At 68.4% G+C, this 90,152-nt stretch carries 82 protein-coding genes and 1 pseudogene; 34 read left to right on the forward strand and 49 right to left on the reverse strand.

Translation table 11 applies throughout. The features are described from left to right. Window positions 1-149 precede the first annotated feature (149 nt). Together ctaD and A5780_RS33775 are read left to right on the forward strand one after the other, a co-directional pair. Window positions 150-1,871: a cytochrome c oxidase subunit I gene (ctaD, locus tag A5780_RS33770; RefSeq protein WP_063013271.1), complete on the forward strand. Its 1,722-nt coding sequence runs from the start codon at window positions 150-152 to the stop codon at window positions 1,869-1,871. Between the two features lie 1,076 nt (window positions 1,872-2,947). Next, complete coding sequence (locus tag A5780_RS33775) at window positions 2,948-4,063, forward strand: linear amide C-N hydrolase (RefSeq protein WP_064911081.1); 1,116 nt, start codon at window positions 2,948-2,950, stop codon at window positions 4,061-4,063. A 508-nt stretch (window positions 4,064-4,571) separates the two neighbouring features. Here A5780_RS33775 and A5780_RS33780 read toward each other — a convergent pair. After that, complete coding sequence (locus A5780_RS33780) at window positions 4,572-4,775, reverse strand: hypothetical protein (protein WP_146102251.1); 204 nt, start codon at window positions 4,773-4,775, stop codon at window positions 4,572-4,574. A gap of 324 nt (window positions 4,776-5,099) precedes the next feature. On the opposite strand from A5780_RS33780, the gene A5780_RS33785 reads away from it, so the two are divergent. Further along, window positions 5,100-6,056: a Ku protein gene (locus tag A5780_RS33785; RefSeq protein WP_064906495.1), complete on the forward strand. Its 957-nt coding sequence runs from the start codon at window positions 5,100-5,102 to the stop codon at window positions 6,054-6,056. Between the two features lie 194 nt (window positions 6,057-6,250). Continuing rightward, entirely contained in the window at window positions 6,251-7,003 is a 753-nt protein-coding gene (locus A5780_RS33790; protein WP_064911082.1) for an RDD family protein, read from the forward strand. A gap of 66 nt (window positions 7,004-7,069) precedes the next feature. Here the strand turns inward: A5780_RS33790 and A5780_RS33795 are convergent, their stop codons facing one another. From A5780_RS33795 to A5780_RS33835, 9 genes are all read right to left on the reverse strand, one after another. After that, window positions 7,070-8,332 carry an acyl-CoA dehydrogenase family protein gene (locus tag A5780_RS33795; protein WP_064911083.1) on the reverse strand — a complete coding sequence of 421 codons (1,263 nt, stop codon included), beginning with the start codon at window positions 8,330-8,332 and terminating at the stop codon, window positions 7,070-7,072. 124 nt (window positions 8,333-8,456) lie between these two features. Then, window positions 8,457-8,891, reverse strand: coding sequence for a DUF4189 domain-containing protein (locus A5780_RS33800; RefSeq protein WP_082856945.1), 435 nt, complete (start codon window positions 8,889-8,891; stop codon window positions 8,457-8,459). Window positions 8,892-8,990: 99 nt separating this feature from the next. After that, window positions 8,991-9,362, reverse strand: coding sequence for a metal-sulfur cluster assembly factor (locus tag A5780_RS33805; RefSeq protein WP_063013282.1), 372 nt, complete (start codon window positions 9,360-9,362; stop codon window positions 8,991-8,993). Then, window positions 9,355-9,852, reverse strand: coding sequence for a Fe-S cluster assembly sulfur transfer protein SufU (gene sufU / locus A5780_RS33810; protein WP_063013284.1), 498 nt, complete (start codon window positions 9,850-9,852; stop codon window positions 9,355-9,357). Before sufU ends, A5780_RS33805 begins: the two co-directional genes overlap by 8 nt. 46 nt (window positions 9,853-9,898) lie before the next feature. Continuing rightward, the gene (locus tag A5780_RS33815) at window positions 9,899-11,158 is read right to left on the reverse strand and encodes a cysteine desulfurase (protein ID WP_064911084.1); all 1,260 of its coding nucleotides are present in this window, start codon (window positions 11,156-11,158) and stop codon (window positions 9,899-9,901) included. 1 nt (window position 11,159) lies between these two features. Continuing rightward, window positions 11,160-11,936, reverse strand: a complete 777-nt coding sequence (sufC, locus tag A5780_RS33820) for a Fe-S cluster assembly ATPase SufC (RefSeq protein ID WP_036502483.1) — start codon at window positions 11,934-11,936, stop codon at window positions 11,160-11,162. Between the two features lie 51 nt (window positions 11,937-11,987). Then, the gene (gene sufD, locus A5780_RS33825; RefSeq protein WP_063013288.1) at window positions 11,988-13,181 is read right to left on the reverse strand and encodes a Fe-S cluster assembly protein SufD; all 1,194 of its coding nucleotides are present in this window, start codon (window positions 13,179-13,181) and stop codon (window positions 11,988-11,990) included. Further along, window positions 13,181-14,641 carry a Fe-S cluster assembly protein SufB gene (sufB, locus tag A5780_RS33830; protein WP_063013289.1) on the reverse strand — a complete coding sequence of 487 codons (1,461 nt, stop codon included), beginning with the start codon at window positions 14,639-14,641 and terminating at the stop codon, window positions 13,181-13,183. The genes sufD and sufB overlap by 1 nt, the downstream gene beginning before the upstream one ends. Further along, window positions 14,638-15,462, reverse strand: a complete 825-nt coding sequence (locus tag A5780_RS33835) for a metalloregulator ArsR/SmtB family transcription factor (RefSeq protein WP_082856946.1) — start codon at window positions 15,460-15,462, stop codon at window positions 14,638-14,640. Before A5780_RS33835 ends, sufB begins: the two co-directional genes overlap by 4 nt. Before the next feature lie 163 nt (window positions 15,463-15,625). Between A5780_RS33835 and mptB the strand changes: the two genes are divergently transcribed. The 4 genes from mptB (at window position 15,626) to A5780_RS33855 (ending at window position 20,101) form a co-directional block, all read left to right on the forward strand. Further along, on the forward strand, window positions 15,626-17,323 hold the full coding sequence (mptB, locus tag A5780_RS33840) for a polyprenol phosphomannose-dependent alpha 1,6 mannosyltransferase MptB (RefSeq protein ID WP_063013336.1): 1,698 nt from the start codon (window positions 15,626-15,628) through the stop codon (window positions 17,321-17,323). Beyond that, a complete protein-coding gene (locus tag A5780_RS33845) occupies window positions 17,320-18,252 on the forward strand; it encodes an ABC transporter ATP-binding protein (protein WP_064911085.1) in 933 nt (310 codons plus the stop codon). The genes mptB and A5780_RS33845 overlap by 4 nt, the downstream gene beginning before the upstream one ends. Then, window positions 18,249-19,037, forward strand: coding sequence for an ABC transporter permease (locus A5780_RS33850; protein ID WP_064911086.1), 789 nt, complete (start codon window positions 18,249-18,251; stop codon window positions 19,035-19,037). Before A5780_RS33845 ends, A5780_RS33850 begins: the two co-directional genes overlap by 4 nt. An 89-nt stretch (window positions 19,038-19,126) precedes the next feature. After that, entirely contained in the window at window positions 19,127-20,101 is a 975-nt protein-coding gene (locus A5780_RS33855) for a heme A synthase (RefSeq protein WP_064902643.1), read from the forward strand. Between the two features lie 66 nt (window positions 20,102-20,167). On the opposite strand, the gene A5780_RS33860 is transcribed toward A5780_RS33855, so the two are convergent. Continuing rightward, window positions 20,168-21,220, reverse strand: a complete 1,053-nt coding sequence (locus tag A5780_RS33860) for an ecdysteroid 22-kinase family protein (protein ID WP_227462761.1) — start codon at window positions 21,218-21,220, stop codon at window positions 20,168-20,170. Between the two features lie 209 nt (window positions 21,221-21,429). Here A5780_RS33860 and A5780_RS33865 point away from each other — a divergent pair, with 209 nt between their 5' ends. Continuing rightward, window positions 21,430-21,648, forward strand: coding sequence for a zinc ribbon domain-containing protein (locus tag A5780_RS33865; protein WP_030518435.1), 219 nt, complete (start codon window positions 21,430-21,432; stop codon window positions 21,646-21,648). Window positions 21,649-21,654: 6 nt separating this feature from the next. Here A5780_RS33865 and A5780_RS33870 read toward each other — a convergent pair whose 3' ends face one another. From A5780_RS33870 to A5780_RS33880, 3 genes are read right to left on the reverse strand one after another with little or no spacing between them, the layout of a single operon-like run. Next, complete coding sequence (locus tag A5780_RS33870) at window positions 21,655-22,527, reverse strand: SAM-dependent methyltransferase (protein WP_064911087.1); 873 nt, start codon at window positions 22,525-22,527, stop codon at window positions 21,655-21,657. A gap of 25 nt (window positions 22,528-22,552) precedes the next feature. Then, window positions 22,553-23,332, reverse strand: coding sequence for a transporter substrate-binding domain-containing protein (locus A5780_RS33875; RefSeq protein ID WP_064911088.1), 780 nt, complete (start codon window positions 23,330-23,332; stop codon window positions 22,553-22,555). Between the two features lies 1 nt (window position 23,333). After that, complete coding sequence (locus A5780_RS33880; RefSeq protein ID WP_064902647.1) at window positions 23,334-23,684, reverse strand: hypothetical protein; 351 nt, start codon at window positions 23,682-23,684, stop codon at window positions 23,334-23,336. Between the two features lie 82 nt (window positions 23,685-23,766). Here A5780_RS33880 and A5780_RS33885 point away from each other — a divergent pair, with 82 nt between their 5' ends. Further along, on the forward strand, window positions 23,767-24,732 hold the full coding sequence (locus A5780_RS33885) for a quinone oxidoreductase (RefSeq protein ID WP_064911089.1): 966 nt from the start codon (window positions 23,767-23,769) through the stop codon (window positions 24,730-24,732). A gap of 4 nt (window positions 24,733-24,736) precedes the next feature. Here A5780_RS33885 and A5780_RS33890 read toward each other — a convergent pair whose 3' ends face one another. Beyond that, a complete protein-coding gene (locus A5780_RS33890; protein ID WP_146098661.1) occupies window positions 24,737-25,321 on the reverse strand; it encodes a TetR/AcrR family transcriptional regulator in 585 nt (194 codons plus the stop codon). Between the two features lie 284 nt (window positions 25,322-25,605). Here A5780_RS33890 and A5780_RS33895 point away from each other — a divergent pair, with 284 nt between their 5' ends. Beyond that, window positions 25,606-26,760, forward strand: coding sequence for a hypothetical protein (locus tag A5780_RS33895; protein ID WP_064911090.1), 1,155 nt, complete (start codon window positions 25,606-25,608; stop codon window positions 26,758-26,760). A 170-nt stretch (window positions 26,761-26,930) separates the two neighbouring features. Here A5780_RS33895 and A5780_RS33900 read toward each other — a convergent pair whose 3' ends face one another. Next, window positions 26,931-27,917, reverse strand: coding sequence for a heme o synthase (locus A5780_RS33900; protein ID WP_030518428.1), 987 nt, complete (start codon window positions 27,915-27,917; stop codon window positions 26,931-26,933). Window positions 27,918-28,355: 438 nt separating this feature from the next. On the opposite strand from A5780_RS33900, the gene tkt reads away from it, so the two are divergent. Genes tkt through pgl form a run of 5 tightly spaced genes read left to right on the forward strand, consistent with a single transcriptional unit; the run spans window position 28,356 to window position 34,831 of the window. Next, the gene (tkt, locus tag A5780_RS33905; RefSeq protein WP_064911091.1) at window positions 28,356-30,500 is read left to right on the forward strand and encodes a transketolase; all 2,145 of its coding nucleotides are present in this window, start codon (window positions 28,356-28,358) and stop codon (window positions 30,498-30,500) included. A gap of 3 nt (window positions 30,501-30,503) precedes the next feature. Next, a complete protein-coding gene (gene tal / locus A5780_RS33910; protein WP_063013308.1) occupies window positions 30,504-31,634 on the forward strand; it encodes a transaldolase in 1,131 nt (376 codons plus the stop codon). Between the two features lie 5 nt (window positions 31,635-31,639). Further along, window positions 31,640-33,202 carry a glucose-6-phosphate dehydrogenase gene (gene zwf, locus A5780_RS33915; protein WP_063013310.1) on the forward strand — a complete coding sequence of 521 codons (1,563 nt, stop codon included), beginning with the start codon at window positions 31,640-31,642 and terminating at the stop codon, window positions 33,200-33,202. After that, entirely contained in the window at window positions 33,199-34,107 is a 909-nt protein-coding gene (opcA, locus tag A5780_RS33920) for a glucose-6-phosphate dehydrogenase assembly protein OpcA (RefSeq protein ID WP_174554966.1), read from the forward strand. The genes zwf and opcA overlap by 4 nt, the downstream gene beginning before the upstream one ends. After that, complete coding sequence (pgl, locus tag A5780_RS33925; protein WP_063013314.1) at window positions 34,100-34,831, forward strand: 6-phosphogluconolactonase; 732 nt, start codon at window positions 34,100-34,102, stop codon at window positions 34,829-34,831. The genes opcA and pgl overlap by 8 nt, the downstream gene beginning before the upstream one ends. A gap of 184 nt (window positions 34,832-35,015) precedes the next feature. Here pgl and A5780_RS33930 read toward each other — a convergent pair whose 3' ends face one another. Continuing rightward, on the reverse strand, window positions 35,016-36,008 hold the full coding sequence (locus A5780_RS33930; RefSeq protein WP_064911092.1) for an alpha/beta fold hydrolase: 993 nt from the start codon (window positions 36,006-36,008) through the stop codon (window positions 35,016-35,018). A 54-nt stretch (window positions 36,009-36,062) separates the two neighbouring features. Here A5780_RS33930 and A5780_RS33935 point away from each other — a divergent pair, with 54 nt between their 5' ends. Both A5780_RS33935 and A5780_RS33940 read left to right on the forward strand, forming a co-directional pair. Continuing rightward, window positions 36,063-36,899, forward strand: a complete 837-nt coding sequence (locus A5780_RS33935) for an SDR family NAD(P)-dependent oxidoreductase (protein WP_064911093.1) — start codon at window positions 36,063-36,065, stop codon at window positions 36,897-36,899. A gap of 67 nt (window positions 36,900-36,966) precedes the next feature. Beyond that, window positions 36,967-37,458, forward strand: coding sequence for a flavin reductase family protein (locus A5780_RS33940; RefSeq protein WP_063013320.1), 492 nt, complete (start codon window positions 36,967-36,969; stop codon window positions 37,456-37,458). A gap of 32 nt (window positions 37,459-37,490) precedes the next feature. Here A5780_RS33940 and A5780_RS33945 read toward each other — a convergent pair whose 3' ends face one another. Beyond that, window positions 37,491-38,333 carry a LysR family transcriptional regulator gene (locus tag A5780_RS33945; protein ID WP_064911094.1) on the reverse strand — a complete coding sequence of 281 codons (843 nt, stop codon included), beginning with the start codon at window positions 38,331-38,333 and terminating at the stop codon, window positions 37,491-37,493. 70 nt (window positions 38,334-38,403) lie between these two features. Here A5780_RS33945 and A5780_RS33950 point away from each other — a divergent pair, with 70 nt between their 5' ends. Further along, on the forward strand, window positions 38,404-39,555 hold the full coding sequence (locus A5780_RS33950) for a YbfB/YjiJ family MFS transporter (RefSeq protein WP_231983181.1): 1,152 nt from the start codon (window positions 38,404-38,406) through the stop codon (window positions 39,553-39,555). On the opposite strand, the gene secG is transcribed toward A5780_RS33950, so the two are convergent. From secG to A5780_RS33970, 4 genes are read right to left on the reverse strand one after another with little or no spacing between them, the layout of a single operon-like run. Beyond that, window positions 39,542-39,775 carry a preprotein translocase subunit SecG gene (gene secG, locus A5780_RS33955; protein ID WP_030518417.1) on the reverse strand — a complete coding sequence of 78 codons (234 nt, stop codon included), beginning with the start codon at window positions 39,773-39,775 and terminating at the stop codon, window positions 39,542-39,544. The two genes, A5780_RS33950 and secG, sit on opposite strands and share 14 nt — an antisense overlap. 20 nt (window positions 39,776-39,795) lie before the next feature. Further along, entirely contained in the window at window positions 39,796-40,542 is a 747-nt protein-coding gene (locus A5780_RS33960) for an SDR family oxidoreductase (RefSeq protein WP_030518416.1), read from the reverse strand. A 31-nt stretch (window positions 40,543-40,573) separates the two neighbouring features. Further along, the gene (locus tag A5780_RS33965) at window positions 40,574-41,758 is read right to left on the reverse strand and encodes an NADH:flavin oxidoreductase (protein ID WP_064911095.1); all 1,185 of its coding nucleotides are present in this window, start codon (window positions 41,756-41,758) and stop codon (window positions 40,574-40,576) included. 2 nt (window positions 41,759-41,760) lie between these two features. After that, complete coding sequence (locus A5780_RS33970; RefSeq protein WP_064911096.1) at window positions 41,761-42,390, reverse strand: TetR/AcrR family transcriptional regulator; 630 nt, start codon at window positions 42,388-42,390, stop codon at window positions 41,761-41,763. 166 nt (window positions 42,391-42,556) lie between these two features. Between A5780_RS33970 and A5780_RS33975 the strand changes: the two genes are divergently transcribed. The 3 genes from A5780_RS33975 to A5780_RS39595 all read left to right on the forward strand — a co-directional run bounded on the left by A5780_RS33975 (window position 42,557) and on the right by A5780_RS39595 (window position 46,995). Continuing rightward, window positions 42,557-43,696, forward strand: coding sequence for an LLM class flavin-dependent oxidoreductase (locus tag A5780_RS33975; RefSeq protein WP_063013330.1), 1,140 nt, complete (start codon window positions 42,557-42,559; stop codon window positions 43,694-43,696). Between the two features lie 51 nt (window positions 43,697-43,747). After that, on the forward strand, window positions 43,748-44,428 hold the full coding sequence (locus A5780_RS33980) for an FMN reductase (protein WP_030514038.1): 681 nt from the start codon (window positions 43,748-43,750) through the stop codon (window positions 44,426-44,428). A gap of 134 nt (window positions 44,429-44,562) precedes the next feature. Beyond that, a complete protein-coding gene (locus A5780_RS39595; RefSeq protein ID WP_369829567.1) occupies window positions 44,563-46,995 on the forward strand; it encodes a thiamine pyrophosphate-dependent enzyme in 2,433 nt (810 codons plus the stop codon). Between the two features lie 13 nt (window positions 46,996-47,008). Here the strand turns inward: A5780_RS39595 and A5780_RS33995 are convergent, their stop codons facing one another. Beyond that, window positions 47,009-48,184: a cytochrome P450 gene (locus tag A5780_RS33995; protein WP_064902658.1), complete on the reverse strand. Its 1,176-nt coding sequence runs from the start codon at window positions 48,182-48,184 to the stop codon at window positions 47,009-47,011. Between the two features lie 110 nt (window positions 48,185-48,294). Between A5780_RS33995 and A5780_RS34000 the strand changes: the two genes are divergently transcribed. After that, the gene (locus A5780_RS34000) at window positions 48,295-49,137 is read left to right on the forward strand and encodes an SAM-dependent methyltransferase (RefSeq protein ID WP_063013332.1); all 843 of its coding nucleotides are present in this window, start codon (window positions 48,295-48,297) and stop codon (window positions 49,135-49,137) included. 94 nt (window positions 49,138-49,231) lie between these two features. Here A5780_RS34000 and tpiA read toward each other — a convergent pair whose 3' ends face one another. The 8 genes from tpiA to A5780_RS34040 form a co-directional block, all read right to left on the reverse strand. After that, window positions 49,232-50,017, reverse strand: coding sequence for a triose-phosphate isomerase (gene tpiA, locus A5780_RS34005; RefSeq protein ID WP_030514034.1), 786 nt, complete (start codon window positions 50,015-50,017; stop codon window positions 49,232-49,234). Window positions 50,018-50,019: 2 nt separating this feature from the next. Beyond that, window positions 50,020-51,240 (reverse strand): phosphoglycerate kinase, encoded by a 1,221-nt coding sequence (pgk, locus tag A5780_RS34010; RefSeq protein ID WP_030514033.1) that lies wholly within the window; start codon window positions 51,238-51,240, stop codon window positions 50,020-50,022. A 4-nt stretch (window positions 51,241-51,244) separates the two neighbouring features. Further along, a complete protein-coding gene (gene gap, locus A5780_RS34015) occupies window positions 51,245-52,264 on the reverse strand; it encodes a type I glyceraldehyde-3-phosphate dehydrogenase (protein WP_064911097.1) in 1,020 nt (339 codons plus the stop codon). Window positions 52,265-52,731: 467 nt separating this feature from the next. Beyond that, the gene (whiA, locus tag A5780_RS34020; RefSeq protein ID WP_030514031.1) at window positions 52,732-53,715 is read right to left on the reverse strand and encodes a DNA-binding protein WhiA; all 984 of its coding nucleotides are present in this window, start codon (window positions 53,713-53,715) and stop codon (window positions 52,732-52,734) included. After that, complete coding sequence (gene yvcK / locus A5780_RS34025; RefSeq protein WP_064911098.1) at window positions 53,706-54,794, reverse strand: uridine diphosphate-N-acetylglucosamine-binding protein YvcK; 1,089 nt, start codon at window positions 54,792-54,794, stop codon at window positions 53,706-53,708. The genes whiA and yvcK overlap by 10 nt, the downstream gene beginning before the upstream one ends. Further along, entirely contained in the window at window positions 54,791-55,732 is a 942-nt protein-coding gene (rapZ, locus tag A5780_RS34030; protein ID WP_051042714.1) for an RNase adapter RapZ, read from the reverse strand. The genes yvcK and rapZ overlap by 4 nt, the downstream gene beginning before the upstream one ends. 104 nt (window positions 55,733-55,836) lie before the next feature. After that, the gene (gene uvrC / locus A5780_RS34035) at window positions 55,837-57,957 is read right to left on the reverse strand and encodes an excinuclease ABC subunit UvrC (RefSeq protein WP_063013345.1); all 2,121 of its coding nucleotides are present in this window, start codon (window positions 57,955-57,957) and stop codon (window positions 55,837-55,839) included. Window positions 57,958-58,043: 86 nt separating this feature from the next. Then, window positions 58,044-58,898 carry a LysR family transcriptional regulator gene (locus A5780_RS34040; protein WP_063013346.1) on the reverse strand — a complete coding sequence of 285 codons (855 nt, stop codon included), beginning with the start codon at window positions 58,896-58,898 and terminating at the stop codon, window positions 58,044-58,046. Between the two features lie 71 nt (window positions 58,899-58,969). On the opposite strand from A5780_RS34040, the gene A5780_RS34045 reads away from it, so the two are divergent. Further along, window positions 58,970-60,010 (forward strand): bile acid:sodium symporter family protein, encoded by a 1,041-nt coding sequence (locus A5780_RS34045; protein WP_082976877.1) that lies wholly within the window; start codon window positions 58,970-58,972, stop codon window positions 60,008-60,010. Here the strand turns inward: A5780_RS34045 and A5780_RS34050 are convergent. Beyond that, on the reverse strand, window positions 59,988-61,277 hold the full coding sequence (locus A5780_RS34050) for a winged helix-turn-helix domain-containing protein (RefSeq protein WP_064911099.1): 1,290 nt from the start codon (window positions 61,275-61,277) through the stop codon (window positions 59,988-59,990). The two genes, A5780_RS34045 and A5780_RS34050, sit on opposite strands and share 23 nt — an antisense overlap. Before the next feature lie 126 nt (window positions 61,278-61,403). Between A5780_RS34050 and A5780_RS34055 the strand changes: the two genes are divergently transcribed. Next, the gene (locus A5780_RS34055; RefSeq protein WP_064902660.1) at window positions 61,404-63,074 is read left to right on the forward strand and encodes an FAD-binding dehydrogenase; all 1,671 of its coding nucleotides are present in this window, start codon (window positions 61,404-61,406) and stop codon (window positions 63,072-63,074) included. Here the strand turns inward: A5780_RS34055 and A5780_RS34060 are convergent. Both A5780_RS34060 and A5780_RS34065 read right to left on the reverse strand, forming a co-directional pair. Then, window positions 63,071-63,661 (reverse strand): hypothetical protein, encoded by a 591-nt coding sequence (locus tag A5780_RS34060; RefSeq protein WP_063013352.1) that lies wholly within the window; start codon window positions 63,659-63,661, stop codon window positions 63,071-63,073. The two genes, A5780_RS34055 and A5780_RS34060, sit on opposite strands and share 4 nt — an antisense overlap. 132 nt (window positions 63,662-63,793) lie before the next feature. Then, window positions 63,794-64,512 (reverse strand): annotated as a pseudogene (locus tag A5780_RS34065) (MBL fold metallo-hydrolase). A gap of 169 nt (window positions 64,513-64,681) precedes the next feature. Here A5780_RS34065 and A5780_RS34070 point away from each other — a divergent pair. Further along, the gene (locus A5780_RS34070) at window positions 64,682-65,380 is read left to right on the forward strand and encodes a haloacid dehalogenase type II (RefSeq protein ID WP_064911100.1); all 699 of its coding nucleotides are present in this window, start codon (window positions 64,682-64,684) and stop codon (window positions 65,378-65,380) included. Window positions 65,381-65,477: 97 nt separating this feature from the next. On the opposite strand, the gene A5780_RS34075 is transcribed toward A5780_RS34070, so the two are convergent. After that, complete coding sequence (locus A5780_RS34075) at window positions 65,478-67,490, reverse strand: MFS transporter (RefSeq protein WP_082976878.1); 2,013 nt, start codon at window positions 67,488-67,490, stop codon at window positions 65,478-65,480. A gap of 246 nt (window positions 67,491-67,736) precedes the next feature. Here A5780_RS34075 and A5780_RS34080 point away from each other — a divergent pair, with 246 nt between their 5' ends. Together A5780_RS34080 and A5780_RS34085 are read left to right on the forward strand one after the other, a co-directional pair. Further along, window positions 67,737-68,540 (forward strand): ABC transporter ATP-binding protein, encoded by an 804-nt coding sequence (locus A5780_RS34080; protein WP_064902662.1) that lies wholly within the window; start codon window positions 67,737-67,739, stop codon window positions 68,538-68,540. Window positions 68,541-68,640: 100 nt separating this feature from the next. Further along, on the forward strand, window positions 68,641-69,054 hold the full coding sequence (locus tag A5780_RS34085) for a DUF3291 domain-containing protein (protein ID WP_064911101.1): 414 nt from the start codon (window positions 68,641-68,643) through the stop codon (window positions 69,052-69,054). A gap of 40 nt (window positions 69,055-69,094) precedes the next feature. Here the strand turns inward: A5780_RS34085 and A5780_RS34090 are convergent, their stop codons facing one another. Then, window positions 69,095-70,564, reverse strand: coding sequence for an amino acid permease (locus A5780_RS34090; protein WP_064902663.1), 1,470 nt, complete (start codon window positions 70,562-70,564; stop codon window positions 69,095-69,097). Between the two features lie 100 nt (window positions 70,565-70,664). Between A5780_RS34090 and ggt the strand changes: the two genes are divergently transcribed. Continuing rightward, window positions 70,665-72,608 (forward strand): gamma-glutamyltransferase, encoded by a 1,944-nt coding sequence (ggt, locus tag A5780_RS34095; protein WP_064911102.1) that lies wholly within the window; start codon window positions 70,665-70,667, stop codon window positions 72,606-72,608. A gap of 4 nt (window positions 72,609-72,612) precedes the next feature. Here the strand turns inward: ggt and A5780_RS34100 are convergent, their stop codons facing one another. The 4 genes from A5780_RS34100 to A5780_RS34115 form a co-directional block, all read right to left on the reverse strand. Further along, complete coding sequence (locus A5780_RS34100; protein ID WP_082940439.1) at window positions 72,613-73,116, reverse strand: PH domain-containing protein; 504 nt, start codon at window positions 73,114-73,116, stop codon at window positions 72,613-72,615. Between the two features lie 4 nt (window positions 73,117-73,120). Next, window positions 73,121-73,600 carry a 6,7-dimethyl-8-ribityllumazine synthase gene (gene ribH, locus A5780_RS34105; RefSeq protein WP_030514014.1) on the reverse strand — a complete coding sequence of 160 codons (480 nt, stop codon included), beginning with the start codon at window positions 73,598-73,600 and terminating at the stop codon, window positions 73,121-73,123. A 28-nt stretch (window positions 73,601-73,628) separates the two neighbouring features. Then, on the reverse strand, window positions 73,629-74,879 hold the full coding sequence (locus tag A5780_RS34110; protein ID WP_063013364.1) for a bifunctional 3,4-dihydroxy-2-butanone-4-phosphate synthase/GTP cyclohydrolase II: 1,251 nt from the start codon (window positions 74,877-74,879) through the stop codon (window positions 73,629-73,631). 81 nt (window positions 74,880-74,960) lie between these two features. Next, window positions 74,961-75,581: a riboflavin synthase gene (locus tag A5780_RS34115; RefSeq protein ID WP_063013367.1), complete on the reverse strand. Its 621-nt coding sequence runs from the start codon at window positions 75,579-75,581 to the stop codon at window positions 74,961-74,963. A 490-nt stretch (window positions 75,582-76,071) separates the two neighbouring features. Between A5780_RS34115 and A5780_RS34120 the strand changes: the two genes are divergently transcribed. Further along, window positions 76,072-76,542 (forward strand): hypothetical protein, encoded by a 471-nt coding sequence (locus A5780_RS34120; RefSeq protein WP_030514011.1) that lies wholly within the window; start codon window positions 76,072-76,074, stop codon window positions 76,540-76,542. On the opposite strand, the gene rpe is transcribed toward A5780_RS34120, so the two are convergent. Beyond that, window positions 76,511-77,176 (reverse strand): ribulose-phosphate 3-epimerase, encoded by a 666-nt coding sequence (gene rpe, locus A5780_RS34125; protein WP_064911106.1) that lies wholly within the window; start codon window positions 77,174-77,176, stop codon window positions 76,511-76,513. The genes A5780_RS34120 and rpe overlap by 32 nt on opposite strands. Before the next feature lie 132 nt (window positions 77,177-77,308). Here rpe and A5780_RS34130 point away from each other — a divergent pair, with 132 nt between their 5' ends. Both A5780_RS34130 and A5780_RS34135 read left to right on the forward strand, forming a co-directional pair. Next, complete coding sequence (locus tag A5780_RS34130; RefSeq protein WP_227462764.1) at window positions 77,309-77,722, forward strand: ATP-binding protein; 414 nt, start codon at window positions 77,309-77,311, stop codon at window positions 77,720-77,722. 194 nt (window positions 77,723-77,916) lie between these two features. Beyond that, window positions 77,917-78,648: an RNA polymerase sigma factor SigF gene (locus tag A5780_RS34135; protein ID WP_063013420.1), complete on the forward strand. Its 732-nt coding sequence runs from the start codon at window positions 77,917-77,919 to the stop codon at window positions 78,646-78,648. A gap of 9 nt (window positions 78,649-78,657) precedes the next feature. Here the strand turns inward: A5780_RS34135 and A5780_RS34140 are convergent, their stop codons facing one another. Beyond that, window positions 78,658-79,587 carry a LysR family transcriptional regulator gene (locus tag A5780_RS34140; protein ID WP_063013369.1) on the reverse strand — a complete coding sequence of 310 codons (930 nt, stop codon included), beginning with the start codon at window positions 79,585-79,587 and terminating at the stop codon, window positions 78,658-78,660. A 103-nt stretch (window positions 79,588-79,690) separates the two neighbouring features. Here A5780_RS34140 and A5780_RS34145 point away from each other — a divergent pair, with 103 nt between their 5' ends. Next, window positions 79,691-80,896, forward strand: coding sequence for a YeiH family protein (locus A5780_RS34145; RefSeq protein ID WP_082976879.1), 1,206 nt, complete (start codon window positions 79,691-79,693; stop codon window positions 80,894-80,896). 13 nt (window positions 80,897-80,909) lie between these two features. Here A5780_RS34145 and A5780_RS34150 read toward each other — a convergent pair whose 3' ends face one another. The 6 genes from A5780_RS34150 to A5780_RS34175 all read right to left on the reverse strand — a co-directional run bounded on the left by A5780_RS34150 (window position 80,910) and on the right by A5780_RS34175 (window position 86,637). Beyond that, on the reverse strand, window positions 80,910-82,241 hold the full coding sequence (locus tag A5780_RS34150) for an RsmB/NOP family class I SAM-dependent RNA methyltransferase (RefSeq protein WP_030514005.1): 1,332 nt from the start codon (window positions 82,239-82,241) through the stop codon (window positions 80,910-80,912). Between the two features lie 428 nt (window positions 82,242-82,669). Continuing rightward, the gene (gene fmt, locus A5780_RS34155; RefSeq protein WP_064911103.1) at window positions 82,670-83,593 is read right to left on the reverse strand and encodes a methionyl-tRNA formyltransferase; all 924 of its coding nucleotides are present in this window, start codon (window positions 83,591-83,593) and stop codon (window positions 82,670-82,672) included. After that, a complete protein-coding gene (def, locus tag A5780_RS34160) occupies window positions 83,594-84,154 on the reverse strand; it encodes a peptide deformylase (protein ID WP_064911104.1) in 561 nt (186 codons plus the stop codon). A gap of 67 nt (window positions 84,155-84,221) precedes the next feature. Next, on the reverse strand, window positions 84,222-85,244 hold the full coding sequence (locus tag A5780_RS34165) for a triacylglycerol lipase (RefSeq protein ID WP_082976880.1): 1,023 nt from the start codon (window positions 85,242-85,244) through the stop codon (window positions 84,222-84,224). A gap of 55 nt (window positions 85,245-85,299) precedes the next feature. Then, the gene (locus A5780_RS34170; protein ID WP_369817501.1) at window positions 85,300-85,956 is read right to left on the reverse strand and encodes a PadR family transcriptional regulator; all 657 of its coding nucleotides are present in this window, start codon (window positions 85,954-85,956) and stop codon (window positions 85,300-85,302) included. Between the two features lie 99 nt (window positions 85,957-86,055). Further along, window positions 86,056-86,637: a TetR/AcrR family transcriptional regulator gene (locus A5780_RS34175; protein WP_064902667.1), complete on the reverse strand. Its 582-nt coding sequence runs from the start codon at window positions 86,635-86,637 to the stop codon at window positions 86,056-86,058. Window positions 86,638-86,710: 73 nt separating this feature from the next. Between A5780_RS34175 and A5780_RS34180 the strand changes: the two genes are divergently transcribed. Then, the gene (locus A5780_RS34180; protein WP_063013375.1) at window positions 86,711-87,550 is read left to right on the forward strand and encodes an NAD(P)H-binding protein; all 840 of its coding nucleotides are present in this window, start codon (window positions 86,711-86,713) and stop codon (window positions 87,548-87,550) included. 46 nt (window positions 87,551-87,596) lie between these two features. Here the strand turns inward: A5780_RS34180 and A5780_RS42315 are convergent, their stop codons facing one another. Then, window positions 87,597-89,837 (reverse strand): primosomal protein N', encoded by a 2,241-nt coding sequence (locus A5780_RS42315; protein ID WP_369829568.1) that lies wholly within the window; start codon window positions 89,835-89,837, stop codon window positions 87,597-87,599. Window positions 89,838-90,152: the final 315 nt, after the last annotated feature.

Raw genomic sequence — 90,152 nt, forward strand, 5'->3', positions numbered from 1 at the left:
CGATGCACCGACAGGTCCGATCGTTCAACGGCCGGGGTACGCACCACCACGCCCGCCGAGGATGTCGACCGAGAGGGGATTCACCGTTGTCTGCAGCGCCCGTCGAAATCCAGCCCGTCCCGCAGGCCGAGCGCCCGTTCCCGGCGCGGATGGGCCCCAAGGGCGCGGCGATGTGGAAGATCGTCACCACCACCGACCCGAAACTGCTCGGCGTCATGTACATCTTCACCGCGATCTCGTTCTTCCTCATCGGCGGGTTGATGGCGCTGCTGATGCGTGCCGAACTCGCACGGCCCGGGCTGCAGTTTCTGTCGAATGAGCAGTACAACCAGTTGTTCACCATGCACGGCACACTCATGTTGCTGTTCTATGCGACACCGATCGTGTTCGGGTTCGCCAACTGCGTGCTGCCGCTACAGATCGGCGCTCCCGATGTGGCGTTCCCGCGGTTGAACGCGCTCAGTTACTGGCTCTACCTGTTCGGCGCCACCGTTGCGACCGCAGGATTCATAACCCCCGGTGGCGCGGCGGATTTCGGGTGGACGGCGTATGTGCCGCTGAGCCTGGCCGTGCACTCCCCCGGCGTCGGCGCCGACCTATGGGTGATGGGGGTGGCGGTCTCGGGTGTCGGCACAATCCTGGGGGCAGTCAACATGATCACCACCGTCGTGTGTTTGCGCGCGCCGGGCATGACCCTGTTCCGGATGCCGATCTTCACCTGGAACATCCTCGTCACCAGCATTCTGGTGCTCGAAGCGTTCCCGATCCTGACCGCCGCCCTGATGGGCCTGGAGGTGGATCGACATCTCGGTGGGCACATCTACGACCCGGCCACCGGCGGCCCGATCCTCTACCAGCATCTGTTCTGGTTCTTCGGCCACCCCGAGGTCTACATCGTGGCGATACCCTTCTTCGGAATCATCACCGAAATCCTTCCCGTGTTCAGCCGCAAACCCGTCTTCGGCTACACCGCTCTCGTGTACGCGACCATCGCCATCGCCGCACTCTCATCAGCGGTGTGGGCGCACCACATGTTCGCTACCGGCGCGGTGCTGCTGCCGTTCTTCTCCCTGATGTCGTTTTTCATCGCGGTACCTACGGGGGTGAAGTTCTTCAACTGGATCGGCACCATGTGGAAGGGGCACTTGACGTTCGAAACCCCGATGCTGTGGTCGCTGGGATTCGTCACCACCTTCCTGTTCGGCGGCCTGTCCGGGGTGCTGCTGGCGAGCCCGCCGCTGGATTTCCACATCACCGACACCTATTTCATCGTCGCGCACTTCCACTACGTGCTGTTCGGCACGATCGTGTTCGCGACCTTCGGCGGCATCTACTTCTGGTTCCCGAAGTTCACCGGCCGCTTCCTCGACGAACGCCTGGGCCGGCTGCACTTTTGGACCACGTTCCTGGGTTTCCACACCACATTCTTGGTGCAGCACTGGCTCGGCGCCGAAGGCATGCCCCGCCGCTACGCCGATTACCTTCCCGCCGACGGGTTCACCACCCTCAACACGATCTCTACGATCGGGTCGTTCATCCTCGGGTTCTCGATGATCACCTTCGTGTGGAACGTGTTCAAAAGCTACCGCTACGGCCAAGTCGTCACCGCCGACGATCCGTGGGGCTACGGCAACTCTCTGGAGTGGGCGACCAGCAGCCCGCCGCCGCGGCACAACTTTTACGAGCTGCCCCGAATCCGTTCTGAGCGACCAGCTTTCGAACTGCACTACCCGCACATGATCGAACGCATGCGCGCCGAATCCCACACCGGCTGGGGATCGGCGGGCCGCAGCCACGCCGCCGCGCTCACCGAGGCCCCGGCAGCGGGCCCGCAGGAATCGAATCGGGCGGATGAGTCCGATGCCGAGTAGATCGCGGCACCCGCAGCCAACCGAGCCACCCGACCGCTGGCCCGGACGCGACGACCCTCCTCTGTTCGGTGATCGGAGGACCACCGCGCCCGGCCGCGGTGGCTGGAGCGCGGGGTTCACCGCCGGTTCCGCGCGGTGTTCACCCGTCGCGGCCAGAGTTCGTCGGCGCCGACATCGAGCCGCCGCCAGAGAGGGTGATGATCGATGACATCGGTGAAGGTGACCTCGTGTGTGAACCTCGTTCGGTTGCGTCATCCTCGAGGGATATGGGCTCAGTGAGACTTCTCCGGCGGCATCGTTGCGCGATGCCACCCCTCCTCCACCTACCACCGACCCGCAGAGATTTCGAAATCAGTCGCGCCACAACCCCGGCCGACATCGATCCGGGGCGAGGCGCGGGCAATGGCTACTCAACTGCTCCACCCGCATCGATCGGGAGATGTGTACCGGGCGGCGTCGGACAGAAGGACCGCCGCCGCGTTGGCGACATCGAGTGACCGAACCCAGTCGACGTTCAGCAGGCTCATCGTCTTCGCCACAGCTGACGCATCCTCTCTGGTCGGACTAGGACCGTCGGGGAAAACGCCGCCACGACACGGTCACAACGCGCTCGATTCTCGCCCCAACCTGGGGCATGTGGTGTCGATGCGGATGTATTCGACTGTTCGCACGCGACCATGGCCTCGATCACCGGCCGCGCCATCGGGGACCGGTCAGCCTGATTTGAGCTTCGACAACCCGATCATTGCAGCTCCAAGGCATCTCCGCCTACTTTCACCAGCTCATCGACCGGTGGATCCGGGCTCAGTGGGCACTGTTTCCATAGGTCGATCTCTGCGGTCACCGCATGTGTGCTCTCGCATCTACACCGCCGCGCGGGCCCGGACACAAAGTGACCGGACCAGCGGCATAGCTGGTCCCAATCTCGGCACGGACGGCCCGGGTTCGTGCCATTCCGAGCAGATCCCTGCCTACCGGGATGGCGTGGCCTAGCATGGCGTCACGGCTTCTCCCTGCCAAATCGGCGCATCCCCAAGGCGATGGACCCATGTCGAGGAGAAAGTGGGACCCATTTCATGTGCACTCGTGTGATCTGGCCGGATGCCGGCGGAGCAGTCATCGTCGGTCGCAACATGGACTTCCACCAGGAGCTGCATACCAACATTTGGAAGCTTCCACGCGGTATCGAGCGCGACGATCGAGTCAGAGGCAAGCTCCGCTGGATGGCCAAGTACGGCAGTGTCGTCTCCGGTGTCTACGACATCCTCTCGGCGGACGGCATCAATGAGAAGGGCATGGCTGGACATGTGCTGTGGCTGGCCGAGTCGGAGTACGGCAAACCCGATGATTCACGTCCTCAATTGGCGATGTCGGTGTGGCTGCAGTACTACCTGGACAACTTCCCCACCGTCGCTGCGGCCGTGGACTGGACCCGGCAGAACGACCCGCAGGTGGTCCCGATGACGGATCCGACCGGCGGTAGTCACCCGGCGATCCACCTCGCGCTGGACGATGCGTCCGGCGACTCCGTGATCCTCGAGTACATCGGCGGCGAACTGAATATTTTCCACAGCCAGGACTACCTCGTGATGACGAATTCACCGACCTATGACAAGCAGCTCGAACTGGTGAAGAATTTCGAGGGGCTCGGCGGCGACGCCCCCTTGCCGGGCACGTGCGATGCTCGCGATCGGTTCGCCCGCGCGTTGTACTACGTGAAACATCAGGTCCAGCCGAAGACCCAGCTGCAGGCCATCGCGGCGATGTACAGCATCATCCACAACGCCGCCCAGCCATTCCGCCTCGCCGAGCCGGGCAAGCCGGACGCCTCGCAGACGCTGTGGCAAACGGTTTGTGACCTGACAAACCTCCGCTACGTCTTCGAGTCGACCACCGCACCCAATATCGTGTGGGTGGATCTGGCCGACCTCGACTTCAGCGAGGGCTCCGGGGTCGCAAAAGTCGACCTGCTGAGCAAGCTCTGCCTCGAAGGCGGGCTGGCCGGCAATGTCGGCAAGGAGTTCAAGAAGCACCACACATTCCATATCGTCTCGATCGAGCAGGCCAAGCTCATCGGCGAAGCCGTTGAAGAGGCGAAGAGCGTTGCCGGCGAGACGAAGCCGATACAGGAACTCGTCACCGAGATGCGCGACGCACTGCTGGTGAAGACGGGGTACATCACCGCCGAGTAGCGCACCGGCCTCGCTCTACGGCAAGCGCGGCCGGTGCCTGACTGGGAGATCGAGCAGATGGCAGACACGTCACCCACGAACACGCTGACCGCCATTGCCGTCCCCCGGGCAAGCCGATAGTCCTGCCGCCACTCACGCCACGCCCACCGGGCGCCAGTTCGACCCGACCGACGAGGCAGGCAGTGTTCACCGCGATGGGTGGTGAGCAACGGCCGAGCGTGGCGGATGCTGTTTGCTCGTTTCGGGGTGACGGCGCAGCTGCACGAGCACGTCACGACCTGCCGGGCATCAGCGACGAAACACCCGATTCACAGCTGGTAATCAGCGTCAATAGCCAACTGCCCTTTAGGAAATCGCAGTTCGGACCCGGTCCCATGTTCACAGTGCCCCGCCGGGGCACACCGAAGATGGGAACGGGACCGGCGCGTCGCGATTGACGCGTTGGTCCACTTCGCCTAACGGGGCGGCTGCTGCTCGTTGACCGGGCGGAAATCGGGGAAGGAGATGCTCAGGCGACGTCGGTGTTGACCATAGTCAGAGACGTCGGCCCGGCGCTGATCGTGAGGGCAGTGAGCGCTTCGGCGAGCACCAATTCGACCTCGGTCGCGAAGTCGGTCACCGTTTTGTCGATCTTGGTCGCCTCGCGGCGGATAACGTCGGCCGATTTCTCTGCGGCAGCGAGCTTTTCGAGTTTGAACAACGCGCTTTGCACCTCATCCGATCCGCCGCCGCACGTTGACCACGTGCGCGCCGACACAGTCGCGACTAATGTTTAGATGCGCATATCCGTATCACAACATTGCGCGCCAGCCAAAGCGGTCAAAACGGCGAATCGACCCTGACGGACGGTTCAGCTGTCGGCGCGAAACGTCTCGAAAATAGCACTGCACGTGGGCAAACGACGTTTGTATCAGGACGTCCACAGGTCCACAAACAGCAACAATCAGCAACCGGCGACACTCACCAACAACCGCGAACCCGCAGGTCGCGCCGCTTCACCGGACAAAACCAACCGGTCATCAGTAGCATCGACTCCATGCGATCGATCTGGAAGGGTTCCATCGCGTTCGGGCTGGTGAATGTTCCGGTGAAGGTTTATACCGCCACCGAGGACCATGACATCAGGTTTCATCAGGTCCACGCCAAGGACGGCGGACGGATCAAGTACGACCGTGTCTGCACGGTGTGCGGGCAGTCGGTGGCCTTCGCGGATATCGATAAGGCGTACGAGTCGCCCGAGGGCGACAAGGTGATTCTCACCGACGAGGATTTCGCGAAGTTGCCGGTGGCCGAGAAGCACGAGATTCCGGTGCTGCAGTTCGTGCCCTCCGAGCAGATCGATCCGATCCTGTTCGACCGCAGTTACTATCTCGAGCCCGACTCCACGACACCCAAGGCGTACGTGTTGCTCGCGAAGACGCTCGATCAGGTGGACCGGGTCGCGCTGGTGCATTTCACGCTGCGGCAGAAGACGCGGCTGGCGGCGCTGCGGGTGCGTGACGGGGTACTGGTGTTGCAGACGCTGCTGTGGCCGGACGAGGTGCGGGCCGCCGAATTCGAATCGCTCGACGATGCCGCCGCGCCGCGCTCGCAGGAGGTCGCGATGGCGCAGACGCTGGTCGACAGCATGTCGGAGGATTTCGATCCCGATCAGTACACCGACGAGTATCAGATCGAGCTGAAGAAGCTGCTCGACGAGGCCATCGAATCGGGATCCGACCGCGTCACCCGCCACGAAGAGGCAGAACCGGCGCAGATGGATGCCGAGGTGGTCGATCTGGTGGCCGCGCTGCAGCGCAGCCTCGAAGCCACCGGCCGCGGTGGGGAATCCGGGAAGTCGAGCCGGGGCCGCGCCTCGAAATCCGCGGCCAAGTCGACCGCGAAGGCAACCACGAAGCGGGCCGCGTCGAAATCCACCGGCAAGTCGGCGAGCAAGTCGACCGCGAAGAAAGCGGCGCCCAAGGCCACGAAACAGACTCGCAAGGGGGCATAGCGCCCCGTCCGCGCCGATTCCGGGACATTCGCCGAATCAGGCAATCGTGAGATATCCGACTGTTCGGCGCGCCCATTGCGCGCGGGTCGGCCATACTTTGGCGGGGCCTGGCGGTTACCGTACGGTGCAATCACAGTTCGACCCGGTCGGGGCCCGGATCGTCCCCGTACCACCAGCTTCCGGAGGAACCACATATGACCAACCCGTCGGACCCGAACGGCCCGTACGGCCAGCCGGGGCAACCGGGCTACGGGTATCCGCCCGCCGGCCCGCAGCCGGGCTACGGCGCACCCCCGCCGGGTTACGGCGCGCCGCCGCCCGGATATGCCGCTCCCCCTCCGGGTTACGGGACACCGCCTCCGGGATACGGTGCGGCACAACCGAATTACGGTGCGCCCGGTTACCCGCCGGCCGGACCCGGATACGGCTATCAGCAGCCGGGATTCGGCCCGCCCGCACCGTACGCCAGCTGGTTCGCGCGCGTCGGCGGCTACCTCATCGACGCGCTGATCGTCGGCGTCCCGCTGGCCATCCTGTACGGGCTCGCGTTCGGGCTCGGCACCAAGGACGTGGACTGCTCGTTCGACGACGACCCGTACAGCTCGTCGTATTCCTACTCCAGCACGTGCACGGGGGGCGGCCTGACCGCGGTCGGCATCATCCTGTTGCTGCTGGCCATCGCCGCGGGTGTGGGCCTCGGACTGTGGCTCATCCATCAGGAGGGCACGACCGGTCAGACGCCCGGCAAGAAGGTCGTCGGCATCCGCGTGATCAAGGAAGCCGACGGTCAGGTGCTCGGTTTCGGCATGGCCTTCGTGCGCAAGCTCTGCCACATTCTCGACAACGCCCTGTGCGGCCTCGGCTACCTGTGGCCGCTGTGGGACGAGAAGAACCAGACCTTCGCCGACAAGATCGTCGGCACCATCGTGGTGCAGGCTCAGAAGTAACGTCGCTACCCAGCGCCTTCACGGCCCCGCGGTTTCCTCACCGGACGCGGGGCCGTTTCGCGCTGCTCACACGCCCTTGGGCGCCCGGGAGGACATGAATCCGAACAGGTAGCCCGCTACTCGCCGCATCTGAATCTCCTCCGCCCCCTCGGTGATTCGATAGCGGCGGTGGTGGCGGTAGATGTGTTCGAAGGGCTGGTGGCGGGAATAGCCGAGGCCGCCGAACACCTGCATGGCGCGATCGGCTGCCTCACAACACAATCGGTTGGCCCAGTAATTGCACATCGACACCTGTTCGGACGCGGCGAAGGTGCCGTGCCGATCCATGGTCCAGGCGGTCTTGTGGATCAGCGTGCGCAACATCTCGCACTGGGTGTGCAATTCGACCAGCGGGAACTGGATCGCCTGATTCTCGGCGAGCGCTTTGCCGAAGGGCTTGCGCTCCTTGGCATACGCCACCGCCCGGTCGATGCAGTATTGCGCCGCTCCGAGACTCGACGCCGCCTGGCGAATCCGGTTCTCGTTGAAGAAGTGCTGGACCACCGCCAGACCGCGGCCCTCGGGTCCGAAGACGGCGTCGGCGCCGACGCGCACATCGCGCAGGGTGACCCGCCCGTGATCGGTGGGCATGTTGAAGGTCCACAGATATTCCTCGACCGTGAATCCACGGGTATCGCGTGGCACCAGGAATGCGGTAATACCGGTGCCGTCACCCGCCTCGCCGGCGGTGCGCGCGAAGATCAGATCGGCGTCGGCGGTGTGAATGCCGGTATTCCAGGTCTTTTCGCCGTTGATCACCCAGCCGTCGCCGTCGCGCACCGCGCGGGTGTCCATATGCGTGGCGTCGGAACCGTGTTCGGGTTCGGTGATGCCGAAGGCGAAGAATTTCGTGCCCGCCGCCAGGCCCTCCACCCACTCCGCCTGCTGTTGCGGCGAACCGTATTCCAGCATCAGCAGCAGGCCCACGTTGTTGGCGACCACGGCATGTTCGTTCTGCAGATCGCAGTGCAGGCCGAGTCCCCGGCGGGCGAGGTGTTCGCGGATGACGGCCATATCGAGGTTGTCGCCGCCGCGGCCGCCGTATTCGGGTGGGAATGCGTAGCGGTAGTGCCCGGCGGCATCGGCTCGGCGGCGGGTCTCGGCGAGCAACTCCTCCCACTCGGCGCTGGGCAGCCCGCCGCGATCCCAGTCGGTGCGCGCGTCCTCTCGGCGGTGGTCGAAGAAGCGGATGTTGTCGTTCTCGCGTTCGAGCGGCACGATCTCACGGTCGATGAAGGCATCCAGTTCGGCCAGATAGTCGCTGAGCTCGGAGGGTATGTCGAAATCCACTGCTGCTCCTACCGTTTCGGCCGGTCCTGCAATTCGGCCCTCACGATATCGCGCAGCAGGCCTTCCCGGGGAGAACCACGGCGGCCGACCTGGAATCAGGTCGGCCGCCGCGGGTGTGAAACGTTCAGTGCGCGTTCGCGGTGCAACTGCTCAAGGCGATGTTCGCCGGGCGCGGGATCGCGCTCCCCAGGTCGGGGAACGGCGGGGCGCTCGGCCCCAGGAAATCCCTCGCCTGCTTCTCCGCCTCGACCTGGGTCGGACCCCAGCCGACCGCGATCCGGCCGTCCGCTCCCTGGGCGACAGCACCGCAGCCGTTGCTGAAATCCAAGATGACGCGGCAATCACCGCGGCCGCAGTGCGCCCGGGCCGCGGCATCCGCGCTGGGCGCGTCGGCGAAATTGGTGGCCGCGGCGACCACTCCGCTGCTGTCGGAGTAGGCGATCGCACCGTGCAGGTCACCGTCGGCCTGAGCCGAACCGGCGGCACCGGCCACCGCGAAACCCGCACCGGCCATCACCGCGACGGCCGCCGAGCGGACGCGCGTAAACATATGGGACATCCGTGAATCCACCCCGTTCGAGTCTGCGTACTGGACGCAGGCGATCCTGCTCCACGGCGAACCCGGATGTCCACTTCGCCCCCTACCCGGTGACGAGAATCAGACCGTGAAGCCCAGTGCGCGCAGCTGCTCGCGGCCGTCGTCGGTGATCTTGTCCGGACCCCACGGCGGCATCCAGACCCAGTTGATCTTCAGATCCTCCACCAAACCGCTGCGTACCAGCGCGTTTCGCGACTGGTCCTCGATGACGTCGGTGAGCGGGCAGGCCGCGGAGGTGAGAGTCATGTCGAGGACGGCCACGTCCTCCTCGACCCGCATCCCGTAGACCAGTCCCAGATCGACCACGTTGATGCCGAGTTCGGGGTCGACGACGTCACGCATCGCCTCTTCCATATCCTCGAGCAGCGCGATCTGCTCCTGGGACAGTTCGGCCCCGGTGTCCGTCTGTTCGGTTGCCGGCGTCTCAGTCATGACGTTCCCCATTTCCCGCGGACCTGTTGCCCATGGTCCGCTTGGTCTCTTCGGCCGAGGTTATCCGCACCACGGCGTCCTTGAACGCCATCCAGCCCAGCAGGGCACATTTCACCCGGGCCGGATATTTCGACACACCGGCCAGCGCGATGCCGTCGCCGATCATGTCCTCGTCGCCCTCGACCGTGCCGCGGCTCGAGATCATCTCGCTGTAGGAGTCGACCACCTTCAGCGCCTGCTGCACGGGCTGGCCGATGACCTGATCGGTGAGGATCGAGGTGGCGGCCTGGCTGATCGAGCAACCCTGCCCGTCGTAGGACACATCGGCGACGTCACCGTTGTCGTCGATGTGCACCCGCAGGGTCACCTCGTCACCGCAGGTCGGGTTGACGTGATGCACCTCGGCACCGAACGGCTCCCGCAGCCCGCGATGGTGCGGATGCTTGTAGTGGTCCAGGATCACTTCCTGGTACATCTGTTCCATACGCATTGCGAAATCTCACGCCCCGTTCACTGGTCGCTCGCGCTCACCGGATTCAACGGTCGGCCACACCGAAGAATTTCTGTGCCTTACGGACCGCGGCCACCAGCGCCTCCACCTCGTCGAGGGTGTTGTAGACCGCGAAGGAGGCCCGGGCGGTGGCGGGTACGACGAGCCGGCGCATCAGCGGCCAGGCGCAATGGTGCCCGACGCGGATGGCCACGCCCTCGTCGTCCAGGATCTGGCCCACGTCGTGCGGGTGGATTCCGTCGACCACGAACGACACCGCGCCACCGCGATCCACGTTCTCGGTCGGTCCCACGATGTGCACGCCGTCGATCGCGCCGAGTCCCTCCAGGGCGGCGCCGACCAGCGTATGTTCGTGCGCGGCAACGGCGTCCATCCCGATCGCCTCGAGATACCGCACGGCCGCGCCCAATCCGACCACCTGCGAGGTCATCGGCACGCCGGCCTCGAACCGCTGCGGCGGCGCCGCGTAGGTGGTGGCTTCCATGGTGACCGTCTCGATCATGGATCCGCCGGTGATGAACGGCGGGGTCTCCTCGAGCAGGGCGTAGCGGCCGTAGAGCACGCCGACACCGGACGGACCCAGCATCTTGTGCCCGGAGAAGGCGGCGAAATCGATGCCGAGCTCACGGAAGTTCACCGGCATGTGCGGGACCGACTGGCAGGCGTCGAGCACCACCAGGGCGCCGACCGCCTTGGCGCGGCGCACCATCTCGGGCACGTCGGCGACCGCACCGGTCACATTCGACTGATGGGTGAACGCGACGACCTTGGTCGCGGGCGACAGTTCCAGCGAATCCAGATCGATGCGCCCGTCGTCGGTGATGCCGTACCACTTCAGGGTGGCGCCGGTGCGACGCGCGAGTTCCTGCCACGGAACGAGATTCGCGTGATGCTCCAGCTCGGTGATCACGATCTCGTCGCCCGGTCCCACGTGGTACGGGAAGCGGTCGTCGGAGAACGAATACGTCACCAGGTTCAGCGACTCGGTGGCGTTCTTGGTGAAGACGATCTCGTTCGCCTCCACGCCCACGAAGCGCGCGATATCGGCCCGGGCGCCCTCGTAGGCGTCGGTCGCCTCCTCGGCGAGCTGATGCGCGCCGCGGTGCACGGCGGCGTTGGTGTGGGTGAGGAATTCGCGTTCGGCGTCCAGGACGGCCAGCGGTCGCTGCGAGGTGGCCCCGGAATCCAGGTACACCAACGGTTTTCCGTCACGCACCGTCCGGTTCAGGATCGGGAAATCGGCCCTGATCCTGGCGACGTCGAGTGTGCGTGTCACAGCGGTCATATCAGGCTCCCGCGGTCGCGGTCTGGGTGAAGCGGACGTAGCCGTTGGCGTCGAGTTCGTCGGCCAGCTCGGAGCCGCCCTCGGCCACGATGCGGCCGCCCACGAACACGTGCACGAACTGCGGCTGGATGTAGCGCAGGATCCGCGTGTAGTGGGTGATCAGCAGGACGCCGCCGTTCTCGCGCTCCTTGTAGCGGTTGACGCCCTCGGAGACGATGCGCAGCGCGTCGACGTCCAGACCGGAGTCGGTCTCGTCGAGGATGGCGATCTTCGGCTTGAGCAGGCCCAGCTGCAGGATTTCGTGGCGCTTCTTCTCACCGCCGGAGAAGCCCTCGTTGACGCTGCGGTCGGCGAAGGCGGCGTCGATTTCCAGCTCGCCCATCGACTCCTTGACTTCCTTGACCCAGTGGCGCAGCTTCGGGGCCTCGCCGCGCACGGCGGTCGCGGCGGTGCGCAGGAAGTTCGACATGGACACACCCGGCACCTCGACCGGGTACTGCATGGCCAGGAACAGGCCGGCGCGGGCGCGCTCGTCGACGGACATGGCCAGCACGTCCTCGCCGTCGAGGGTGATCGAACCCTGGGTCACGGTGTACTTCGGGTGTCCGGCGATGGCGTAGGACAGGGTGGACTTGCCGGAGCCGTTCGGGCCCATGATGGCGTGGGTCTCGCCCGACTTCACGGTGAGGTTCACGCCCTTGAGGATCTTGATGGGCTCGCCGTTCTCGTCGGGATTGGCGACTTCGGCGTGCAGGTCCTTGATTTCGAGGGTGGTCATTGCATTCCTTCTGGGCTGGTGGAGGTTTCGGGCTGCCGGGACGCGTCGGTGCTAGGCACCGATGGCGGCGAGTTCGGCCTCGATGGCCGACTCCAGCCGCTCCCGGATCTCGACGACCGCGATCTTCTGGATGATCTCGTGGAAGAAACCACGCACCACCAGACGGCGGGCGGCCTCCTCCGGAATACCGCGAGCACGCAGGTAGAACAGCTGCTCGTCGTCGAATCGGCCGGTCGCCGAGGCGTGGCCGGCGCCGAGGATCTCACCGGTCTCGATCTCGAGATTCGGCACCGAATCGGCACGGGCGCCGTCGGTGAGGACCAGATTGCGGTTCGCCTCGTAGGTGTCGGTGCCCTCGGCCTCCGCGCGGATCAGCACGTCGCCGACCCAGACGGTGTGCGCGTCGGGCTTGGCCGAGCTCGGATCGCCCTGCAGCGCACCCTTGTACAGCACATTCGACTTGCAGTGCGGCTGTGCGTGGTCGACCAGCAGGCGCTGCTCGAAATGCTGTCCGTCGTCGGCGAAGTACAGGCCCAGCAGTTCGGCGTCGCCGCCGGGGCCGTCGTAGCGCACGGTCGCGGTCAGCCGCACCAGATCGCCGCCGAGGGTCACATCGGTGTGCCGCAGCACGGCATCGCGACCCAGCTTGGCGTGATGGGCGGTGACGTGCACGGCGTCGTCGTCCCAGTCCTGGACCGCGACCACGGTCAGCTTGGCGCTGTCGCCGAGCACGAATTCCACGTTCTCCGCGTAGGTTCCGCTGCCGCGCTGATCGATGACCACCGTCGCGACCGCGAAGTTGCCGAGCCGGATCTGCAGATGTCCGAAGGCCGTCTTGTCCGCGCCGGGGCCGGTGACCCGGACGACGACCGGGCGGCCGACCTCGGTCTCGGCGCCGACCGACACCACGGTGGCCTGTTCGAAACCCGAATAGGCTTGGGCGGCAACACGATCGGTGGGCACCCCACCCTCGCCGAGCCGGGCGTCGTCACGGCCGACGGTCTCGACCGTCACACCGTCGATCACCGAGCCGTCGACGGCAGCGACCTCGATACCCGCTCGGCCGTCACGCACCGCGGTGCCGTCGTGCAGGCCACGCAGCCGGCGCAGCGGGGTGAACCGCCAGGCCTCGTCGTGGGCCGAGGGCACCTCGAAGGCGCCCACGTCGAACGAGGCGAACAGCTCACCCTTGTTGACGGCCGGGATGCGGGCCTCGCCCGCGACAGCCACATTCTCGACCGGCATCAGCCGACCGCTCCTTCCATCTGCAGCTCGATGAGCCGGTTCAGCTCCAACGCGTATTCCATCGGCAGTTCCTTGGCGATGGGCTCGACGAAGCCGCGCACCACCATCGCCATCGCCTCGTCCTCGGTCATGCCGCGGCTCATCAGGTAGAACAGCTGATCCTCGGACACCTTGGAGACGGTGGCCTCGTGGCCCATCGTCACGTCGTCCTCGCGGATGTCGACGTAGGGGTAGGTGTCGGAGCGGCTGATCGTATCCACCAGCAGCGCATCGCATTTCACGGTCGACTTGGAGCCGTGCGCACCCTTGTTGACCTGAACCAGGCCGCGGTAGGACGCCCGGCCGCCACCGCGCGCCACCGACTTCGACACGATGGTCGAGGAGGTGTGCGGCGCCAGATGCAGCATCTTCGAGCCGGTGTCCTGGTGCTGCCCCTCGCCCGCGAACGCCACCGACAACACCTCACCCTTGGCGTACTCGCCGGTCATCCAGACCGCCGGGTACTTCATGGTGACCTTGGAGCCGATGTTGCCGTCGATCCATTCCATGGTCGCGCCCGCCTCTGCCTTGGCCCGCTTGGTGACCAGGTTGTAGACGTTGTTCGACCAGTTCTGGATGGTGGTGTAGCGGCAGCGGCCGCCCTTCTTCACGATGATCTCCACGACCGCGGAATGCAGCGAGTCGGACTTGTAGATCGGCGCGGTACAACCCTCGACGTAGTGCACGTAGGCGCCCTCGTCGACGATGATCAGGGTGCGCTCGAACTGGCCCATGTTCTCGGTGTTGATCCGGAAGTAGGCCTGCAGCGGGATGTCGACGTGCACGCCCGGCGGGACGTAGATGAAGGAGCCACCCGACCACACGGCGGTGTTCAGCGCGGAGAACTTGTTGTCGCCGGCCGGGATCACCGAGCCGAAGTACCGCTGGAAGATCTCCGGGTGCTCGCGCAGGCCGGTGTCGGTGTCGAGGAAGATGACGCCCTGGGCCTCGAGATCCTCGCGGATCTGGTGATAGACCACCTCGGACTCGTACTGGGCGGCCACACCGGCGACCAGGCGCTGCTTCTCGGCCTCCGGGATGCCCAGCTTGTCGTAGGTGTTCTTGATGTCCTCGGGCAGATCTTCCCAGCTCTCGGCCTGCTTCTCGGTCGAGCGCACGAAGTATTTGATGTTGTCGAAGTCGATGCCCTCGAGGTTGGAGCCCCAGCTCGGCATCGGCTTGCGGTCGAAGATCCGCAACGCCTTGAGGCGGGCGTTGAGCATCCACTCGGGCTCGTTCTTCTTCGCCGAGATGTCGCGCACGACGTCCTCGGACAGGCCGCGCTTGGCGCTGGCGCCGGCGATATCCGAATCCGCCCAGCCGTAGCCGTAGGTACCCAGCGAGGCGATGGTCTCCTCTTGGGTCAGGGGCTGGTTCTGGGGCGCATCGGATTCACGGCTCGCCGCGGTGGTCGACGTCATTCGGCACTCCTTCCGGAGTCGTTTCGAGCTGCCGTTGCGGGCTGTACAACGGCGCGGGTGGCGGGCTGAGCATTGCTCGTCGGGGGATTGCTCGTCGGGGGAACGGACAGGGGTACGTGGGTGGTGCAGGCGCAATCACCGTTGGCGATGGTCGCGAGCCGCTGCACGTGGGTTCCGAGCAGCTCGCGAAACGCCTCGAGTTCGGCGGCGCACAGTTCCGGGAACTCCTCGGCCACATGCGAGACCGGGCAGTGATGCTGGCATATCTGCACACCGGAACCGACCTTGCGAGTGGTGGCGGCGAATCCGGCGTCGCTGAACGCCTCGGCGATCTCCTCCGCCTTCTCCGAGGTGGCGGCCGGGGTGTGCTGAGCCAGGCGATCGATACCGGCGACGATCACACCGACGCGACGGCGAGCGAAATCCATGATCGCGTTCTCGCCGCCGATCTCGCGCAGCTGCCGCATCGCGGCTCCCGCCAGATCGTCGTAGGCGTGGCCGAGCCGGCCGCGACCGGCCGCGGTCAGCTGGAACTGCTTGGCGGGACGACCGCGGCCCTGCTGTTGCCACGGTGCCGAGCGCATGGCCCGGGCCTCGCCGGATTCGATCAGCGCGTCGAGATGACGACGTACGCCGGCCGGGCTCAGACCCAGCCGCTGCCCGATGGCCGTCGCGGTGATCGGCCCCTCCTCCAGCAGCAGCTGGACGACGGCCGCGCGAGTATGCCCCTCACCGGCGGCGGCCGCGGGCGCGGCGGAAGGCCGGGCGCCCTGCTGACGCTCGGTATTCACCTCGTTCTCCCGCAAACCCACGGTTTTCACAACATCAGTGTGACGGAATTATTTCCCGCATTCTAGTAAGGGTGCCCTGAATCGCAGCCGGATGCGGCTCCGACCTGGGCATCGACCGCCGGTGCAATATGGCACGGCCCGCGCCGCGACGTTGCGACGGCCGCGGCTCCCACCCCGGCTACGCTTGACCTCCGTGGCGGTTGTGGAAGGCGCATGGCGTAGGAGCATCGAGATCGGACGCCGGGCCCTGGGCCTGGACGTCCCGCCCGCCGATCACACCATCGCGGTACTACACACCGTCGAAGCCGACGCGCCGGGGCTGGACAGCCGGGAAACCGCGCAGTTCAAACGAATTCGGCTGCTCGGCGCCACCGGCTCGGTGCTCATGGCGATCAGCGCGCTGGGCGTCGCCGCCCAGCCGGTACTGCAGAATCCGGTCTCCGGTGTCCGGGTGATCGGCGTCTTCGCACGCTGGCAGACCTCGTCGCTGGCGCTGTGCATGATCGGCACGGTCTTCGTCGTGATGGCGTGGCTGCTGCTCGGCCGCTTCGCGGTCGGCGGTTTCGGCGGCTCCCCCGTCCATCGGCTCAGCCGCTCGCAGCTGGATCGCACGCTGCTGCTGTGGATCATCCCGCTGTCGGTGGCGCCGCCGCTGTTCTCCAACGATGTCTATTCGTATCTGGCGCAGGGCGAGATCGCGGCCCGCGGCCTCGACCCGTACGCCGTCGGCCCGGCCACCGGCCTGGGCCTGCACAACGTGCTGACCTACAACGTGCCCAACATCTGGCGCGACACTCCCGCCCCGTACGGACCGCTGTTCGTCTGGATGGGCCGCGGGATCGCCCATGTGACCGGCGACAACATCATCGTCGGCGTATGGGCGCATCGGTTGCTGGCATTGGCCGGGGTGGCTCTGATCGTCTGGGCGCTGCCGCGCCTGTCGCGGCGCTGCGGAGTCGCGCCGGTCAGCGCGCTGTGGCTGGGCGCGGCCAATCCGCTGGTGCTGTTCCATTTGGTCGGCGGCGTGCACAACGAAGCCTTGATGCTGGGCCTGATGCTGGCCGGGGTGGAGTTCTGCCTGCGCGCGCTGGCTACCGAGCACACATCCGGGCTGGGCGGGTTCGACCAGCGCGGCTGGCTCCTGCTGACCTTCGGCGCCGTGGTGATCACGCTGTCGTCGGCGGTGAAGATCCCCTCGATCATCGCGCTCGGATTCGTCGGCATGGCCCTGGCCCGGCGCTGGGGGCGCGGCTGGCGGCCGTTGCTGGCCGCCGCGGCGGTCCTCGGCGCGATCACCGTGGTCACCACGTTGTTCGTCAGTTACACCTCCGGGCTCGGTTTCGGCTGGACACACACCCTCAATGCCGCCAGCACCGTGCGCAGCTGGATGTCGCTACCCACCGCGGTCGGCATCGTCACCGGATTCGGCGGCGTGCTGCTGGGACTGGGCGACCACACCACCGCGCTGCTGAGCATTACCCGCCCGATCGCCGCGGTCGTGGCGGCGCTGATCACCATGCGCATGCTCATCGCCACGTGGACCGGGCGGTTGCAGCCGGTCGGCGCGATGGGTGTGTCGCTCGCGGCGATAGTGCTGCTGTTCCCGGTCGTGCAGCCGTGGTATCTGCTGTGGGCGATCATGCCGCTCGCGGCGTGGGCGACCACTCCCGCGTTCCGGGTCCCCGCCGTGGTGTTCTCCGCGGTCGTGAGCGTGATCCTGATGCCGCGCGGCGCGGATTTCGGGGTCTTCCAGATCATCGAGGCGGCGGTCGCCGTGGTCATCGTCGCGCTCGGATTCATCGCGGTGACCCGGAACCTGCTGCCCTGGCGTAACCGGACAGGGGTGTCTGCTCCGTCACAGCCGGGCCCGGCATACGGTGTCTCATCGTGAGCGCAGCCTCGGAACCCGCTGTCTGTATCGACGGTGTTGTGAAACGCTACGGCGACACCACCGCCGTGGACGGGATCGCTTTCGAGGTCGGACGTGCGGAGGTGCTGGCGCTGCTGGGGCCCAACGGCGCCGGGAAGACCACCACAGTCGAAATGTGTGAGGGGTTCCTCTCCCCCGACGCCGGTTCGGTGCGAGTGCTCGGGCTGGATCCGGTCGCCGATTCGGATCGCCTGCGCCCGCGCATCGGTGTGATGCTGCAGGGCGGCGGGGCCTATCCGGGTTCGCGGGCCGGCGAGATGCTCGATCTGGTCGCCTCCTACGCCGCCGATCCGCTCGATCCGCAATGGCTGCTCGACACCCTAGGCCTGCACGACGCTCGCCGCACCCCGTATCGGCGGCTCTCCGGCGGTCAGCAGCAGCGCCTCGCGCTGGCGTGTGCGCTGGTGGGGAGGCCCGAGCTGGTCTTCCTCGACGAGCCCACGGCCGGAATGGACGCGCAGGCCCGGCATCTGGTGTGGGAGCTGATCGATGCGCTGCGCCGCGACGGCGTCGGCATTCTGCTCACCACGCACATGATGGACGAGGCCGAACAGCTGGCCGACCGGCTGGTGATCATCGATCACGGCCGCATCGTCGCCGCCGGTACCCCGGCCGAGGTGACCTCCGCCGGCGCGGAAGGCCAACTACGTTTCAGCGCGCCGCCGAAACTCGACCTGTCGCTGCTGGAGAGCGCACTGCCGGAAGGGTTCGCGCCCAGCGAGACCGCGCCCGGCTCCTATCTGCTGTGCGGCGACATCACCCCGCAGGTGCTGGCCGCCGTGACGGCCTGGTGCGCGCGAATCGACGTGCTGCCCACCGACATTCGCATCGACCAGCGCCGCCTGGAGGATGTGTTCCTCGAACTGACCGGACGGGAGCTGCGCGGATGACCCGGACCGCCCCTCGTTTCACCCCCGGCACCTTCAGCCCCGCACCGCGGCCGGCCCCGCGCCTGGCGATGCTGACCGCGCAGACCCGCATGGAACTGATCCTGTTGCTGCGCAACGGCGAACAGCTCCTGCTCACCATGTTCATCCCGATCACGCTGCTGATCGGGCTGACTCTGCTGCCGCTGGGCTCGAGCCTCGGCGAACACCACAAGGTCGACCGGATCGTGCCGGCGGTGATGATGGTGGCCATCATGTCCACCGCGTTCACCGGCCAGGCCATCGCGGTCGGCTTCGACCGCCGCTACGGTGCGCTGAAACGCTTGGGCGCCACGGCATTACCGCGCTGGGGCATCGTCGGCGGCAAATGCGCGGCGGTGCTGATCGTGGTGGTCCTGCAATCGGTTCTGCTCGGCCTGATCGGCGTCGCACTGGGCTGGCGGCCCTCGATCGGCGGCCTGCTGCTGGGCGCGTTCGTCATCATGCTGGGCACCGCCGCTTTCGTCGCGATGGGACTGCTGCTGGGCGGCACCCTCAAGGCCGAGATCGTGCTCGCGCTCGCCAACATCCTGTGGTTCGTGATGCTGGGAGTGGCGAGCCTGGTCTTCGCTTCCGACAGCCTCCCGCACGCGGTGACGCTGATCGCGCGACTGATCCCCTCCGGAGCGCTGGCCGAGGCACTGGACCAAGCGTTGCACACCAGCGTGGACTGGTACGGCATCGCGGTGCTCGTGGTGTGGGGCGCGGTGACGGGCTGGCTCGCGACGCGCTGGTTCCGCTTCGACTGAATCACCGGACCCGACCCGGGTGTGACGGCAACGACACAACGTAGTAGCCCCGGTGCGGGCGCGGATCCGGCTGCGTCTACCATCGTTTCGTGCTGTCACGCGCGTTTGTGCGACTGGTCGACTTTCTGCCGCTGCCCTCCCTGCGGGTGCAGCGCATCTTCGCGTTGGCGGTGATCCTGTCCCAGGCGGGCATCTCCGTGACGGGCGCGATCGTGCGCGTCACCTCCTCCGGCCTGGGCTGCCCGACCTGGCCGCAGTGCTTCCCCGGCAGTTTCACCCCCACCGCCCACGCCGAAGTTCCGGCGCTCCACCAGGCGGTCGAATTCTCCAATCGCATGCTCACCTTCGCGGTGACGCTGTGCGCGGCGCTGATCGTGCTCGCCGTGGTACGCGCCCGGCGGCGGCGCGAGGTCGTCGTCTATGCCTGGCTGATGCCCGGCGGCACCGTGCTGCAGGCCGTGATCGGCGGAATCACCGTGCGCAGCGGATTGCTGTGGTGGACGGTGTCGGTCCACCTGCTGGCCTCGATGCTGATGGTGTGGCTGGCGACGCTGCTGTTCGCCAAGGTCGGCGAACCCGACGACGGGGTCGACGTCGTGCAGGTCCCGGCACCCCTGCGCTGGCTGACCGCACTGAGCGCGGTCGCGATGACCGGCACACTCATCGCCGGCACCCTGGTCACCGGCGCCGGACCGCACGCCGGGGACAAGAGCACCGAACGGCCGGTGGCGCGCCTGCAGATCGAGATCGTCACCCTGGTGCACGCCCACGCCGAACTGCTCGTGGCGTATCTGGCGCTGCTCGTCGGCCTCGGCTTCGGACTGGCCGCGGTGGGGATGACCCGCGCGATCCGGATGCGTCTGATCGTGGTGATCGCCACGGTCTGCGCCCAGGCGCTCGTCGGCATCGTCCAGTACTTCACACACGTTCCCGCGGCGCTGGTGGTCGTGCACGTCGGCGGCGCCACCGCGTGCATCGTCGCGACGGCCGCGTTGTGGGCCTCGATGCGCACCCGCGAACAGGTCACCGCGCCTGCCCCCGAAGCAGCCGCCCGCGCCGCCTGAACCGGGGCGCGCGCTGCCGTCGTCACGCCCGGCCGCGCGAACTCCTGCCTCCGCTGAGCAAGTGCACTACGCCGGTGTCCGATCGAGTGCGTCCCAATCGCGGATCGCGGCACAACTGCGCCGCACCATCGCGGCGAACATCTCGTCCCCGCGCGGCGTGACCGTGCCGTAGGCAGCGCCGAACACCGCGACCAGCGGCCCCTGCACCAGGGCGAAACCGTAGTCGCGCCGGCACTGATCCAGTGTGTAATCGCCGACGCCGTAGGAACACAGTGCGCGCCAATAGGTTTCGATGATGGAGTCCTCGTGCGCCCGCCGGAGGTCCGGTTCGAGACCGGTGGCGACGAAATACGACAGATCACGCGCCGGCAATCCGAGACCGAGCGTCTGCCAGTCCAGCGCCCACACCTCGACCTCGCCACTGTCCTCGGAGAACATCAGATTGTCCAAGCGGTAGTCGCCGTGGACCGGCGCGAAACGATCGGGCGCCGCCAGCAGCCAGTCGGCGATGCCGGGAACACAGGCGCGCAAGGTGTCGCGGTCGGCCGGGGACAGCCGCTCTCCCAGGCGCTCGAGGAAGATCTCCGTCGCCGGACCGTACAACTCCGACAGGGCCTGCGCCTCGGCCGCACCGTTGAAGTTCAGCCCTTCGATCGCGGACAAGCCGGGATCGCACCAGCGGGGACCGTGCAGTCCCGCCAGATTCCGGACCGCCGCGTTCGCCTGCGCCACCGTGCATCCCGCGATCTGATCGCCCTGGCGCGCCGGCGCGAGATCGTCGAGCAGCAGGGTGAATTCCGCTCCGTCACCGGCGAATTCGGCGAAATGGCAGGTGGGCACCCGCACCGAGACGGTGGGTGCGATCTCGCGGTAGAAGCGGATCTCCTGCCGATAAGCGCCCGCGACCATGGCACGCGCGGCCGGGTCGGCGGCGGGCAGTTTCGCCATCAACCGCGGGGGCGCCGATTCGCCGTCGATCTCGAGCCGGAACACCGAACCCATCTGCCCGGTGCCCACCGGCGTCGCGGTGACCGCGCGCACCGGCGTCGACAGCGCCCGGCTCAACCACTGTGGGGTGATCCGCTCGGCGTCCACCACGACCTCCGCCATTGCCGTCATCCGCGGACTCCCTTCACCCGGACACGATGCCGGACATGTGTCCAGGACAGTAACACGGCCGGGCGGCTCGGATACCGGAATGAGGGAGGCAGATGATGCGGTCATGGCCCACCCAGGCCGGGCGCTCACCGACGATCACGGCCGGATTTCGAGCGAAGCTGGCCGGACCCTGGCGATCCGGTCCGCCGCGGACGCGACATAATTTCCTCATGCCGACCTACGCCTACCGCTGCCGGGAATGTACGGAATCGTTCGAACTGACCCGGCCGATGAGCGAATCCGGCGACCCGGCTCTCTGCCCGGGTGGCCACAGCGACACCGTCAAACTGCTCACCACGGTCGCCTTGACCGGTAAGGCCGCGGGGTCGGCCGCCGCACCGCCCGCGCCGACCGGCGGCGGTTGCTGCGGGGGCGGCTGCTGCGGCTGATCGCGGTCAGGCGCGGTCGGCGATCAGCGCCCGCCCCAATCCGTAGGCACGGGACTGGCGGGCCGGTACGCCGAGCCGGCGCGCCGCCTCGATCAACTCCACATCGGCGGTGACGGTGAGCCCGTAACGCGTTGTCAGCGCGGCCATATCCGCCGGCGACCACGCCGATACGTGCGGTTCGTCCGCGAGCGGATCCTGGCCACCGGACAGCTTGCTGAACAGGCGCATACCGGCCCGGCCCAGTCCGGCGAGGCGGTTCGGGGTGGGATAGGTCGCGATCAGCCGGCTGCCGGGCGCGCTGCGGGCGGCGACGACCGCCAGCGTCGATTCGACCTGCGGCTGCGTCAGATACGGCAGGACCCCCTCCCACACCCACGTGGTCGTCGCCTCCGCGCGATGGCCCGCCTCGGTCAGTCGCGCCCCCAGGTCGTCGCGGCCGAATTGCACCGGCACATAGGTCAGCGACTTCGCGACCGGCACCAGTGTGCCCACCCGTTCGCGCTTATCCCGTTGCGAGGCAGGATGATCCACCTCGAATACGTCGGCCGCGGGGTGATCCGTCCGCCAGGCCCGCCCGTCGAGTCCGGCGCCGAGAAGCACCAACTGCGCGGCGGACGCCTCGCGGATCGCCTCGTCGATGACGACGGTGCGGGTCGCGAGGACGGCGGCCGTGGCGGTGAGCATCTCGTATTCGAGCCGCTCCCGCCAGCCGCCGGGGGGATGCTCGGCTCGGGCGCGCCGCACCGCCGCCAGTTCGTCGTCGTGAAGTAATTGCGCCGCAATGGGATCCGAGAATCGCCCGACCGCCAGTCGCCCGTCGGCCACTGCCCGGCCCTGACAGACCAGCACCGCGGTCCGGCTCGCCGCTTTATCCGTCACACCGTCGATTATGGTCGGGCGTCGCTCAGGCGGTGGCGTGCGGCCCGATCCATTCCGCGACACGCCGGTCGACTCCCCCGGTGGCCAGCTGACTCGCCAGCCAGGCGTTTACCGTCAGCGCGGTCGGCATATCGTTCTTCGGCAGCAGGAACACCTTGCCGAAGGAGTCGAACGGTGTCTCCGGATGCAGGACCCGCAGGTCGGGATGCTGCCGCACGTGGTAGCGGCCCTCCACCGAATCGGTGACGAAGACGTCCGCGCGACCGGCGGTGATCTGATCGAAAATGGTGACGTTGTCGGGCCATACCGTCAGCTGCGCATGCGGGAAATGGGCGCGGGCGAACTGTTCGTTGGTGCCGCCGCGGTTGACGATCACCCGCACCTGGGGCTGATCGATCTGCTCGATCGTCGCGTACTTGCCGGCGTCGGCGGCACGCACGATCGGGGTCTTGCCGTCGGTGCCGTAGTTCAGCGAGAAGTCGGCGTAGGCGCGCCGGGCCGCGGCGTCGGATATTCCGCCGACCGCGAGATCGCAGGCGTGCGCCGAGAAATCGCTGCCCATCGACGCCCAAGTGGTCGGCACGAATCGCAGCGGGCGCCCCAGCAGCTGCGCCATATCGCGGACCAGGTCGACGTCGATGCCCCGGTAGCCGCCGTGGCCGTCGGTCACCGAATAGGGCGGGTAGTCACCGGTGGTGCACACCCGCAGGGCCGCGGGATCCTCGGCGCGCGCCGGGGCGATCATCGTCAGGACCGCGGCCGCACCGGCCGTCGCGGCGGCGATCAGCCGATGCCGCAGAGCCATCTCAGTTCTCGTTGCGCGCCTTCGGGAACCGGGCCTGGTGGGCGACCCAGCCGGCCATCCGCGCCCAGTGTCCCTTCGCCGGGGTGGCGACCGAACTCAGATCGCGATCCCAGTGCTCGGTTTCGGCGAGGCCGTCGACGGCATCGACGACCGCCTTGGCGGTGGCCAGATCCGCGACGACTCGATCGCCGAGCACACCGTCGGCGCCGACGAGGGTGATGCGGACCCCGATGCGCCCGATCGGCTGCAGTACGGCCGTACCCGAACCACCGTGGGCGGCGACGAACTTCTTGACCGACTCGATGACGGCGGACGACGGCGTGACCGGGGCCGCGGTGGCGGTTTCGCTCATGGCGTGGAGTTTACCGTCCGGTAGGGACGGCCCAACCGCCCTACCGGTGTTCGTGGCGCGAGGGGGTGTAGAACTGAAAGCCATGCGCGCCATTCAGGTCAGCGAACACGGCGGTCCCGAAGTTCTCGTCGCGACCGAGGTCGACGATCCGGTCATCGGGCCGAATCAGCTGCTCGTCGATACCGAGGCGGCCGGTGTCAATTTCATCGACACCTATATCCGCACCGGCACCTATCCGCAGGAGGTGCCCTACATCCCGGGTTCCGAGGGCACGGGTGTGGTCGCCGAAGTCGGTTCCGAGGTGACCGAATTCACCGTCGGCGATCGGGTCGCGTGGGCCGCCGCCCCCGGAAGTTATGCGGAGAAGGTCGCGGTCAATGCGGCGGTGGCGGTGGCCGTGCCGGACGGGGTGCCGCCGGCGGTGGCGGCCTCGGCGCTGTTGCAGGGCATAACCGCGCACTACCTGATCGAATCGGTCTACACGCCGCAGCCGGGCGAGACGATTCTGGTCCACGCCGGCGCCGGCGGCGTCGGGCTCCTGCTGACCCAGCTGGCCGCCGCCCGCGATATCCGGGTGATCACCACGGTGTCCACCGACGCGAAGGAAGAGTTGTCCCGCGAGGCCGGCGCCGCACATGTGCTGCGCTACGGCGACGATCTCGCCCAGCGCGTACGCGACCTCACCGACGGGGTCGGGGTGGCCGCGGTCTACGACGGGGTGGGCGCGGCGAGGTTCGAGGCGAGCCTGGCGGCCCTGCGCATCCGCGGCATGCTGGCGCTGTTCGGCGCCGCCAGCGGTCAGGTGCCGCCGTTCGATCTGCAGCGGCTCAATCCGGCCGGCTCGCTGTTCGTCACCCGCCCGACACTGGCCCACTACACCCGCGATCGCGCCGAATTGACTTGGCGCGCAGGCGATGTCCTCGACGCCGTCGCCGACGGGACGCTGCGGGTGCGGATCGGCGCGCAATATCCCCTTGCCGAGGCCGCGCAGGCACATCGAGATCTGCAGGCCCGCAAGACCACCGGGTCGATCGTGCTGGTGCCCTGAGCGGTCAGTAGTCGCGGCCGGTGAGCCCCCGGTAGACGAATCGGGTCAGCCCAGCCACCGCCTGCTCGTCGTCGACGGCGACCACGCCCTCCTCGACCGCCTCCAGCAGTGCGCGGATCAGGAGGAACATCATCGCCACGCTGACGTCCGGGGTGCTCGGCAGGCGGAGTCCGGCCGCGCCGAAACCGTCGACGTGGTCGACGACCTCCTCGAGTTGACCGGCCGTGAACCGGTTGGCCAGCCGCGCGAGCTCCTCGTCGACCAGCGCCGCCTGCGTCACCGCCCGCAGTACCGGCCAATTGCGGCGAGCGAAGGTCCAGTACTGCTCGATATGGAATTCGACGGCCGCCGGCTTGGTGAAATCCGGATCGTGCGCACTCGCCTCGGCCGACGTATCCCCTTCGGCCGCAAAGTCTTCCAGCAGCGCCCGGAGTAGCTGTTCTTTCCCTCGAAGTGGTTGTAGAACGATCCCGCCGACCGTCCGGCCGCCGCGGTGATGTCGGTAATCTTGGTACCGGGGCCCGCACGCGACCCGCCTGACCTTCGGTGCGCCGGCCTCGGCCACGGAAGCCCCCCGGGGTGCGGGCATATTCGATCCTCGCGACCGGCCCGGCCCCGGTCAGCTCATCGCCGTCGACGGCCACGCCTTCACCGAGTACGCGGCCGCCGCGGGCACGCAGGTACAGGTGCGGCCGGACGGATATCTGGCATGGCATCGGCAGGGGTGACCCGCCGACGACCCGGCCACGCCGATGGTGGATGATCTGTGCTGCCGCCCAAGCCGATTCGCCCGCTTCGCCGTACCGTCGTACGGTGGTCGGGCGGTCGCTCGGGGCGGCCGGCAGAACAGGCATCGGTCAGGGGTTGATCCAGATGTTGGTGAAGGTTCGCAACGACGACCCGTCGCGGCTGTCCAATTCCGAACGGACGGTGGCGAACTGGCTGAAGACCTGGACCGGCGCGCACGCGTTACCCGGTATCGCGGTGGTCGCGGCCGGTGGCGCCGATGCGATCGTCTGGACGCCGAAGACCTGCGTGGTCGTCGTGATCAAGGATTTCACCGAACGGGCGAGCGGCACGCTCACCGTCTCCGGTTACCGGCCCTGGACCATCGACGACCGCATCGCGCCGCTGGCCGGAACCGAGGCCGGCACCGAACCGATGACCGAGATCCGCGCCCGCACCGGTGAGATGGCCGAGCTGCTGCGCGGTGCGCCCGGCCGGGAGCGGGTCGGGGTGACCGGCATGGTGCTGGTCATGCCGCAGTTGAGCAGCCGGGTCGCATTGGACAAGGGTGATCTCCCGGACGGGATCGATGTCGTCCTCGGCGACGGGCCCGCGGCGTTGCGCAACTACTTCAGCCGGATCACCGCGGACGCACCCGACACCTGGGATGCGACGCAGGTCGGCCAGGCATTGGCCGCGATCGGATTCGCCGCGGCCGCAACCCATTCCGATCTCACCGCGGAGGGCTTTCCCGCGCGGCTGGACCGCACTCCCCCGCCGCCGAACCCCGTCCCGTCCCGTGGCCCCACACCGCCGGCGGGGGCGCCGATTCCCGGGCGGGGTCCGGCCGGTGTCCCGGTCGCCGCCGCTGCCCCGATGTCGCCGGGTGGTGCGCCGGTATCGATGGCTCGCCCGAATCCGGCGCCGCAGCCCGCGCCCGGTCCGGTCCCCCAGCCCGTGGCCGCGGCCGGTCCGGTTCCTGCAGGGCCGGCGCCGGCCTACGGGCAGAACCAGCAACCCTATTCGGTGCCCTTCGATCCGCGCCCGCCCGCGGCTCCGCCTCGGCGCAACCGCAACCGCAGCCTGGTGCCACTGGTTCTGCTGGGCGTTCTGGTCGTCGTGCTGGCGTTGGCGGCCATGTGTACCGCGGGCGGCGGGTCCGGGTCCGGCCCCAGCCACGCTCCAGCTTCCGGTCGCACCACCACGACGACCACCTCGCATTACACCCCGGCGCCGGAGCGCACCGTGCCGCCCTCGACGCCCGGGCACGCGTGCTACCCGTTCCAGCCCGGCTGCCCCTGAGTCGCGAACCTACGGGCCGCCGGACACTACGGGCGTAGGTGGCCCGACAGCTCGACTCCCCACCCCGGAAGCGCGGCGCATCGGGACCGCCTACCGGATCGGATTACCGGTGAGGCGCGCGTCTATTCGATGTGGCGGATTGCGGGCCCAGGGCCGGGCCCGCAGCGATCTCAGCCGAACAGCGTCGAGCCGATGGTGTGCCAGCCGAGCACCGAGTCCACGGCCAGACCGCAGAACACCACGGCGAGGTAGTTGTTGGACTGCAGGAACAGCCGCAGCGGCTTGACCGACGCCCCCCGGCGCACGCCGGAGTACAGCTGATGCGCCATCAGCAGGAACCAGGCACCGGCGACGATGGCGACCGCCGCGTACACGACACCTGTCGCCGGAATCAGCGCCAGGGTGGCGAGCACCGTCAGCCAGGTGTAGATGACGATTTGCTTGGTCACCGCGCGTTCGGTCGCCACCACCGGCAGCATCGGCACGCCGGCCGCGCGGTAGTCGTCCTTGTAGCGCATGGCCAGCGCCCAGGTGTGCGGCGGCGTCCAGAAGAAGATGACCGCGAACAGCGCGACCGCGGGCCAGCCGATGGTTCCGGTGACCGCCGACCAGCCGACCAGTGCGGGCATACAGCCCGCCGCGCCGCCCCACACCACGTTCTGCGAGGTCCGGCGTTTGAGGCCGAGGGTGTAGACGAAGACGTAGAACAGGATCGTCGCGACCACGAGCAGGCCCGAGAGCAGATTCGCCTGCCACCACAACCACGCGAACGAGCCGGCACCGAGAGCGACACCGAAGACGAACGCGTTGCGGGTCGGCACCGCCTCGCGCGCCAGCGGACGCTTCGACGTGCGCTTCATGACCTTGTCGATATCGGCGTCGGCGACACAGTTGAGGGTGTTGGCACTGGCCGCACCCATCCAGCCGCCGAACAGGGTGGCCACGATCAGCCGGATGTCGACATGGCCACGGTCGGCCAGCAGCATCGTCGGGATGGTGGCCACCAGCAGCAGTTCGATGACCCGCGGTTTCGTCAGCGCGATGTAGGCGAGTACCCGGCGCGTCAGCTTCGACAGCGGGCCGCTGCCCTGGACACGGTCGGCGAGCGCCGTCGCGGAGGAGCCATGCGCATCACCCGGCTGTTGCCCAATCCGCACTGTCTCTCCTCGCAGGTGGTGCATCGATCCGGTAGGGAAGCAACGGTTTCGGCGGCGTGGCGGGCCTCCCGCGCGCAGCCGTTTCCGCTGTCACCGCAGAGCGCGGCGCGGGCGGCGCAGCCTCTACTACAGACGATGGTAGACCCCCGCGTGTTGTACTCCGGCACCCACCCGCCGCGAAAGCGCCCGTGCCGCAGGCGATCGGCCCCGGCCGGTCCCGACGCGAGTGCCACGTCACATATCCGCCGTCGGCCGCTGTGCGGAATCGCTTCGGCTCGGCACCTCGGCGGCTGTCATCATTCACCGTAATCCCGCGCACCCGCACGGGGTGCGGGCGAAGGGTTCCCCACTCGCGGCGATCAGGCGACCTCTAGGGTGGTGGGTACAGCCCGCAAGCAGCCGTTGTACACACACGAGAAGGTCAGGAGAACCTCGGTCGTGTCAGTCACAGACGACATCCGCGCCCTCACCCAGCCCGCACATCCGGCCGACTGGACCGAACTGGACACCAGAGCCGTCGACACCGTCCGTGTCCTGGCCGCCGACGCGGTGCAGGCCGCCGGCAACGGCCACCCCGGCACCGCGATGAGCCTGGCGCCGCTGGCCTACACCCTCTACCAGCGGGTCCTGCGCTACGACCCGAGCGATCCGGACTGGACGGGCCGCGACCGGTTCATCCTGTCGTGCGGGCATTCCAGCCTGACCCAGTACATCCAGCTGTACCTGTCGGGACTGGGCCTGGAGCTCGACGACCTGAGGCACCTGCGCAAGTGGGGTTCGCTGACCCCGGGCCACCCGGAGTTCCGCCACACCAGGGGCGTGGAGATCACCACCGGCCCGCTCGGCCAGGGCTTGGCCTCGGCGGTCGGCATGGCGATGGCGGCCCGGCGCGAGCGCGGTCTCTACGACCCGTCCGCCTCGACCGGCGCCAGCCCGTTCGACCACTTCGTCTACGTCATCGCCTCCGACGGCGATATCGAAGAGGGCGTCACCTCGGAGGCCTCCTCGCTGGCCGGCACGCAGCAGCTGGGCAATCTGATCGTCTTCTACGACGACAACCGGATCTCCATCGAGGACGACACGTCCATCGCGCTGACCGAGGACACCGCCGAGCGCTACCGCGCCTACGGCTGGCACGTGCAGGTCGTCGAGGGCGGTGAGAACGTCACCGGCATCCTGGAGGCGATCGAGGCCGCCAAGGCCGTCACCGACAAGCCGTCGTTCATCCTGCTGCGCACGATCATCGGCTATCCCGCGCCGAACAAGATGAACACCGGCGCCGCGCACGGCGCCGCGCTGGGCGCCGACGAGGTCGCCGCCACCAAGGAGATCCTGGGCTTCGATCCGGGCCAGAGCTTCGTCGTCGACGACGAGGTCATCGCCCACACCCGCGGCAACGCCGCCGAACGCGCCAAGTCGGCCCGCGCCGCCTGGCAGGAGCAGTTCGACGCGTGGGCGCAGGCCAACCCGGAGAACAAGGAGCTGTTCGACCGGCTGCGCGAGCGCCGGCTGCCGAAGGGCTGGACCGAGGGCCTCCCCTCGTTCGAGCCCGACGCCAAGGGCATGGCCACCCGTAAGGCCTCGGGCAAGGTCCTGGCCGCGCTGGCCCCGGTGCTCCCGGAGCTGTGGGGCGGTTCGGCCGACCTGGCCGAATCGAACAACACCACCATGCCGGGCGTGCCGAGCTTCGGCCCCGCGTCGATCTCCACGGGTATGTGGAAGGCCGAGCCCTACGGCCGCACCCTGCACTTCGGTGTGCGCGAGCACGCGATGGGTTCGATTCTCAACGGCATCGCCCTCCACGGCCCGACCCGGCCCTACGGCGGCACCTTCCTGGTGTTCTCCGACTACATGCGCCCGGCGGTCCGGCTGGCCGCGCTCATGCGTGTGCCGGCCATCTACGTCTGGACCCACGACTCCATCGGCCTGGGTGAGGACGGCCCGACCCACCAGCCGATCGAGCACCTCGCCGCGCTGCGCGCCATCCCGGGCCTGAACGTGGTCCGCCCCGGCGACGCCAACGAGACCGTGTACGCGTGGCGCACCATCCTGGAGCTCGAAAGCGCCGAGCAGCATTCGCATTTCGTGCCGGCCGACCACCCGCACACCGACGGCCCGTCGGCGCTGGCGCTGACCCGCCAGGACGTGCCCACCCTGGAGGGCACCAGCTACGAGGGCGTCTCCCGCGGCGGCTACATCCTGGCCGAATCCTCCACCGGCACACCGCAGGTGATCCTGATCGCCACCGGTTCCGAACTTCAGCTCGCCGTCGCGGCGCGCACTACGCTGGAGGAGCAGGGCATCGGCACCCGCGTGGTGTCCATGCCGTGCGTGGAATGGTTCGACGCGCAGGAACAGTCCTACCGCGACGAGGTGCTGCCGCCGCAGATCACCGCCCGCGTCACGGTCGAGGCCGGTATCGCGATGCCGTGGCACCGCTTCACCGGCAGCGACGGTGAGAACGTCTCGATCGAGCACTTCGGTGCCTCGGCCGACTTCAAGACCCTGTTCCGCGAATTCGGCATCACCGCCGAAGCCGTCGTCGATGCCGCGAAGCGCTCACTCGACAAGGTGAAGGGATAACCAATGGCACAGAACGAGAATCTCGCCGCACTGTCTCGCGCAGGCGTGTCGGTGTGGCTCGACGATCTGTCACGCAACCGGATCCGCTCGGGCAATCTCGCCGACCTCGTCGCCACCCGCAGCATCGTCGGCGTGACCACCAACCCGACCATCTTCCAGGCGGCCCTGAGCGAGGGCCACGCCTACGACGACCAGGTCAAGGAGCTGGCCGCCCAGGGCGCCGACGCCGACGCCGCCATCCGCACGATCACCACCGACGACGTCCGCTCGGCCTGCGACGTGCTGGCCGAGGTCTTCGACGCGACCGGCGGCGTGGACGGCCGGATCTCGATCGAGGTCGACCCGCGACTGGCCTTCGACACCGACAAGACCGTCGCGCAGGCGGTCGAGCTGTGGAAGATCGTCGATCGGCCGAATCTGTTCATCAAGATTCCGGCCACCGAGGAGGGCCTGCCCGCGATCACGCGCGTGATCGCCGAAGGGATCAGCGTCAATGTCACGCTGATCTTCTCGGTGCAGCGCTACCTCAGCGTGATGGGCGCCTATCTGGACGGCCTGCGCAAGGCGCGCATCGCCGGCCACGACCTGGCCCGCATCCATTCGGTCGCGTCGTTCTTCGTCTCCCGCGTGGACACCGAGATCGACAAGCGGCTCGAGCAGATCGGTTCGGACGAGGCGCTGGCCTTGCGCGGTAAGGCCGGAATCGCCAACGCGCGCTTGGCCTATGCCGCCTACCAGGACGTGTTCGACGGGGGTGACCACACCTCGACCTACTCGCATCTGGCCTCGTCCGGTGGTAACCGGCAGCGGCCGCTGTGGGCGTCGACGGGCGTGAAGAACCCGGACTACCCCGACACCATGTACATCACCGAGCTGGTGGCGCCGAATACGGTCAACACGCTGCCGGAGAAGACCCTCGAGGCGTTCGCCGACCACGGCGAACTGCGCGGGGACACGGTGTCGGGCACGGCGGCCGACGCGCAGGGTGTGTTCGACGCGCTCACCGGCGTCGGAGTCGATCTCGACGACGTGTTCGCCGTCCTCGAGCGCGAAGGTGTCGAGAAGTTCGAGAAGTCGTGGGACGAGCTGCTCACGGCGACCACCGCCGAGTTGAAGAGCACCGGAAGCAACTGACCGCGATGGCCGGCCAGAAAAAGACGGCCGCCCCGGGGAATCCGCTGCGCGAGGAGCGCGACAAGCGGCTTCCCCGGATCGCCGGCCCGTGCAGCATGGTGATCTTCGGGGTGACAGGGGACCTGTCACGCAAGAAACTGATGCCGGCCATCTACGACCTCGCGAACCGGGGGCTGCTGCCCCCGGGTTTCGCGCTGGTCGGGTTCGCCCGGCGCGATTACGCCGACGAGGATTTCGCTCAGGTCGTCCTCCAGGCGGTCAAGGAGCATGCGCGCACCCCGTTCCGGCAGGAGGTGTGGGAACAGCTGTCGGAAGGTATCCGCTTCGTGCAGGGCACCTTCGACGACGACGCCGCCTTCGGCACGCTCGCGCAGACGCTCAAGAAGCTGGACGCCGAACGCGGCACCGGCGGCAACCACGCCTTTTATCTGTCGATCCCGCCGAACGCGTTTCCGATTGTGCTGGAACAGCTTTCGCGCACCGGGCTGGCGAAGCCGCCGGATCCGGGGCCGGGTAAACCGCAGCCGTGGCGGCGGGTGGTGATCGAGAAGCCCTTCGGTCACGACCTGCAGAGCGCCCAGGAGCTCAACGCCCTGGTCAACCGGGTGTTCCCCGAGGAGACGGTCTTCCGTATCGACCACTACCTCGGCAAGGAGACGGTGCAGAACCTGCTGGCGCTGCGGTTCGCGAACGAACTGTTCGAGCCGATCTGGAACGCCAACTTCGTCGACCACGTGCAGATCACGATGGCCGAGGACATCGGATTGGGCGGGCGCGCAGGCTATTACGACGGCATCGGCGCCGCCCGCGACGTCATCCAGAACCATCTGCTGCAGCTGCTGGCGCTGACGGCGATGGAGGATCCGGTCAACTTCCAGCCGCGACAGCTGCAGATCGAGAAGATCAAGGTGCTCTCGGCAACGAAGCTGGTCGAACCGCTGGAGGAGACCACCGCCCGCGGCCAGTACGCGGCCGGCTGGCAGGGCAGCGAGCGCGTGGTGGGCCTGGCCGAGGAGGAGGGTTTCGATCCGCATTCGCGCACCGAGACCTACGCCGCGATCACGCTGAACGTCGACACGCGCCGCTGGGCGGGCGTGCCGTTCTATCTGCGCACCGGAAAACGCCTGGGGCGCAGGGTCACCGAGATCGCGGTCATGTTCAAGCGGGCCCCGCATCTGCCCTTCGATCAGACCATGACCGAGGAGCTGGGCCAGAACGCGCTCGTCATCCGGGTGCAGCCGGACGAGGGCATCACCATGCGGTTCGGTTCGAAGGTGCCCGGATCCAGTATGGAAGTCCGCGACGTCAACATGGATTTCAGTTACGGCGAATCGTTCACCGAATCCTCGCCCGAGGCCTACGAGCGGCTCATCCTGGATGTGCTGCTGGGCGAGCCGTCGCTGTTCCCGGTCAACGAGGAGGTCGAATTGGCGTGGCGCATCCTCGATCCCGTACTCGATCATTGGGCCGAGGGCGGTAAGCCCGAGTTATACGAGTCCGGCACCTGGGGTCCGGCCTCGGCCGACGAAATGCTCGCCCGCACCGGGCGCGAATGGCGGCGGCCATGATCGTCGACATGCCCGACACCAGCACCCGCGAGGTGACCAAACGACTGGTCAGCCTGCGCGAGTCCAACGGTGTGATCGCCATGGGCCGGGTGCTCACGCTGGTGGTGTGCACGCTGGATTCCTCGGAGGCCGAGGACGCCATCGACGCGGCCAACGACGCCAGCCGCGAACACCCCTGTCGCGTGATCGTGCTCGCGCGCGGCGACCGGTTCTCCGAGACCAAACTCGACGCCCAGATCCGGGTCGGCGGCGACGCCGGGGCGGCCGAGGTGATAGTGCTGCGACTGCAGGGCGAGCTGGTCAACAACGAGAGCAGCGTGGTCATCCCGTTCCTGCTGCCGGACACTCCGGTGGTGGCGTGGTGGCCGCGCGGCGCGCCGGAGTTTCCGTCGCGGGATTCGGTGGGACGCTTGGCGATTCGCCGGATCACCGATTCGACCTATGCCCCGGACCCGCGTGCGGCGATCACCCGGCGGCTGGATTCCTACGCACCGGGCGACACCGATTTGGCGTGGAGCCGGATCACGTTCTGGCGGGCGCTGCTGGCCTCGGCACTCGACGTGCCGCCGTACGACCCGATCGAATCGGTAACGGTTTCGGGGCTGGCCGAAGAACCCGCGCTCGACATTCTGGCGGGATGGCTGGCGGCCAAATTGGCGTGCCCGATCCACCGTCGGACCGGAGAGTTGAAGGTCGTCCTGCACCGCGCGTCGGTGTCGGTCGGCATCGAACGTCCGCAGACGGGCCGCACCGCGACCCTGACGCGGACCGGCGAGCCCGATCAGCGGTTCGCGCTCGCCCGTCGTGAGACCAAGGACTGCCTGGCGGAGGAACTGCGGCGGCTCGATGCCGACGAGGTCTACGCCGAGGCACTGGCCGGAATCGGGAAGGTGATCTATGAGTAAGCCGGAAATCGCGGTTTTTGCCGATCACGACGAACTGGTGAAGGCGGCCGCCGTGCGGTTCGTGCAGGTGGTGACCAGGGCTCAGGCCGAGCGTGGTTCGGCGTCGGTGGTTCTCACCGGCGGCGGCACCGGGATCGCCCTGCTGGAGCAGGTGCGGCACGCACCCGGCGCGATCGACTTCGGTCGCCTGGATGTGTTCTGGGGCGACGAGCGGTTCGTCCCGGCGGGCGATGCCGAACGCAACGAATTGCAGGCGCGCGAGGCGTTGCTCGATCACGTGGCGGTCGACCCGGCGCGGGTGCATCCGGTCGCGACCTCCGACGGGGAGTATCCGGATCCGGTCGAGGCCGCCGCCGAGTATTCGGCGACGGTGCACGCGCATCTGGCCGAGCACGGCGCATTCGACCTGCATCTGCTCGGCATGGGTGGCGACGCTCATGTGAACTCGCTGTTCCCGCATTCCGCGGCCGTGGCGGAGGAGCACGAACTCGTTCTCGCCGTAACCGATTCGCCGAAGCCGCCGCCGGTGCGTGTCACCCTGACCCTGCCCGCGGTCGCCCGCGCGCGGCACGTGGTTCTGGTGGTCGGCGGCGAGGGCAAGGCCGAGGCGGTGGCCCAGGCGGTGGGCGGCGCTTCCCCGCTCGAGATCCCGGCGGCCGGGGCGCACGGCAGCGAAACCACCACCTGGATGGTCGACGAAGCGGCGGCCGCGAAGCTGCCCTGAGGCCGGGACGGAATCCCGGCTAATCGTCCTCCGTCTGCGCCCACGCGGCGACAGGCAGGCTCAGATACACACCGACGAGGTGGCCCGCGGGCAGGATGCGGGCCACCTCGTCGTGAATACGGCCCGCCCGGCGGTGCGCGTAGACGCCCTCCTGTCGCTACCGGCGCGGGGAGTGAGCGAATCCCTACCGCGGCACCGCATTTCGCGACGCGTCGCCGGCGACGAGTTCGGCGAGGTGACGCAACAGGAAGTCGTTCACCGCATCGGTGCGCTCGAGTTGGACGAGATGTCCTGCGCCGGGCACCTTTTCGACGGCCCGCAGATCCGGTACGTGCGCACGCAGCACCGCCAGTGGGTCGCGGCCGCTGAAACCCTCCATATCCGGGTCGTTTTCGCCGTAGAGGAAGCAGGTCGGCACCGGCACCGTCGTCGGCAGGCCCTCGGTCAGCTCCCAGTTGCGGTCCAGCGCCCGGTACCAGGTCAGCCCGCCGGTGAAGCCGGTCCGTTCGAATTCGGCTGCCAGGGTGTCGAATTCGGATTCCGAGAGCCACGGCCAGGGCAGTGCGAGCGCCTGCGGCAGTGCGTCCAGATAACCGATACCGGGCGGATTCTTCCAGGTGTCGAGGTAGTGGAACTCGCCACTGAGCGCGTAGTACACGCGGGCCAGGAATTCGCGGGGGCGAGCGGCGAGTTCGGCGTCGGCGACACCGGGCTCCTGAAAATACGACAGATGCAGGAAATGACGCTGTGCGGCGCGCGTCCAGAACTCCGACGGCGCCTTCGGCGGCCGGGGCGCGTACGGATTGTTCAGCACCATGATCGCCGCCACCCGTTCCGGCGCCCGCAGTGCCAGCTCCCACACCAGCTGCGCGCCGAAGTCCAGGCCGACGAAAACCGCTCGCTCGGCGCCGATCTCGTCGAGCAGCCCGAGCAGATCGCCGATCACGGCCCGATTGGTGGTCGCCTCCACCCCGCCGGGCGCCTCGGTCCGGCCGTAGCCGCGCAGATCCGGGGCGATGGCGTGATATCCGGCTGCCGCAAGCGCCGACAATTGCCGATGCCACACGTACCAGCCGTGCGGAAATCCGTGGCAGAAGATGACCGGATACCCGCGTCCCGCTTCGGCGATATGCAGCCGAATCCCGTTGGTCTCCACGAACCGATGCGTCGGCCCCACTGCGCCTCCCAGGTACTAGAACACGTTCTCGTTTCACGGTAGTGTCCCGGAGTCGTGAACGGAATACTGACCGATCGAGTCGCCGTCGTCACCGGCGCGAGCCGCGGTATCGGCAAGGGCATCGCGCTCGAGCTGGGTGCGGCCGGCGCGACGGTGTACGTGACCGGGCGCTCCGAAAGTCCCGGGCAGCTGCCGGGCACCGTGGCCGCGACCGCCGGCGAGATCGACGAGCTCGGCGGGCGCGGGGTGCCGTTCGTCTGCGACCACCGCGACGACGAGGCGGTGACACGGTTGTTCGAAACCGTGCGCGCCGATCACGGCCGGTTGGATGTGCTGGTCAACAACGTCTACAACTCCCCCGCCTCGGCGCGCTGGCTCGGCAAACCGTTCTGGAAGGTGCCGCCGAAGGCCTGGGACGAGGGCTTCGATATCGGCGTGCGCTCCCATTACGCCGCCGCCCATTTCGCGGCGCCGCTGCTGATCGAATCGGGCGGGCTGATCGTCGACATCTCCTCGCCGGGCGCCGAACATTTCACCCACAACGTCGTCTACGGCGTGGGCAAGGCCGCCGTCGACCGGCTGACCGCCGATATGGCGCACGATCTGGCCGGCACCGAGGTCACGGTGGTGTCGCTGTGGCCGGGGATCGTGAATACCGAACTGCTGCAGCTGGTTCCGGCCGATGCGCAGGGCCGGCGCCTGATCACGCTGCCCGGTGAGGGCACCTTCGATCTGAACGAGGCCGAGACTCCGCATTTCGCCGGGCGCGCGGTGGTCGCGCTCGCCGCGGATCCGGGCCGGCGCTCACGCACCGGCCGGGCGTGGCGGGTGGCCGATCTGGCCGAGGCCTACGGCTTCACCGATATCGACGGTCGCGTGCCGCGCACGTGACAGGCGCTGTTCCCTTAGCCTGAGGCGGCGGCTCGCATCCCGCGACGCCGGCAGTGAAGGAGGGTGGATGGACGCGATCGCGAATTTCGACGCGCTGGTGGCGGCGGCGGACGCTCCGATCTACGTGGTGACGGTGGCGACGGAATCCGAGCGCGCCGGGTGTGTGGTGGGCTTCGCGTCCCAGGTCGGGATCGAACCGCGCCGATTCCTGGTGTGCTTGTCCGAACTCAACTACACCTACCGGGTGGCCGCGGGCGCCACCCACGTCGCGGTGCATCTCGTCGATTCCGGTTCGCGGGCCCTGGCCCAGCTGTTCGGTGCGGAGACCGGCGACGATGTCGACAAGTTCACCTGGTGCCGCTGGCATCACGGGCCCGACGGAGTGGTGGTGCTCGACGAGGCGGCGGCCTGGTTCTCCGGCCGGATCCTCGAGCGCCACGATTTCGGCGACCACGTGGGTCTGCTGCTGGAACCGCTGGGCGGCCCGACCCCGCCGGAGGGCATCACCGGGCTGCGCTACAGCGACCTCGCCGGTCTCACTCCCGGCCACCCCGCCTGAAGGCTCCCCTGGGCCTCCGGCGTTCGAGACCCTCAGCCATTCGCTGCGAGGTCGAGGAAGCTCCGCACCGACCTGGCCGGCGCGGGCCGGGTCCGCCAGGCCAGCCGCAGGGCCGACGGCGGGGCGTCCGGGATATCGAGGTAGGCCACGCCGGGATGCGGCGCTCGGGTGCGTGCCAGCTCGGGAACGGCCCCGATCCCCCGGTCGGCGGCGATCAACTCGATCCACTCGTCGAAGTTCGTGCAGGTGACGATCTCGCGGCCGGGTTCGGCTGCGGGCCAACTGGTTTCGTCGGTGGTGCCGGAGACGGTATTGACCACCAGCGGATAGGCCGCCAGATCCTGCCACCGCAGCGCCGCCGCGTTGGCCAGCGGCGAGCGGATGGACACCGCCGCCACCCGCCGCTCGGTGCCGATGATCCGCCCGGTCATGGCGGCAGGCAGCCGAATATCCTTGCGATACAGCGCGATATCGATACTTCCCGCCGCGACGGCGGCCACCGGATCGTCGATGCGATGGATGCCGACCCGCCCGCCGCGCGCCTCGAAGCGCGTGCGGACCTCGGTGAACCAGTCGTCGGGCAATAGCCAGGAAAACCCCACCGATACCCGGGCTCGCAGCCGCAGATCGGCGGTGACGGCATCGATATCGGCGACGATCCGGGTCGCGGCCGCGAGCAGATACTCCCCTTCCGCGGTGAGGACGAAGCGCCGCGCACTGCGCTCGACCAGCCGGCAGTCCAGAATCCGTTCGGCCTGTTGCACGGTGCGAGTCAGCGAGGGCTGGGTGGTGTGCAGCCGCGCTGCGGCGCGGGTGTAGTTGGCTTCCTCGCACAGCACCAGGAACGCGCGCAGATGCCGCAATTCCAGATCCATACGTTCAGCGTATACATCGTGCACAGGAAGCATTTCACGGGGCCGCGCCGGATCCGTAGCGTTGGTCGGCGTGACCATCGCACTTCCTCGACAGGCATCGCTCGCGCCCGCGCTGCGCGCCTCGGCCGGATTGGCCGCCGCCATGGGCATCGGTCGCTTCGTCTACACGCCGCTGCTTCCGGTGATGATCGACGCCGGACGCTTCGGCGCACATACCGGCGCGGTCGTGGCCGCGGCCAACTATGCGGGCTATCTGCTGGGCGCGGTCGCGCTGGCGCGGTTTCCGGAATACAACGGCCGCACGACTTTTCGGCTGTCGGCCGCCGCGCTGGTGGCGAGTGAGGCGGCCATGGCGATCCCCGCGCCGGCGATCCTGCCGATCATCCTGCGGACGGTGGCCGGCGTCGCGAGCGCGGTGCTGTTCATCGGCTGCGCGCAGATCGCCGCCCGGCACGAAAACCGAAGGCGCGCAGCGGGTATCGCCTTCGCCGGAGTGGGCACGGGAATCGCGGCGACGGGTGCGCTGGTACTGATCGCGCAATCGGTGCTGTCGTGGCAGGCGCTGTGGCTCGCCGCGGCCGCGCTGACCGCGCTGCTGCTGTGGCCGGCCCTGCGGCTGGAAGTCGTCGCCGGTAGCCGTACCGGCGCGGCGACAGTGCGGTCGCCACGCTCCTGGCGGTTGCTTCAGCTGACCTATTTCCTGGAGGGGCTGGGCTACATCGTCCTGGGAACGTTCCTGGTCGCCGCCGTGGACGCCACCGGTCATCGGACCGCGGGCACCGCGATCTGGATCGTCGTGGGAGTGGCGGCCGCCCCCGCGACCGTGGTGTGGAGCCTGATCGCCCGGCGGGCTACTCCGGTGATCGCCCTGGTGGCCGCCCTGGTGCTGCAATGTCTGTCGGCTCTGCTGCCGACGCTGTCGGCGGGTGTCTGGCCGGCGGTGGCGTCGGCCGCGCTGTTCGGCGCGACCTTCATGGGAATCACCCTGCTCGCCCTCGAGATCGGCGACGATCTGGCCGGTCCGGGTGCGGCGGCGACGTTGACCGCCGGATACGGGCTCGGCCAGATGCTCGGACCTCTGGCGGTGGCGCCGGTGCTCGGCGACAGCTACGCCGCCGCGTTCACGATCGCGGCGGCGATCCTGGCCGTGGCCGCGGTATCGGCGATCGCGATCTGCTCGCGGCGGCGCCGTGACGCCGCCGCGACGATCAGGCGAACTTGATCTCGAAGCCGATACCGAGGATGGCGATGAACCAGATCAGGCCGACGAAGATGGTGATGCGGTCGAGGTTCTTCTCGACCACCGTGGATCCGGACAGACTCGACTGCACACCACCACCGAACAGGCTGGACAAGCCTCCACCCTTCGCGCGGTGCAGCAACACCAGCAACACCAGCAGGACGCTGGTGATGACCAGGAGGATATCCAGGAACATTTGCATGCCGACAGTTTATGGGATGCTCAGCCCACCACCGAACCGGCCGTCATCCCGCCGTCGACGACGAATTCCGCACCGGTGCAGTAGCTGGATTCGGTGCTCGCCAGAAAGACCACCAGATCCGACACCTCGGCGGGCAGGCCGAGCCGCGCACGCACATTCTCGCCGCGATCGACCGCGATCTCCTCGGTGACCCCGATCATCGGCGTCAGAATTCCGCCGGGATGCACCGAGTTGACCCGCACGCCCTCGGGCGCGAGTTCCAGCGCGGCCGACTTGGTGAGCCCCCGCACTCCGAACTTCGAGGCCGTGTAGGCGTGCATGCCGCTCACGCCCTGCATACCGGCCGCGGAGGAAATATTGATCACCGCGGCAGGGCGGGCGGCGACCAGCGCGTCGCGCGCGGCGCTCAATCCCAGGAAGGGACCGGTCAGATTGATGTCGATGACCCGCTGCCACTGCTTCTCGGTGTAGGTGCCCAGCGGGCCGCCGTCCAGCACGCCCGCATTGTTGACCAGCACATTCAACAGCCCGAATCGTTCGACGGTGGCGGCGACCGCGGCCTGCCAGCCGGCGGCCTCGGTGACGTCGAGATGTACGTAGCCGGCCTGCTCACCCAGTTCCGCGGCCAGCGCCTGGCCCGCGTCGTCGGCGATGTCGCCGAGCATCACCCGCGCTCCCTCGGCGACGAAGGCCCGCGCGTGCGAGGCGCCCATGCCGGAGGCGCCGCCGCTGATGAGGGCGACCCGGCCCGTCAAACGTCCACTCATGACATCGTCTCTCTTCTCTCGTCTATCGGGGTCAGGATGCGGGAATGGACGGGCCGTCCAGCCGCAGCACGCACCGGGTGCCGGTGTAGATGGTGGGCATGCATTCGTTGCAGTGGATGCAGGCCGAACGGGTCTCGGCGTCGGAGCCGATGCGCTGCAGCAGATCCGGCTCGCGGAGCAGGGCGCGGCCCATCGCCATGAATTCGAAGCCCTCACGCCGGGCCCGCCGCATATCGTCGATATCGGTGATGCCGCCCAGCAGCACCAGCGGCATCGACAGCTCGCGGCGGAACTGGCGGGCCCGTTCGAGCAGGTAGGTGCCGTGATATGGGTACTCACGCAGGAACGCCTTGCCGACGACCTTGAAGCCCAGCCGGGTCGGGCCGGGCAGCGTCTTGGCGAAAGCCTGCCGTGGCGCATCGCCGTGGAACAGCAGCATCGGGTTGAGCAGCGAACTACCCGCGGTCAGTTCGAGGGCGTCGAGTCCGCCGTCGGATTCCAGCCAGGAGGCCACCTGGAGTGACTCGGCCAGCGAAAATCCGCCGCGCACACCGTCTTCCATATTCAGCTTGGCCAGAATCGCCAGCCGGCCGCCGACGGCTTCGCGCACCGCGAGCGCGATCTCACGGGCCATCCGGGCGCGATGTTCCAAGGGCCCGCCGTAGGCATCCTTCCGGCGGTTCAGCAGCGGACTGAGGAACGAGCTGACCAGATAGTTGTGGCCGAAATGCAGTTCCACGGCATCGAATCCGGCCTCCTCGGCCAGCAACACCGCCCGCACGTGCGCGGCCACCACATCCTGGATCTCGGCCACCGAGGGCGACCGCATCATCTTCATGCTCAACGGCGACCACAACCGCGTCGGCGCCAGCGCCGGTGCCCGGTTCGAGGCCGCGTTGGCGACCGGGCCCGCATGGCCGATCTGCGCGCTGACCTTGGCTCCTTCGGCGTGGATGGCGTCGGTGAGCCGCCGCAGTCCCGGTAGCGCCTCGGGGCGCATCCAGATCTGGTGGCGGTCGGTGCGCCCGCCCGGGGCGACGGCACAGTAGGCGATGGTGCTCATCCCCACGCCGCCGGCCGCGATCTCCCGATGGAACTCGATCAGTTCGTCGGTGACCAGCGCGTCGGGGGTCCGGCCCTCGAAGGTGGCGGCCTTGATCACCCGGTTGCGCAGGGTGATCGGGCCCAGATCGACGGGTTCGAAAATATCGTTCACTACTACTCCTGTACGGCGGGATGCGAAGCGGTGGAGGCGGGCACGGCGGGATGCGGGGTATCGGTAGCGGGCGGCGGTGCGCTCAACCCGGCGATGACGAATTCGCGCAGCGTCGCCACCGCGGACGGCGCGATGTCGTAGTCCTCGGTGCTGCCGAAGCGCATGATGATCAGGTCGAAGGCCAGCTGCCAGCGGCGGCGGGCCTCACCGGAGGTCAGCTCCGGCAGCAGCTGTGACCACGACTCCATCCGGAACCACTGGTGCTGCCAGGACATCGGCCGCCGGCGCAGGATCAATCCGGCCAGCAGCCGCAGATGCAACCGGCCCATCGGGTCGGCGGCGAGCTCGACGAACGGCGCGAGCACCGCGTCGAGCACCGCCGGGACCGAGCTCGGCTCGGTGGCGGTGGCCGCGGCCAGCCCCTCGGCCCACAGCGGTCCGAGCCGATCCTCGATGAGCGCGGCGATCAGCGCCTCCTTGGAGCCGAAGTGGTAGTGCACCGCGGCCGGGTTGGCGCCCGCGGCCACGCAGATCGACCGCACCGAGACGTCCTCGTAGCGCTCGGTCAGCAGTAACCGCTCCGCCGCCGCCAGCAGTTTGGCCCGGGTCCCGGCTGACACCTTCTCGCCCATGCCGTTAGTGAACCACGACACAGAACAGGTTTCAATCACTGATTGAATCAGTGAGACAAAGTGCTGCGCACCGGCCGTTTCTCGAGTAGTGGACATGTCAAGGAATACTGGGACATCTGCCCTCGTTCAGGTGATTGAACTTTTGATCAGATCTCAGGAGGCGGCCATGCAGTTCGGCATCTTCACCGTCGGCGACGTCACCGTCGATCCGACCACCGGCATCGCGCCCACGGAGGGCGAGCGCATCGACGCGATGATGCGACTGGCCCTGAAGGCCGAGGAGGTCGGGCTGGACGTGTTCGCCACTGGCGAGCACCACAATCCGCCGTTCGTGCCGTCCTCGCCGACCACCATGCTCGGCTGGGTCGCGGCGCGCACCGAGAAATTGCAGTTGTCGACCTCGACCACGCTCATCACCACCAACGACCCGGTGAAGATCGCCGAGGACTACGCGATGCTGCAACATCTGTCGGGCGGCCGGGTCGACCTGATGATGGGCCGCGGCAACACCGGGCCGGTCTACCCGTGGTTCGGCAAGGACATCCGCAAGGGCGTCGAGCTCGCGATCGAGAACTACCACCTGCTGCGCCGGCTGTGGCGCGAACCGGTGGTCGACTGGCAGGGCCAGTTCCGCACGCCGCTGCAGGGATTCACCGCGACTCCCGCACCGCTGGACGGCACGCCGCCGTTCGTGTGGCACGGCTCGATCCGTTCGCCGGAGATCGCCGAGCAGGCCGCCTATTACGGCGACGGCTTCTTCCACAACAACATCTTCTGGAACAAGGAACACACCGAGGAGATGGTGCGGCTGTACCGGCAGCGGTTCGAGCACTACGGTCACGGCTCGGCCGACCAGGCGATCGTCGGTCTGGGCGGGCAGGTGTTCATGGCCGAGACCGAAGCGGAGGCCAAGAAGTTCTTCCGGCCCTACTTCGACAACGCGCCGGTCTACGGGCACGGTCCGTCGCTGGAGGATTTCAGCGAGATGACGCCGCTGACCGTCGGCACTCCCGAGCAGGTCATCGAGCGCACCCTCGGTTTCGCCGACTACGCCGGTGACTACCAGCGCCAGCTGTTCCTGATCGACCACGCCGGTCTGCCCATCGACGTCGCCCTGGAACAGGTCGAGATCCTGGGCCGCGAGGTGGTGCCGGTGCTGCGCAAGGAATTCGAATTGCGCCGTCCCGCGCACGTTCCCAGCGATCCGCCGACCCACGCGTCGCTGGTGGCCGCCGGTCCGGAGGCGCCGCATCATCTGGTGGAGCCGGCGCGTGAGCGGCTGCTGGCCGCGGCCGAGCAGGCCTGATTCATTCCACCGCGTATTCATCCGACCGCATCGAACGAGGGACGAAAACCCATGTCGCACACCGTTGTCGTACTCACCGCCGGGTTGTCGCAGCCGTCGAGCACCCGCCTGCTCGCCGATCAACTCGCCGATGCGGTGGCCTCGGCCGTCGGCGCCCGCGGTGAGGCCGTGACCATCGAGGTCATCGAATTACGGGATCTGGCAAGCGATCTCGCCGCCACGATGGTCTCCGGCGGCCTGCCGACGCCCGCGGTGGCGGCGGCGCGGGAGAAGGTGTCCGCGGCCGACGGCCTCATCGCCGTCACCCCGGTGTTCGCCGCGAGCTACTCCGGGCTGTTCAAGATGTTCGTCGACGTGCTCGACACCGAGGCGCTCAACGCCATGCCGGTGCTCATCGCAGCCACGGCGGGAACCGCCCGGCACGCGCTGGTGCTCGAGCATGCGATGCGGCCGTTGTTCACCTACCTGCGCGCGGTCGTCGTTCCGACCGGCGTGTTCGCCGCGACCGAGGATTTCGGTTCGGCCGGACTGGGTGAGCGGATCCACCGCGCCGCGGCCGAATTCGCCACCCTGGTGGTCGCGGTACCGACCGGCGTGGACGGGTTCCTCCCCGAACCGGCCCGGACCCGGCAGTCGGGTAACCACGTCGGCGAGGTGACGCCGTTCGCCAAGCTGCTCGCGGGCCACACGGGACACACCGAACGTCCCCACCGGCCGGCCGAACAGCGGTAGGACACCGCGCTTCTCTCCCCTGCCGGCCCGGCCCACGCTCCGATCGACTCGCTCGGGGTAGGCCGGCGGGTTCGCTTCGACCGCCCGCACACCCAATCCGGTGCGCGGGCGGTCGCACGCGACATGATGGAGGGGTGACTGCGGGCCCGGAAGAGCTTCTCGACGACTGGTTGCGTGTATCCCTGGCGGAGGTGCGGCCGGGATCGCGACGCGCCGCCACCGATCCGATCGGCAGCGGCAGTCCGATCACCGTCGGGCCGTGTCTGGACTTGTTCGACGCTCAGGCCACGAGCCGGCATCTGGATTTCGCGGCACGGCGGCTCGGCGCGAGCAAGCGCGGGTACTACAGCATCGGGTCCAGCGGGCACGAGGGCAATGTGGTGCTGGCGCAGGCATTGCGCAGCACCGATCCGGCGCTGTTGCACTACCGGTCCGGTGCGTTCTTCGTGCACCGCTGCCGGCAGATCCCGGGACTGGACCCGATCCGTGAGGTGCTGCTGGGAGTCGTCGCGGCGGCCGCCGATCCGATCTCGGGCGGGCGGCACAAGGTGTTCGGCAGTGCGCCCGCGTCGGTGATACCGCAGACCTCGACCATCGCCTCCCATCTCCCCCGCGCGATGGGTCTGGCCTTCGCGCTCGATCGGGCCCGCCGGCTGGGCCGGGAGACGCCGTGGCCGCGAGATGCGGTGGTGCTGTGCACATTCGGCGACGCCTCGGCCAATCACTCCACCGCGACCGGTGCGATCAACGCCGCGATCCATACCGCGCACCAGGGTATACCGATGCCGCTGCTGTTCGTCTGCGAGGACAACGGGCTCGGTATCAGCGTGCCCACTCCCCCGGACTGGATCGAAGCGGCCTTCGGATCGCGACCGGGGCTGCGGTATTTCGACGCCGACGGATCCGATCTCCGGCAGGCCCTGTCGGTGGCGTCGGCGGCCGCGGAATCCGTGCGTGCCCGGCGGCGTCCCGCACTGTTGCGGCTGCGCACGGTGCGGCTGCTCGGGCACGCCGGATCCGACGTGGAGTCGGCGTACCGCCGGCCCGAGGACATCGAGGCCGACCGCCGCCGCGATCCGGTCGCCGCGACGGCCCGGTTGCTCGTCGAGATCGGTGCCGCCACCGCCGAAGAAGTTCTCGCCCACTACGACGCGATCGGCGCCCGCGTGGCGGCGACGGCGGCGCAGGTGGCCGAAGAACCGCATCTGGACTCGGCCGAGGCGATCCGGGCGCCCCTGGAATTCGGGCGTGCCCGACAGCCTTCGCCGAATCCGAAGCCGGGCCCCCGCGCCGGAGACCGCATGCCGGCCGCTGCCACCACGGCCTCGCCGCAGCAGTCCGAGAGCGCTACGCGGACAGATACTTTCGAGCATCCGGCGTCCCGGACCGAGTCCGCGCCGGCCACCGAACCGGCACACCGCACCGACTTCGGTGGCTCCCCCGCGGTACCCGCGGATTCCACCGGCGCCTCGACGGACGGTGAGACGAGCCCGGCGCCGCGCTCGCATGCCGGGGCCTCGGAGCAAACCGCCGACCGCACCGGGCCGATGACGCTGGCGCAGGCGATCAACCACACGCTGGCGTCGTTGCTCGACCACGACCCCGATGTGCTGGTTTTCGGGGAGGACGTCGGCCGCAAGGGGGGCGTCTACGGCGTGACCAAGGGGCTGCAGCGGCAGTTCGGGGCGCGGCGGGTGTTCGACAGCCTGCTGGACGAGCAGAGCGTGCTCGGTACCGCGCTGGGCGCCGGACTCGCCGGATTCGTACCGATTCCGGAGATCCAGTATCTCGCCTACGTGCACAATGCGCTGGATCAGATCCGGGGTGAGGCGGCGACCCTGCCGTACTTCTCCGCAGGGCAGTACCACAACCCGATGGTGGTGCGGATCGCCTCGTTCGCCTATCAGCGCGGTTTCGGCGGGCACTTCCACAACGACAATTCCGTTGCGGCGCTGCGTGATATCCCCGGCGTGGTGGTCGCGGCGCCGGCCCGGGCCGACGACGCCGCCGCGATGTTGCGCCGGTGCGTCGAGGCCGCTCGCAACGAGGGCCGGGTGTGTCTCTACCTCGAACCGATCGCCCTGTACCACACCCGCGACCTGCACCGCCCCGGCGACGGGGGCTGGCTCGCCACCCCCGATGACGATCCGGTATCGCTCGGCCGGGCCCGAATCCACGGCGACGGAACGGATCTCACGATCATCACCTTCGCCAACGGTGTGCCGATGAGCCTGCGTGTCGCACAGCGTCTGGCGGACAACGGCATTCGCGCGCGGGTGCTCGATTTGCGCTGGCTCACACCACTTCCCGTCGACGATCTGCTGCACCATGCCCGCGCTACCGGCGCCGTTCTCGTCGCCGACGAGACCCGCCGCAGCGGCGGTGTCTCGGAATCGGTGTGCACCGCACTGCTCGACGGCGGTTTCGACGGCCGCCTCGCCCGCGTCACCAGCGCCGACAGTTTCGTTCCGCTCGGACCCGCCGCCGAACTGGTGCTGCTGAGCGAAGCGGCGATCGAGGCCGCGGCGCATCGGTTACTGAAATCCGGCCCGCGCCACGAGGGTTAGCGGCCGCGGATGATCAGCGCAGTGTGACCGTTGTCGGCAGCGCGGCGAAACCGCGATTGTTCGAGGAGTGGATGCGGCGCAGCCCGGACGGGTCGATGTCGTAGTCGGCGATGCGGGCGGTGATCTCCCCGAGCGCGGTCCGCAACTCCAGCAGGCCCAGATTCGAGCCGAGGCAGTGGTGGCGGCCGCTGCCGAAGACCAGCGCATCGGAGGTGTCGCGATCGAGATCGAAGACATCGGGCCGGTCGAAGACCTCGGGATCGCGGTTCGCCGAACCGGTCAGCAACAGCATCCGCGCACCCGCCGGAATCGTGACGCCGTGCAGTTCGACGGCCTCGGTGGTCGTGCGCAACTGCGACTGGGTCGCCGGGTCGTAGCGCATGCCCTCGGCGATCCAGTCGTCGACGCGCCCGAGCGCCGCGGCCCGCTGGTCCGGATGCGCCCATCCGGCGTACCAGATATTGCCCAGTGTGAGCATGGTCGTCTCGATCCCCGCGCCGATCAGCAGGATCAGCACGCCCACGATTTCCTCCGGGGTGAGCCGGTCGTCCCCGTCGGCGGCGTCGAGCAGACCGGACAGCAGATCGTCGGTGCGGTGCTTACTGCGTTCGATGGTCAGCTCGGTGTAGTAGCCGACCAGGGCGCCGATCGCCTGCATCGCCTCCGGCCGCAGATCGGTCGACTCCTCCTCGGTGTACATGATCTCCATGCCGAGTTTGCGCACCAGATCGCGATCCGCGCTCGGCACGCCGACCAGTTCGGAGATGACCTCGGTCGGATACGGGCCCGCGAACTCGGTCATCAGGTCGAAACTGCCGCGTTCGAGCAGCGGCTCCAGCAGGCCGGTGGCGATCTCGCGCAGCCGCGGCGCCAGCGCCTGCACCCGGTGCGCGGTGAACGCGCGCGTGACCAGGCCGCGCATGCGAGTGTGTTTCGGCGGGTCCATCGCCACGAAGGAGAAGAACTGCTCGGCCTGCGGGCCCCAGAAGGCCGGCTCCATCCGCAGCCCGTTGGCGCTCGAGAAGCGGTCCGAATCACGCAGTGCGGCAAGCACATCGGCGTAGCGCGACAGCGCCCAGAAGTCGTCGTCGGAGTTGCGGAACACCGGTGCCTGCTCGCGCAACTGCGCGTAGAGCGGATACGGATCGTCGTGAATGCCGAAATCGTACGGACTGAATTGCACTGACATCTTCGACCTCCCCGACCGCACGGCGGGGGCCGCGCCGGTTCGCCATCCGAGCTGACAGGATGACAGTAGTCGATAATGGTTCGTCGCCGCCGACAGAAGGAAGAGGTGTAATGGAACCAGTGACCGGATCACACGGCCCGCATACGGATCCCGTGGCGCCACCCGGTATCGATGTCACCACCCCGCATCCGGCCCGGCGTTACGACTACTGGCTCGGCGGTAAGGACAACTTCGAGGCCGACCGCGCCTCCGCGGAAGCGGTCGCCGAGGCTTTTCCCAGCGTGCAGATCTCCGCACTGGAGAATCGGGCATTCCTGCACCGAGTGGTCGGTTATCTCTCGGCCGAGGTCGGTATCCGGCAATTCCTGGACCTCGGGGCCGGCCTGCCGACAGCCGGAAACGTGCACGAGATCGCGCAGGCCGCCGCGCCCGAATCCCGCATCGTCTACGTCGACAACGATCCGATCGTCGCCCTGCACGCCCGCAGCCTGCTAGACAGCGCCCCCGAGGGGGCAACCGCCTATCTGGAAGCCGACGCGCGCGACCGCGAGCGCATCCTCACACATCCGGAGCTGCTCGCCACCTTGGATCTGTCGCAACCGGTGGCGCTGATGATGCTTGCTGTCGTGCATTTCTTCACCGACGAGGACCGTCCCTACGACATGGTGCGCCAGTGGGTCGACGCGCTGGCGCCGGGCAGCTATCTGGTCGTGTCGCATGCCACCAGCGATCACCTCTCCGAAGAAGACCTCGCCGACAGCGAACAAGCCAACAAGCGCAGCGGTATCCCGTTCCGGCTGCGCTCGACAGCCGAGTTCAGCCGATTCTTCACCGGCCTCGAACTCGTCGAACCCGGGATCGGATCGGTCATCCACTGGCCCACCGAATCCCGGCGTGCCCATCCCCGGCCGGAGGCGGTGTCGATGCTCGGTGCGGTGGCGCGCAAACCCTGATCCGGTTACTCCACGACGTCGGCCCCGGTTCCACAGTACGCGGAAACCGGGGCCGAATCATTTTGTGCTGCAGGCGATTACCCGCCCGTGGCGATCAGGGCAGCGGACCGCCCGCGGCGATCGCCGACAGGGTCGCGAATTCGTCGCCCTTGAGCGAGGCGCCACCGACGAGCGCGCCGTCGATATCGGCGGCCGCGATGAGCTCGCCGACGTTCTTGGCGTTCACCGACCCGCCGTAGAGGATGCGCACACCCGCCGCGACCTCCTGGCCGGCCAGCTCCGCCAGTTCGGCGCGCAGCGCACCGCACACCTCCTGCGCGTCGGCCGGGGTGGCGACGCGACCGGTACCGATCGCCCAGACCGGCTCGTAGGCGATGACGACCTTCGCGATCTGCTCCGGCGTCAGTCCCTTGAGCGAACCTCGCAACTGCTCGAGGTTGTACTGCACATGGGTCTGCGCCTCGCGCACGCCCAGCCCTTCGCCGATGCAGACGATCGGCGTCATGTCGTACTGCAGCACCTTCTTGGCCTTCGCCAGCACCGTGGCGTCGTCCTCGTTGTGGTACTGCCGCCGCTCCGAGTGGCCGACCACGACGTAGCTGCACGACAGCTTCGCCAGCATCGCCGCACTGATCTCACCGGTGTAGGCACCGGATTCGTGCACCGACACATCCTGGGCACCGAAGGTGATCCGCAGCCGGTCGCCCTCGATGAGGGTCTGGATGCTGCGGATGTCGGTGAACGGCGGGATGACCGTGACATCGACCTTGTCGAAGTACTTGTCCGGCAGGGCGAACGCGATCTTCTGCACCAGGGCGATGGCCTCGAGGTGATTGAGGTTCATCTTCCAGTTGCCGGCGATCAACGGTTTGCGTGCCATGATCAGCCCTCCCCGTCCTCGAGCACGCTGATACCCGGAAGCTGTTTGCCCTCCAGGTATTCCAGCGAGGCGCCGCCGCCGGTGGAGATGTGGGAGAACCCGTCCTCCGGCAGGCCGAGCGTGCGCACGGCCGCGGCCGAATCGCCGCCGCCGACCACGGTGAACGCGCCCTTACCGGTCGCACTCACCAGCGCCTCGGCCACCGCGCGCGTCCCCGCGGCGAAGGCGTCGAATTCGAACACACCCATCGGGCCGTTCCAGAACACCGTCCGGGCCTCGGTCAGCAGCGCGGCGAAGCGCTTGGCCGACTCGGGCCCGATGTCCAGGCCCATCCAGCCCTCGGGAATTTCGTTTGCGGCCACCGTCTTCGACTCCGCGTCCGCGGCGAACTTGTCCGCGGCCACGATGTCCACCGGCAGGTGGATGACGTCGGCGAAACGCTCCAGCAGCTCCTTGCAGGTATCGATCATCTCCTCCTGAAGCAGCGAGGAGCCGACCGAAAGACCTTGGGCGGCAAGGAAGGTGAAGCACATACCGCCACCGATGACGAGGGTATCGACCTTGGGGGCCAGCGCCTCGATCACGGCGAGCTTGTCCGACACCTTGGAACCGCCGAGCACGACCGCGTACGGACGCTCGGTGTCGGTGGTGAGCTTGCGCAGCACGTCGACCTCCGCGGCCACCAGTGTGCCCGCGTAGTGCGGCAGCAGTTGCGCCACGTCGTAGACCGAGGCCTGCTTGCGGTGCACCACCCCGAAGCCGTCGGAGACGAATGCGCCGTCGTCGCCGACCAGCTCCACCAGCGCCCGGGCCAGCTTCTGGCGCTGGGCGTCGTCCTTGCTGGTTTCGCGCGGATCGAAGCGGATGTTCTCCAGCAGCAGCACATCACCGTCGGTGAGGCCCTCGGACCGCGCGAGCGCGTCCTGGCCCACCACATCACCGGCGAGCTGTACGTTGCGGCCCAGCTCCTCGCTCAGCTTCGCGGCGACGGGCGCCAGCGACAGCTTCGGATCGGGTTCGCCCTTGGGGCGGCCCAGGTGGGCGGTGACGACGACCTTGGCACCGGCCTCGGCCAGCGTCTTGATCGTGGGCACCGAGGCGATGATCCGGCCCGGATCGGTGATCACGCCGTTGTCGAGGGGAACGTTCAGGTCGGAGCGCACGAGTACGCCCCGCCCCTCCACGCCCTCGGCAAGGAGATCCTGAAGGGTCTTGACTGCCATGGGTTTACAGCGACTTGCCGACGAGGCCGATCAGGTCGGCGAGACGGTTGGAGTAACCCCACTCGTTGTCGTACCACGACACGACCTTGACCTGGTCGTCGATGACCTTGGTCAGCGGCGCGTCGTAGATCGAGGAGTGCGGGTCGGTCACGATGTCGCTGGAGACGATCGGGGCGACGTTGTACTTCAGGATGCCCTTCAGCGGTCCCTCGGCGGCGGCCTTGTAGGCGGCGTTGATCTCGTCGATGCTCGCCGACTTGCGCAGCGTCGCGGTCAGGTCGGTGACCGAACCGGTCGGCACCGGCACGCGCAGCGCGTAGCCGTCCAGCTTGCCCTGCAGCTCCGGAAGCACCAGGCCGATGGCCTTCGCGGCGCCGGTGCCGGTGGGCACGATGTTCAGGGCGGCGGCGCGGGCGCGACGCAGGTCGCTGTGCGGGCCGTCCTGCAGGTTCTGGTCCTGCGTGTAGGCGTGGATCGTGGTCATCAGACCACGCTCGATGCCGAATTCGTCGTTGAGGACCTTGGCCAGCGGGCCGAGGCAGTTGGTGGTGCACGACGCGTTGGAGATGATGTTCTGGCTGCCGTCGTACTGGCTGTCGTTGACACCCATGACCACGGTCAGATCCTCACCCTTGGCGGGCGCGGAGATGATGACCTTCTTGGCGCCGGCGGCCAGGTGTCCCTTGGCCTTGGTGGCGTCGGTGAAGATGCCGGTCGACTCGACGACCACGTCGACACCCAGATCACCCCACGGCAGCGCGGACGGGCCCTCCTTGATGGCCAGTGCCTTGATCCGCTGGTCGCCGACCACGATGGTGTCGTCGCCGTCGAGCGAGACGTCCTGCGGCAGCCGGCCGAGGATCGAGTCGTACTTCAGCAGCGTGGCCAGGGTCGCGTTGTCGGTGAGGTCGTTGACCGCGACGATCTCGATATCGGTGGTGCCGAGCGCTTTCTGCGCCTCCACCGCCCGGAAGAAGTTACGTCCGATACGACCGAAGCCGTTGATGCCTACCCGGACAGTCACGTTATCGCTCCTCAGCTTTCAAGCGGATTCATTCCGATGCCAGACCACCCTAATGCCCGGCCATAACATCACGGACACGCCCCTGCCGCGACCTCACCGGCCCGACGCTGCGCCGGTGAGTGTGAGTTCACGCCTCTCGCACCGAACCGTGGCGGCCGCGGCCGCCGGCCCTGCCCATTCGCGGCGGGGATACCCATCTGCCAGGGTTTTCACCTGTTCCGGCTCAGCTGTTTAGGTGCCGGTGGGTTCGGTAGCACGAGCCTATCGCACCGCGCTCGCCCGCGAAGGCGCCACGAACGCAGCTTGTGGACAACCACGAACCTGTGGACAAACCGTCGCTCGTGCGGCACAAGGGGATTCGCGACCACGGCACCGCTCGATTCACCCTCGGACCGGGAAATCGGCCGAGGGACCGTCATCACGAGGACGGTCCCGGGCCGATGCCGACCACCCGGGACCGGTCCCGCTCACGCGTCTTCGAGCAGTTCGGCGGTGACGGCCGATTCGGTATCGGGAATGCCCAATTCCTTGGCGCGGCGGTCGGCCATGGACAACAGGCGGCGAATACGCCCGGCGACGGCGTCCTTGGTCATGGGCGGGTCGGCCAGCTGCCCGAGTTCTTCCAGCGAGGCCTGGCGGTGCTGCACGCGCAACCGTCCCGCGGCGGCCAGATGATCGGGCACGTCCTCGCCGAGGATCTCGAGGGCGCGTTCCACGCGGGCCGCGGCGGCGACGGCGGCCCGGGCCGAGCGGCGCAGATTGGCGTCGTCGAAGTTGGCGAGACGGTTCGCGGTCGCGCGGACCTCCCGCCGCATCCGGCGTTCCTCCCAGGTCAGCCGCGTGTCCTGGGCGCCCATCCGGGTCAGCAGGGCACCGATGGCCTCCCCGTCGCGGACCACGACGCGATCGGTGCCACGCACCTCGCGGGCCTTGGCCGAGATGCCCATCCGGCGGGCCGCGCCGACCAGGGCCAGTGCCGCCTCGGGGCCGGGGCAGCTCACCTCGAGCGCCGAAGAACGCCCGGGTTCGGTGAGCGAACCATGGGCCAGGAAGGCCCCGCGCCAGGCCGCTTCCGAATCGCCGATGCTGCCGCCGACGACCTGCGCGGGCAGTCCGCGCACCGGGCGGCCGCGCACATCGAGCAATCCGGTCTGGCGGGCCAGCGCCTCGCCCTCCTTGGACACGCGCACGACATATCGGGAGGTCTTGCGCAAACCACCCGCGCCCAGCACGTGCACATCCGATCCGTAGCCGTAGAGCTCGAAGATCTCGCGCCGTAGTCGCCGCGCGATCGAGCCCATATCGACCTCGGCCTCGACGATCACCCGACCGCCGACGATGTGCAGGCCACCGGCGAACCGGAGTAGGGCCGACAGTTCCGCCTTGCGTGCACTCACCTGCGAGACGGACAGACGGCTCAACTCGTCTTTCACCTCGGCTGTCATCGCCACGAGACCCGCTCCTTTCCACCCAACACGGACCGCACCTGCTGGACCGGATGCCGTCCTTCGACTCGAAGCCCTGCCAATTCCGGCCGAGGTTGGCGGATCACCTGATCCAGTGCGGCGGCTAGCTTTCCAGGGTGGTGCCGGTCCGTCCCCGCCTCGGCGACATCAGCGAAGGTTACTCGTGCACGCAGCTGTTCGGCAGCTCTTGCCACATGTTCGCGCTCCCTACCCTCGGGTACGGAGCCGGAGTCCACCAGCACATGGTCGACAGCGAAATCCGGTGCGTGCTGGGACAATACATGCAGGTGCCGTTCGGCGGAGAATCCCGTGGTCTCTCCGGGCTCCGCCGCCAGGTTCAGGACCAGCACTTTCACCGCGTGCGTATCCATCAGCGCCTCCCGCAGATCCGGCACGAGCATGTGCGGAATGACGCTGGTGAACCACGATCCGGGGCCCAGCACCACCACGTCGGCGTGCTCGATCGCCGAGGTGGCCTCGGGGCTGGCCGGCGGGTCGGACGGGATCAGCCGGACCCGGCGCACCTTTCCCGGCGTGGTGGCCACCGCGACCTGGCCACGGATACACCGGCTGACCCGCGGGTCGGCCTCGAGGCCGGAGACGTCGGCCTCGATGGTCAGCGCGGTCGGCGACATCGGCAGCACCCGGCCGACGCAGCGCAGGATCGCGGCCATCTCGTCGAGCGCCGCGACCGGATCGCCGAGCACCTCGGCCAGCCCGGCCAGCACGAGGTTGCCGACCGAATGCCCGGCCAGCGCTCCGGTGCCGCCGAAGCGGTGCTGCGCGGTGCGCGCCCAGACCCCGTCGGGATACTCGGCCAAGGCCGCCAGAGCCATGCGCAGATCACCCGGCGGCAGCATGCCCAGTTCGGCACGCAGCCGCCCGGACGATCCCCCGTCGTCGGCGACGGTCACGACCGCGGTGATGCGCTCGGTGAGCCGGCGGGCGGCGGTCAGGGTGGCGTAGAGACCGTGGCCGCCGCCCAGGGCCACCAGAGTGGGCTCTTCCGAATCGCCGGATTTTCCCGACGCGGAGGTGTCGTCGCTATGGTCCGCGTCGTTCATTCGCGCCCCAGATCCCGGTGGACCACGCGGACGACGTCGGTCGAGGCACTGTCGGGCCGGCCCAGCAGTTCACCCAGCTCTTCGGCGATCGCCACGCTGCGGTGCTTACCACCGGTACACCCCACTGCCACGGTCATATATCGCTTACCCTCCTGGCGGTAGCCGCTGGTGGTCAGGTCGACCAGATGGCGGCACGTATTCACATAGTCGTCGGCGCCGGGCCGTGACAATACGTACTCGCTGACCACGGCGTCCTGCCCGGTATGTTCCCGCAATTCCGGGATCCAATGCGGGTTCGGCAGAAATCGGACGTCGAAAACCATGTCCGCGTCCAGCGGAACACCGTATTTGAATCCGAACGATTGGATCGTCACCTGCAGGGCCGCGGGTGCGCCGCCGCCGTAGGCCTCCTCCAACTTGCGGTGCAACTGATGCACCGACAGCGCGGTCGTATCGATCACCAGATCGGCGGCGGTCTTGACCTTCGACAGGGCCCGGCGTTCCGCGGCGATCCCGGCCGAGAGGGTGCCGTCGGCGCTCTCGCTCTGCAACGGGTGGCGGCGGCGGGCGAAGCCGAAGCGCCGGATCAGCACATCGTCGGAGGCCTCGAGGAACAACAGGCGGGTGCCGACCCCGTTGGCCCGCAGCTGATCGGTGACCCCGGACAGGTCGCCGGTGAAGAAGCGGCTGCGCACGTCCATGACCAGCGCGAGTTTGGTGATCGGCGGATCGGCGGCGGCACCGAGCTCGATCAGCCGGCCGATCAGTTCCGGCGGCAGATTGTCCGCGACATACCAGCCGAGGTCTTCGAGGACTCGGGCGGCGGTGCCGCGCCCGGCACCGGACAGGCCGGTGACGATGACGACCTCGACCGGATGCGCATCGGGCTGCGGCCGGATGCCGGTACTCGCGTTGGGGTTCGATTCGACGCTCGTCATGTCCTATCGGGTTCCGTCCGTGGCTGCCATTCGATCATCCTGCCCGCCCCGACCGGCCCCGGCGGAGCGCGCACCGCCGGCGAAACCGAGCCGTGACCGAGACGTCATTCGGAGTTGAGGGCCGCGAGCACGGCCTTGGCCGTCGCCACCCCGATACCGGGCACCTCCGTGATTTCCTCCACCGTAGCCTGCTTGAGTTTGGCCACCGATCCGAAGTGGGTCACCAGTGCGGTGCGACGCGCCTCGCCCAGCCCCCGCACCGAATCCAGGGCCGACGCGGTCATCCGGCGCGAGCGTTTACTGCGATGGAAGGTGATGGCGAATCGGTGCGCCTCGTCACGCACGCGCTGCAGCAGGAACAGCGATTCGCTGGTGCGCGGCATGATCACCGGGTCGGACTCGCCCGGCACCCACACCTCCTCCAGGCGTTTGGCCAGCCCGATCACCGCGACGTCGGTGATGCCGAGTTCGTCGAGCACCTCCGCCGCGGCCGCCACCTGCGGGGCGCCGCCGTCGACGACGTACAGATTCGGCGGATAGGAGAATTTGCGCGGCCGCCCCGTGGCCGGATCGATGCCGGGCGGTAGATCCGCGGGTTCGGCCTCGGCGGTGGCGATCGCCGCGGCGCCGGCCTGCGGATGTGGAGCACCGGTTCCGCCCGCGTGCTCGGCCGCATCGGCCTCCGCCGTCGCCGCCGCACTGATTTCGTCGAGTTCCTTGCGCAGCCGATAGAACCGGCGCCGCGTGACCTCGGCGATGCTGGCCACGTCGTCGGAGCGGCCCTCGCCCGCGGCCTCCTTGATCGTGTAGTGCCGATATTCCGATTTGCGCGGCAACCCGTCCTCGAACACCACCAGCGAGGCCACGACATCGGTGCCCTGCACGTGGCTGATGTCGACACATTCGATGCGCAGTGGTGCGCTGTCGAGGTCGAGGGCGTCCTGAATACCTTGCAGCGCGGCCGATCTCGCGGTCAGATCGCCGGCGCGCTTGAGTTTGTGCTGGGCCAGCGCCTCCTGCGCATTGCGTTGCACGGTCTCCATCAGCGCCTTCTTGTCGCCGCGCTGCGGCACCCGCAGCGCCACGGCCGAGCCGCGCAGCCCCGACAGCCAGCCCTGCACCTGCTCCGGATCGCCGGGCAGCTCCGGAACCAGGACCTCGCGCGGAACCGCGGTGGCGGGAGTCTCCGTATCGGTGTGCTCGGCGAAGGCGGCCTGTTCGCCGTAGAACTGGGTGACGAACTGTTCCACCAGCGCGGCCAGCTCACTCGGCCCCCGGGCACCCTGGTCGATCGGCGCGGCGCCCGCGGCGTCTTCGGTACCGGCCCAGTTCAGGTCGACGGCGTCGCCGGATTTGTCGACCACCCAGCCGCGCTGGCCGCGCACCCGCCCGTCGCGCACGTGGAAGATCTGCACCGCGACCTCGAGTTCGTCGGAGGCGAAGGCGATCACGTCCGCGTCGGTGCCGGTGCCCAGCACGACCGCCTGCTTCTCCAGTGCGCGTTTGAGCGCGGCCACATCGTCGCGCAGGCGTGCGGCGGTCTCGAAGTCCAGATCCGCTGCGGCGGACTGCATTCGGCGTTCCAGCTCCCGCACCATGCGATCGGTGCGGCCGGACAGAAAGTCGCAGAAATCCTCGGCGATGCGGCGGTGCTCGTCGGCGTCGACCCGGCCGATACAGGGCGCCGAACATTTGTCGATGTAGCCGAGCAGGCACGGACGCCCGATCTGCCTGTGGCGCTTGAACACTCCGGCCGAACACGTCCGCACGGGGAACACCCGCAACAGCAGATCCACCGTCTCGCGGATGGCCCAGGCGTGGGCGTACGGCCCGAAATACCGCACGCCCTTCTTGCGAGCGCCCCGATAGACGAACACCCGCGGATATTCCTCGTTCATACTCACCGCGAGCATGGGGTAGGTCTTGTCGTCGCGGTAGCGCACGTTGAAGCGCGGATCGAATTCCTTGATCCAGTTGTACTCCAGCTGCAACGCCTCGACCTCGGTGGATACCACCGTCCACTCGACGCTCGCGGCGGTGGTCACCATCTGCCGGGTGCGCGGATGCAGCGAGGACACATCGGCGAAGTAGGAATTCAGGCGGCTGCGCAGACTCTTGGCCTTGCCGACATAGATCACCTGCCCGTAGGAATCCCGGAATTTGTAGACGCCGGGTTCGACGGGAATGGTGCCCGGTGCGGGCCGATAGGTCGCGGGATCTGCCACGGAACCAGGTTAACGACCGGCACCGACAGCGGATACGCGCCGTGACCGTCGACGGTGTGCGGCCGGTGACAGGCGCCGCGCGGTGGTCATCGGTGCATGCGGTGGGCGCCGGCGATGATCGCGTCGCAGAGCGCCTGTTCGGGTTCGGAGAGCCGGCTGTGCCGGCGCAGCAGCACGAACTCCAGCTCGCCCAGTTCCGGCAGCTTCTCGTCGTCGATCGCGAAAAGTCCTGGGGGAAGAAGGGTTTCGGCGTGCGCCACGACCCCCAGTCCGGCCAGCACCGCGGCCCGCAGGCCCAGCTGGCTGTCGCTGACGCAGGCGATCCGCCAGGTCCGTCCTTCCCGCTCGAGTGCGCGCAGTGCCACGTGGCGGGTCAGGCTCGGCGGCGGATAGGTCACCACGGGGACCGGGTCGACGATGTCGCCGACACCCGAACGCCCGGCCCACACCAGCCGGTCGCGCCACAGCAGTTCTCCGTGCCGCTCGCCCGGCAGCCGCTTGGCCACCATCAGATCCAGTTCGCCCGCCGCCATCCTCGTTTTGAGGTTCTCGCTGAGCCCGACGATCAGTTCCAGATCCACCCCCGGATGCGACCGCTGGAATTCCAGCAGGACGTCGGGCAGTTCGCGCGCGACCAGATCGTCGGAGGCGCCCAGCCGGATCAATCCGGTGAGCCGGGAATCGGAGAAGTAGCGGTCGGCCTCGGCCTGTGCGTCGAGGATGTTGCGCGCGAAACCGACCATCGCGGCACCATCGGCGGTCAGCGCCAGATTGCGGGTGTCGCGGCGGATCAGTTCGCGGCCGGCGGCCTGCTCGAGCCGGGCGATATGCCCGCTGACCGTGGACTGGCGCAGGCCCAGGATGCGGCCCGCCGCGGTGAACCCGCCGGCGCGTTCGACCGCCAGGAAGGTGCGCAGTAATTCCGGATCGAACACATTCATCACGCTACTCGTTCATAGATATCGCTTCCATCGACTTTGGCGATCAGTAATGGACGTCGTACCGTGGCGAGGTGACGTTGCTGGCCAAACTCCGTATCGACGGGTTCCTGCTGGGCTTGTTCGCGGCGATGGCGATCGGCCTGATCCTGCCCGCTCGCGGCAGCGCGGCCGACATACTGGAGTGGGGCACCAAGGTAGCGATCGCGGTGTTGTTCCTGCTGTACGGCGCCCGGCTCGAACCGCGTGAGGCGCTCGCGGGCCTGCGGCACTGGCGGTTGCACACGACGGTGCTCGCCGCGACCTACATCCTGTTCCCGCTGCTCGGCCTGGCGATGCGACTGCTGGTCCCCTCTGTGCTCAGCGACGAGCTCTACACGGGAATGCTCTACCTGTGCCTGCTGCCCTCGACGGTGCAGTCCTCGATCGCGTTCACCGCCATCGCGCGCGGCAATGTCGCGGCCGCGGTGGTCAGCGCATCGGTGTCGAACCTGCTGGGCGTGTTCCTGACACCGCTGCTGGTGATGCTGCTGATGCAGACCACCGGCGACGCCACCGTCTCGCCGATGTCGATCGTGCAGATCGTGGTGCAACTGCTGCTGCCGTTCATCGCCGGTCAGCTGCTCCGGCCGAAGCTGCATCGCGTACTGGCGCACACCACCCTCACCAAGATCGTCGACCGCGGTTCGGTGTATCTGGTGGTCTACGCGGCGTTCAGCGCGGGCATGGTCGAACACGTCTGGCAGGGGCTGGCCGTGGGTCGTCTGCTGGCGGTCGTGGGTGTGGCGATCGTCCTGCTGGCGGTGGTGCTGGGCGTGACGGCGGGGGTGGCGCGGCTGTTCGGGTTCGACCGGGCCGATCGCATCGTGGTGATCTTCTGCGGGTCCAAGAAGAGTCTGGCCACCGGCCTGCCGATGGCGACGGTCCTGTTCGCCGGACATCCGGTGGGCCTGATCGTGTTGCCGCTCATGATCTTCCACCAGATTCAGCTGATCACCTGCGCCGCGCTGGCCGGGCGGTGGGGGCGCGCGGCGGACGAGGCCGAGGCGGCCCGGACCGCGACCATCTCCCCCGATGCGGCGGTCCCCGGGATCACCCGGGCTCCGCGAACCTGACCCCGGCCGGCACCGAAACCCGTTCGCGGGCAGCCACCTCGACGGCCAGCGCCGCGGCCAGATCGCCGCGCTCGCCGACCACCACGGTCTCGAGCTCGAGCCACCCGGCCATCGCCTCCAGCTGCCGGGCCAGCTCGTGGGCGATGCGCGCGTGCGGCCGACCGGGTTCGGCGAAGGCGCCGAGCACGTGCAGCCGGCCGGTCGCACGGTCCGCGCGCAGATCCACCCGGGCCACCAGCTCGCCGTCGAGCAGGAACGGGAACACGTAATAGCCGTGCACCCGTTTGTGTTCCGGGGTGTAGATCTCGATCCGGTAGTGGAAATCGAACAGCCGCTCGGTGCGCGGCCGGAAGAAGATCAGCGGGTCGAACGGGCACAGCAGTGCGGCGCCCTCGACCCGCCGCGGGATCCGCGTCCCGGTACGCAGATAAGCCGGCTTGTCCCAGCCGTCCACCCGCACCGGCTCGAGCTCTCCCGCGTCGACCAGCTCGGCCAGCGCGGGTTCACATTGCCGCCGATGCAGCCGGTAGTAGTCGCGCAGATCGGTCTCGGTGGCCACACCCAAGGCCTCGGCGGCCCGGAGGACCAGTTCGCGCACCGCATCCGGTTCGTCGATGCGGCGGGCGACGACCTCGGGCGGCAGCACCCGCTCGGTGAGGTCGTAATGCCGCTGAAAACCCACGCGCTTGTCCACCGAGAGCTCCCCGGTGGCGAACAACATCTCGCACACCACCTTGGTGTCGCTGTGGTTCCAGCCCCAATGATCCTTGCGCCGAGGGCGATTCAACTCGAGCCGGCGTTCCACCTCCGCCGCGCTGCACGCGCCGACCTGGTCGATCACGCTCAGCACCCGCCCGGGCAGGTCGGGATGCTCGTCGAGCACCCGGCGCGCCCCACCCCAGCGGCCGTGGGCGTACCCGGCCATCCGCCATCGCAGCAGCGGCCAATCCTCCACCGGAATCAGCGCCGCCTCGTGTGCCCAGTACTCCACGAGCCGCCGCGGCCGCCGCGCGCTGTGATCCCATATCGCCTCGTCGAGCAGCGAACGATCGTAGGCGCCGATCCGGGCGAACACCGGCGCGTAATGCGCGCGGACCACTGCGGTGACCGAATCCAATTGCAGCAGTTTGGTATTGCGGACGACTCCGAGCACCGCGCGGCGCGTCGACGGACCTCCCGCGCCGTCCGTCCGGTCGCGGTCGGTGGTGGCGAATCCCTGGGCGGCGAGTGCGGCCCGGCGGGCCGCGGCGGAGGTGATGGTGCGCACGCACCGAATCTGCCATGGGCCACCGACAGATATGGCGGAGCCGGGCTCGCGACGGCTCGAATCTGCTACCTTGAACACGTTCGATACACGAATGTATCCAAATCGCCCGAACGCGGAGGAGTACCCGTGGCGCCGTCACAACAGCCGGATGTCATCGTCGTCGGAGCCGGGCTGGCCGGACTGGTGGCCACCTATGAACTGACCCGGGCAGGACGGCGGGTACTGGTCCTCGACCAGGAGAATCGCAACAATCTCGGCGGGCAGGCTTTCTGGTCGCTGGGTGGACTGTTCCTCGTCGACAGTCCCGAGCAGCGACGCCTCGGCATCAAGGACTCCTTCGCGCTGGCCTGGCAGGACTGGCTGGGTTCGGCCGGATTCGATCGCGACGACGAAGACCACTGGGCGCGCCGGTGGGCACGCGCCTACGTCGAGTTCGCCGCCGGAGAAAAGCGTCGGTACCTGCACGATCTGGGGTTGCGGGTCACGCCCCTGGTCGGCTGGGCCGAGCGCGGCGGCGCCACCGCCGACGGGCACGGCAATTCGGTGCCGCGCTTCCACCTCACCTGGGGTACCGGCCCGGAGGTGCTGCGCGTCTTCCTGGAACCGGTACTGGCCGCCGAGCAGCGCGGGCTGGTGGAATTCGCGTTCCGGCACCGGGTCGACGATCTGATTGTGGAGGACGACGCGGTGGTGGGCGTGCGAGGTAGCGTCCTGGAACCGAGCGAACTGGACCGTGGCGTGGCCTCGTCGCGAACGACGGTGGGCGAGTTCGAATTCCGCGCCCCGGCGGTCCTGGTGTCCTCCGGCGGCATCGGCCACAACCACGAACTGATCCGGAAGAACTGGCCCACCGAACGGCTCGGCCCCTGCCCGCAGACCATGATCTCCGGCGTGCCCGCCCATGTCGACGGCCGCATGCTCGCGATCTCCGAATCGGCCGGCGGGCGAATCGTGAACCGCGACCGGATGTGGCACTACACCGAGGGCATTCACAACTGGGATCCGATCTGGCCCGATCACGCCATCCGCATCATTCCGGGCCCGTCGTCGTTGTGGTTCGACGCGAACGGAAAGCGTTTGCCCGCACCGTGTTTCCCCGGTTTCGACACCAATGCCACGATGAAGGCGATCCTGGACACCGGCTACGACTACTCGTGGTTCGTACTCACCCAGTCGATCATCGAGAAGGAATTCGCCCTCTCCGGTTCCGAGCAGAATCCCGACATCACCGGTAAGGACCTCAAACTCACGCTCAAGAGCCGCGCCGCCAAGGGCGCGCCCGGCCCGGTCGAGGCGTTCAAGCGGCACGGCGTGGACTTCGTGGTCGCCGACACCCTGCCCGAACTCGTGCGCGGCATGAACGAGATCGCGCGCGGCCCGCAACTGGACGTCGCCGCGCTGGAACACCAGATCGTCGCCCGCGACCGCGAACTGGACAACAAATACAGCAAGGACGCGCAGCTGATGGCGATCGCCAACGCGCGTCGCTCACTCGGCGACAAACTGGGCCGGGTCGCGGCGCCGCATCGGATTCTCGATCCTTCACACGGTCCGCTGATCGCGGTACGGCTCAACGTGCTGACCCGCAAGACGCTGGGCGGATTGCAGACCAATCTGGACTCGCAGGTGATCCGCTCCGACGGCTCACCCTTCCCCGGCCTGTATGCCGCGGGTGAGGTCGCCGGCTTCGGCGGCGGCGGCGTCCACGGCTACAACGCCCTGGAAGGCACCTTCCTCGGCGGGTGCATCTTCTCCGGCCGCGCGGCCGGGCTCGCGATGGCCCGGCTGCCGCGTTAGGGCCGTTCCAGGCTCTTCGCCCCGACGGTGCGGGTCAGGCTGAAGATCGGCAGGCCGATCACCAGATGCTCGATGGCGGTGGTCACTCCCACCCAGATGTCGCTGGACAGCGTCAGCGGGATGACCACCGCCGCGGCGATGAGGATCCCGACGATCCAGGCGAAGAACATATCCGGCGACGGCGTGCCCAGATGCAGCAGATACCAGAGCACGCCGGCGAGCAGGGCGCAGAAGAAGGCCACCACCGCGAACCAGTACCCCTGCTCGGCCATCGGGTTCCAGACCCCGAACTTGCCGCTCTCGGTGGCGCGGGTGGCGATGACGTCGATGATCCACGCGCACAGCCAGGCCGCCAGCGCGGTCACGATCGCGGTGGCGAGTACCCCGCCCGCGAACATGCCCACGTTGACCTCGGGCCGCCGCCGCGGCGCGGGCTGCTGCCCGCCCGGCGCCCGGTAGGGCTGATAAGCGGGATCCTGCTGGTAGTAAGCGGGATCCTGCCGGTAGGCGGGGTCCTGATAGCCGCCCGGCTGATAACCGCTTTCGTACCGCGTGGTGTGCTGCTCACGCGGATCCTGGGGATGCACCGCCGATCACCTCCGTCGAATGTGTGTGCCGAGTCTAGGGCCACACCCGCCGCTCGGCGCGCCTTCGGCATACCCGGTGTCGCGGTCGCGTACACCCGTGCGCGGCCTTCGGTCGCTCCGATCCGGAACCGATCAGGCTGGAAGCAAGCGTCTCTCGTAATCCGCGGCCAGTGCCCGCAGTGCGGCGGCGCCGTCGCCGGCGAAGCTGGAGCCGTGCATCACCGCCAGCGTCGCCGGATTCAACTCCGCCAGTCGGTACAGGGCGGCCGGGACCGCGGGGCCCAGTGACGTGGCTCGGAAGACGTCCTCGGCGAGTACGGCCGGACCGACCACATCGGATTCGGTGAGCGCGGACCCGTCGCCCACCTGGGTCATGAGATCACCGCAGAACAGCACGCCCGTGGTCTCCTCGTAGAGCACCCGCGACTCCCAGTTGTGCGGTGCGTGCGGAGTGTCGATGTGGCGGACGCGCCGCTCACCCAGTTCGATGACCTCACCGTCGGCCAGCGGGCGCGGCGGCCGGTCGGCCAGATCGTCGATCGACACCTGACAACCGAGAATTCCGTGCGCCACCTGCGCTGCTGCGCGGCGGCCAGGAACAGATTCATCGCCCCGCATTCGTCGGCCTCGACGTGGCCGAAGGTGATCCAGCGCAGCCGTTCCACCGGCACGATCGCAGAGATCTGCTCGCTCACCATCGGGAACAGCGCGCGCATGCCGCAATGGAAAAGCAGCGGCTCCTCGTCGACGATCAGGAATTGGTTGAAGCTGAACCCGGTCGGCCCGACCTCGGGCACGAAGGTGGATATCCGGTAGATCCGATCGGCTATCTCATCGGTACGGGTCTGCATGATCTCGCTCCCATCCGAGGCTCGCGCACCGACGGCACCACTCTCCGCGGCGCGGACCCACGTCTCCGACGTCGACCCCCGGAACAAATGTTATCCAGATCACACTACGAGGGCGATAGCACCGCCCGGCCGCGCGGCTCGCCGGACGACCGCAGCTACCATCGCGATCATGAACGACCGGCCGAAGGCGCTGCTGTTCGACGTGCAGGGCACCGCCACCGATTTTCACTCCACCGTGGTCGCGGCGGCTGCGGCGACGCTCGGGCAGCGCTATCCCGGCCGGGACTGGTCGGCGTTCGTGAACGATTGGCGCGCAGCATATTTCCGCGGCACCGCCGCGGTCGGTGACCACTGGGTGAGTGTCGATTCGATCTATCGCGCGGCACTCGACGAACTCCTCACCGAGCGCGGTATGGATGCGCCCTCCGATGCCCGCGCCGAACTGAATTCCGCCTGGAAGCGCCTGGACCCGTGGCCGGACGCGGTGCCCGGCCTGACCCGGCTGCGACGCCGCTACACCCTCGCGACGTTGTCGAATGCCGACGTCGACGCGGTCGTCGGCATCACCCGGCACTGCGATTTCCCGTGGCACGCCGTGTTCACGGCCGAGATGGCAGGTGCGCACAAACCCGATCCCCGCACCTACCGCATGGCCGCGCACTATCTCGGCGCGCAGCCGGGCGAGATCATGATGGTCGCGAGCCACAAGTACGACATCCGGGCCGCGGCCGCCCTGGGCTTCCGCACCGCCTTCGTCGCGCGGCCGCTCGAGTTCGGCGATCCGGCCCTGGCCGACACCGCGTTCAGCGGCGAATTCGATATCAACGCAACCGATTTCGAGGACCTGGCCGACCAGCTGGGATGCTGAACCGCGGCGATCGAAGCCATCCGTCTGTGCCGTTGGGCGCACTCGAGGTCCGGAACGGGCGGCAGGCGCGTTCCGGACCTCGATTCACGTCGCGGAACTACCCCGCAGGCGCCGGCGCGGCAGGCGGCGCCGCTTCCCCCGCCGCCGATTCCGCTGCAGAGGCCTCCTTCCCGGCCTCGGTTTCCGCCAGCGCCACCAGTTCCTGTCGCACGCGCAGGTCGTGTTCGGCGGCATCGGCGGCGGCCCGCTTCGGACTCCAGCGCCCGGCCATCAGGAAGACGAAGGGCAGGAACAGCACCTGCGCGATCAGGCAGATCCACCACCACTGCCGCCACTGCACCGGCGAGTCGGCGGCCGCCTGCTTCACCTCGGCGCCGTGTTCGGCCACATAGGCCAGATCATCGGCCGGCACGGTGGCCACCGCCTGCAACTGCGCTTGCGCGGTCACGAGTTTCGGGCCGACGGTACTGGCGACCGCGAGCTGATCGCGCGGAATCTGCTGGGTTGCGGTCAGCCGCCCCACCGCTTCGGCGGGGCTGATGCCGAATTTCGCCGCCACCTGACCGACCGCGGCGCCCGCGGCCCGCGCGTCGTTCGGATTCACCGCCAGAGCACCGAGCGTGGCCGGATCCACGGCCTGCAGTGTCGCCAGCTCCTGCGGATAGCGCGCGTTCAACGCGATGGTGGCCTGGATGTCGGCGGGTGACGCGCCGGTCAGCTTGGTCAGCGCGGCCATCTGAGCGGCGGGATCGGCGGGATTGCGACCGAGTTGCGTCATGGTCTCGGCGCCGACGGTCTGGATGGTCGCCAGCTGCGCTCCGTGCTGCGCCTGGATCTCCTGCAATCGCGGACCGTTGTTGACCAGCGGTCCGGCCGCGTCGACCACCATCAGCAGACCGAACAGCGTGAAGGTCACCACCGTGCGCAGCACACCGCCCCACACGGCCAGCCCGACCGCGGTCGCGGCCGGATTGCGGCGCTCCACGGTTTCGGTGAAGCTCGCCATCCAGGTGGCGTAGGCGATGCCGCCGCCGACCGCGATGACCGTCATCACCCCCGCGAACGAGTAGTACCCGGTATCGGGATGATCGGTGTAGCCCAGGAAGACGTACAGCCCCGCGATGCTGATCAGGGCGCCGAGGATCATGAACGGTTTGCGCACCTTGAGGATGTCCGACACGATGCCGGTCACCACCAGCGCCACCGCGTTCGCGATCCAGTACCAGTTACCCAGTGCATTGGCCTGGGCCGGTGTGAAACCGAAGTTGGTCGCCAGATACACCGGCAGGAACGACACGATGGTGTAGAAGAATGCCAGGAAGATGCTGATGGCCAGGGCGGAGCCGACCACGTCGACCCGCATCATCTGCCGCCACTGCCCGCGTTCGAGCGCCTCGACGTCCAGGCCCTTGGCCCGCGCCTCGACCAGCGCCCGATCCCGCAGGCTCACCATCACCTGATCGCGCAGGCGCGGACTCAGTTCGCGCAATCCGATCACCGCGACCACGGCGACCGCACAGCTGATCACACCGCACAGGCGGTAGTGGAACTGCCAGTCCGGATGACTGTCGAGGGTGCGGGCGGTGATCTCGCTGGTGACGAGTGCGCCGATCACCGGCCCCAGGGTCCAGAATCCCATCGCCGAGGCACGGCCCAGCTGCGGTGAGAAGTCCCGGATCAACGCGGGGGTGGCCACCAGCACCGCGCCTTCGACCACGCTCACCACGCAGTAGACGACGAGATAGGCCATCTTCGTGGTCGTCGCCGGAAGCGCGAACAGGGTGAGCAGCGAACAGATCACCACCCCGTAGGCCACGATATTGGCTCGTCCCCAGCGGTCGAGCAGGCCCGCCGCCACCGAGGCCGCGGCGCCGAAGGCCGCGCCGATGATGAAGATCCACACGAAATAGGCGAACGAGAGGTGGAAGTACGCGATCAGCTGATTGCCGACCGCGCCCGCGACGAAGAGCTGGTAGTACAGCACGATCGAGGTGATCACCACGAGCGTCAGGTACCAGGAGCGGGCGGGAGTGTCGGGATAGTGCGGTAGTTTTCGCCGCCACAATCCGGTGAGCAGGGTGGGAGCGGCTGCTGTCGAGGTCGAGCTCATGGTCGAGATGCCTTTCTGGCCACGGCATCTCGTCGCGGGATGATCTCTTGTGATTCCGCACGAGCACCGGGTGGGAAAAGGGTAGCGGCCAATCGTGATCCACATCACTTTTCCGGCAACTCGATCGAACCGACCGACCCGATTGTGGGCACAAACCGACCGGTCGACGGTTGCCCGATATTCGCGGCGTTTCGTGTGCGCTTCGCGACCTATCAGCTTGTCTGAGGAGTTTGCTACCGTGGGCACATGGTCGACTCCCCCATCCTGCAGGTGGACGCCGTAGATTTCGTGCGCAACCGCAATCCGATCCTGTCCGCGGTGTCGCTCACCGTGCGCGCCGGCGAGCATTGGGCACTGCTGGGCCCCAACGGCGCCGGCAAGACGACGCTGCTGAAGATGCTGGGGGCGTTCGAACACCCCACCCACGGCAGTGTGCACGTCCTGGGCCATCGGCTGGGGCGGGTGGATATGCGCGAATTGCGTACCGCCATCGGCCATGTCGACCCCCGGCACAATCCGCCCTACCCGCTCACCGCGCACGAGGTGGTCGTGACCGGCCTGACCAATACCGCCGACATCAAGCAGCGCTGGTCACCGACGCCGGAACAGGAGGCCGAGGCGGATCGGCTCATCGAACTGATGGGACTGACCCATCGCCGCGACGCTCGCTGGCCCACGCTGTCCCAAGGCGAGCGCGGCCGCGCGCTCATCGCCCGGGCGCTGATCGCCGAACCGCGGCTGCTCCTGCTCGACGAACCGGCCACCGGACTCGACGTCGGCGGCCGGGAACAGCTCATCGACCGCATCGATCTGCTGCAGGCCACCCATCCCGAACTGGCGTCGGTTCTGGTCACCCATCACCTCGAGGAGTTGCCCCCGGCCACCACCCACGTGCTGTTGCTGCGTGCGGGACGCTGCGTCGCGAGCGGACCGGTGGACGAGGTGCTGACCAGCAGCAATATCAGCACCTGTTTCGACCATCCCATCCGGCTGACCCGCACCGAGGACGGCCGCTGGCATGTGCGTGCGGAGCGCAGCGTGCGCGCCTGAGCCGGATCACCTCGCAATCTTGTCATTGACAAGATTGCGTGGGCGTGCGATGTTGGGCAGGCGACAGCACCACACTCCGACTCGTCGAAAGTTCACCGCCATGCCCACACTGCCCTGGGTCACTGTCGAGCGGCCCACCACCGATACCGTCCAGATCATGGCCTCGCGGCTCGAAGTCCGGTCACTGCGGCACGTCCCCGGATTTCTCGCGACCTCGATCGTGCTGCGGCGCCAGGCCCGCCGCTCCCCCGGCGCACTCGGCATCGCCCTGAAGGCCGATCTCACCCGCCGCACGTTCTGGACTCTGTCGGCCTGGACGGACCAGGCGGCGATCAGCGCCTACGCCCGGACCGATCCGCACGCCTCGGCCATCGTGCGCGCCCGCACGGTGATGCGCGAATCGACGTTCGTCTTCTGGTCCGTCCCGGCCGCCGACCTGCCGATCGAATGGCCCGAGGCGCAGCGCCGCATCGCCGAGGAGCGCGAAAAGCGAAGCAGCACAACCTCGTTGTGACCGTACGGGCCTCGGATCGGCGGCACGGTCCGAGGGCCGGTCAGTCGTCGACGGGGACCGATTCCGAGCGCTTGGCCGGCTGCTCGTCCTCGGGCGGTTCCCGCAGCCGCGCCACCTCCAGTACTCGCGAGCGGGCGGCGAACCAGCCGATGATCAGCGCCGGGATCAGGATCACCAGACTCGCCACCGTCCAGGTGCCGACGGGGTGGTCGAAGGCCATCAGCACCAGCATCGCGGCCAGGAACACCAGGGTCGCGATGCCGGTATAGGGGGCGCCGAACATGCGGAACGCGGGCCGTTCCAGCTCACCGCGCCGCCAGCGCCGGTACAGCGCCAGCTGGCACAGCACGATCGTCGCCCACGAGGACAGGATGCCCAGCGACGCGATGTTGAGCACGATCTCGAACGCGCGCGCCGGCACGATGTAGTTGAGCCAGATGCCGACCAGGGCGATCAGACTGGTCAGCACGATGCCGCCGTAGGGCACACCGCGGCTGTTCATCCGCGCGGTGAAACGCGGGGCGCTGCCGTTGACCGCCATCGAGCGCAGAATGCGTCCGGTCGAATACAGACCCGCGTTGAGACTCGAGAAGGCCGCGGTGAGCACGACCAGGTTCATCACCGAACCGGCATGCGGCACACCCAGTTTGGTGAAGAAGGTGACGAACGGGCTCTCGTCGGCGTGGTAGGCGGTGTAGGGCAGCAGCAGCGCCAGCAGGATCAGCGAGCCGACATAGAACACCGCGATACGCAGGATCACCGAGTTGATGGCGCGCGGCATGATCTGCTGCGGATTCTCGGTCTCCCCCGCCGCGGTGCCGACCATTTCCACCGCGGCATAGGCGAACACCACGCCCGAGGCGACCGTCACCAGCGGCAGCACCCCGGTCGGGAACCAGCCACCGGAGTGCGCGACCAATCCGAGACCCGTCGCGGCCCCGTCGACCCGGAATCGCCCGCCGAGGAAGACGATACCGATGATCAGGAACGACACCAGGGCGACGACCTTGATCAGCGCCGCCCAGAACTCGAGTTCACCGAACCATTTGACCGAGATCAGGTTCACGCTCAGCACCAGGCACAACGCGATCAGCGCCAGCACCCACTGCGGGATCGCGCCGAACGCGCCCCAGTAGTGCAGATAGGTGGCGATCGCGGTGGTGTCGACGATGCCGGTCATCGACCAGTTCAGGAAATAGGTCCAGCCGGCGACGAAAGCCGCCTTCTCCCCGTAGAACTCGCGCGCATAGGAGACGAACGACCCCGACGAGGGCCGGTGCAGGACCAATTCGCCCAGCGCCCGCAGGATGAAGAAGACGAAGACACCGCATACCGCGTACACGAGAAACAGTCCCGGCCCCGCATGGGCCAGCCGTCCGCCGGCGCCGAGGAACAGGCCGGTGCCGATGGCGCCACCGATCGCGATCATCTGCAACTGCCGCGGCTTGAGGCTCTTGTGATAGCCACTGTCCTCCGCGGACAGGTGCGTCTGTGCTGGTGTCTCGCTCATCGGTCGGGTGATCCCTTGGTCGAGGTCGGGGCGGCTCGACGTTACCCGGTATGGGAACGACACCCCGCGTGGTGGGGCCGACGCGGGCTAAAGTGCCTGCATGAGGCGCACGCGAGCGATTCTGGGCGGCGCGAGCGTCGTCCTGCTGCTGATCACCGGGCTGCTCACGGGCTGCTCGTCCACCACCTCCGAGGCCGGCCGAAGCTGCGTCGAGGGTCCGGCCGGCACCCCGATCACCGCGGTGGCGGGACCCGCGGCGGGGGCGACGAATCTGGCCACCAATCCCGAGATCGCCACCGGCTATCGCAGCGGTATGACCCCGGTGCGCACGCACACCTTCGCGGTCTCCACCGCGAACCCGCTGGCTACCCACGCCGCCTGCGAGGTCCTGGCCGACGGCGGCACCGCGGCCGATGCGCTGATCGCCGCGCAGACAGTCCTGGGATTGGTCGAACCCCAGGCCTCCGGCATCGGCGGCGGCGCGTTCCTGCTCTACTACGACGCCGCGTCCGGATCGGTCGACGCCTACGACGGGCGCGAGGTCGCGCCCGCCGCCGCGACCGAGAACTATCTGCGCTGGATCAGCGACACCGATCATTCGGTGCCGCAACCGAATACGCGCGCCAGCGGACGGTCGATCGGCGTGCCGGGTGTGCTGCGACTGCTCGAGGCGGCCCATCGCGACCACGGCAAGCAGTCCTGGCGCGATTTGTTCGATCCGGCGATCTCGCTGGCGGACAACGGTTTCGACATCAGCGCCCGGATGGCGAGCCAGATCGCGCAGTCTGCCCCGGACCTCGCCCGGGACGCGAATGCCAGGCAGTACTTCCTGCAGCCCGACGGCTCCCCCAAACCGCGAGGCTTCCACCTCGCCAATCCGGCCATGGCGAAGACGTTGAGCGCCATCGCCTCCGACGGTCCCGACGCCTTCTACACCGGCGCGGTCGCCCGCGACATCGTCGATGCCACCGCGACCACCAGCGGTGACCGTACCCCGGGGCAGATCTCGCTCGATGATCTCGCCCGTTATCAGGCGAAGAAACGCACCGCCCTGTGCACCGACTACCGCACCCACCGGATCTGCGGGATGCCCAATCCGTCCTCGGGCGGCATCACCGTCGCCGCGACCCTCGGGATTCTGGAGAACTTCGATCTCGCCGGCCTGCCCCCGGACCGTCTCGACCGCAACGGCGGTACCCCGAAAGCCGAAGCGGTGCATCTGATCTCGGAGGCCGAGCGGCTGGCCTATGCCGACCGCGACAAGTACATCGCCGACCCCGATTTCGTCCCAATGCCCGGCGGCTCACCCGCCGCGCTGGTGAACAAGGACTATCTGAAGCAGCGGGCCGCCCTCATCGATCCGAACCATGCCATGGGCACCGCGAAGCCCGGTGACTTCGGTCCGGTCCCGCTCGGCACCGGCGTGCAGCAACCCGAACACGGCACCAGCCACATCTCCGTCGTGGACCGGTACGGCAACGCCGCCACCATGACCACCACCGTCGAATCGGCGTTCGGATCGTTCCATCTGGTCGACGGATTCGTGCTGAACAATCAGCTCACCGACTTCAGCGCCGAACCCGCCGATGCAACCGGTACGCCGCTGGCCAACCGGGTACAGCCGGGGAAGCGACCGCGCAGTTCGATGAGTCCCACGCTGGTGTTCGATCGGGCGCCGGACGGGTCACGCGGACAGCTGGTGGACGTGACCGGTTCGCCCGGCGGTTCGGTGATCATCCAGTTCGTCGTGAAAGCGCTGGTGGGACTTCTGGATTGGCAGCTGGACCCGCAGCAGGCGGTATCCCAGGTGGCCTTCGGCGCGGCGAACACACCGGTGACCGGCGTCGGCGGGGAACATCCCGCGATCGACGCCACCGACAACGGCGCCCACGACCCGCTGGTGCAGAAGCTGCGCGAGATGGGGCATCAGGTCTCGGTCGACCCGCAGTCCAGCGGCCTCAGCGCTCTGCAGCGCGAGAACGGCGGCTGGATCGGCGGGGCCGATCCGCGGCGGGAGGGCATCGTCCTGGGCGATACCCGCTGACGGCTCAGTCCTGCTGTGCGGCGGTGTATTTCGCGCCGAGTTCGCGGAAGCGGTCCATCGCGCGGGCGGCGTGATCCTTGTCGTTGACGCGGATCGCCAGCATCGGCACGTATTCGTCGCCGGCCAATTCCAGCCGTGCCCAGGCCTTCTTGTCCGGAATCGCGACGCCGCGAATATCGGCCCAGCGGAACTCGTTGTCGCCCAGGATGTTGCGGACCACCACGCCCTGCGGCCCGACGCGCACCCGCGGCCGGGTCAGCAGCAGCACGGCACCGGCCAGCAACAGCCCGAAGCAGATGATGGCGACCTGGTCGGCCCCGCGGAAGTTCACGCCGGTCGCCGAATTACTCGACAGCACCCCGGCCAGGACGAACAACACCGCGATCACCGCCGCCACGATGCGCGCGGTGCGCACCGCCCGTCGCGGGCGCACCTCGAGATCCCACTGCGGCGCCTCCGCCGCCGGGGGCTGGGGACCGCGTTTGAACAGGCGAACGACCGGCGGCATCGGCTCAGACTTCCCGGCGCAGCGCGCGCAGGGTCAGCGCCGCGTCCAATGCCGCCGCACCCGCCTGCTCGCCCTTGTTCTCGGCCGAATCCGGCAGGCCCGCACGGTCGAGGGCCTGCTCCTCGGTGTTCACCGTGAGCACTCCGTTGGTGACCGGTGTGCCCTCGTCCAGCGACACTCGCGTCAAACCGGCGGTGACCGCATCGCAGACGTATTCGAAATGCGGTGTCTCGCCGCGGATCACGACGCCCAGCGCCACGACCGCGTCGTGCGTGCGGGCCAGCGCCTGCGCGACTACCGGCAACTCCATCGCCCCGGCACAGCGCACCACGGTGATCTGCTCGACGCCCGCTTCCCGGGCCACCCGCTCGGCGTTGGCAAGCAACGTGTCGCAGATGGTGGTGTGCCAGCGCGAGGCGACGATGCCGACCGTCAGCTCCTTCGCGTCCGCCAGCGCGAACTCCGGTACGCCCGTACCGCTCATCGACCGATACCCCTTCTTCGAATTCCGACTACTGTGCGGTCTCGCCGAGATCCAGGTCGTCCAAGCCGACCAGGTCGTGGCCCATCCGGTCGCGCTTGGTACGCAGATACCGCAGATTCTCGGCATTGGCGCGCACCGGCATCGGCACCCGCTCGGTGATGCTCAAGCCGTAGCCGTCCAGACCGACCCGCTTGGCCGGATTGTTGGTGAGCAGACGCATCGACTTGATCCCGAGATCGACCAGGATCTGCGCGCCCGTGCCGTAGTCGCGGGCATCGGCGGGCAGGCCGAGTTCGATATTCGCGTCCACGGTGTCGTGGCCGGAATCCTGCAGCTGATAGGCCTGCAGCTTGTGCATCAGGCCGATGCCGCGGCCCTCGTGCCCGCGCATGTAGAGCACCACACCGCGCCCCTCGGCGGCGACCATCTCCATCGCCGCGTCCAGCTGCGGGCCGCAGTCACAGCGCAGCGAGCCGAAAACGTCACCGGTCAGGCATTCCGAGTGCACACGCACCAGAACATCGTCACCGGCGTCGACGCTCAGATCGCCGCGCACCAGCGCCACATGCTCGACATCGTCGTAGATGCTCTTGTAGCCGACGGCCTTGAACTCGCCGTACTTGGTGGGGATGCGCGCCTCGGCGATCCGCTCCACCTGCTTCTCGTGCTTGCGGCGCCACGCGATCATATCGGCGATCGAGATCAGCGCGAGCTCGTGCTCGTCGGCGAAGATCCGCAACTCTTCGGTGCGGGCCATATCGCCCTCGTTCTTCTGGCTGACGATCTCGCAGATCACACCCGCCGGACTCAGACCGGCCATCCGGGCCAGGTCCACGGCCGCCTCGGTGTGGCCCGGGCGGCGCAGCACTCCGCCATCCTTGGCGCGCAGCGGCACGACGTGGCCCGGCCGGGTGAACTCGTCGGCGCGCGAGGCCGGATCGGCCAGCAGGCGCATGGTCGTCGCGCGGTCGGCGGCGGAGATGCCGGTACTGATGCCTTCTCGCGCGTCCACCGAGACCGTGTACGCGGTGCCGTGCTTGTCCTGGTTCATCGAGTACATGGGCGGCAGGCCCAGCCGATCGCAGTCCGCACCGGTCAACGGCACACAGATGTAGCCGGAGGTGTATCGGATCATGAAAGCCACCAGCTCGGGGGTCGCCTTCTCCGCGGCGAAGATGAGGTCGCCCTCGTTCTCCCGGCCCTCGTCGTCGACGACGACTACCGCCTTACCGGCGGCGAGATCGGCGACTGCGCGCTCGATGGTGTCGAACCTGGTCACGTCTGCTGTGCTCCACTTCGGAATAGGTGCGACTCGAGCCTACTGGGTCGGGTCGCCGATACGACGTCGCGGTTGCTCCGGCTAGCCACGCTGCTGGAGTCGCTCGACGTATTTGGCGATGACGTCGACCTCCAGATTCACGGTGGTGCCGGCGGGCGCGGACCCGAGGGTGGTGAGTTCGCGGGTGGTGGGAATCAGCGAGACCTCGAACCAGTCGCGGTGCCCGGGCTCTCCGGCGTCGTCCACGCCGAGTCCCGAGACGGTCAGCGAGATGCCGTCGACGGTGATCGACCCCTTCTCGACCACATAGCGAGCGAGGTTGTCGGGCAACGAGATTCGCACCACCTCCCAGTTGTCGGAGGGTGTGCGCGACAGGATGACCCCGGTGCCGTCGACGTGCCCCTGCACGATGTGGCCACCGAGCCGGCTGTTCACCGCCGCGGCGCGCTCCAGGTTCACCTTCGAGCCGATGTCGAGTTTGCCGATGCCGGAACGATTGAGCGTCTCACCCATCACATCGGTGGTGAAGCTGTCACCGTCGACCACGTCGACCACGGTCAGGCAGACACCGTTGACCGCGATGGAGTCACCGTGGCGGGCATCGGAGGTGACGGTCGCGCCGCGAATGGTGAGCCTGGCCGCGTCCGCGGACCGCTCGGCGGCGACGATCTCGCCCAGCTCCTCGACGATGCCTGTGAACATCCGTATCTCCTGTCAGCCCGGCGCCCACCGCGTCGGGGCGTCCGCTAGCGCAAACGGTGCCGGCGGCCCGGGGTATTCCCCCGTGGGCCGCAGTGTCATCAGCGTAACGACGCGCTGTAGCAGAGCACATCCGGCCGTCCCACCGACCGGTCGCGTCCGGGCATTCGAGACTTTCGGACCGGAAATATGCACTGAACCGGACGCCGTCTCGGCGGCGCGCCGAGCGGGCCGATCGGCGTCCCCGCGATTCGGGGGTACACCGGATACCGAAGAGGAATTGTCGGCAATTTCCGGAGAAATGGAATTCGATTCACGTTTTCACCGGTCGGATATCCGGCTTCTACCGGCCCGGATCGCGGCCGAATTCGATTTGTTACCCACGTGACTGCGAATTCAACCCCGGCGCTTGCACCAAGGCGAATTCGGTAGCAATATTGTTATGCAGTTGATTCCAACAGTTCATTGGACAACAACCTCATGGGGGTGTGGCGTGACCACAGTGATCGATACGTCTCTCACGGATCGTTGCGAGCGGTATCGCCGCATTTTTCATCTCCCCGCGACGGTGGACGACGCGGCCCGGCACATCGTTCTCGAAGTCGGGCAGCAATTCGGTGCGGTCACCATGCCGGCCGATCTGGGTGAGCGGGTCTTGCGCCAGCTCACCCAGTCCGGACTCGTCACTCCCGTGGTTCACCATCCGCGCGCGCGGCGCTGGACCTTCATCACCGGCCCGTCGTGCTCCGCCGGCGTCAGCACATCCGTTGCGGCCGAACTGTTCCGGCTGTACACGACCGTCGCGTGCACGGGCAGCCACGTGGTGCTGCCCTCGGCCGAGGACGAACGGACAGGCTATCGAATCTGGGTGCAGACGCCCGACCATCTCGACGCGGTCGTCCCCATGGCCGCGGTCGTGGAGGCCGCGCGGCTCAGCGCCGTGCCGCCTGCTCCGTCGCGATGACCTTCTCGCGCAAGGCTTCCACGGTCGCGGCCGGATCGTCCGTGCCGTAGACCGCGGAACCGGCGACGAAGCAGTCCACCCCGGCCTCCGCGGCGGCTTCGATGGTGTCCATATTGATGCCACCGTCGATTTCGACGACCAGACGCAATTCGCCGCTGTCGACGAGCCGGCGAACCGCGCGCGCCTTCTCCAGCACGTGCGGAATGAACGACTGCCCGCCGAATCCGGGCTCGACGCTCATCACCAGCAGGGTGTCGAAGTCGCGGAGAATTTCCAGATACGGCTCGATGGGTGTGTTCGGTTTCACCGACAATCCGGCCTTCGCGCCGGCGGCGTGGATATCGCGAGCCACCGCGACCGGATCGTCGGTCGCCTCGGCGTGGAAGGTCACGTTGTAGGCACCGGCCTCCGCGTACGGGGGCGCCCAGCGGGCCGGGTCCTCGATCATCAGATGGCAGTCCAGCGGGATGTCGGTGGTCTTCAGCAGACTCTGCACCACGGGCAGACCCAGGGTCAGGTTCGGTACGAAGTGGTTGTCCATCACATCGACGTGCAGCCAGTCCGCTCCCTCGACGGCGCGTACCTCCTCCGCCAGATGAGCGAAATCAGCGGACAGGATGGACGGTGCGATCATCGGCGACGGCCGGTGAAAGTGGGAATTCGAGGTGGACACAGCGCGTGAGTGTACTGGGTCGATCACACCGGTTTTCGGCACTGTCGACGATTGCGCGACGCGAAGTTGGGTAGCCTTCGTAGGGTGATCAACATGTCGGCTGAAGAGGGACTGCGCAGCACACCCGTCGAAATCGGAGTAGCGGCCACGGTGTCGCAACTGCCCATCGTGCGCGGATTGGCCGAAACACTGGTCCTGCTCAGCGATTTCACACTCGACGAGGTCGCCGACATCCGGCTGGCCGTCGACGAGGCGTGCTCGACGCTGATCGAACTCGCCGTCCCCGGCAGCACCCTGCAGTGCCGCTTCACCGTTGGCGACACCGATCTCCTCGTCCGGGTGGCCGGAATCGCGGCCACCTCGAAACTGCCCGACCAGCGCAGCTTCGGCTGGCATGTACTGCGGACCCTCACCGATGGGATCGAGGTCGCGCAGGAACCCTTCGATTCGGCGATTTCCGGATACCCGACGGTGGTGGAATTTCGCCGGGTCCGGGGGAAGGCGTAGTGGCCGAGCACGACAGCGTGTTCGAGGCCGACGACGCCGAGGACACCGCGGGTACGGCCGCGAGCGGATCCCCTGACGACACCGGCGCCGAGGACGGCGATGGCCGTGCGCACGGCGGCGAGAACACCCCGGACGACGACGAAGACGGCGACGAGGTCGCCGAGGTCACCGGTTCGGTCTCCGGCTACGACGATGTGAATTTGCTGTTCCAGGCACTGTCGGAGGCCGGTGAGGACCGCCGCGCCGAATTGCGCGACGAGTTGATCAACCGCTGTATTCCGTTGGCGGACCACATCGCCCGCAAATTCAGCGGTCGCGGCGAGCCGTTCGACGATCTGACGCAGGTGGCCCGCGTCGGGCTGGTCCACGCGGTCGATCGGTTCGACGTCTCGCGGGGCTCGAACTTCCTGTCCTTCGCGGTGCCCACCATCATGGGCGAGGTGCGGCGCTACTTCCGCGACAACACCTGGGCGATGCGGGTGCCGCGGCGGGTCAAGGAGACCCATCTGCGCATCGGCTCCGCGATCGATTCGCTTTCGCAGTCGCTGGGCCGCTCTCCGACCGCCAAAGAGATCGCCGCCGAACTCGACATCCATCCCGACGAGGTGACCCAGGCCGTCATCGCGGGCAACGCGTATCAGCCCAGTTCCATCGACGCGGTATCGGTGGGCCGCGATACCGAGGCCTCGCTGCTGGACACTCTCGGCGAAGAGGAGTCGCAGTTCGACCGAGTCGAGGAGTACGTGGCGATCCGGCCGCTGCTCGCGGGCCTGCCCGAACGCGAACGGCGCATTCTCACCATGCGGTTCTTCGAATCGATGACGCAGACCCAGATCGCGCAGCGGATGGGGATATCGCAGATGCACGTATCCCGGATTCTGGCGAAAACGCTTGCGCGGCTGCGGGAGCAGAGCGCCCGCGAGTGAGGCCGGCGGTTACGCCGGAGCGGACGCTCGCGGTGGCGCGGCGCGCTGGGCGTGCACGATGGCCGACACCAGTTGCCCGGCCGGGCCGCCGAGTTTGCGCGGTGGACGCCACACCGCGCGCAGGGTGCGCCGCAGGTCCAGGCCCTCGACGGCGACGGCGCGCAGTTCGCCGCGCTCGAGCTGATCGCCGACCGCGAGGGTGCTGAGGACCGCGGGTCCCACGCCGCCGAGCACGCTGGTGCGGATGGCCGCGGCGCTGCCGAGCTCCAGAAGCGGTTCGGCACGCGGATATTCGGCCAATGCGACATCGAGCGTGCTGCGGGTACCGGAACCGGGTTCACGTACGACCAGCGGTGTCGCGGCCAGTTCGGCGACGGTGAGCGGGATGCGGCGCCGCGCCCACGGATGCCCGGGATCGACCACGACGAGCAGACGATCGTGCGCCACGGTCACATGCGGCAATCCCTCGGGCACGGCCGGCGATTCGACGAATCCCAGATCGCATTCCCCCGCCACCAGCCGATCGCACACTTGTCGCGAATTATGCACCTGGAGATGGACTTTCACATCCGGATGGCCGCGGCGGAACGCGCCGAGCCACCCCGGCAGCAGACATTCCGCGACCGTCATGCTGGCAGCGACGGTGAGTTCGGCCTCCTGATCGGTGCGCAGCGCGGCGGCGGCATCGAGTAGCCGGTCCACATCCGCCAGCACCTCGCGCGCCCAGTGCACGACGACGGTCCCCGCCGGAGTGAGCGTGGAGCCGCGCGGTGAGCGCCGCAGCAGGGCGAGGCCCAGCCGATGCTCCCACTGCCGCACCGCGCGGCTGGCGTTCGGTTGTGCCATGCCGATCGAGCGTGCGGCGGCGCCGAGACTGCCGTGGTCGTCGATGGCGACCAGCAGCTCCAGGAAACCCAGGTCGGGGCGGATATCGGCCATACCGTAATCATATGCATCGGACACAGCCCATATCACCATGATATGAGTCCGATGCCGTTTCGGCCGCTACCGGACCGCACCGATTCGCGAGACCGTTGTCGTCATGACAAGTCTGGATTCCTCGCGAGCGGCCGGGTCCGCCGACGAAGCGCCTGGTAGCACCGGTCCCGGCGCGCCGGACCGAACCGGAGATACCGACCGCGCGGCCGGTCCGCAGCGCGGCATCGAATCCTCCGGCACGCAGACCTCGGCCCGCACGTCACGACGCCGCCGGCGAGCGTGGCTCGGACCGACCGGATTCGCGGGGCGAGCCCAGCGGCCGGGTGCGCCGGCCGGGGCCGGCATCGTCCCCGGATTGGCCCTGACCGTCGCGATCACAGCTCTCGTGCTGGGCATCGCCCAGTTCACGCCGACGGTCAGTCCGCTACTGCTCGCCATCGTGGTCGGGGCGGTCCTCGCCAATTGCGTTCCCTTGCCGCAGCGGGTGCAGCCGGGGTTGCAGTTCTCGGCGAAGCGGCTGCTGCGTATCGGCGTCGCGCTGCTCGGTCTGCAGCTGACCTTCGCCGACATCCTCGGGCTCGGGCCCGCGGTGATCGCGGTGGTCGTCGCGATCGTCGCCCTCGGAATCGGCGGCACGATGTTCATGGGCCGGCTGCTGGGTCTGAGCTGGACGCAGCGACTGCTGATCGCGTGCGGATTCTCCATCTGCGGTGCGGCCGCCGCGGCGGCGGTGGACGGCGTGGTCGACGCCGAGGACGAGGAAGTGCTCACCGCGATCGCCCTCGTGGTCGTTTTCGGCACGATCATGATCGGCGCGCTGCCCCTGCTGTCGAGCGTGCTGGGCCTCGACGATCGCACCGCCGGGATCTGGGCCGGAGGCGCCGTGCACGAGGTGGCACAGGTCGTCGCGACCGGAGGCGCCATCGGCGGTGCCGCACTGACCGTCGCGGTCGTGGTGAAACTCGCGCGCGTGGTGTTGCTGGCACCGGTACTGGCGGTGATCGGCTGGCAGGTCCGGCGGCGCGAGGACGCCGCGCCCGGCACCCGCAGGCCGCCCCTGATTCCGCTGTTCGTCGTGGCCTTCCTGGCCTGCGCCGCACTGCGCACCACCGGGCTCCTGCCGGAATCGGCACTCGCCACGGCCAAACTGCTTCAGACCGCTCTGCTCACCGCCGCCATGTTCGCCCTCGGCGCGGGCGTACGCCTGGCCGCCCTGCGCCGAGTCGGGCCACGCCCGCTGATCCTGGCGCTCCTGTCGACCGTCTGGGTGGCCGGCGTCGCCCTCGCCGGTGCGGTTCTCGCGGGCTGAGCGGCCCGCGGTGTCAGAGCGGTTTGCGCAGCGCGGCCATGAACATGGCGTCGGTGCCGTGGCGGTGCGGCCAGAGCTGGACGGCGGGACCGTCGCCGATATCGGTGACGCCCGGCAGCAGCGTTCGGGTGTCGAGTTGTTCGGCGTTCGAGCGGCGGACGAAATCGGAGACGACGGAGACGGTTTCGGGCAGGTGCGGGGAACAGGTGGAATACACCACCACACCGCCCGGGCGCAGCAGATCCCATGCGGCGGTGAGCAATTGGCTCTGCAGGGTGGTCAGGTCGCGCACATCGGCCGGGGTGCGCCGCCACCTCGCCTCCGGTCGTCTGCGCAGCGCGCCCAGTCCGGTGCACGGTGCGTCGACCAGGATGCGGTCGTAGCCGGGTTCCAGCCCGGAGTCGCGGCCGTCGACCACATGGACGGTGACCGGCAGGCCGCGAGTCGCCTTGCGCACCAGATCGGCTCGGTGTTCGGCGGGTTCGACGGCATCCACCCGATACCGATCGATATCGGCCAGGGCGCCGAGCAGCGCGGTCTTACCGCCCGGGCCGGCGCACAGATCGAGCCAGCGCCCGCCGTCCTCGCCCAGCAGCGGCGCCCGGGTCAGCGACAATGCGACGAGCTGGCTGCCCTCGTCCTGCACGGCGGCCATTCCCTCGCGCACCGCTTCCAGCTGCCCCGGATCGCCACTGTCCAGGTACACCGCATACGGTGACCAACGCCCTTCCTCACCGCCACTGACCAGGGCCAATTCCTCGGCGGTGATATCGCCGGGCCGTGCCACCAGGTGGACGATCGGCCGCTGGTCGTCGGCGGCGAGCAGATCGCGCAGCTCCCCCGCCCGCGCACCGAGCGCGTCGGCGAAGGCCTGCGCGATCCAGACCGGATGCCCGAATTCGAATGCCATGCGGCCGATCGGATCCGCGGGCGCCAGATCCTCGACCCACTGCTCCGGTGTCCGCGCCGCGGCCCGGCGCAGCACCGCGTTCACGAAACCGGCTTTACCGCTGCCGGATTCGGTACGCACCAGATCGACCGACGTATCCACCGCGGCGTGTGATCCCACTCGGGTCCGCAGCAGTTGATAGACGCCCAAGCGCAGGACGTCGAGCAGCGGGCCGTCGATCTCGGTGATGGGACGTCCCGCGCAGTCGGCGATCACGGCGTCGAGGACCCCCATCGCCCGGCAGGATCCGTAGGCGAGCTCGGTCGCGAAAGCCGCATCGCGCCCGGACAATCCGTATTCCCGCAGCAGGACGGGCAGCACGAGATTCGCGTAGGCGTCACGCTCGCGAACCGCCCGGAGCACGTCCCGGGCGACGAGCCGGGGAGCGTCACCCACCACACCACGGCGTCCTCGAGTCCGGGCTGCGGAGCCACCGGTCCGGCGCGCGGAACCGGAGCCGGCTTCTGGTCGCGACGACTTCTGCTGCCCCGCAGCGGATTTCCTTGCCGATCTCTTCTCGGAGGCCCGTTTCGACGCATCACCGCCGGTCCTTCCGGGGGCGGCACCGTGGGCTCGTCCGGATCCGGCGTCGGCGCGCCCGGCATCGCGAGCACCATTCGCGCCGGAGCGGCGGCCGCGGTCGTCCGACGAATCGCGCCCCTCGCCCCGACGAGCCCGAGGGGCGTCACCGCCATGGCTGCCCGAACTTCTCCCCGCGTCGCCGTGCTGCCGAGAGCCGTTGTCCGCCCGGCCTTTTCCTCGGCGCGCATCGTCGGCCGTCCGGCCGTCGCGGTCGGGTCGTTCGCCTCCTCGACGTGGGCCGGTCACTCGACCACCGCGCCGGGCTGCAGGCGGGCACCGCGGGCCCAGTCCAGGGCCGGCATCATCCGCTTGCCCTGGGGTTGAACCTGATCCAAGCGCACGGCCGTGGTGGCGGTGCCGATGTAGACACCGGATTTGCGCACCTCGATCACCCGCTCGGGCAGTTGGTCCTCGACCAGTTCGACCGGCCCGAGTTTCAGTCGCTTACCGTCGATCTGGGTCCACGCGCCCGGCGCCGGCGTAACGGCGCGAATCCGGCGGCCGACCGCCAGCGCCGGTTGATCCCAGCGGATGTGGCCTTCGTCGGCCTCTACCTTGGGCGCATAGGAAATGCCCTCACCGGATTGCGGCACGGCCTGTACGGTGCCGTCCTCGATGCCGTCGAGGGTGGATTCGAGCAGCTGCGCACCGGAGATCGACAGGCGCTCCAACAGGGATCCGGCGGTGTCGGTGATGCCGATGCGTTCGGTGACCACGCCGTAGACCGGCCCCGTGTCCAAGCCCTCCTCGATACGGAAGGTCGAGGCGCCGGTGATTTCGTCGCCGGCCAGGACCGCCGCCTGCACCGGCGCCGCGCCACGCCACGCGGGCAGCAGCGAGAAGTGCAGATTGACCCAGCCGTGCCGCGGGATGTCGAGCACCCCCCGCGGCAGCAACGCGCCGTACGCGACCACCGGACAGCAGTCGGGCGACAGATCCGTCAGTGCCGCAACGAATTCCGGCTCCGAGGGTTTGCGCGGGGTCAGCACCGGAATGCCGTATTCGTCGGCCAGCCGCCCGATCGGCGAGCGCGTGACCTTGCGACCGCGCCCGGCCACCGCATCCGGCCTCGTCACCACCGCCACCACCTCGTGGCGCTCGGATTCGATGAGCCGCCGCAGGGACGGAACGGCCGGTTCGGGAGTCCCCGCGAACACCAGGCGCATCTACTCGCCCCGCCCGGACTCGGGACGGCTGCCGGCGACCTCGGCCGCCGACATCACCGTCTTACCGGCGGCGAACCACTCCGATTCCCGCACCGCGCGCATGGCCTGTTTGCGGGTGGCCGGTTCCAGCCGCTGCAGATACAGCACGCCGTCGAGATGATCGGTTTCGTGCTGCACGCAGCGCGCGAGCAGCCCCTCGGCCTCGAATTTCACCGGCTCACCATGCCTGTCGAGCCCGTGCGCCACCACGCGGTGGGCACGGGTCACGTCGTAGCGCAGCCCCGGAATCGACAGGCAGCCCTCCGGTCCGGTCTGCTCGTCGGTCCCGAGGACCTCGAAGACCGGATTCACCACGTGTCCGGCGGCATCGCCGGTGTCGTAGACGAACACCCGCAGGCCGACCCCGATCTGCGGGGCGGCCATGCCGACTCCGCGACTGGCGTGCATGGTGTCGGTGAGGTCGGTGACCAGCTGCTCGAGTTCCCTGTCGAAGGCGTCGACCTCGTCCGCGCGGGCGCGCAGGACGGGATCGCCGAACAGGCGAACGGGCTGGATTGTCACAGGCACACTCCCGGGCGAGACGACATTGCGGTCGCCCCATTTTACGGGCGGCCGGAAATCCGTTTCGTCAGGAATGCGCGCCCAGGATCACCTCACCGATTCCGGTGCCCAGCGGCACGTAGGCGCAGTGCGGCAGCGGTGCTTGCTCGGGGGCGAGCAGAGTGAGCAGGAGTTGCTGGACGAACGGGTCGTACACCATGTGGAAATGCCCGGTCAGGTCGATCGGGCACAGATCCTGGAGCACGATGTTGCGCGCACCCGGACCGGTCAGGGCGATATTGGTGTAGGGCTGGATCATCTCGTCGACACGGCTGCCGACCGTGGTGTACCGCACACCGGGGACCGTGTCGCCGCCCGCGTTGAGTTCGCGCATGAACGGCGAGCCCTGGGCCTGCTGAACGGCGGCGAGCGAGGTGACCTGCCGATAGGCGTTCCACAGATTCGGCACGGCATCGGCGAGCGGAACCAGCCCGTACATCTGGCCGCCGTAGCTGGGCGAGGCGAGCCCGATCCACTGATCGACCTCGGGAGCCCCGCCGAGCTTGTCGATGTAGTACCGAGTGATGTTGGCGCCCTGGGAAAATCCGACCAGGTCGACCTTGTCTGCGCCGGTGGCCGACAGGACCCGGTCGACGAAGGCGCCGAACTGTCGCGATGATGCCCACAGATCCTCGGTGCCGTAACTGGTCGCATCCGGTTTGCCCCCGTAGTCCGGGGCGAAGACGCAGAAGCCCGCGGTGACGAGTTGCGGGCCGATACCGCCCCAGTCGGTATAGGCGGTGGCGTCGGTCCCGTGGGCCAGGATGACCGGGCGCGGATGCCGGGCGCTGGGCCGGCAGCTGAAATCGTTGGTGCCCCACGGCGTTGCGCCGGGGTGCGCTTTCAGATAGCGCGAGGCGGTGAGATGGTTGCCCTGCGGTGGTCCCCATTCGGTCGGGACCACCACCGGGCGGGTGTCCGGCGGCGGCGATGCGGGAGGTTCGGCCCAGGCATTCGCGCTGCCGCCGAACACCGCCCCGCACGTCGCCACCGCCGCGAACGCCCTACGCCAGGCGAGGCCCCCGTCTCGATGTTTCCGACCTCGTCCCATATTCCGATTGTGCGCCGTCCGGACCGGTACATGCGACGGGCCAACGGTATTCGTCTCACTCGGCCGCGGTGGTGTCGTCGTCGGCGAGGATCCGGTAGATCGAGCGCCGGGCCTCGGTAAGGACCTCGGCCGCCTTACCGGCCTGTTCCGGAGTGCCGGCGCGGGCGACCTGCCCGACCGCACCCATCAGCTGGCCGACCAGTTCGCGCAGGTCCAGCGCCTGGTCGCCGACGCCCTCGCGGACGTCCTGCCAGGGATCGCCCAGTTCGTCGCGATGTTCGGTGACGTACTCGGCGCCCGCGTCGGTGAGTTTGGCGGTTTTGCGACCGGCCACCTTCTCGATGATCACCAGGCCCTCGTCCTCGAGCTGGGACAGTGCCGGGTAGATCGAGCCGGGGCTGGGCCGCCAGATGTCGTCGCTGCGCTCGCGGATCTGCTGGATCAGCTCGTAGCCGTGCATCGGACGTTCCTGCACCAGCAGCAGAATCGCCGCGCGGACATCTCCGCGCCGTCCGCGTCCACCACGGCCGCGACCGCGACCGACATGGCCGCCCGGACCGAATCCGGGTCCGAAATCCGGACCGAACGGCCCGAAGCCGTGTCCGCGCGGATGGCGACGGAACTGTTCGTGTCCGCCGCGTTCCTGCGGGTCCGGCCGGGGTCCGCGACGGCGGCCGCGGCCGAACCTGTCCATGTTCTCCATGCGTTCCATGATTGCCTCCTCGGGCATCGTCTTACGTTGACGCAATCAACGATATATCGGCAATGCATCTTTGACAAGTATGGAACGCGCCACAGCGCGTGCTGTGGCTCAGGCGGCGAGCGAACCGATCCAGCGCTCCAGCCGGTCACCCTCCGCGCGCATCAGCTCCGGATCACGAAAAGTGTTGGTGAGCAAGGAGATTCCTTGATAGGAGGCGATCAGCGCGACGGCCAGTTCGCGCGCATCGGCGCGGCCCATCTGCTCGAATTGCCGCTGCACCCAGTCCAGCAGGACGCCCATCACCTCGGCCAGCTCACGCTCCAGACCGTCGGAGCGTTTGTCGAGTTCGGCGGCCAGAGTGCCGGACGGACATCCGTATCGGGCCGCGACATCGCGCTGGTCGACCCAGGACCGGATCAACGCCCGCAGCCGATCGGCCGGCCGGGCTTCCCGGTCGAGTTCGGCAAGGAAGCCCTCCAGGCTGTGGGCGTGAGCCCCGATTGCCGCCTGGATCAGCTGATCCTTGGTCTTGAAGTAGTAGTACACATTGCCGACCGGCACCTCGGCAGCCCGGGCGATGTCGGCGATCGTCGTCTTCTCGACCCCCTGCCGGTGGAAGACCTCGGCGGCCGCGGCGGCGAGCCGTTCCCGCTTACCGCCGGACCGCTTGCTGTCGAGCGAGTTAGTCATACAACTGACTATAGACACATCGAAGCTCATGCCGTACGGTCCTGTTAGTCAGTCAACTAACTCAGGAGCGAAGATGATTGTGGTAACCGGAGCGACCGGCAACGTCGGACGACCGTTGGTGCGGATGCTCGCCGAAGCCGGCGAGAAGGTGACTGCCGTATCCCGCCGCCGTCCCGACGACCTCCCCCACGGCGTGCGGCACGTTGCGGCCGATCTGACGAATACGGGCGAGGTCGCGGCGGCCCTCGATGGCGCGGAACAGCTGTTCCTGCTACTCGCGCCGGGATCGCTGGCCGCAGATGTGCCGGGAGTGCTGACCGCGGCACGCGATGCGGGTGTGCGGCGAATCGTCCTGTTGTCGTCACAGGGCGTCGGAACCCGGCCCGACAGCGCCTCGCACGGACAGTTCGGAAAGCAGGTCGAAGTTGCCGTCCAGAACTCGGGACTGGAATGGACCATATTGCGGCCGAGCGGTTTTCAATCGAACGTAGCGATGTGGGCGGACGCGGTACGCACGCAGCGGACGGTCACCGCGCCGTTCGGTGATGTCGCGATCCCCTTCGTGGACCCCGACGATATCGCCGCCGTGGCCGCCACCGCCCTGCGCGAGGCCGGTCACACCGGACGGACCTACGTGCTCACCGGTCCCGCGCCCGAATCTCCGCGCGATCGGGCGCGGGCCCTGGCCGAAACGCTCGGCGAGCCGGTGCGTTTCGTCGAGCAGACAGCCGAGCAGGCGCGCGCGCAACTGCTCACCGTGATGCCCGCCGACGCCGCCGACACGACCCTGGCGATCATCGGTGCGCCGACGCCCGAGGAATTGCGGGTCAGCGACGATGTCGAGGCGGTCCTCGGCCGTGCACCGCGACCCTTCTCGGCGTGGGCACGACGCAATATCGACATGTTCCGCTGAACATCACCCCGTGCCCCTGGCCCGGCACGCCGAATTCGCTTGTGCGTCAGCCGATGTCGACCGGATCGATCTGTACCCGCAACGGACCGTCCGAGCGATGACTGCTGCGCACTGCGAGGGCGCCGGCCAGCGAGCGCGACAACGCCGAGCCCGCTCGCCGGTCGACCCGGAGAATCATCCGTTCGACCTCGGCGGGCGCCGCATCGCCGGAGAACGGCGTGCGGGCGCCGGGCGGCAGCGGCACCGGGCCCAGCACCTCGACACCGTCCGGTAGTGCCGTCTCACCGAGGAGTTCGCCGATGGTGGCGGTCGTGCCGTCGACGGCGGCCAGGCGCACCGCGGGCGGGAAGCGAACCTCGGTGCGAGCGGCGAGTTCGTGGCGGGCGTGGCCGATCGGATCCCAGCGCACCAGTGCCTGCACGGTCGGCAGCGACGGTTCGGCCATCACGAGCACCTCACCCGCGGGGCGGACCAGGGCGGCGGCCGACATCCAGCGCCGCAGCGCGTCCTCGGCGGCACGCAGGTCCGCGCGGCCGAGCAGCGCCCAGCCGTCGAGCAGCAGCGCCACCGCGTACCCACCCGGCACGTCGGGTTCGGCTCCGATGGTCGCGACCACCACCTGGGGGCCCTCCGGGACCGAATCCAGCACGGCGGCGCCGCCGGAACCCCGGATCGGCACCCCGGGAAAGGCACGGCCCAATTCCTCCGCGGTGCGCTGGGCGCCGATCACCACCGCCCGCAGTACCCGGGAACCGCACGCGCCGCACCGGAAGGCCGGTTCCACCTTGCCGCACCAGCGACAGCTCGGGCTCTGGGCGATATCGCCGGAACCCTTGCTGCCCAAGGGAACTGCCGCGGGTCGGCGTTCGCCCGCGGCCGTGTCCGAGCGTGCGGGCTCCGGATGCCGCGGGCCGGTATGTTCCGCTCGATGATCCTCGACGGATGTCTCGCCGGCTCGGCCGGCCGCCGTCGCATCATCGGCCGACCGCGTCGATCCACGCCGGGACTGTGCCCCGGCCCGGGAATCGACGGCCCGCCGGGCGTCTCGCCTGCCCCAGGTACCGCTCTCCGGCAGCGAGAGCGGGCCGTTGCAGTGCCGGCAGCGGGCCGGGGTGCGGCATGTCGCGCACGCCAGCGCCGGAACGTATCCGCGCCGTGGGACCTGCACCAGCACCGGGTCACCGGCTGCCAAGGCCCGGCGCGCCGCGGCGAAGGCGGTGCCGGGGATGCGGATCGCGCGCGCCATCGGATCGCGCTCCAAGGCGATATCGCTGTCGCCCGGCGCATGGATTCGAGGAGTGCCGGCGCGCAACGTCTTCCGATCGGCGATCAGGTCGTGCGCCCATCCGGATTCGACGATGGCCTGCGCCTCCGCGGTCCGCGCGAACCCGGCCACCACGAAGGCCGCGCCGGTGTCGTGGGCACGCAGCATCGCGACCTCGCGGGCGTGCGGATAAGGTGCGCGCGGTTCGGCATAGGTGTCGTCGCCGTCGTCCCACACCACGATCAAGCCCAGTTCCCGCGCCGGCGCGAAAACCGCACTGCGCGTTCCGACCACGACCCGTGCGGTGCCACGCAGCACCGCGAGCCAGCGCCGGTACCGGGCCGCGGGCCCCAGTCCGGCCGACAGGCCCACCACCGAATCCCCTATCAGGGCAGCACATTCCGCGACGACCCGGTCCAGATCGCGTTGATCCGGAACCATCACGATCGCACTGCGCCCGCTCGCGACCGTGGTGGCCGCCAATTCCGCGAGCCGGCGCGGCCACTGCTCCCCGGGCATCGCCTGCCAGGCCGCGCGCGGGCCGCTGCCCCGGCGCAGCGCGGACAGGAACGAACCGCCGTGCACGTAGTGCGACCAGGCCGGGAAATCGAGCGGAATCTCGGGCAGATCAACGGATTTCGGTTCGGCCGCCTCGGTGCGCGCATGCCGCGGCGGAATCGCCAGCCGCAGCACATCGGCCCGCGTTCCGGCGTAGCGGGCGGCCACGGCCGATACCAGGCGAACGATCTCCGGGGTGAGGACGCGCTCGCCGGACACCACCCGCTGCAGCGGCTGAATCTTTCCGGAATGTTCGGTGCGCGCGAGCCTTTCGAGGATGTATCCGTCGACCAGGCGGCCGGAGAATCGCACCCGCACGCGTACCCCGGGCTGGGCGAGCTCATCCATCTCCGGCGGCACCGAGTAGTCGAAATCGCGGTCCAGATGGGCGGGTTCGAGCAACGGCAGCACCCGGGCGATCGGTTTGTCGAGCCGGGTTTCACCGGCCCCCTTCGCCGAGGTCAGCGGATCCGCGTCGTCCACCGCGTCCGAACCCTGTTCGCCGAGCGACGCCGGCTCCGCTGTGTCGTGTTCGGAATGCGGCGATAACTCCTTCACCGCAACGGATTCCGGGTCCGGGAGTGATTCACGGGCCACGTCGGGAGTGTTCTCTTCCGGCGATATATCCGGAACCTCGGGGATGTCGGAGGATGGCGGCGCCGCGGACGACGAGCCGGGCATGCAAACGGCGCCCTCCGTCGGAACGGAGGGCGCCGTCGGTGCTACCGCTTCAGCCACGGCAGGCGCGGACCCGGTCAGAGACCGGCGGCCGCGCGCAGC

Source organism: Nocardia sp. 852002-20019_SCH5090214 (assembly GCF_001665865.1).
Classification (GTDB): Bacteria; Actinomycetota; Actinomycetes; order Mycobacteriales; family Mycobacteriaceae; genus Nocardia; species Nocardia nova.

Excerpts from the sequence above, each read along its gene's own strand:
- A5780_RS34175 (WP_064902667.1), bottom strand. The coding sequence starts at position 86,637 with ATGACTAACTCGCTCGACAGCAAGCGGTCCGGCGGTAAGCGGGAACGG.
- fmt (WP_064911103.1), bottom strand. The coding sequence starts at position 83,593 with ATGCGCCTGGTGTTCGCGGGGACTCCCGAACCGGCCGTTCCGTCCCTG.
- A5780_RS33860 (WP_227462761.1), bottom strand. The coding sequence starts at position 21,220 with ATGACGGCAATGGCGGAGGTCGTGGTGGACGCCGAGCGGATCACCCCA.
- ggt (WP_064911102.1), top strand. The coding sequence starts at position 70,665 with ATGAGGCGCACGCGAGCGATTCTGGGCGGCGCGAGCGTCGTCCTGCTG.
- A5780_RS33980 (WP_030514038.1), top strand. The coding sequence starts at position 43,748 with ATGTCGCACACCGTTGTCGTACTCACCGCCGGGTTGTCGCAGCCGTCG.
- A5780_RS34145 (WP_082976879.1), top strand. The coding sequence starts at position 79,691 with ATGACAAGTCTGGATTCCTCGCGAGCGGCCGGGTCCGCCGACGAAGCG.
- A5780_RS33945 (WP_064911094.1), bottom strand. The coding sequence starts at position 38,333 with ATGGATCTGGAATTGCGGCATCTGCGCGCGTTCCTGGTGCTGTGCGAG.
- rpe (WP_064911106.1), bottom strand. The coding sequence starts at position 77,176 with ATGATCGCACCGTCCATCCTGTCCGCTGATTTCGCTCATCTGGCGGAG.
- zwf (WP_063013310.1), top strand. The coding sequence starts at position 31,640 with ATGGCCGGCCAGAAAAAGACGGCCGCCCCGGGGAATCCGCTGCGCGAG.
- A5780_RS33805 (WP_063013282.1), bottom strand. The coding sequence starts at position 9,362 with ATGACTGAGACGCCGGCAACCGAACAGACGGACACCGGGGCCGAACTG.
- sufB (WP_063013289.1), bottom strand. The coding sequence starts at position 14,641 with ATGACGTCGACCACCGCGGCGAGCCGTGAATCCGATGCGCCCCAGAAC.
- A5780_RS33895 (WP_064911090.1), top strand. The coding sequence starts at position 25,606 with ATGTTGGTGAAGGTTCGCAACGACGACCCGTCGCGGCTGTCCAATTCC.
- A5780_RS33785 (WP_064906495.1), top strand. The coding sequence starts at position 5,100 with ATGCGATCGATCTGGAAGGGTTCCATCGCGTTCGGGCTGGTGAATGTT.
- tpiA (WP_030514034.1), bottom strand. The coding sequence starts at position 50,017 with ATGGCACGCAAACCGTTGATCGCCGGCAACTGGAAGATGAACCTCAAT.
- A5780_RS33885 (WP_064911089.1), top strand. The coding sequence starts at position 23,767 with ATGCGCGCCATTCAGGTCAGCGAACACGGCGGTCCCGAAGTTCTCGTC.
- A5780_RS33790 (WP_064911082.1), top strand. The coding sequence starts at position 6,251 with ATGACCAACCCGTCGGACCCGAACGGCCCGTACGGCCAGCCGGGGCAA.
- ribH (WP_030514014.1), bottom strand. The coding sequence starts at position 73,600 with ATGAGCGGTACGGGCGTACCGGAGTTCGCGCTGGCGGACGCGAAGGAG.
- A5780_RS34040 (WP_063013346.1), bottom strand. The coding sequence starts at position 58,898 with ATGAATGTGTTCGATCCGGAATTACTGCGCACCTTCCTGGCGGTCGAA.
- rapZ (WP_051042714.1), bottom strand. The coding sequence starts at position 55,732 with ATGACGAGCGTCGAATCGAACCCCAACGCGAGTACCGGCATCCGGCCG.
- A5780_RS33775 (WP_064911081.1), top strand. The coding sequence starts at position 2,948 with ATGTGCACTCGTGTGATCTGGCCGGATGCCGGCGGAGCAGTCATCGTC.
- sufD (WP_063013288.1), bottom strand. The coding sequence starts at position 13,181 with ATGCCGGTCGAGAATGTGGCTGTCGCGGGCGAGGCCCGCATCCCGGCC.
- A5780_RS33815 (WP_064911084.1), bottom strand. The coding sequence starts at position 11,158 with ATGACCGCTGTGACACGCACACTCGACGTCGCCAGGATCAGGGCCGAT.
- secG (WP_030518417.1), bottom strand. The coding sequence starts at position 39,775 with ATGCAAATGTTCCTGGATATCCTCCTGGTCATCACCAGCGTCCTGCTG.
- A5780_RS33975 (WP_063013330.1), top strand. The coding sequence starts at position 42,557 with ATGCAGTTCGGCATCTTCACCGTCGGCGACGTCACCGTCGATCCGACC.
- A5780_RS34090 (WP_064902663.1), bottom strand. The coding sequence starts at position 70,564 with ATGAGCGAGACACCAGCACAGACGCACCTGTCCGCGGAGGACAGTGGC.
- pgl (WP_063013314.1), top strand. The coding sequence starts at position 34,100 with ATGAGTAAGCCGGAAATCGCGGTTTTTGCCGATCACGACGAACTGGTG.
- A5780_RS34085 (WP_064911101.1), top strand. The coding sequence starts at position 68,641 with ATGCCCACACTGCCCTGGGTCACTGTCGAGCGGCCCACCACCGATACC.
- opcA (WP_174554966.1), top strand. The coding sequence starts at position 33,199 with ATGATCGTCGACATGCCCGACACCAGCACCCGCGAGGTGACCAAACGA.
- A5780_RS33940 (WP_063013320.1), top strand. The coding sequence starts at position 36,967 with ATGGACGCGATCGCGAATTTCGACGCGCTGGTGGCGGCGGCGGACGCT.
- A5780_RS34130 (WP_227462764.1), top strand. The coding sequence starts at position 77,309 with ATGTCGGCTGAAGAGGGACTGCGCAGCACACCCGTCGAAATCGGAGTA.
- pgk (WP_030514033.1), bottom strand. The coding sequence starts at position 51,240 with ATGGCAGTCAAGACCCTTCAGGATCTCCTTGCCGAGGGCGTGGAGGGG.
- A5780_RS33865 (WP_030518435.1), top strand. The coding sequence starts at position 21,430 with ATGCCGACCTACGCCTACCGCTGCCGGGAATGTACGGAATCGTTCGAA.
- A5780_RS34100 (WP_082940439.1), bottom strand. The coding sequence starts at position 73,116 with ATGCCGCCGGTCGTTCGCCTGTTCAAACGCGGTCCCCAGCCCCCGGCG.
- A5780_RS34000 (WP_063013332.1), top strand. The coding sequence starts at position 48,295 with ATGGAACCAGTGACCGGATCACACGGCCCGCATACGGATCCCGTGGCG.
- A5780_RS34180 (WP_063013375.1), top strand. The coding sequence starts at position 86,711 with ATGATTGTGGTAACCGGAGCGACCGGCAACGTCGGACGACCGTTGGTG.
- A5780_RS34165 (WP_082976880.1), bottom strand. The coding sequence starts at position 85,244 with ATGGGACGAGGTCGGAAACATCGAGACGGGGGCCTCGCCTGGCGTAGG.
- A5780_RS33875 (WP_064911088.1), bottom strand. The coding sequence starts at position 23,332 with ATGGCTCTGCGGCATCGGCTGATCGCCGCCGCGACGGCCGGTGCGGCC.
- yvcK (WP_064911098.1), bottom strand. The coding sequence starts at position 54,794 with ATGAACGACGCGGACCATAGCGACGACACCTCCGCGTCGGGAAAATCC.
- A5780_RS34070 (WP_064911100.1), top strand. The coding sequence starts at position 64,682 with ATGAACGACCGGCCGAAGGCGCTGCTGTTCGACGTGCAGGGCACCGCC.
- tal (WP_063013308.1), top strand. The coding sequence starts at position 30,504 with ATGGCACAGAACGAGAATCTCGCCGCACTGTCTCGCGCAGGCGTGTCG.
- A5780_RS33995 (WP_064902658.1), bottom strand. The coding sequence starts at position 48,184 with ATGTCAGTGCAATTCAGTCCGTACGATTTCGGCATTCACGACGATCCG.
- A5780_RS33850 (WP_064911086.1), top strand. The coding sequence starts at position 18,249 with ATGACCCGGACCGCCCCTCGTTTCACCCCCGGCACCTTCAGCCCCGCA.
- A5780_RS33970 (WP_064911096.1), bottom strand. The coding sequence starts at position 42,390 with ATGGGCGAGAAGGTGTCAGCCGGGACCCGGGCCAAACTGCTGGCGGCG.
- A5780_RS34170 (WP_369817501.1), bottom strand. The coding sequence starts at position 85,956 with ATGGAACGCATGGAGAACATGGACAGGTTCGGCCGCGGCCGCCGTCGC.
- A5780_RS34115 (WP_063013367.1), bottom strand. The coding sequence starts at position 75,581 with ATGTTCACAGGCATCGTCGAGGAGCTGGGCGAGATCGTCGCCGCCGAG.
- A5780_RS33800 (WP_082856945.1), bottom strand. The coding sequence starts at position 8,891 with ATGTCCCATATGTTTACGCGCGTCCGCTCGGCGGCCGTCGCGGTGATG.
- A5780_RS34080 (WP_064902662.1), top strand. The coding sequence starts at position 67,737 with ATGGTCGACTCCCCCATCCTGCAGGTGGACGCCGTAGATTTCGTGCGC.
- A5780_RS33960 (WP_030518416.1), bottom strand. The coding sequence starts at position 40,542 with ATGAGTGGACGTTTGACGGGCCGGGTCGCCCTCATCAGCGGCGGCGCC.
- sufU (WP_063013284.1), bottom strand. The coding sequence starts at position 9,852 with ATGCGTATGGAACAGATGTACCAGGAAGTGATCCTGGACCACTACAAG.
- ctaD (WP_063013271.1), top strand. The coding sequence starts at position 150 with ATGGGCCCCAAGGGCGCGGCGATGTGGAAGATCGTCACCACCACCGAC.
- A5780_RS34140 (WP_063013369.1), bottom strand. The coding sequence starts at position 79,587 with ATGGCCGATATCCGCCCCGACCTGGGTTTCCTGGAGCTGCTGGTCGCC.
- A5780_RS33890 (WP_146098661.1), bottom strand. The coding sequence starts at position 25,321 with ATGCCCGCACCCCGGGGGGCTTCCGTGGCCGAGGCCGGCGCACCGAAG.
- sufC (WP_036502483.1), bottom strand. The coding sequence starts at position 11,936 with ATGACCACCCTCGAAATCAAGGACCTGCACGCCGAAGTCGCCAATCCC.
- A5780_RS33880 (WP_064902647.1), bottom strand. The coding sequence starts at position 23,684 with ATGAGCGAAACCGCCACCGCGGCCCCGGTCACGCCGTCGTCCGCCGTC.
- A5780_RS34075 (WP_082976878.1), bottom strand. The coding sequence starts at position 67,490 with ATGAGCTCGACCTCGACAGCAGCCGCTCCCACCCTGCTCACCGGATTG.